107 protein-coding genes, 4 tRNA genes, 3 pseudogenes and 1 riboswitch (1 of these 115 running past the window's edge) are annotated in these 115,343 nt (G+C 59.2%); of the genes and pseudogenes, 33 read left to right on the top strand and 81 right to left on the bottom strand.

Features of this window, described 5'->3' with window-relative positions:
- Positions 1–405: the final stretch of a LacI family transcriptional regulator gene (locus JNB88_RS27050; RefSeq protein ID WP_220358140.1), read on the top strand. 636 nt of this gene lie to the left of the window's left edge; only the last 405 of its 1,041 coding nucleotides appear in the window; the start codon falls outside the window, past its left edge; the stop codon is at positions 403–405.
- A gap of 61 nt (positions 406–466) precedes the next feature.
- A complete protein-coding gene (locus JNB88_RS27045) occupies positions 467–1,024 on the top strand; it encodes a cysteine hydrolase family protein (RefSeq protein ID WP_220358139.1) in 558 nt (185 codons plus the stop codon).
- Positions 1,025–1,076: 52 nt separating this feature from the next.
- Here JNB88_RS27045 and gndA read toward each other — a convergent pair whose 3' ends face one another.
- Positions 1,077–2,528 (bottom strand): NADP-dependent phosphogluconate dehydrogenase, encoded by a 1,452-nt coding sequence (gndA, locus tag JNB88_RS27040; RefSeq protein ID WP_220358138.1) that lies wholly within the window; start codon positions 2,526–2,528, stop codon positions 1,077–1,079.
- Between the two features lie 125 nt (positions 2,529–2,653).
- Between gndA and JNB88_RS27035 the strand changes: the two genes are divergently transcribed.
- The 3 genes from JNB88_RS27035 (at position 2,654) to JNB88_RS27025 (ending at position 4,268) form a co-directional block, all read left to right on the top strand.
- Positions 2,654–3,439, top strand: a complete 786-nt coding sequence (locus JNB88_RS27035) for a helix-turn-helix domain-containing protein (protein ID WP_220358137.1) — start codon at positions 2,654–2,656, stop codon at positions 3,437–3,439.
- Between the two features lie 67 nt (positions 3,440–3,506).
- Positions 3,507–3,905: an SRPBCC family protein gene (locus JNB88_RS27030; protein ID WP_220358136.1), complete on the top strand. Its 399-nt coding sequence runs from the start codon at positions 3,507–3,509 to the stop codon at positions 3,903–3,905.
- A 9-nt stretch (positions 3,906–3,914) separates the two neighbouring features.
- Positions 3,915–4,268 carry a VOC family protein gene (locus tag JNB88_RS27025; RefSeq protein ID WP_220358135.1) on the top strand — a complete coding sequence of 118 codons (354 nt, stop codon included), beginning with the start codon at positions 3,915–3,917 and terminating at the stop codon, positions 4,266–4,268.
- Here JNB88_RS27025 and JNB88_RS27020 read toward each other — a convergent pair whose 3' ends face one another.
- The 13 genes from JNB88_RS27020 to JNB88_RS26960 form a co-directional block, all read right to left on the bottom strand.
- Complete coding sequence (locus JNB88_RS27020) at positions 4,269–4,988, bottom strand: PAS domain-containing protein (protein WP_220358134.1); 720 nt, start codon at positions 4,986–4,988, stop codon at positions 4,269–4,271.
- A 184-nt stretch (positions 4,989–5,172) separates the two neighbouring features.
- A complete protein-coding gene (locus JNB88_RS27015; protein WP_220358133.1) occupies positions 5,173–6,108 on the bottom strand; it encodes a lipid A biosynthesis lauroyl acyltransferase in 936 nt (311 codons plus the stop codon).
- Positions 6,109–6,112: 4 nt separating this feature from the next.
- Positions 6,113–7,141: a zinc-binding dehydrogenase gene (locus tag JNB88_RS27010; protein WP_220358132.1), complete on the bottom strand. Its 1,029-nt coding sequence runs from the start codon at positions 7,139–7,141 to the stop codon at positions 6,113–6,115.
- Between the two features lie 54 nt (positions 7,142–7,195).
- Positions 7,196–8,482, bottom strand: a complete 1,287-nt coding sequence (locus JNB88_RS27005) for a beta-ketoacyl-ACP synthase (protein WP_037128522.1) — start codon at positions 8,480–8,482, stop codon at positions 7,196–7,198.
- An 11-nt stretch (positions 8,483–8,493) separates the two neighbouring features.
- The gene (locus JNB88_RS27000; RefSeq protein WP_037128525.1) at positions 8,494–9,690 is read right to left on the bottom strand and encodes a beta-ketoacyl-ACP synthase; all 1,197 of its coding nucleotides are present in this window, start codon (positions 9,688–9,690) and stop codon (positions 8,494–8,496) included.
- Positions 9,687–10,169, bottom strand: a complete 483-nt coding sequence (locus JNB88_RS26995; protein ID WP_220358131.1) for an ApeI family dehydratase — start codon at positions 10,167–10,169, stop codon at positions 9,687–9,689. Before JNB88_RS26995 ends, JNB88_RS27000 begins: the two co-directional genes overlap by 4 nt.
- Before the next feature lie 113 nt (positions 10,170–10,282).
- Complete coding sequence (locus JNB88_RS26990) at positions 10,283–10,561, bottom strand: acyl carrier protein (RefSeq protein ID WP_007533215.1); 279 nt, start codon at positions 10,559–10,561, stop codon at positions 10,283–10,285.
- A gap of 170 nt (positions 10,562–10,731) precedes the next feature.
- Complete coding sequence (gene cbiB / locus JNB88_RS26985) at positions 10,732–11,712, bottom strand: adenosylcobinamide-phosphate synthase CbiB (protein WP_220358130.1); 981 nt, start codon at positions 11,710–11,712, stop codon at positions 10,732–10,734.
- Complete coding sequence (gene cobD, locus JNB88_RS26980) at positions 11,709–12,707, bottom strand: threonine-phosphate decarboxylase CobD (RefSeq protein ID WP_220358129.1); 999 nt, start codon at positions 12,705–12,707, stop codon at positions 11,709–11,711. Before cobD ends, cbiB begins: the two co-directional genes overlap by 4 nt.
- Complete coding sequence (locus JNB88_RS26975; protein WP_220358128.1) at positions 12,704–14,011, bottom strand: cobyrinic acid a,c-diamide synthase CobB; 1,308 nt, start codon at positions 14,009–14,011, stop codon at positions 12,704–12,706. Before JNB88_RS26975 ends, cobD begins: the two co-directional genes overlap by 4 nt.
- Positions 14,008–14,850 (bottom strand): uroporphyrinogen-III C-methyltransferase, encoded by an 843-nt coding sequence (gene cobA / locus JNB88_RS26970; protein ID WP_220358163.1) that lies wholly within the window; start codon positions 14,848–14,850, stop codon positions 14,008–14,010. Before cobA ends, JNB88_RS26975 begins: the two co-directional genes overlap by 4 nt.
- Positions 14,851–15,000: 150 nt before the next feature.
- The gene (locus tag JNB88_RS26965; RefSeq protein ID WP_220358127.1) at positions 15,001–15,951 is read right to left on the bottom strand and encodes a nucleoside hydrolase; all 951 of its coding nucleotides are present in this window, start codon (positions 15,949–15,951) and stop codon (positions 15,001–15,003) included.
- Between the two features lie 74 nt (positions 15,952–16,025).
- On the bottom strand, positions 16,026–16,445 hold the full coding sequence (locus JNB88_RS26960) for a cobalamin biosynthesis protein (protein ID WP_338111050.1): 420 nt from the start codon (positions 16,443–16,445) through the stop codon (positions 16,026–16,028).
- A gap of 104 nt (positions 16,446–16,549) precedes the next feature.
- Between JNB88_RS26960 and JNB88_RS26955 the strand changes: the two genes are divergently transcribed.
- The 3 genes and pseudogenes from JNB88_RS26955 (at position 16,550) to JNB88_RS26945 (ending at position 18,600) form a co-directional block, all read left to right on the top strand.
- Entirely contained in the window at positions 16,550–17,335 is a 786-nt protein-coding gene (locus JNB88_RS26955) for a TSUP family transporter (protein ID WP_220358125.1), read from the top strand.
- A gap of 98 nt (positions 17,336–17,433) precedes the next feature.
- Entirely contained in the window at positions 17,434–17,799 is a 366-nt protein-coding gene (locus JNB88_RS26950) for a nuclear transport factor 2 family protein (protein WP_220358124.1), read from the top strand.
- Positions 17,799–18,600, top strand: a pseudogene (locus JNB88_RS26945) (helix-turn-helix domain-containing protein). Before JNB88_RS26950 ends, JNB88_RS26945 begins: the two are co-directional and overlap by 1 nt.
- Here the strand turns inward: JNB88_RS26945 and JNB88_RS26940 are convergent.
- From JNB88_RS26940 to cobU, 5 genes are read right to left on the bottom strand one after another with little or no spacing between them, the layout of a single operon-like run.
- A complete protein-coding gene (locus JNB88_RS26940) occupies positions 18,597–19,022 on the bottom strand; it encodes an EamA family transporter (protein WP_037128545.1) in 426 nt (141 codons plus the stop codon). The pseudogene JNB88_RS26945 and the gene JNB88_RS26940 sit on opposite strands and share 4 nt — an antisense overlap.
- The gene (cobO, locus tag JNB88_RS26935; RefSeq protein WP_220358123.1) at positions 19,022–19,654 is read right to left on the bottom strand and encodes a cob(I)yrinic acid a,c-diamide adenosyltransferase; all 633 of its coding nucleotides are present in this window, start codon (positions 19,652–19,654) and stop codon (positions 19,022–19,024) included. Before cobO ends, JNB88_RS26940 begins: the two co-directional genes overlap by 1 nt.
- A gap of 1 nt (position 19,655) precedes the next feature.
- On the bottom strand, positions 19,656–23,495 hold the full coding sequence (gene cobN / locus JNB88_RS26930; RefSeq protein ID WP_220358122.1) for a cobaltochelatase subunit CobN: 3,840 nt from the start codon (positions 23,493–23,495) through the stop codon (positions 19,656–19,658).
- 9 nt (positions 23,496–23,504) lie between these two features.
- Positions 23,505–24,554: a cobalamin biosynthesis protein CobW gene (gene cobW, locus JNB88_RS26925; protein ID WP_220358121.1), complete on the bottom strand. Its 1,050-nt coding sequence runs from the start codon at positions 24,552–24,554 to the stop codon at positions 23,505–23,507.
- A 4-nt stretch (positions 24,555–24,558) separates the two neighbouring features.
- The gene (cobU, locus tag JNB88_RS26920) at positions 24,559–25,083 is read right to left on the bottom strand and encodes a bifunctional adenosylcobinamide kinase/adenosylcobinamide-phosphate guanylyltransferase (RefSeq protein WP_220358120.1); all 525 of its coding nucleotides are present in this window, start codon (positions 25,081–25,083) and stop codon (positions 24,559–24,561) included.
- 129 nt (positions 25,084–25,212) lie between these two features.
- Positions 25,213–25,609, bottom strand: a riboswitch (cobalamin riboswitch).
- Positions 25,610–25,855: 246 nt separating this feature from the next.
- On the opposite strand from cobU, the gene JNB88_RS26915 reads away from it, so the two are divergent.
- Positions 25,856–27,646: a chloride channel protein gene (locus JNB88_RS26915; protein ID WP_220358119.1), complete on the top strand. Its 1,791-nt coding sequence runs from the start codon at positions 25,856–25,858 to the stop codon at positions 27,644–27,646.
- Here JNB88_RS26915 and JNB88_RS26910 read toward each other — a convergent pair.
- On the bottom strand, positions 27,643–29,097 hold the full coding sequence (locus JNB88_RS26910) for a cobyric acid synthase (protein WP_220358118.1): 1,455 nt from the start codon (positions 29,095–29,097) through the stop codon (positions 27,643–27,645). The two genes, JNB88_RS26915 and JNB88_RS26910, sit on opposite strands and share 4 nt — an antisense overlap.
- 549 nt (positions 29,098–29,646) lie before the next feature.
- On the opposite strand from JNB88_RS26910, the gene JNB88_RS26905 reads away from it, so the two are divergent.
- Both JNB88_RS26905 and JNB88_RS26900 read left to right on the top strand, forming a co-directional pair.
- Positions 29,647–30,639 (top strand): ABC transporter substrate-binding protein, encoded by a 993-nt coding sequence (locus JNB88_RS26905; RefSeq protein ID WP_220358117.1) that lies wholly within the window; start codon positions 29,647–29,649, stop codon positions 30,637–30,639.
- Between the two features lie 97 nt (positions 30,640–30,736).
- Positions 30,737–31,084 carry a hypothetical protein gene (locus JNB88_RS26900; RefSeq protein ID WP_220358116.1) on the top strand — a complete coding sequence of 116 codons (348 nt, stop codon included), beginning with the start codon at positions 30,737–30,739 and terminating at the stop codon, positions 31,082–31,084.
- 7 nt (positions 31,085–31,091) lie between these two features.
- Here JNB88_RS26900 and JNB88_RS26895 read toward each other — a convergent pair whose 3' ends face one another.
- Complete coding sequence (locus tag JNB88_RS26895) at positions 31,092–31,247, bottom strand: entericidin domain-containing protein (protein WP_007788385.1); 156 nt, start codon at positions 31,245–31,247, stop codon at positions 31,092–31,094.
- A gap of 91 nt (positions 31,248–31,338) precedes the next feature.
- On the bottom strand, positions 31,339–32,280 hold the full coding sequence (locus JNB88_RS26890) for a LysR family transcriptional regulator (RefSeq protein ID WP_197066593.1): 942 nt from the start codon (positions 32,278–32,280) through the stop codon (positions 31,339–31,341).
- A 72-nt stretch (positions 32,281–32,352) separates the two neighbouring features.
- On the opposite strand from JNB88_RS26890, the gene JNB88_RS26885 reads away from it, so the two are divergent.
- Together JNB88_RS26885 and JNB88_RS26880 are read left to right on the top strand one after the other, a co-directional pair.
- A complete protein-coding gene (locus tag JNB88_RS26885; RefSeq protein ID WP_197066594.1) occupies positions 32,353–32,514 on the top strand; it encodes a hypothetical protein in 162 nt (53 codons plus the stop codon).
- Between the two features lie 96 nt (positions 32,515–32,610).
- The gene (locus JNB88_RS26880) at positions 32,611–33,423 is read left to right on the top strand and encodes a class I SAM-dependent methyltransferase (protein ID WP_220358115.1); all 813 of its coding nucleotides are present in this window, start codon (positions 32,611–32,613) and stop codon (positions 33,421–33,423) included.
- A gap of 19 nt (positions 33,424–33,442) precedes the next feature.
- On the opposite strand, the gene JNB88_RS26875 is transcribed toward JNB88_RS26880, so the two are convergent.
- Both JNB88_RS26875 and JNB88_RS26870 read right to left on the bottom strand, forming a co-directional pair.
- Positions 33,443–34,597 carry a glycosyltransferase gene (locus tag JNB88_RS26875; protein WP_220358114.1) on the bottom strand — a complete coding sequence of 385 codons (1,155 nt, stop codon included), beginning with the start codon at positions 34,595–34,597 and terminating at the stop codon, positions 33,443–33,445.
- Positions 34,598–34,757: 160 nt separating this feature from the next.
- The gene (locus tag JNB88_RS26870; protein ID WP_037128580.1) at positions 34,758–34,985 is read right to left on the bottom strand and encodes a hypothetical protein; all 228 of its coding nucleotides are present in this window, start codon (positions 34,983–34,985) and stop codon (positions 34,758–34,760) included.
- Positions 34,986–35,243: 258 nt separating this feature from the next.
- Here JNB88_RS26870 and JNB88_RS26865 point away from each other — a divergent pair, with 258 nt between their 5' ends.
- Both JNB88_RS26865 and JNB88_RS26860 read left to right on the top strand, forming a co-directional pair.
- A complete protein-coding gene (locus JNB88_RS26865; RefSeq protein WP_037128582.1) occupies positions 35,244–35,438 on the top strand; it encodes a hypothetical protein in 195 nt (64 codons plus the stop codon).
- Between the two features lie 294 nt (positions 35,439–35,732).
- Positions 35,733–36,752, top strand: a complete 1,020-nt coding sequence (locus tag JNB88_RS26860; RefSeq protein ID WP_220358113.1) for a GlxA family transcriptional regulator — start codon at positions 35,733–35,735, stop codon at positions 36,750–36,752.
- 16 nt (positions 36,753–36,768) lie between these two features.
- On the opposite strand, the gene JNB88_RS26855 is transcribed toward JNB88_RS26860, so the two are convergent.
- From JNB88_RS26855 to JNB88_RS26830, 6 genes and pseudogenes are all read right to left on the bottom strand, one after another.
- Positions 36,769–38,100, bottom strand: a complete 1,332-nt coding sequence (locus JNB88_RS26855) for a diguanylate cyclase (RefSeq protein WP_220358112.1) — start codon at positions 38,098–38,100, stop codon at positions 36,769–36,771.
- 186 nt (positions 38,101–38,286) lie between these two features.
- On the bottom strand, positions 38,287–39,117 hold the full coding sequence (locus JNB88_RS26850) for a response regulator (protein WP_037128590.1): 831 nt from the start codon (positions 39,115–39,117) through the stop codon (positions 38,287–38,289).
- 146 nt (positions 39,118–39,263) lie between these two features.
- A pseudogene (locus tag JNB88_RS26845) lies at positions 39,264–39,827 on the bottom strand (glycine cleavage T C-terminal barrel domain-containing protein); the annotation flags it as partial.
- 265 nt (positions 39,828–40,092) lie between these two features.
- Positions 40,093–42,615, bottom strand: coding sequence for a mechanosensitive ion channel family protein (locus JNB88_RS26840; protein WP_223217347.1), 2,523 nt, complete (start codon positions 42,613–42,615; stop codon positions 40,093–40,095).
- Between the two features lie 80 nt (positions 42,616–42,695).
- On the bottom strand, positions 42,696–43,253 hold the full coding sequence (locus tag JNB88_RS26835; protein ID WP_220358111.1) for a DUF924 family protein: 558 nt from the start codon (positions 43,251–43,253) through the stop codon (positions 42,696–42,698).
- A 41-nt stretch (positions 43,254–43,294) separates the two neighbouring features.
- Positions 43,295–44,734: an MFS transporter gene (locus JNB88_RS26830; protein ID WP_220358110.1), complete on the bottom strand. Its 1,440-nt coding sequence runs from the start codon at positions 44,732–44,734 to the stop codon at positions 43,295–43,297.
- Between the two features lie 347 nt (positions 44,735–45,081).
- On the opposite strand from JNB88_RS26830, the gene JNB88_RS26825 reads away from it, so the two are divergent.
- Positions 45,082–46,194, top strand: coding sequence for an acetate/propionate family kinase (locus tag JNB88_RS26825; protein ID WP_220358109.1), 1,113 nt, complete (start codon positions 45,082–45,084; stop codon positions 46,192–46,194).
- A 9-nt stretch (positions 46,195–46,203) separates the two neighbouring features.
- Here the strand turns inward: JNB88_RS26825 and JNB88_RS26820 are convergent, their stop codons facing one another.
- The 13 genes from JNB88_RS26820 to JNB88_RS26760 form a co-directional block, all read right to left on the bottom strand.
- Complete coding sequence (locus JNB88_RS26820; protein ID WP_037128598.1) at positions 46,204–46,860, bottom strand: CBS domain-containing protein; 657 nt, start codon at positions 46,858–46,860, stop codon at positions 46,204–46,206.
- A 197-nt stretch (positions 46,861–47,057) separates the two neighbouring features.
- Complete coding sequence (locus JNB88_RS26815) at positions 47,058–48,113, bottom strand: hypothetical protein (protein WP_220358108.1); 1,056 nt, start codon at positions 48,111–48,113, stop codon at positions 47,058–47,060.
- A gap of 112 nt (positions 48,114–48,225) precedes the next feature.
- Positions 48,226–49,380 (bottom strand): amidohydrolase, encoded by a 1,155-nt coding sequence (locus tag JNB88_RS26810; RefSeq protein ID WP_220358107.1) that lies wholly within the window; start codon positions 49,378–49,380, stop codon positions 48,226–48,228.
- Positions 49,381–49,530: 150 nt separating this feature from the next.
- Positions 49,531–50,808: an L-fuconate dehydratase gene (locus tag JNB88_RS26805; RefSeq protein ID WP_220358106.1), complete on the bottom strand. Its 1,278-nt coding sequence runs from the start codon at positions 50,806–50,808 to the stop codon at positions 49,531–49,533.
- Positions 50,809–50,896: 88 nt separating this feature from the next.
- Positions 50,897–51,631: an SDR family oxidoreductase gene (locus JNB88_RS26800; RefSeq protein ID WP_220358105.1), complete on the bottom strand. Its 735-nt coding sequence runs from the start codon at positions 51,629–51,631 to the stop codon at positions 50,897–50,899.
- Between the two features lie 11 nt (positions 51,632–51,642).
- On the bottom strand, positions 51,643–52,092 hold the full coding sequence (locus JNB88_RS26795; RefSeq protein ID WP_220358104.1) for a MaoC/PaaZ C-terminal domain-containing protein: 450 nt from the start codon (positions 52,090–52,092) through the stop codon (positions 51,643–51,645).
- 3 nt (positions 52,093–52,095) lie between these two features.
- Positions 52,096–53,175 (bottom strand): Gfo/Idh/MocA family protein, encoded by a 1,080-nt coding sequence (locus JNB88_RS26790; RefSeq protein WP_220358103.1) that lies wholly within the window; start codon positions 53,173–53,175, stop codon positions 52,096–52,098.
- A complete protein-coding gene (locus tag JNB88_RS26785) occupies positions 53,168–53,497 on the bottom strand; it encodes an L-rhamnose mutarotase (RefSeq protein WP_220358102.1) in 330 nt (109 codons plus the stop codon). Before JNB88_RS26785 ends, JNB88_RS26790 begins: the two co-directional genes overlap by 8 nt.
- Positions 53,498–53,508: 11 nt before the next feature.
- Complete coding sequence (locus JNB88_RS26780) at positions 53,509–54,621, bottom strand: mandelate racemase/muconate lactonizing enzyme family protein (protein ID WP_220358101.1); 1,113 nt, start codon at positions 54,619–54,621, stop codon at positions 53,509–53,511.
- An 18-nt stretch (positions 54,622–54,639) separates the two neighbouring features.
- Positions 54,640–55,737, bottom strand: a complete 1,098-nt coding sequence (locus JNB88_RS26775) for an ABC transporter ATP-binding protein (protein ID WP_220358100.1) — start codon at positions 55,735–55,737, stop codon at positions 54,640–54,642.
- Between the two features lie 4 nt (positions 55,738–55,741).
- Positions 55,742–56,608, bottom strand: a complete 867-nt coding sequence (locus JNB88_RS26770; RefSeq protein ID WP_220358099.1) for a carbohydrate ABC transporter permease — start codon at positions 56,606–56,608, stop codon at positions 55,742–55,744.
- A 2-nt stretch (positions 56,609–56,610) separates the two neighbouring features.
- Positions 56,611–57,504 carry a carbohydrate ABC transporter permease gene (locus JNB88_RS26765; RefSeq protein WP_220358098.1) on the bottom strand — a complete coding sequence of 298 codons (894 nt, stop codon included), beginning with the start codon at positions 57,502–57,504 and terminating at the stop codon, positions 56,611–56,613.
- A gap of 111 nt (positions 57,505–57,615) precedes the next feature.
- Positions 57,616–58,935 carry an ABC transporter substrate-binding protein gene (locus JNB88_RS26760; RefSeq protein ID WP_220358097.1) on the bottom strand — a complete coding sequence of 440 codons (1,320 nt, stop codon included), beginning with the start codon at positions 58,933–58,935 and terminating at the stop codon, positions 57,616–57,618.
- Between the two features lie 171 nt (positions 58,936–59,106).
- Here JNB88_RS26760 and JNB88_RS26755 point away from each other — a divergent pair, with 171 nt between their 5' ends.
- Positions 59,107–59,892, top strand: a complete 786-nt coding sequence (locus tag JNB88_RS26755) for an IclR family transcriptional regulator (RefSeq protein WP_220358096.1) — start codon at positions 59,107–59,109, stop codon at positions 59,890–59,892.
- Here JNB88_RS26755 and JNB88_RS26750 read toward each other — a convergent pair.
- The 12 genes from JNB88_RS26750 to JNB88_RS26695 form a co-directional block, all read right to left on the bottom strand.
- Positions 59,876–61,027, bottom strand: coding sequence for an extracellular solute-binding protein (locus JNB88_RS26750; RefSeq protein WP_338111047.1), 1,152 nt, complete (start codon positions 61,025–61,027; stop codon positions 59,876–59,878). The genes JNB88_RS26755 and JNB88_RS26750 overlap by 17 nt on opposite strands.
- Positions 61,024–62,184: a CaiB/BaiF CoA transferase family protein gene (locus tag JNB88_RS26745; protein WP_220358095.1), complete on the bottom strand. Its 1,161-nt coding sequence runs from the start codon at positions 62,182–62,184 to the stop codon at positions 61,024–61,026. The genes JNB88_RS26750 and JNB88_RS26745 overlap by 4 nt, the downstream gene beginning before the upstream one ends.
- Before the next feature lie 445 nt (positions 62,185–62,629).
- Positions 62,630–64,291, bottom strand: coding sequence for a phosphoethanolamine transferase (locus tag JNB88_RS26740; RefSeq protein ID WP_220358094.1), 1,662 nt, complete (start codon positions 64,289–64,291; stop codon positions 62,630–62,632).
- A gap of 194 nt (positions 64,292–64,485) precedes the next feature.
- A complete protein-coding gene (gene glpK / locus JNB88_RS26735) occupies positions 64,486–66,000 on the bottom strand; it encodes a glycerol kinase GlpK (RefSeq protein WP_220358093.1) in 1,515 nt (504 codons plus the stop codon).
- Between the two features lie 150 nt (positions 66,001–66,150).
- Positions 66,151–67,875 carry an ABC transporter substrate-binding protein gene (locus tag JNB88_RS26730; protein ID WP_037128633.1) on the bottom strand — a complete coding sequence of 575 codons (1,725 nt, stop codon included), beginning with the start codon at positions 67,873–67,875 and terminating at the stop codon, positions 66,151–66,153.
- Between the two features lie 76 nt (positions 67,876–67,951).
- A complete protein-coding gene (locus tag JNB88_RS26725; protein ID WP_220358092.1) occupies positions 67,952–68,233 on the bottom strand; it encodes a DUF2160 domain-containing protein in 282 nt (93 codons plus the stop codon).
- A gap of 16 nt (positions 68,234–68,249) precedes the next feature.
- Positions 68,250–69,077: a carbohydrate ABC transporter permease gene (locus tag JNB88_RS26720; protein WP_220358091.1), complete on the bottom strand. Its 828-nt coding sequence runs from the start codon at positions 69,075–69,077 to the stop codon at positions 68,250–68,252.
- 14 nt (positions 69,078–69,091) lie between these two features.
- The gene (locus tag JNB88_RS26715; protein WP_037128642.1) at positions 69,092–69,958 is read right to left on the bottom strand and encodes a carbohydrate ABC transporter permease; all 867 of its coding nucleotides are present in this window, start codon (positions 69,956–69,958) and stop codon (positions 69,092–69,094) included.
- A 2-nt stretch (positions 69,959–69,960) separates the two neighbouring features.
- Complete coding sequence (locus JNB88_RS26710) at positions 69,961–71,031, bottom strand: ABC transporter ATP-binding protein (protein WP_220358090.1); 1,071 nt, start codon at positions 71,029–71,031, stop codon at positions 69,961–69,963.
- 11 nt (positions 71,032–71,042) lie between these two features.
- Positions 71,043–72,119 carry an ABC transporter ATP-binding protein gene (locus tag JNB88_RS26705; protein ID WP_220358089.1) on the bottom strand — a complete coding sequence of 359 codons (1,077 nt, stop codon included), beginning with the start codon at positions 72,117–72,119 and terminating at the stop codon, positions 71,043–71,045.
- A 41-nt stretch (positions 72,120–72,160) separates the two neighbouring features.
- Positions 72,161–73,678 (bottom strand): glycerol-3-phosphate dehydrogenase, encoded by a 1,518-nt coding sequence (gene glpD, locus JNB88_RS26700; RefSeq protein WP_220358088.1) that lies wholly within the window; start codon positions 73,676–73,678, stop codon positions 72,161–72,163.
- A gap of 214 nt (positions 73,679–73,892) precedes the next feature.
- Entirely contained in the window at positions 73,893–74,714 is an 822-nt protein-coding gene (locus JNB88_RS26695) for an AraC family transcriptional regulator (RefSeq protein ID WP_220358087.1), read from the bottom strand.
- 110 nt (positions 74,715–74,824) lie between these two features.
- Between JNB88_RS26695 and JNB88_RS26690 the strand changes: the two genes are divergently transcribed.
- A complete protein-coding gene (locus tag JNB88_RS26690; RefSeq protein ID WP_220358161.1) occupies positions 74,825–76,036 on the top strand; it encodes an MFS transporter in 1,212 nt (403 codons plus the stop codon).
- A gap of 85 nt (positions 76,037–76,121) precedes the next feature.
- On the opposite strand, the gene JNB88_RS26685 is transcribed toward JNB88_RS26690, so the two are convergent.
- The 13 genes from JNB88_RS26685 to JNB88_RS26625 form a co-directional block, all read right to left on the bottom strand.
- Positions 76,122–76,889, bottom strand: coding sequence for an SDR family NAD(P)-dependent oxidoreductase (locus JNB88_RS26685; RefSeq protein WP_220358086.1), 768 nt, complete (start codon positions 76,887–76,889; stop codon positions 76,122–76,124).
- Between the two features lie 398 nt (positions 76,890–77,287).
- Positions 77,288–78,547 (bottom strand): glycerate kinase type-2 family protein, encoded by a 1,260-nt coding sequence (locus JNB88_RS26680; protein ID WP_220358085.1) that lies wholly within the window; start codon positions 78,545–78,547, stop codon positions 77,288–77,290.
- Positions 78,548–78,587: 40 nt separating this feature from the next.
- On the bottom strand, positions 78,588–80,243 hold the full coding sequence (locus JNB88_RS26675) for a GMC family oxidoreductase (protein WP_220358084.1): 1,656 nt from the start codon (positions 80,241–80,243) through the stop codon (positions 78,588–78,590).
- A gap of 12 nt (positions 80,244–80,255) precedes the next feature.
- Positions 80,256–81,035 (bottom strand): 3-ketoacyl-ACP reductase, encoded by a 780-nt coding sequence (locus JNB88_RS26670; RefSeq protein ID WP_220358083.1) that lies wholly within the window; start codon positions 81,033–81,035, stop codon positions 80,256–80,258.
- Positions 81,032–82,537 (bottom strand): GMC oxidoreductase, encoded by a 1,506-nt coding sequence (locus JNB88_RS26665; protein WP_220358082.1) that lies wholly within the window; start codon positions 82,535–82,537, stop codon positions 81,032–81,034. The genes JNB88_RS26670 and JNB88_RS26665 overlap by 4 nt, the downstream gene beginning before the upstream one ends.
- An 18-nt stretch (positions 82,538–82,555) precedes the next feature.
- Entirely contained in the window at positions 82,556–83,671 is a 1,116-nt protein-coding gene (locus JNB88_RS26660) for an ABC transporter ATP-binding protein (RefSeq protein WP_220358081.1), read from the bottom strand.
- Positions 83,672–83,675: 4 nt separating this feature from the next.
- Positions 83,676–84,620, bottom strand: coding sequence for a carbohydrate ABC transporter permease (locus JNB88_RS26655; RefSeq protein ID WP_037128672.1), 945 nt, complete (start codon positions 84,618–84,620; stop codon positions 83,676–83,678).
- The gene (locus tag JNB88_RS26650) at positions 84,617–85,570 is read right to left on the bottom strand and encodes a carbohydrate ABC transporter permease (protein WP_220358080.1); all 954 of its coding nucleotides are present in this window, start codon (positions 85,568–85,570) and stop codon (positions 84,617–84,619) included. Before JNB88_RS26650 ends, JNB88_RS26655 begins: the two co-directional genes overlap by 4 nt.
- Positions 85,571–85,650: 80 nt before the next feature.
- Positions 85,651–86,913: an ABC transporter substrate-binding protein gene (locus JNB88_RS26645; protein ID WP_037128677.1), complete on the bottom strand. Its 1,263-nt coding sequence runs from the start codon at positions 86,911–86,913 to the stop codon at positions 85,651–85,653.
- Between the two features lie 86 nt (positions 86,914–86,999).
- A complete protein-coding gene (locus JNB88_RS26640) occupies positions 87,000–88,526 on the bottom strand; it encodes an aldehyde dehydrogenase family protein (RefSeq protein WP_220358079.1) in 1,527 nt (508 codons plus the stop codon).
- Complete coding sequence (locus JNB88_RS26635; RefSeq protein WP_220358078.1) at positions 88,520–89,299, bottom strand: enoyl-CoA hydratase/isomerase family protein; 780 nt, start codon at positions 89,297–89,299, stop codon at positions 88,520–88,522. The genes JNB88_RS26640 and JNB88_RS26635 overlap by 7 nt, the downstream gene beginning before the upstream one ends.
- Positions 89,292–90,905: an acyl CoA:acetate/3-ketoacid CoA transferase gene (locus JNB88_RS26630; RefSeq protein WP_220358077.1), complete on the bottom strand. Its 1,614-nt coding sequence runs from the start codon at positions 90,903–90,905 to the stop codon at positions 89,292–89,294. Before JNB88_RS26630 ends, JNB88_RS26635 begins: the two co-directional genes overlap by 8 nt.
- 139 nt (positions 90,906–91,044) lie before the next feature.
- The gene (locus tag JNB88_RS26625) at positions 91,045–92,091 is read right to left on the bottom strand and encodes a LacI family DNA-binding transcriptional regulator (protein WP_037128687.1); all 1,047 of its coding nucleotides are present in this window, start codon (positions 92,089–92,091) and stop codon (positions 91,045–91,047) included.
- 487 nt (positions 92,092–92,578) lie between these two features.
- Here JNB88_RS26625 and JNB88_RS26620 point away from each other — a divergent pair, with 487 nt between their 5' ends.
- The 3 genes from JNB88_RS26620 (at position 92,579) to JNB88_RS26610 (ending at position 93,963) form a co-directional block, all read left to right on the top strand.
- The gene (locus JNB88_RS26620) at positions 92,579–92,725 is read left to right on the top strand and encodes a hypothetical protein (RefSeq protein ID WP_220358076.1); all 147 of its coding nucleotides are present in this window, start codon (positions 92,579–92,581) and stop codon (positions 92,723–92,725) included.
- Positions 92,726–92,830: 105 nt separating this feature from the next.
- Positions 92,831–93,007 carry a hypothetical protein gene (locus tag JNB88_RS26615; RefSeq protein WP_220358164.1) on the top strand — a complete coding sequence of 59 codons (177 nt, stop codon included), beginning with the start codon at positions 92,831–92,833 and terminating at the stop codon, positions 93,005–93,007.
- A gap of 113 nt (positions 93,008–93,120) precedes the next feature.
- A complete protein-coding gene (locus tag JNB88_RS26610; protein WP_220358075.1) occupies positions 93,121–93,963 on the top strand; it encodes an SDR family NAD(P)-dependent oxidoreductase in 843 nt (280 codons plus the stop codon).
- Between the two features lie 132 nt (positions 93,964–94,095).
- Here JNB88_RS26610 and JNB88_RS26605 read toward each other — a convergent pair.
- Together JNB88_RS26605 and JNB88_RS26600 are read right to left on the bottom strand one after the other, a co-directional pair.
- Positions 94,096–94,172, bottom strand: a tRNA-Arg gene (locus JNB88_RS26605).
- A gap of 46 nt (positions 94,173–94,218) precedes the next feature.
- Entirely contained in the window at positions 94,219–94,524 is a 306-nt protein-coding gene (locus tag JNB88_RS26600) for an ETC complex I subunit (RefSeq protein ID WP_220358074.1), read from the bottom strand.
- 289 nt (positions 94,525–94,813) lie between these two features.
- Between JNB88_RS26600 and JNB88_RS26595 the strand changes: the two genes are divergently transcribed.
- A tRNA-Pro gene (locus JNB88_RS26595) sits at positions 94,814–94,890 on the top strand.
- Positions 94,891–95,179: 289 nt separating this feature from the next.
- Here the strand turns inward: JNB88_RS26595 and JNB88_RS26590 are convergent.
- The 4 genes and pseudogenes from JNB88_RS26590 to JNB88_RS26575 all read right to left on the bottom strand — a co-directional run bounded on the left by JNB88_RS26590 (position 95,180) and on the right by JNB88_RS26575 (position 98,969).
- Entirely contained in the window at positions 95,180–96,331 is a 1,152-nt protein-coding gene (locus JNB88_RS26590; protein WP_223217346.1) for a hypothetical protein, read from the bottom strand.
- Between the two features lie 329 nt (positions 96,332–96,660).
- A pseudogene (locus JNB88_RS26585) lies at positions 96,661–96,888 on the bottom strand (MBL fold metallo-hydrolase); the annotation flags it as partial.
- Positions 96,889–97,076: 188 nt separating this feature from the next.
- Complete coding sequence (gene hmpA, locus JNB88_RS26580) at positions 97,077–98,291, bottom strand: NO-inducible flavohemoprotein (RefSeq protein ID WP_220358073.1); 1,215 nt, start codon at positions 98,289–98,291, stop codon at positions 97,077–97,079.
- Positions 98,292–98,303: 12 nt separating this feature from the next.
- On the bottom strand, positions 98,304–98,969 hold the full coding sequence (locus tag JNB88_RS26575; RefSeq protein ID WP_220358072.1) for a TehB-like domain-containing protein: 666 nt from the start codon (positions 98,967–98,969) through the stop codon (positions 98,304–98,306).
- A gap of 75 nt (positions 98,970–99,044) precedes the next feature.
- Between JNB88_RS26575 and JNB88_RS26570 the strand changes: the two genes are divergently transcribed.
- From JNB88_RS26570 to JNB88_RS26560, 3 genes are all read left to right on the top strand, one after another.
- The gene (locus JNB88_RS26570; protein WP_338111046.1) at positions 99,045–99,491 is read left to right on the top strand and encodes an RrF2 family transcriptional regulator; all 447 of its coding nucleotides are present in this window, start codon (positions 99,045–99,047) and stop codon (positions 99,489–99,491) included.
- Between the two features lie 488 nt (positions 99,492–99,979).
- A complete protein-coding gene (locus JNB88_RS26565; protein ID WP_220358070.1) occupies positions 99,980–100,291 on the top strand; it encodes a hypothetical protein in 312 nt (103 codons plus the stop codon).
- The gene (locus tag JNB88_RS26560) at positions 100,269–100,910 is read left to right on the top strand and encodes an exopolysaccharide biosynthesis protein (protein ID WP_338111045.1); all 642 of its coding nucleotides are present in this window, start codon (positions 100,269–100,271) and stop codon (positions 100,908–100,910) included. Before JNB88_RS26565 ends, JNB88_RS26560 begins: the two co-directional genes overlap by 23 nt.
- A gap of 89 nt (positions 100,911–100,999) precedes the next feature.
- Here JNB88_RS26560 and JNB88_RS26555 read toward each other — a convergent pair whose 3' ends face one another.
- The 3 genes from JNB88_RS26555 to JNB88_RS26545 all read right to left on the bottom strand — a co-directional run bounded on the left by JNB88_RS26555 (position 101,000) and on the right by JNB88_RS26545 (position 102,605).
- Positions 101,000–101,434 (bottom strand): CAP domain-containing protein, encoded by a 435-nt coding sequence (locus tag JNB88_RS26555; RefSeq protein ID WP_220358069.1) that lies wholly within the window; start codon positions 101,432–101,434, stop codon positions 101,000–101,002.
- A 110-nt stretch (positions 101,435–101,544) separates the two neighbouring features.
- Complete coding sequence (locus tag JNB88_RS26550; RefSeq protein WP_220358068.1) at positions 101,545–102,027, bottom strand: DUF192 domain-containing protein; 483 nt, start codon at positions 102,025–102,027, stop codon at positions 101,545–101,547.
- The gene (locus tag JNB88_RS26545) at positions 102,027–102,605 is read right to left on the bottom strand and encodes a cold-shock protein (RefSeq protein WP_037128696.1); all 579 of its coding nucleotides are present in this window, start codon (positions 102,603–102,605) and stop codon (positions 102,027–102,029) included. Before JNB88_RS26545 ends, JNB88_RS26550 begins: the two co-directional genes overlap by 1 nt.
- Before the next feature lie 195 nt (positions 102,606–102,800).
- On the opposite strand from JNB88_RS26545, the gene gloA reads away from it, so the two are divergent.
- The 3 genes from gloA to JNB88_RS26530 all read left to right on the top strand — a co-directional run bounded on the left by gloA (position 102,801) and on the right by JNB88_RS26530 (position 104,733).
- Entirely contained in the window at positions 102,801–103,241 is a 441-nt protein-coding gene (gene gloA / locus JNB88_RS26540) for a lactoylglutathione lyase (RefSeq protein WP_037128699.1), read from the top strand.
- Between the two features lie 155 nt (positions 103,242–103,396).
- Positions 103,397–104,461, top strand: a complete 1,065-nt coding sequence (locus JNB88_RS26535; protein ID WP_220358067.1) for a YcbK family protein — start codon at positions 103,397–103,399, stop codon at positions 104,459–104,461.
- 197 nt (positions 104,462–104,658) lie between these two features.
- A tRNA-Glu gene (locus tag JNB88_RS26530) sits at positions 104,659–104,733 on the top strand.
- An 83-nt stretch (positions 104,734–104,816) separates the two neighbouring features.
- On the opposite strand, the gene JNB88_RS26525 is transcribed toward JNB88_RS26530, so the two are convergent.
- Positions 104,817–105,149: a YciI family protein gene (locus JNB88_RS26525; protein ID WP_220358066.1), complete on the bottom strand. Its 333-nt coding sequence runs from the start codon at positions 105,147–105,149 to the stop codon at positions 104,817–104,819.
- Between the two features lie 218 nt (positions 105,150–105,367).
- On the opposite strand from JNB88_RS26525, the gene JNB88_RS26520 reads away from it, so the two are divergent.
- Both JNB88_RS26520 and JNB88_RS26515 read left to right on the top strand, forming a co-directional pair.
- Positions 105,368–105,442, top strand: a tRNA-Glu gene (locus tag JNB88_RS26520).
- Positions 105,443–106,094: 652 nt separating this feature from the next.
- Positions 106,095–106,379 carry a hypothetical protein gene (locus JNB88_RS26515; RefSeq protein WP_220358065.1) on the top strand — a complete coding sequence of 95 codons (285 nt, stop codon included), beginning with the start codon at positions 106,095–106,097 and terminating at the stop codon, positions 106,377–106,379.
- A gap of 277 nt (positions 106,380–106,656) precedes the next feature.
- Here the strand turns inward: JNB88_RS26515 and JNB88_RS26510 are convergent, their stop codons facing one another.
- Together JNB88_RS26510 and JNB88_RS26505 are read right to left on the bottom strand one after the other, a co-directional pair.
- Positions 106,657–107,166, bottom strand: coding sequence for a hypothetical protein (locus tag JNB88_RS26510; protein ID WP_338111044.1), 510 nt, complete (start codon positions 107,164–107,166; stop codon positions 106,657–106,659).
- Between the two features lie 646 nt (positions 107,167–107,812).
- Complete coding sequence (locus tag JNB88_RS26505) at positions 107,813–108,769, bottom strand: HNH endonuclease (protein WP_220358063.1); 957 nt, start codon at positions 108,767–108,769, stop codon at positions 107,813–107,815.
- 438 nt (positions 108,770–109,207) lie between these two features.
- Here JNB88_RS26505 and JNB88_RS26500 point away from each other — a divergent pair, with 438 nt between their 5' ends.
- The gene (locus tag JNB88_RS26500) at positions 109,208–109,894 is read left to right on the top strand and encodes a hypothetical protein (protein ID WP_220358062.1); all 687 of its coding nucleotides are present in this window, start codon (positions 109,208–109,210) and stop codon (positions 109,892–109,894) included.
- A gap of 216 nt (positions 109,895–110,110) precedes the next feature.
- On the opposite strand, the gene JNB88_RS26495 is transcribed toward JNB88_RS26500, so the two are convergent.
- Positions 110,111–110,641 carry a hypothetical protein gene (locus JNB88_RS26495; RefSeq protein WP_220358061.1) on the bottom strand — a complete coding sequence of 177 codons (531 nt, stop codon included), beginning with the start codon at positions 110,639–110,641 and terminating at the stop codon, positions 110,111–110,113.
- Between the two features lie 373 nt (positions 110,642–111,014).
- Here JNB88_RS26495 and JNB88_RS26490 point away from each other — a divergent pair, with 373 nt between their 5' ends.
- Both JNB88_RS26490 and JNB88_RS26485 read left to right on the top strand, forming a co-directional pair.
- Positions 111,015–111,206, top strand: coding sequence for a hypothetical protein (locus JNB88_RS26490; protein ID WP_220358060.1), 192 nt, complete (start codon positions 111,015–111,017; stop codon positions 111,204–111,206).
- Between the two features lie 789 nt (positions 111,207–111,995).
- Positions 111,996–115,022, top strand: a complete 3,027-nt coding sequence (locus JNB88_RS26485; RefSeq protein ID WP_220358059.1) for an SIR2 family protein — start codon at positions 111,996–111,998, stop codon at positions 115,020–115,022.
- Positions 115,023–115,343 lie beyond the last annotated feature (321 nt).

The following is a 115,343-nucleotide window of genomic DNA, read 5'->3' as shown; positions in this document are numbered from 1 at the left end:
ACCCGCATCGGCTTCCAGACGGGCCTGCATGACTATGGCGCCGAGGAAGTGCCGTTGCGCGTCACGATCGACAATCCGCTGGAGGAAATCCGCAACGCTGTCGAGGTGATGATGCGCGCGCCGAATGCGCCTGACGGCATCGTCTGTTCAGCAGGAAGCGCTGCTATCGCCGTCAACGCCGGCATAGAGGCTGCCGGCAAGCGGCTTGGCCAGGATGTCGACATGGTCTCAAAGGAATCGGCGCCGATTCTCAACTGGATCCGGCCCGAAATCATCACGGCCTATGAGGATGTCCGCCATGCCGGGCGGGAAATGGCGAAGGCCGTCATCGCGCGCATTGACGGTATAGAGCCAGAGCTGCTGCAAAGCATCAGCCAACCCGTGTGGTCGCGGAAGGGCAATTAGACAGACTTCCGCACACCACGGCAGTGACCGAGATTTGTACTATCCAACAGAGGCCATAGCCATGACGAAGGCGTTGCTGATTATCGACGTTCAGAATGCAATTCTGTCAGGAAAAGGCACCCCCGAGCGCCAGCCCATCATCGATGCGGCGCTGAATGAAACCGTTCAGCGGCTAGAGCTGCTTCGGGCCGAAGCCCATCGCGCCGGTGCACCTGTCGTCCTCGTCCAGCACGATGGAGACCCAGGCCACCGGCTTGAAGTCGGCACCGACGGCTGGGCCATTCGGCCGGAACTGTCGCCCGCCGAAGGTGATGCCGTTGTTCATAAGAGGAGCTCGGATTCGTTCTTTGAAACGGATCTTGCCGACAGACTGCGAGAGCGGAGCGTGACGCATTTGATCGTTGGCGGTTGCATGACACAGTTTTGCGTCGATACGACAGTGAGGCGCGCCGTGTCGCTCGGCTATGATGTCACGTTGGTTGGCGATGGCCACACGACGGCCGATTCCGGAACGCTTGATTTCGCCGATATCGTCGCACACCACAACGAAACGCTTGACGATTTCGACGCTGGCAATGCCCGCATCCTGGTTCGCCCGATGGCGGATATTCGCTTCTGAAGCGGAGGCTGGAGGCCAGCCGGGCGTACCCGGCTGGCAAACTCAGGCGATCTTAGAACGTTGAAGCACCACTGCCCCATGGGCCGTGGTGGAAGTCCTTGCCGTCGAGGCGGTCGAAGCCATGCGCGCCGAAGAAGTCGCGCTGTGCCTGGATCAGGTTGGCGGTGCCGCGGCCCTGGCGATAGGCGTCGAAGTAGGTCAAAGCCGAGGTGAGTGCCGGAACCGGCAGACCGGCCTGAAGGGCGGCACCGACGACGCGGCGCAGCGCCGGCAGCGATTCCTTGACCATCTCGGAGAAAGCAGGCGTCACGATCAGGTTGGCCGCATCCGGAGCATGCGTGAAGGCCGATGTGATCTCGTCGAGGAACTGCGAGCGGATGATGCAGCCGTCGCGCCAGATCTTGGCGATCGTGGGCATCGGCAACGACCACTTGAACTCGCGCGAGGCTTCCGCCATCACCGCGAAGCCCTGGGCATAAGCGCCGATCTTGGCGGCGAAGAGTGCCAGTTCCAGATCCTTGTTGAGTTCTGGCCCGTAAGCGATCGGGAACTTGTATTCCGGCTTACCGAAGATCTTTTCGGCGGCCTCGCGCTCGGTCTTCATCGATGACAGGCTGCGGGCGGCAACAGCCGCTTCGATTGCCGTTGCCGGGATGCCCATGTTCTGCGCTTCGATCGCCGACCACTTGCCGGTGCCCTTCTGGCCGGCCTTGTCGAGGATCATGTCGACCATGGCGCCGCCGGAGATCGGGTCGGTCGCTGCCAGTACCTTCTCGGAGATCTCGATCAGGTAGGAGTTCAGGCGGCCCTTGTTCCAGTCGCCGAAAACGCCGGAAATCTCTTTGGCGCTCTTGCCGAGGCCGTCGCGCAGGATGCCGTAGATTTCGGCGATCATCTGCATGTCGGCATATTCGATGCCGTTGTGGATGGTCTTGACGAAATGGCCGGCGCCGTCATTGCCGAGCCAGGCGACGCAGGGCTCTCCCTTGTACTTGGCGGCAATCGAGGTCAGCACAGGCTCGACGCGCTTCCAGCTGTCTTCCGTGCCGCCGACCATGATCGACGGACCGTGGCGGGCACCTTCCTCGCCGCCCGAAACCCCCATGCCGATGAAGGTCAGGTCGGTGTTCTTCAAGCGATCGAAACGGGCGATCGTGTCGCGGAAGTTGGCATTACCGGCATCGATCATGATGTCGCCCTTGGAAAGATAGGGGCGAAGCGCTTCCATCTGCTGATCGACGGCCTCGCCGGCCTTGATCATGATGATGATCGGACGCGGTGGGCGGATTGCTTCGACGAACTCTTCGATTGTCTTGCAGGGAATGATCTGCTTTTTCAGATCGCCGGCGCTCTCGTAGAATTCATCTGTTTTCTCAGGTGTACGGTTGAAGACGGCAATCTTGTTGCCTTTTTCCGCAATGTTGAGCGCCAGGTTGGACCCCATGACGGCAAGGCCGATCAGCCCGATTTCTGCCTTTTCCACGATACACCTCCGATGAGTCATTTTGGACCGGTGTTGTGGCACTCTCTGGCTCAAACGGCAAGTTCGATTCGGCTTCGAATCGGTCTCGTATTGCCCGCATTGCAAACTAAGCCATATTCTCCGGCAGACTAACAGGAATGGGAACGATGAGCCGCGCAGCACCACAGGAGGCCGCCGTTTTGGCGTCACGTGCCGGTCTTTACAGGGAGTATGCGCCCACGCCCGTGCTTAGGGTTCATTTTCACTGCCTATGGTCACACGATATCGACGTTGGCCCCGGGCGCAGGATTGCAATCGTGCCGGACGGATTTTGTGACATCGTCTGGATCGGTGGCAGGCTTGTCGTTGCCGGACCGGACCGTAGCAGTGCCTTTCCGTCCATTGCCGGTGGCGAGCGGATCGTCGGCGCGCGGTTCGCTCCGGGGGCAGCCGCTGACTGGCTCAAGGTCCCTCTCTCCAACATCGTCGGTCAATCCATTCCCCTGGAGGATTTGTGGGGTGCGGCGGCTTTGAGGTTGAATGAACGGCTGGGCTGCGCCGAGCCGCAAGAACGCCTGCTGCAGTTGAAAGCGGCACTTGAGGAGGAGGCGCCGAAACGCGCTGAACCAGCCCACGATATGGTCTCTGTCTTTGACCGGGCGAGCGACCTTTCGCTATCAGGGAGCGTAGCCGACGCGATGCTCGACGAACTCTCCATCAGCGCCCGCCAACTCCGCCGACGTTGTCACACGCATTTCGGCTATGGACCGAAAACGCTTGGGCGAATTCGCCGGTTTCAGGGCATGCTCGGCCTTTGCCGGAACAGGAAGGCCATTCCGCTCGTGGAGTTGGCATTGGCGGCCGGCTATGCCGATCAGTCTCATATGACCCGGGACGCACGTGAAATTTCCACGCTGACGCCAATGCAGCTTCAGCAGCAGATTTCCGGCTGAACGTCCGTTTTATTCAATACGAAACCGTTCGTTCTGCTATCTCCACCAAGAGCAACAGGAAATCGCCATGTCTACGATGCCCGCAAGGATCATCCACCGTTCCATCAATCGGAATTGGCGGGACGTCTATAACTTTGCAGCCGCTCCGGAGAACATGCCGCTCTGGGCGACGGGATTGGCCTCAGGGCTGGAGCGCAGCGGCGACGACTGGATTGCAGAAGGCGTGCTCGGCACTGTCAAGGTCAGCTTCGTCGCACACAACGAGTTCGGTGTCATCGACCACACGGTGACGATCGAAAGCGGATTGCGGGTCTATAACGCACTGAGGATCGTGCCGAACGGCGATGGTTGCGAAATCATGTTTACCCTGCTGCGCATTCCCGGCATGACGGACGAGCAGTTCGACGCCGACGCCGCCCACGTCGCCAGGGATCTGGCGGCTCTCAAGGCACTGATGGAAGGATAGGAGGCGAGCATGACTACGGCACCGGGCGACCGCCGGATCGACTACGTGGAATTCAATGTCGGCAACATCGATGCCTCGAAGGCTTTCTACGGCAAAGCTTTCGGCTGGTCCTTCACAGACTACGGCCCTGAATACTGCGAGTTCGATGACGGGCGGCTCAAGGGTGGCTTTACAACACTGGGAGCGCCGAGGCCCGGAGGACCGCTTGTCGTCCTCCACACCCACGACCTCGAAGCTGCTCTTGCAAGCATAGAGACTGCCGGCGGAAAGATAGTGCGCCCCATCACTGCGTTTCCCGGTGGTCGCCGCTTTCACTTCTCCGACCCGGACGGATACGAGCTTGCCGTGTGGACGAAAAGCTGATCAGGCAACGACAGTCGACGCCGCGGCGCCAGCGTGTTGGAGGATGATCAGCGCCCCGATCACGCTTCCAGATGCGTCACGCAGCGGCGACATGCGGCAGCGGACAGTTCGGACATTGCCATTCTCGCGGCGTTGGTAAGCGTAGTCGCTTCGGCCGCCTGCAAAGCAAGCGTCAAGCTTCGCCTTGGCACCCTCATAGAAGCGCTTCTCGCCGATGAACTCGATCAGGTGACGCCCGATCATGTCGATCGGCTTCCTGCCGAGATACGTCGAGTTAACGGTGTTGGAATAGAGATAGCGATAGTCCCGCGTCAGTACCGCAACGCGGTCCGGTATTGCATCGAGGATTGCTGCATTCAGGAAATTGCCGTTGTCGACATCGGGCGTAAACGCGAATGGATCGGAAACGGGCAAACGTTCCACCGGCGGCATCTTCCAACGCGGCGCAGCAGCTCCGAAATACTTCGCCATAAGTTCGGAAAGCAGCGCGACGTAGCCACGGACGGCCTCGCTGTCCTCGGCATACTGGTCGATAAGGCAACTGACGAATTCCAGCTGCATGTGAACTTCGAGAATGCTTGTAGCGGGATGTCCGAGGATTGCGTCGACCAGCGGCTCGACCGAGCAATCCAGCATACTTACGCGTACGTCATCGCCCGCAGCGATTGCCGCGTCGATCTGCGCACAACACAGTGAGAACGCTCGAAAAAGCCCCAGCAAGACGCCTCCAAATGCATTCCATGACAGAATACGACCGAGATCGACTGAGCTTTGCATAACGCAAGTTGAAGCCAACAGCGCCTAGCTACTCGCCTTGATGGTAACCGGTAACATGACGCAAGTTCATATTCAATGAACGCAGGTGCATGTTTTTCAATGACAAGATATAGGTATCGACGGCAGTTTACTTCAGTACATTGTGCTTTATTTGCCAACGGTCGTGATACCAGAGCCACTGCTCGGGATACTCCCGTACCCAACTCTCCACCTTGTCGTTCAGCAGCTGCGCAGTCGCGACCATATCGAGGTTTCCGTTGGCGTCGCGGGGCATTTCGAGCTTCGGCTCGATTTCCAACCGGTAACGATTGTTCGGAAGACGGATGCATCGCGCCGGATAGACGTCGCAGTTGAACTGGCGAACGAGCTTCCCAAGCAGCGGATTGGTTTTTACGTCGAGGCCGAAGAACTTCGTATTCAGTCCCTTGCCGAACTTCTGGTCGACCAGCACGCCCACGCCCTGCCCGGCTTCCAACTGCCGCGCCAGCGCGAACGACGAACCGGCATGAGATGGCACGAGCTTGCCCATGCGGGCGCTTCGAAAGTCGAAGACCTTCTGCGCGACATAGGGGTTGTTCGGTGGTCGGAAGAGCACGGACACATAAAGACCGAACGCTGCACCAGCCACCGGCAGCAGCTCGAAGTTGCCCGTATGCCCCGTAAATACGATGAACGGCCGCGGATTTTCGAGCAGGTCGATGAAGATCGGTATGCCGGAAACTTCGACCCGGCCCGGTTCTTCGCGCTGATACTCGAAATCAAACAGCCGGTCGAGGAACACGTACTCGGCGGCGAGCCGCCCCATGTTGCCCCAGCTCGCCAAGGCGATCTCCTCAATCTCGGCATCACCCTTTTCGGGAAAGGCATTGCGGAGATTGGTCAGCATCAACCGGTGGCGCTTCGTGCGCGGGCCGAGCTTGCGCGTCAGCCAATCCGCAAAATTGATCGCACCGTCAGCGGGAAACAGCTTCAGGAAGTTCAGGAAACCGAACATTGCCTGGGCGATCAACCACTGGCGAAAGTGGATGAGGGCCAGCACGATCTTAGTGATGAAGAGCTTCAAGGGCTCAATCCATCTTGAGGATGATCTTGCCGAAGATCTGGCGCGATTCCATCCGCTCCAGCGCACGGTCGATGTCGTCGAAGCCAACTTCTGTGTCGATGACAGGATGCACCAGTCCACGCCCCATCTTCTGCATGGCGTTCGCCATGTTCTCCATGCGGCAACCGAAGGAGCCCAGCAGCTTCAGCTGTTGCTGGAAGAGCATCATCAGGTTCATCTCTGTCGAGACACCCGATGTCGAACCACAGGTAACAAGACGACCGCCTCGCTTCATGCAGAGCATCGATCCCGCCCAGGTGTCTTTGCCAACGTGCTCGAAAACGACGTCGACGCCCTTCTTCTTGGTGAGCTTTCGGACAACGCCCTCGAAGCGGTCGGTGCGATAATTGATGACGTGATCGGCGCCCAGCGCCTTGGCCTTCTCGATCTTGTCGTCGGAGCCAACAGTGGTGATGACGGTGCAGCCAATCTTCTTGGCGAGCTGGATCGCAGCCGTGCCGATGCCGGAACCGCCCGCATGCACCAGGATGGTTTCGCCGGGCTCGAGCTTCGCGTTGTCGAACAGCATGTGCTCGACGGTGCCGAACGTTACCGGAGCAAGTGCAGCGCCGACCGCATCGACACCGGGAGGCGCCGGAACGAGCAGGCGCGCAGGCAGGTTTACCTTCTCCTGCGCGAAACCATCGAGATGGAAGCCGTGAACGCCGGAAACATGTTCGCAGAGATTATCGCGCCCTTCACTGCATGGACGGCAGAGGCCGCAGGTGCGTGCACCGTAGATCGACACAAGTTGGCCGGGCAGAACATTGGCGACACCAGGTCCGATCGATTCAACGACGCCAGAGGCCTCGGCGCCGATGACGAGCGGCATCTTGCGCTTTGCAAAGGCCATACCGCGCCAACCCCAGACGTCGATGTGGTTGAGAGCGACGGCCTTGACGCGCAGTGTAACCTCACCCGCACCCGGAGCTTCGGGTTCCGGCAGGTCTGTGATCTCAAGCTTGCGATCGTCAATCAGTTGCAAAGCGCGCATAGCAAAGTCCTTCGCCTCAAGGGCGTTTTGTCTCGATGTTTTGTCGGGAACCGATTAAGCCGGTTCGAGCGCCATGACAAGGCTGGCGTTCTGTCCGCCGAAGCCGAACGAATTGGAAAGCACGGCACTGACCTGGCTTTCCCGCTTCTTGTTCGGCACGACATCGAGAACAATCGACGGATCGGGGTTCGTGTAGTTGATTGTCGGCGGCAACGTACCGGTCAACATCGTCTGCAGCGAGAATACCGCTTCGACAGCGCCTGCCGCCGTCAGCGTATGGCCGATCATCGACTTGTTCGACGACAACGGAATGGAGGACATCCGCTCGCCGAAGACGGCCAGCATGGACGCATACTCCATCTTGTCGTTTTCAGGTGTCGAGGTGCCGTGCGCATTGATGTAGCCGATATCGCCCTCGCCCATGCCGGCATCGGCCAGCGCGGCCCGGATCGTCGCGATCGCCGGTCCACCATCAGGAGAAGAACGGGTACGATGGAAAGAGTCGGCCTTTTCGCCAGCGCCCTTCATGATCCCCAGGATCTTCGCGCCACGCGCCACAGCCGCCTCGAGCGACTCCAGCACGAGCGTCGCCGCGCCCTCGGCGATGACGAAGCCGTCGCGATCCTTGCTGAACGGTTTGGAGGCCTTGGTCGGCGGGTCGTTCTGCGTGGAGAGAGCAGAAAGCAGCGAGAAGCGAATGAGTGCTTCCGCGCTTACCGATCCGTCGGTTGCCACGGCAAGCGCCCGCGACGTACGGCCCTGGCGGATCGCTTCGATGCCGAGCTGGATCGCGGTCGCGCCTGACGCACAGGCCGTCGACAGCGTTACCGGGAGGCCGCGCGTTCCGAAGCGGTCGGCCAGGCGCTCGGAAATTGCGCCGAACAGAGATGCTTCATGGAAGGCAGCGTCCGGACGCTGGCGCATTGCAGCCAGGAACCGGTCATAGGCATCGCCGGCATGATCGGCAGGCGGCGAACGGTCGGCGAGTTCGAAACGCGCACTCCATTCCGGCTCGATCGGCGGCGCGGCCAGGAACAGCGGCCCGTTGAAATCACCGCTGATATCGGCATCGGCAAGCGCTTCGATCGTGGTCTCCCGCGCGAATGCATAGGAGCGCTCGACCGCGTTGGCGACTGGAATGTCGATAAAATCGACCGTTCCGGCGATACGGGTCGAAAGCCCCTCGGTCGGGAAGCGATTGATCGCGTGAATTCCTGACGTGCCTGCGGTCAGCGCCGACCAGTTGTCCTTCAAGCCCTGCCCGAGGGAGGTGATGATACCGACACCCGTCACTGCGACGATCGGGCGGCCGAGATGATCCTTGTAAGCCGAATCTTTCATTTGCACACTCCTCACGCTTCCGCGGAAAGAACCGCGACGCCTTCGCCGCGCTGATGGCCGACTGTGGTAACGATGGCAGCCTTGGTCGCGGCGCCCATCGGCTTCTCGTGGGCCGGATCGAATACCGGCACCTTGGCTCCGCTGTCGACAGCCAGTGCCGCCATGGCTAGCCCGAGGGTGAAATGCGCCTCAAGTCCATGACCGGTGACGCCACCAAAGCCGCGAACGGCCGCGCCCGGAAGACTGCGTTCGAGAACTGCCTTTTCACGCTCCGCCAGATCCGGAATCCCGGTAGAGCCGGAGAAGATTGCAGTGCTCTCGGGCGGAAGGTCCGCCGAGGTCTCCAGCAGTCGCTCCAGCCGCTTCTCGAAATTGCCTGCATTGCGGTTACCACGATCGCCTTCGATGGAGGAGATCGACGCGTAGATATGCGCGCCACGAGCCTCGGCATGCGCTCGAGATTCCAGAACGAGGAATGCACCAACCGAGCCGGAAATTATGCCGCCCTTGTCGCGTGACCAGAGAGGCTGCCACTCGTCACGGCAGTAGACGTTGATGGCTTCGAACAACAGCACCATGTCCAGACGCTCCGCCGAATAAGCCCCGCCGACCAGAGCGTGCGTCGATTCACCCGACTTGATCCGGAAGAAGGCTGCTTCGACTGCCGAAATACCGGCAGACTCTTCGCCCATGAAGGTCCGGGAAGAACCTGTCACCTTGTGGACGATGGAAATATTGCCGGCGAGCAGGTTCGACAGCTGCGCCAGGAAAAGCGTTGGACGAAGCTCTGTCGTCAGCTTCTCGTTAAGCAGCGCTTCGCGGTCATTGCGCTTCAGGCCCTCGTCGACGATCAGCGTATCGACATTGATGTCGCGCTCGCCGCCACCAGCCGCAACGATCATGTCCATGCTGCCGCAGGCTTCCGCGTCATCCTTGAAGCCCGCGTCATCGAGTGCGAGGCCGGCTGCAAAGACGCCGATGCGCTGCCAATTTTCCATCTGCCGCTGATCACCACGCTTGGCGATCTGTTGCGACCAATCGATCTCCGGAAGCGGGTGAACCGGATAAGGCTTGAATTTTTCAAGCTCGACGATCGTCTGCGGCGCACTCCCGGCATTGAGCAGCGCGATATGCGGCTCCTTGCCGACGCCCTGGCACGTTACAATGCCGACGCCCGTGATCACGACATCATTTTGAGCCTTGCTCATCCATTCACTCCCTGCGCAGCGATCGCATCCATCAGGCCGACTTCGCCGGCCCGCTTCTTGACGATGTCTCCGAGCGGAACCTCGCTGAACGGCATGGTCCGCAGCTTGAGCTGCGCGTCGCAAACCTTTTTGCCGCCGCTTGTGATTTTCGCCTTTGTTACCGCAAATCCCGAGCCGTCGTGCTCCAGGAACGCCTCGATATCAAGCACCGCCTCCGGTTCGACGAATGTGCGCATCTTGGCGCCATCGACGGACATCAGAAAAGGCATCGCCGCAAAATCGGTGACCGCCAACACCAGCATACCCGATGCCTGCGCCATCGTTTCGATCAAAAGCACGCCGGGAACCAGGGGCATGCCGGGAAAATGACCTTCAAAGACCGGGCTTTTCGCCGGCACGACAGAGCGCGCCTTGAGCGTGCCTTTCTGAAGGTCGACCGCCTCGATGCGGTCAATCATCTGGAAGTATTCCAGTAGCATCGAATCCTCCGGCCACAAGGACACCTTGCCCTGCGGCTAGGCCTACTTAGGAACAAAACCGCCCGGCCGCCATGGTTAACAGCGGCAGGGCGGAGAAAAAGAGACGGTGCCGATCAGGCCTTGGCGGCGCGCAGCTCGTCGATCTTGGCACAGAGGTTCTTCAGCACGAAGTATTCTTCCGTGGAAACCTTGCCTTCGTTGACTTCCTGCGTCCACTTCTCGAGCGGGATCTTGATGCCGAATTCCTTGTCGATCGCAAAGACGATATCGAGGAAGTCGAGGCTGTCGATACCGAGGTCGTCGATCGTATGGCTCTCCGGCTTGATCGTATCGCGATCGATCTCGCTGGTTTCTGCAATGATGTCGGCAACTTTATCGAATGTAGCGGTCACGCCTTTACCTCTTGAAATGACGATTTAACCCTCCTCATAGGCAAATCCATTTCAAAAAGCCAATGCTTTCCGCCGTCTCGGCACGCAATTTGCACTGCAAGTGTTGCTTAAACAGCAAAGGATAATCGGTCGTTTCTCGCGCCGTCGGTTCGCGAACGCACTTGTCGGCGCTAGAGCAACACGAGAAAAAGCGCCAAGGCCGTCAGCGCAAGGATTGAACAACTGGCGTAAAAGACCGAAACGCCGTCCTCAATATCGGCCGCCGTTGCGATCTCGCGGCCGCCACCGTTGATCATCGGTTCCATCACGACAACCCCGGAATAGACACGCGGTCCTGCGAGTTGCACATTGAGAGCGCCAGCCATCGCCGCCTCTGGCCGTCCTGAATTCGGAGAGCGGTGCAGACCGCCATCGCGCGCGGCAACGCGCAACGCCTCCTTGCTGGGACCGCTGCCTCGGCGCAACCACGCGCCTGCCGCGATGAGGAAAATCGAAAGGCGCGCCGCCGGCCAGTTGGCGAAATCGTCCAGCCGGGCAGCGGCCCAGCCGAAATCGACATATTTCTCGGACTTATGGCCGATCATCGAATCGGCTGTGTTCAGCATCTTGTAGACGAACAGGCCGGGCAGCCCGAACACCGCATACCAAAGAGCCGGTGCAACAACGCCATCAGAGAAATTCTCAGCAAGGCTTTCGATCGCGGCGCGGCAGACGCCGGGCTCATCCAATGTTTCCGGATCCCGCCCGACGATTCGCGAGACAGCCAGCCGGCCACCGCTCAGACCATCGCTTTTCAGTCCAGCCGCAACTGCTTCCACATGATCGCCGAGGCTCTTCTGTGCCATGAAAACCGCCACGCAGAGCACCTCTAGCAATATCCCGACCGGGCCGAACAGCGAGAAAAACGAGTGAACCAAAAGGCCGGCGGCGGCGCTTAGGACCAGCAGAACGGTGATAGACCACACGCCATTGCGTCGACGCACACGCTTGTGGAGTTCGACGCGGTTGAACATCCGGTCGAAACGCGAGATCGCATTGCCGAACAGCACGACTGGATGCGGTAGCCGCATCCATAGCGCATCGGGATCGCCGATAATCCTGTCGAGAAGAAGGGCCAGAACCAGTACGAGGAGGTTATGGTCGAACGTCATGGCGCGAAACTCTGCAGTGCATCCGAAAGCCGCTGGTCGCCCGCTGTATTCGCGGCCAGACCAAACCGCAGCCAGCGTGGCTGATAGTCAAACTGGCGGACCAGAATATGATGCTTGCAGAGATGCCAGTGCAAATCGGCCGATCGTTCGTGATCGACAAGCGCGAAGAGATCGGTTCCACCCACAATCCGCAAGCCATTTTCCTCAAGGACCTTGCGCAATGCCCTGGCTCTTTCCTCGATCGCCCGCTGTATTTCATCTGTGTCGGAGCGCAGAAGAGCGGCTGCAGCCGAAAGAGCGGGGCCGGACACCGCCCATGGACCCAACAGGTCTTCAATGCGCTCCAGAATTGGTTGAGCGGCAATGACGAAACCCAAGCGCAATCCGGCAAGGCCAAAGAACTTGCCGAAGGAACGAGAGATGAGGACATTCGGCAGCTGCGGAGCGAAAGGGATCAGGCTCATTTTCGGGCATGTGTCGCCGAACGCCTCGTCCACCACGACAAAGCCGCCCCTCGTTTGCACCGATTCGCAGAATGCCGCGAGCCTGTCCGGCGTATGGCTGCGACCATCGGGGTTGTTGGGATTGACGATGACGACGATCGTATGATCGCTCTTGACGTCATCCAGATCAGCGACCCGATCAACGACGCAGCCCGCCCGCTCGAATGCGCGCTCATACTCGCCGTAGGTCGGCGTCAGGATTGCGACCCGCCTGCCAGCTTTGAAGAGGCGTGGCAACAGCTGGATGACCGACTGCGTCCCTGGTACAGGCAGCGGGAGAATGCTGCTGCGATAGTAGTTTTGCGCCGCCGCTCGCGCCTGATCAATCAGATGCCTGTCAGGAAGCCGGTGCCACGCGCGCATCGGAATTGCCGGCAGCGGCACCGGGCAAGGATTGATCCCTGTTGAAAGATCAAGCCAGTGCTCGGTCTCGCCGCCATGGATCGCGGCAGCGGCCGTGATGCCGCCCCCGTGAACGATCGGAGCGTTCATCGTGCCCCCTCGGCAAGGTCGATCAGGTGCATGTAGGATCCGGCAACGTTGCCACGCTGCAGGCCAGCCTGCCCGAGGTCGTTACCCAACGCATCCGACACCTCGAAAAGTCGATCGGCCTCGCCTTCGGAGACCACGTCCGAATAATGAAACTCGTGCGCTGTCATGGGCTGCTCGAAGTACGAGCCATTCAATGGCTTCACGCGCCGGTAGCCGAGGTGGCGTTTGCGCTCCTCGTAGCTGGTGACGACAGGCAAGAGACCAAGCATTTCGTGACGCTTTCCGGTGCCATCTATGAGGCCATCCCCGAGAACCATGTATCCGCCGCACTCACCATAGATTCGCACACCCCTGCGTGCAGCGTCGATGACCTTAGCCTTGAAATTGCCGGCCGCAGCGATCTGTCCGGGATGAAGTTCGGGATAGCCGCCCGGCAGATAGATCGCGTCGGCCGTCGGATCGGGTGCCTCGTCGGCGAGCGGTGAGAAGAATGAGATTTCCGCACCGCGCCGGCGCCAACCGAGAAGCATATGCTCGTAGGAAAAGGCAAAGGCGATGTCGCGCGCCACGGCGATCCTGCTACCGAGCGGCGGCAGCCGCGCAATGTTGGCAGTGGATGGACGGTTTAGCCCTTGGCGGGCAATGCGCAGCAGGAATTCGAAATTGCATTCTTCGGACACGGCATCCGCCGCATGCTCTATGAAGCTCTCGAGCGTCTGATGCTCTCCCGCCTGCACAAGGCCGAGATGCCTCTCGGGAAGGGCGATGTCATTGTCTCGGCGGACGACGGCAACGATCGGCATCCGGATCGCGTCGAGCGCCTTTCGGAGCATCATCTCATGGCGTTCGCCGCCAACCTTGTTGAGAATCACGCCGGCGATGCGAACATCGGCCCGGAAGCTGGCAAAGCCTGTGACGAGCGCCGCCACCGACTGCGACATATGCGAGGCATCGACGACGAAAACCACGGAAAGACCGAGCATGGCGGCAAGGTCGGCCGCAGTTCCCTTCCCGTCCGTCGCTCCGTCGAAGAGCCCCATCATCGCTTCGATGATGAGAATGCGGTCGCCGGAGCGATGCAGCGTCGCGTTAGCCGCGATCAGTTCCGGGCGCATTGCCCATGGGTCGAAGTTGAGACAGGCAACACCGCTTGCCGCCGCATGAAAGGCCGGATCGATGTAGTCGGGACCTGCCTTGCCGGGCGCGATCGCAACGCCGCGCCGTCGAAGCGCACGCAAAAGCCCCAGCGTCACCGTTGTCTTGCCCGACCCGGAGGACGGGGCTGCAATCAACAAACCGCTCATGCCGTCTCCCTGCTGTTCGAGTCTCGGAACGGATCGGGGCGCAGCCTCCGCCCCGCGAGCGCACCCAACCAATCAAGCGATGGCCTCAGCCGCACGACCTCCCCGACCACCACGATCGCGGGAGGCTCGAGCCCCGAGGCCGCGACAGCCGCTGATGCCTCGCCAAGTGTCGTCTCGAGCACCTGCTGGTCACCCGTCGATGCGTTGCAGACGAAGGCGACAGGTTCCATCGGGGATCGCCCTGCTGCAATGAGATTACGGCTGATCTGGGCAATATGCTTCATCGCCATATACATGACGATAACGGGCGAAGCCTTGCCGATGGCATCCCAGTTGATGGCATCCGGCACGATGCCCGAGGAGTCATGCCCGGTGAGGAATGTCACCGCATGATTGACATCCCTGTGCGTCACCGGAATGCCGGCATAAGCGAGCCCGCCGATACCGGCGGTAATGCCCGGTACGATGCGAAACGGGATATTGTGCTCGACCAGCGTCAAGGCTTCCTCGCCGCCGCGCCCGAAGACGAAGGGATCGCCACCCTTCAGACGCAGGACACGCTTGCCGGCACGGGCAAGCTCGACGAGGCGCAGCGAAATGTCGCGCTGCTTGGCGGAGGGCTTGCCACCGCGCTTCCCGGCATATTCCAGCAAGGCTTCGGGCCGTGCAAGCTTCAGACAATCGGCATTCACCAGCGCATCGTGAACCACCACGTCCGCCTCCGCCAGCCCCTTGGCCGCAAGAAGCGTCAGCAATCCGGGCTCGCCCGGACCCGCACCAACAAGCCAGACGCTGCCCAGCTCAAGAGCCGGCAGATGTGAAAACGCAGCTTCGATCATTGGCATGATCTATGCCCCGTCGCTGGCAAGGTCAACGTTGCAGATCGGGCAGGCGTGCGATGTGAAGGCACACCTGCTCCGACCGCTCTATCGCGGGTGATCGTTGCTTGCGATTTCGCGCTCCGCAATCGGCGTGACGACACCCAATCCTCACGCCCGCAGCAGAGTATCGCGGATGAGATCGATAACCTTCTCGGATTCGATGCCGGTGCAGACAACCTGGCTTGGCAGGCCATCCCAAGCACCGGGTGGGAAGCGGCGGCCGTCCGGCTTCACGATCGTCTGCCCGTCTGCAATTCCGCCGCAGACGACGCGCACCGGGCCGCTGATTGTGGAGAACAGCGCAGGCGCGACGACGTAGACGCAGGCGCAGCTGTCATGAACCATCATGCCGTCTTCGACCGCGTGCTTGTAGAAATCTATGTAGTCCTGCGAGAGATCGTTCAGCAGCTTGACGGCGCTGTCGCCCTTGCCCGCAACGTCGGCAAGGTAGCCGCGGCTCATCGTCGTGATTGCGGTCACGTCGAGGCCAATGACGGCAACCTTCCAGGGTGCGGTCAGAACGATGTCGGCGGCCTCGGGATCGCCATGGATGTTGGCTTCGGCGACCGGCGACACGTTGCCCGGGACGTAGAAGTTGCCGCCCATGATGACGACGTCCTTCACGAGGCCGGCGATCTCGGGATCTTCCTTGAGCGCCATCGCGAGATTGGTCATGCGGCCGACGGCCACCAGCCTTACCTCGCCGGGATTGGCGCGGACCGTATCGATGATGAAGCGATGCGCAGGGCGCGGATCGACCGGGAGATCGACCGTTTCGGGCACTTCGATGTCACCAAGACCGTTCTCGCCATGCACGAAGGTCGGCCATGCGCCCTCCTTCCTTGTCGGATCGATGGTGACGCTGGCACCCTTGGCAACGGGCGCAGGAATGTTCCATTCGCGTTTGAGGAACAGCGCATTGCGTGTCGTCGTCTCCACCGACGCGTTGCCGAAAACGGTCGTGATACCGATCAGATCGATGTCGGGATGGCGATGCAGGAAGAGCAGCGCCATTGCATCATCGACGCCCGGATCCGTGTCATAAATGACCTTGTGCATGAGTGTGCCTCTTTTGGTTATTGTCGCAGGGCAGCCGGACGGCGCCGCGAAGTCGGCGGCCACCATAACGCCCGCTAATCTTTCTGCAACAGGGCACACGCAATCGCTGCGGTGGCATGTCGTGACTTGATCTTCGGAACGACCAACTCCGCATGCGATCCGATCGCTGCCAGCGCCGCGGATTCGGCGACTCCATGACACCCCACCCGAGCGAAAACGATCGCTGAAGGATTTTTCAGCCTCGGCGTTTCCTCCTCGAGGTGCACCGCACTGAAGAACTCTGGCACCACCCCGAATTGGCGCGCTACGGCAAGGATTGCGGGTTCGCTGCTCCGGCTATCGATGGAGGCAACGGCGACCAACTCATCCCAGCCGATCGCCGCCGCAGCAAGCGCCGAGGTAACCAGCTCGATTACCTCGTCTTCCGGTGCTCCACGCTCACAGCCGAGGCCGAGCGCGAACCGGCGTGTTCTATCGAATACAATTCCTGTCACGTGCGACAACGAAACCCCGCCCCTGTATCGAGCAAGCCATTGCAGCATGGGCCCAGAAATGCAACATGCGCCGCGTACCGCAGTCCAGGTCCAGAGTTCCCTCCTTGTCCGATCTTGCCCCTCATCTGCTTTTCATGCTGGCCGCAGCCGCCTTTCTCGCTGGATTCGTCGATTCCATCGCTGGTGGCGGAGGCCTGATTACCGTCCCGGCGATGCTGATTGCAGGCATCCCGCCGCTGCAGACGCTTGGCACCAACAAGGTTCAATCCGTATTCGGGGCAGCCTCGGCCACCATCGCCTATGCCCGGAAGGGACACGTGCATCTGCGCACACAGCTGCCCATGGCGCTGATGGCCGTCTTTGGCGGTGCGCTCGGAGCCGCTTTGGCAACGATTGTGCCGGGTGACGTCCTGCGGGCAATCATGCCGGTCCTTCTTGTGGCGATCGCGCTCTACTTTGCTCTGAAGCCGAATCTCAATGACGTCGACAAGCATCGCCGCATGACACCCTTCGTCTTCGGTCTGACATTGGTGCCGGCCATCGGGTTTTACGACGGCGTGTTCGGTCCGGGCACCGGCTCGTTCTTCATGCTGTCCTTTGTATCGCTCGCCGGCTTCGGTATGCTGAAGGCAACGGCCCATACCAAGCTTTTGAACTTCGGCTCGAATGTCGGCGCCCTCACCATCTTCATTTCATTTGGCGCGATCCTGTGGAAGATCGGACTGATGATGGGCGTCTGCCAGTTTCTTGGCGCTCAGCTTGGCTCACGGCTGGCGATGCGAACCGGCGCGCGCCTGATCAAGCCTCTGCTGGTCGTCGTCTGCGTCGCCTTCACGATCAAGCTCCTGGCCGATCCGGCCAATCCGATCCGCGTCTGGCTTGAAATCTGACGCCGCGTCCGATTACCTCCGGCGTAATTGATGAGGCGCCGGCTCTTCTCCATCATCGCGATGCCTGAACGAACCGGGCGCCAACAGGAGATGATGCAATGACCGATGCGAACACCAAAGCCCAGCGCTACATCGCGATCTGGAACGAGACGGACGCGTTCCGCCGCGTCGCGCTAATCGCTGAAAGCTGGCACGAGACGGCAACCTATATCGATCCTTTGATGCGCGGCGAAGGTCATGAGCAGATCAATGCACTGGTTGAAGCCGTTCACGCGCGCTTCCCAGGTTTTCGTTTCGAACTTCTCGGGCCCGCCGATGGTTATGGCGACAGCCTGCGCTTTTCGTGGGGCCTCGGGCCGGCCGGTGGCCAACACCTCATCAAGGGCACAGATTTCGCCATGCTCGAAGGCGGACGGCTGAAGGCCGTGCACGGCTTCATCGACCAGCTTCCGGAAGCCGCGTGATGACCCCCGCCCGCTCCCTTGGAGACTATCTCCGCGATTGGCGGCAGAAGCGCCGAATGAGCCAGCTTGACCTCGCTCTGGAGGCCGAGATCTCGCAGAGACATCTGAGCTTCATCGAGAGCGGGCGTTCGATCCCCAGCCGCGACATGCTGCTGCATCTGGCTGAGCGGCTCGGCGTGCCGCTCAGAGACCGCAATCCGATGCTGCTTGCCGCAGGTTTTGCGCCGCTGTTTTCAGAGCGTTCACTCGATGATCCGGCGCTCAAACCGGCTCGGCGGGCCGTCGATATGGTCCTCAAGGGGCACGAACCCTACCCCGCACTTGCAATCGACCGGCATTGGACGTTGGTTGCCGCCAATGACGCGGTCGCTCCGCTTCTTGCCGGCGTCGGAGATCGGGCTTTGCTCGAAGGCCCGATCAACGTTCTCCGCCTTAGCCTGCATCCAAATGGGCTGGCTCCAAAAATCGCCAACCTGCCCGAATGGCGTGCACATCTTCTCGAGCGCCTGCACCAGCAAATTTCGGTTACAGGCGATCCGATTCTCGGCGAATTGATGAAGGAACTGTCAGCCTACCCGCTACCTCGGGAGCAATCAGAGGGAAGCAAGTCGGACTATGCTGGTATCGTCCACCCCTCTCGAACTGGAGACCGAGGCAGGGCGCATGTCCTTCCTCTCCACAACCACTGTCTTCGGGACACCTGCGGACGTGACCCTCTCCGAGTTGGCGATCGAATCCTTCTTTCCTGCCAACGAACAGACGGCAGCGATTGTCAGGCAAATGGCACGGGGCAACGCCTAGAAAAGAGCAAGCAACAGCGCCCCGCCGGCGATCAGGCTGACGCCGAGCCAGTTCACGAGATTGAGCTTCTCGCCGAGAAAGACGACGCCGAAGACGGCGACGAGGACAATCGATAGCTTGTCGATCGGAGCGACGCGTGCGGCATCGCCAATCTTCAGCGCGCGGAAATAGGCGAGCCACGAGGCACCGGTCGCCGCTCCCGAAAGGCAGAGGAACAGCCACGTCTTGCCTGAAATGCTTGACAATGGCTGCCACTGCCCGGTGGCCGCGACAATGGCGCTGATGATGAAGACGATGACGACGGTGCGGATCAGGGTGGCGAGATCGGAATTGATGCCGGCGACGCCGATCTTGGCAAATATCGCCGTCAATGCGGCGAAAGCCGCCGAAAGCACCGCCCAGAAAATCCAGCTCTGCGTCATCAGAACTCCACGCCCGCCTGCCCCTTGATGCCCGAACGGAACGGATGCTTGATCAGCTCCATCTCGGTCACGAGATCAGCGATCTCGATCAGTTCGTCCTTGGCGTTGCGCCCGGTCAGGACGACATGAGTCATATACGGCTTCTCGTTCTTCAGGAATTCCACCACCTCGTTGATGTCGAGGTAATCATATCGAAGCGCGATGTTGATCTCGTCGAGCAGCACCATGGAATTGCGCTCGTCGCGGATCAACTCTTTCGCCTTCTCCCAGGCGGCACCGGCCGCTGCCACATCGCGGGCGCGATCCTGCGTCTCCCAGGTGAAGCCCTCGCCCATGGTGTGAAACTGGCAGATGTCGGAGAAGTGCTTTTCGATCAGGTCGCGCTCGCCAGTCCACATCGCACCCTTGATGAACTGCACGACGGCCGAAGGCTTGCCATGCGCGATGTGCCGGAAGATCATCCCGAAGGCAGACGAAGACTTGCCCTTGCCCTTCCCGGTATGGACAATGATAAGGCCCTTCTCATCGGTCTTTGAGGCCATGATCTTGTCGCGGGCAGCCTTCTTCTTCGCCATCTTCTCGGCGTGGCGGGCGTCGTCGTGGCCAGCGGCTTCGGTGGTTTCGTCGGTCATCTCAATGTTCCCCGGATGCAAGCTTGCCCTGATGCAAGCCGAATGTGTCTGAAAGGTCGAACCGCGCCGAATTGCTGCGCGGCGTCCAGAGGCGGCGGTCGATCGCTTCCAGCAGCCGCTCCTTCATGTCGGCGAAGGCGGCCGGATTCTTCTCGATCATGAAATCGCGGACATCAGGATCCACCACGAAAGCCTGGTAGACGGCCTCGAAGTGGTGATTGCCAACCGCACCCGTCGTCGCCGCAAAGGCAAAAAGGTAATCGACGGTAGCGGCAATCTCGAAGGCGCCCTTGTAGCCGTGGCGCATGACGCCATCGATCCACTTCGGGTTCACGACACGACCGCGCACCACACGCCCGATCTCTTCCTCCAGAGAACGGATGACCGGCTTCTCAGGCCTCGAATGATCGTTGTGATAGATCGACGGCCGATCGCCCGCGAGCATTTCAGCCGCAGCTGCCATCCCGCCCTCGAACTGGTAATAGTCGTCGCTATCAAGAAGATCGTGCTCGCGATTGTCCTGGTTCTGCACGACCGCCTGGATCGAGCGCAATCGCTCCTCGAAAACGCCACGTTCCGCCCGGCCCTCTTCGCCGGCGCCATAGGCGTAGCTGCCCCATACGAGATAGGCTTCGGCCAGATCGGCGCGGCGCTCCCATCCCTTCTCATCGATCAGCGCTTGCAACCCTGCCCCATAGGCTCCCGGCTTCGAACCGAAGATGCGATAGCCCGCGCGGCGGCCAGCCTGTGTGGCATCCAGTCCGGCTGCTTCAAGACGTGCGGCTTCGCCACGCATCCGCTCGGCAATCGGGTTGTCCGCAGCATCCTCTTCCAGCACCCCGACGGCGCGAATTGCCTTGTCGAACAGAGCGATCTGCTCCGGAAAGGCATCGCGGAAGAAGCCCGAAATACGCAGCGTCACATCGACGCGCGGGCGGCGCAGCAGTGCGGGCGGAATGATCTCGTAGCCGGTGACGCGCCGCGAGGTCATGTCCCACACCGGCCTCACGCCGATCAGCGCCAGCGCCTGGGCGATATCGTCACCGCCGGTACGCATGTTCGAGGTTCCCCAGGCGGTGAGACCAAACGATACCGGCCACTCGCCGTGATCCTGCACATAACGACGGATCAACAGTTCGGCGGACTTCTTCCCGAGCTCATAGGCCGCCGGCGTCGGCACGGCCCGGCTGTCGACCGAGTAGAAATTGCGTCCGGTCGGCAGCACGTCCGGTCGGCCCCGGGTCGGCGCACCGGATGGTCCCGGCGCCACGAAACGGCCGTCGAGCCCTCGAAGCAGGCCTTCTATTTCGGCAGCGCCGCAGGCGAGAATGGCAGGCTTGAGCCGTGTTTCGATCTCGGCCAGAACGGCTCTGGTTTGGGACCAGAGGGTTGGGCACTGCGTTTCGCCGGAAACGAGTTTCGCAGCCAGCAGTTCGATGCGCTCAACGGTATCGCCTTGGGTGCGCCAGGGGTCAGACGAGAGGCTCGCAAGGATATCGGGGCGTGGCCCTGTCCATGTGGCGGCCATGTCGCAATCGAGGGGGTCGAAGGAGAGGTTTGCGCCACTCATACCCCCGTCTGCGTCACCCATAATCCCGACAACATCACCCAACCCCGCATCCACGGCAATCGCCCGCTGCAAGCTCCGGTCACCACCCTCACCCAACGCACGCGGAACCCTGGCCAGCGCAACCGTCAGATCCGTCAGCAGCCTACCTTGCGGCGAGACGCCGAAGACATGCAGGCCGTCGCGGATCTGCATCTCCTTGAGATCGCAGAGATAGGCGTCGAGCTTCTTCAACGCTTCGGTCTCGCTCTCGCCCTTGTCGATGCCGGCATCGCGATCGAGGCCGATGTCGGCGACGAGATCGAGGATCTGCTTGCTGAGAAGCCGGATGCGGCGCGGATCGCCGCCCGACGCCTCGTAGTACTCGTCAACAAGCGCTTCCAGATCCTTCAGCGGCCCGTAGCTCTCGGCGCGCGTCAGCGGCGGCGTCAGGTGATCGATGATGACCGCGCCGGCGCGACGCTTCGCCTGCGTCCCTTCGCCGGGATCGTTGACGATGAAGGGGTAGAGATGCGGCATGGGGCCGAGGATGGCTTCCGGGTAGCATTCCTCCGACAGCGCCAGCGCCTTGCCCGGCAGCCATTCCAGATTGCCGTGCTTGCCCATGTGAATGACCGCGTGAGCGCCGAACTCGTGGCGAAGGAAAGCATAGAAGGCGAGATAGCCGTGCGGCGGCACGAGATCCGGAGAATGATAGCTTTCCTTCGGATCGATGTCGTAGCCGCGCGCCGGCTGGATGCCGACCAGCACCGCCCCGAGCCGCATGAACGGCAGCGCAAAGGCTCCGTCCACGACGTAGGGATCGGCCTCGGGCGCACCCCAGCGCACGCCGATTTCATCCTGAATCTTTTTCGGAAGACTTTCGAAGAAGGCTTTGTAACGACTCAGGGAAAGCGATTCGCGGATGACCCTGCCGTCGCTACCGGAATTTGTCGGCCCTTCCATCAGACGCCGGATAAGCTCGTCGCCATCGCGAGGCACGTCTGCAACCGAATAACCGGCTGCGCGCATGGCCTTGAGCACCTCGACAGTGCCGGCGGGCGTGTCCAGCCCGACCCCATTGCCGAGCCTGCCGTCACGGTTCGGATAATTCGCAAGGACAAGTGCGATGCGCCGCTCGCCGGCGGCCGTGGTGCGGAGCTTCGCCCAATTTGCGGCAAGCCGGGCGGTATAGCGCATCCGCTCCAGATCGGGCTCGCTGCCGACGATATTGGCCTCGACCCTAGCATCGTAGCGGGCGGCCGACTTGAAGGAGACGGCACGCGACAGCACGCGGCCGTCCACCTCGGGCAGCGCGACGTTCATGCCGAGATCGCGCGCCGACAGCCCTTGCGAGGACGCGGCCCACGTCTGACGCGACGAGGCCGAAAAGATCGCCTGCAGCACGACGGCGTCGTTGGCTTCGAGAACGGTCGGCTCGCGATCCGCGCCGGGCGCGGATACTGCGAAGCCCGTCGTGTTGATCACCACTTCGGGCTTGATTACATCAAACACGCTTTCCAGAACGCCCTTCGACACGGGATCCTTGAGACTGTAGGCGAACACCGGCAGCGGCCTGATGCCTTCAGCAAGCAAGGTGTCAATCAATGCTTCGACAGGTCTTGTCTCGCCGCTCTGTACGAGCGCACCGTAGAAGCTGACTGCCACGACGGGAAAATGTGACATCCCCGGAGGGACTCGAACCCGCTCGCCGCACGCCGACTTCCACTCTTCCACGCCAAGCACGCCCTTGCCCGGCCACCAGATGCCGGCCTTCATCAGCGGCGATGCCGCCTCCGGCTTTTCCACGCCCGACAACAAAGCGCTGGCATAGTCCAGAAACGCGCGCGAATTCGAATCGCCACCCTCGATCAGGTAGGCCCAAAGCGCGTTCAGGTCCTCAAGCGGAACATTCGAAAACGGCGTCAAACCCGCGTCCGGCTTCGAATCTCCCGGCAAAACGGCAATCAGCGCGCCGGATCGATCCGCCGCCGCGTGAAGCGCCTCCAGCGTATAGTGAAAATAGCTGGCGCCACCCAGCGCCCTGACAACGATCAGCTTCGCATGCCGGGCCGTCCGCTCGATATAGGCATCGACCGACATCGGATGCTTGAGGCTCATCAGGCTTGCGAGCCGCAGCGAGAAACCGGCCGCCGCCTCGTCATAGGCGGCGGCGATCGCGGCAAGCTCGGTATCGGCGGCTGACAGGAACAGGACGTCGCCGGGAGACTGACCGAGATCGATCGCCTCCTCGCCGTCGCTGATCGATCCCTGCTGTGCCAGAAGCAGATGCATCGGACTGCCCTATGCCAGCGCTGCGATCGCCTTGCGCACCGCTGCCTCATCCATCTCGTGCAGTCCGATGACAACAAGGCGGGTACCGCGCGCTTCGCCAGGCGCCCATGCGCGATCGAAATAGTGGTCGATACGGCTGCCGACTGCCTGCAACTGCAGACGCATCGGCTTGCCCGGAACATCGACGAAGCCCTTGAGCCGCAGCACGTCATGTTCGCCGATGATGCCCTTCAGCGCATCCACAAAGGCTGCCGGATTGGCAATAGCCCCGAGTTCCACAACGAAGCTGTCGAACTCGTCGTGATCATGGGCGACGCCGTCCTCATGCTCGAGCTCATGATGGGACTTGCGGTTGACCACATCGTCTTCCGTTCCGACGCCGAGCCCGAGCAGCACGCTCGCGGGAACCTCGCCATTGCGCGCTTCGATCATGACGGGCTTGCGGGCAATGCGCGAAGCGACCTCGTCGCGCACGCGGCCAAGGCCGTCAGTATCGAGAAGATCGGTCTTGTTGAGGACGATCAGATCGGCGCAGGTCAGCTGGTCCTCGAAAAGCTCCTCGATCGGGCTCTCATGGTCGAGCGACTCGTCCTCGACCCGACGAGCCTCGACCGCATCGTGATCATCGGCAAAGCGGCCGGCTGCGACGGCGGCGCTGTCGACGACAGTAATCACGCCATCGACAGTGACCTGCGTGCGGATATCGGGCCAGTTGAAGGCGGCAACGAGTGGCTGCGGCAGCGCCAGGCCTGAGGTTTCGATGACGATATGATCGGGGCGCTGCTCGCGCTCCAGAAGTTTGGTCATCGTCGGGATGAAGTCGTCGGCAACCGTGCAGCAGATGCAGCCGTTGGTAAGTTCGATGATATCGTCCTCGGTGCAATTCTCCGCGCCGCAGCCCTTCAGCACCTCGCCATCGACGCCGAGATCGCCGAACTCGTTGATGATAAGCGCGATCTTCTTGCCGTTCGTATTGGAAAGCAGATTGCGGATCATCGTCGTCTTGCCGGCGCCGAGGAAGCCGGTGATCACGGTCGCCGGAATTTTCTGCTGGTTCATGAATTCAACCCTTCATCTTCAGCGGCAGACCTGCCGCGATAAAATACACGTCCGCGGCCTCTGCCGCGATCATTTGATGCAAGCGACCGGCGTGATCGCGGAACTCCCGCGCCATGCGGTTCTCAGGAACGATACCAAGACCGACCTCATTGGAAACGATCACGAGACGCGCACGCGCCGTCGGCAGATACGCGGCAAGCGAAGCAAACTCGGCCTCCATGTCGCGCTCTTCCATCATCAGGTTAGTGACCCAAAGCGTCAGGCAATCAACAAGGATCGCCCGCCCCTCGCCGTCGATCGCCCGCAGGGAGCCGACCAGATCGAGTGGCTCTTCGTGCGTATGCCAGAGCTCGCCACGATCGGCCTTGTGCTTGTCGATCCGGGCGCGCATTTCCTCGTCCCAGGCCCGGCCCGTCGCCACGTAGTGGCGCTTAAGGCCGGTCGAAACGACCAGTTGTTCGGCAAAGCGTGATTTTCCCGAGCGCGCACCGCCGAGGACGAAGGTCGCACCGGACAATATCGGGGTCATGGTAGATGATATCCGATCTGCGGAACGCTGCCGCAAGGAACCGGAATGGCTGCAGAACGCAGCCGAAAACTCTTCTGTTCAGCCATGACAACCTCCGTGCTGGCAGCGGGCATCGCCCAGGAATGGGCTTCTCGCCCGGCACGATTGGCAGGTCTCCTGGCTCGCGGGTCTTGGCCGCGATCGGGGCAGACCGGAAACCGGTCGCCCCAGATCGTGCCAGCGGATCTTCCTCGCCTTCCCGGCTGCATTTCATGAAAAGGCGGACGATTCGTAGACGTCAGAGGCGTCCTGCCCCGGTTGATCATGATGCACTGCCAGTGACTTTTCCGTCGCCACCTCCGCGCCGCCCGCCTGCACCATTGCAGGCTGTCATCAACGCGAAAACAACGCCGGACGGAAAACCCTGACCGCTCTACAGTCGCGGGGTCGGCTATGATGACGGTGCCCGGATTGGGTCCACCGCTTCACATTCCCTTTTCATCCGCACCGATTCAACCGGTCCGGAACCATCCGTTATGAATTCATCGTTAGGCAAGGCCGATGGCGAAGTCAATCTTATGCGGCCACCCACGCAAACGCACCTTATGGAGTTCGCAGTCTCAAGACGACCTTCTCTACCAAATTTATCGTCTTTTATCAGTGATTTACGTCGTAAATAATTGTTGTCGCCGCCGGTCTTTTGCCGCAATTGGGTCGCAAGCGGGTCGCGCTACAGATTTGCCCGCCTCCCCACTGCACTTGATCGCGCCTACACCTGCCTAGTTTTCCTGTGATGCTCCTAAAAATCGATATTCGCCGTTTCGGTCCGTTCCATACCCTTCTCGATAGCGGGCGGATGCGCGCCTTGCTGCGACGCAGCGAAATGGGCATGGTCATCGCAGGCGCGATCGTCGGGGTAATTTCCGGCCTGGCGGTGACCGGCATGAGTCTCATTTCCCGCGAAATGCACAGCCTGATCTTCGGAATCAGCGACGTCGAAAGACTGAGTTCGTCGCAGATCGACAACAAGCTGCTGTTGCTGACAGCTCCGGTCTGCGGCGGCATCTTGCTGGGGCTGCTATTGTTCGTGCTTGCCAAAACCCGCAAGAAACCAATGGTGGATCCAATTGAGGCAAACGCGTTGCATGGCGGTCGGCTATCTCTCACCGACAGTATCCTGGTCGCGGTCCAGAACCTGATTTCAAATGGCTTTGGCGCGTCTGTGGGCCTGGAAGCCGGCTATACACAATTGGCGGCGGGGCTTGCCTCGAAATTAGGTCTCAAGCTGCAGCTTCGCCGTTCGGATCTGCGCGTTCTCGTCGGATGCGGAGCAGCGGGAGCCATATCAGCCGCCTTCAACGCACCGCTAACGGGCGCATTCTATGCGTTCGAGCTCATCATCGCATCGTATACGATCGTCTCCCTCACCCCGGTCGTCGTTTCCGCACTCGTGTCGACCCAGATTGCACGGCTGCTCGCCGGCAGCGATTTCGTGATCGACGTCGGCGATTTCGGCACTGTGATGCCTGCCGATTATGTACCAGCACTCCTTCTCGGCGCATTCTGCGCGGGTGTCGGCATCCTCATCATGCAGGGCGTCGCCTGGATCGAGGAACTGGCTCGTCGGAGCTCCATTGCACCACCACTGCGCCCTGCGCTCGGCGGCATCGTCGTCGGTCTGCTCGCATTGATTACGCCTCAGGTATTGTCGGCGGGCCACGGAGCACTCCACCTTAATCTGGGGCGCGACGTTGCCATCCCGGCGCTTATCGGCCTTTTCCTTCTGAAAGCCTTCGCTTCCGCGATCTCGATCGGCTCGGGTTTCAGAGGCGGCCTGTTCTTTGCGTCGTTGTTCATGGGCGCCTTGCTCGGCAAGCTGTTCGCCTATTCAGCGCCCTATTTCGCGAATGCAACCCTGACCCCGATCATCTACGCCGTCGTCGGCATGAGTTCACTCGCCGTCGCCGTCATCGGCGGTCCCTTGACGATGACGTTCCTGGCGCTCGAGATTACCGGCGACTTCCCTATCACCGCGCTTGTGCTCGCGGCCTCCATCACCTCGTCGCTGGTCGTGCGCAGCACCTTCGGCTACTCTTTCGCGACATGGCGCTTCCATCTGCGTGGCGAGAGCATTCGCAGCGCACACGATGTCGGCTGGATCCGCAACCTCACGGTCAACAGGCTGATGCGTGCGGACGTGAAGACCGCCAACGTCAGTCTCTCCGTAGACGAGTTCAAGGAGCTCTTCCCCATTGGCTCGGCCCAGCGTGTCGTCCTCGTCGATGATACAGGCAAATACAGTGGATTGGTGCTGGTTCCCGATGTCTACGCCAACCTGACCGACACGGATGACGCCAACAAGGATCTCAGTGAGTTCATTCGCTACAAGCATGATTTTCTGCAGCCGCAGATGAACGCCAAGCAGGCGGCCGCGATCTTCGACAAGACAGAGAGCGAAGCACTCGCCGTCGTCAACAATCTGATCGAGCGCAAGGTCATCGGCCAGCTCAGCGAGGCCTACACGCTTCGCCGCTACAGCGAAGAACTCGACCGCCGCCGACGCGAAATATCCGGGGAGATCTAGCCGAAGATCTCGTCAAGCCAGCGCCGGTCGAGGCATGTCTCCAGTTCGGCCGCAACGGCGTCCAACGCCCTCTCGACGCCGGCACGATAGTCGTGCGTCTCGCCGGAAAGACCAAAGCTGCGCAGCAAATTGGCGCGATAAGCGTCGCTCGCAAAGAGCCCATGCAGATAAGTACCGACAATCCGGCCGTCGGCGGATACGGCGCCGTCTGGCTTTCCATCGACAATCGCAAACGGACGACCACAATCTTCTCCGGCGGTGATGCCCAGGTGGATCTGATAGCCGGCCAACGGGCTACCATCCTCCACCGATACAGCGACGCTGTTGCGTACCGTCTTTTCCGCCGCCATTTCGGTCTCGACATCCAGCAGCCCGAGGCCTGTTGTCTCTACCGTGTCACCCTCTATGCCCAGGGGATCGCAGACCCTGCGTCCGAGCATCTGATAGCCGCCGCAGATGCCGATCACCCGGCCGCCCCGCTTCACATGCGCAAGAAGATCGACATCCCAGCCCTGCGTGCGCATATCCGCCAGATCCGATATCGTCGACTTCGAACCGGGCAGGATGACCAGTCGGGCGTCGGGCGGCAGCGGTTCGCCAGGGCGGACAAAAACCAAATCCACACCCGGCTCAGCCCTCAACGGATCGAGGTCGTCGAAATTTGCGATCCGTGGAAAGACCGGTACGGCAACCTTCAGTGCAGCAGCGCCACCGCGTGCCAGGCGTTCCAGCGCCACCGAATCCTCGGCAGGCAACTGCGAGGCGTGCTTGAGCCATGGAACCACACCGAAGCATGGCCAACCGGTATAGCCCCGTACCGCTTCGATTCCTGCGTCAAACAGCGAAACGTCACCGCGGAACTTGTTGATAATGTAGCCGGATATCATTGCGCGGTCCTCCCCAGACAGGATCGCGTGCGTGCCGACCAGCGAGGCGATCACACCGCCGCGATCGATATCACCGACGAGAACGACCGGCACGCCTGCGCGCGTCGCAAATCCCATATTGGCGATATCGCCGGCCCTGAGATTGATTTCGGCAGGCGATCCCGCGCCCTCCACGATCACGAGATCCGCTCCGTTGGAAACCACTGCGAAACTCTGCATCACGTAGTCAAGGAGCGTGGGCTTGAGCTTTTGATAGTCTCGGCCCTTGGCCTGCCCCCAGACCTTGCCCTGAACGATGATCTGGCTGCCGTATTCGGTTTGCGGCTTGAGCAACACAGGGTTCATGTGCACAGAGGAAGGCACCCGCGCAGCCAGCGACTGCAGCCATTGCGCTCGACCGATCTCCCCGCCGTCATCAGCGACTGCGGCGTTGTTCGACATGTTCTGCGGCTTGAATGGACGGACCGACAGGCCGCGATTGGCAGCAAGCCTGCAAAGCCCGGCCACAAGAACGGTCTTGCCGACATCGGAGCCGGTACCTTGCAGCATGATGGCCTTGGTCATTGTCTGGGAACTCCGAGGAACTGGCCCGGCCTACAACGGTGTCTCTGCCGCGGTCAATCTCAGGTGCCGAAAATGCGAAGGCCGCGTCAACCGTTTAGGGTTGCGCGGCCTGCCGAAATACGCTGGCGCTTTCGCCCATACACGGCGAAGCTCACGTTCTCCGGGACGCACTACCTGATCCGGAGAAGCAGCGGTGTCCCCCGCTACGCAACAAGAGATAGCGCCACATAGTTACCGGAGAGTTAGCGAGTCCTTAAGCAAAGGTGAATTTTGGCATTTTCTCACGCCTTCTTCACATATCGGCTCCAATCGCGCCACTTCCGGCGGCACGAGGCAACCTTGCGATGAGAGAGTATTAACGATTTCAAATCAGTCGCTTAGACTTCACGCTTCAAGCGCACAAGGCAATTGATTTCCGCCACCGAACGCGTAGTCTGCCTACCGAAGGCGTCAGAACGATCGCCACGGACCGTCCGAACAGACAACAATGCAGTCCCGTAATGCGGAACGCGAACGTTGTGGGCGCAGTGCCAAGAATGGGAACGCAAGATGAAACTTCTCTGCACGTCCGTGGTGCTTGCCGTAGGGCTGTTTGCGACCGTTTCAACCGCGCATGCTGCCGAATGCGGAAGCGTGACTATCGCCGAGATGAAATGGGCATCGGCCGGTATTGCCGCGAATTTCGACAAGCTGATCCTGGAGAAGGGCTATGGGTGCTCGGTCAAGATCGTCCCTGGCGACACAATGCCGACATTTCTCTCCATGAACGGAAAAGGCGAGCCCGATATCGCTTCCGAGTTCTGGATCAACGCGGTGCGCACTGAGCTCGACGGCGCCGTCAAGGAGGGCAAACTTGTTCAGGCAGCCGAAATTCTGTCGGATGGCGCAGTGGAAGGCTGGTGGATTCCGAAATTCATCGCAGACGCCAACCCGCACCTTCGCACAGTCCAGGATGCTCTCAAACATCCCGAGCTTTTCGCTTCGATAGACGGCGCCGGCGCCGTCCACAATTGTCCAATCGGGTGGGGTTGCCAAATATCGACAGCGAACCTGTTCCGCGCGCTCGGAGCCGACAAGGATGGATTTCAGCTTGTGGACGCAAAAAGCCCACAGGACCTCGACAACTCCATCGCGAATGCCTTCCAGAACAAGAAGGGCTGGCTCGGCTACTACTGGGCCCCGACCGCTATTCTCGGCAAATACGATATGACCCGCCTGAGTTTCGGCGTTGGCCATGACAAGGCTGAATGGGACAAATGCACATCTGTTCCGGGCTGCGCGCGGCCACAGCTGAATTCCTACCCCGTCTCCCGAGCCTACACGATCGTCACCAAGGCCTTCGCTGATCGCGCCGGGCCGGCGATGGACTATTTGAAGCTTCGTTCGTGGGACAACACGACGATCAACGAAGTGTTGGCCTGGCAGGACGAGAACCAGAAAAGCAACGAGGAAGCCGCGGTCTATTTCCTCGAGAATTACGCCGAACTCTGGACGAAGTGGGTCCCGGCTGATGTTGCGCAGAAGGTCAAGAGCGGCCTTTAGCACCGGCCGCGAAATCCGGTTCACGCGCGCGTACATGTTTCCTATAAGCGGCATCGCAGCCTCGAATCGAGGCCGCCTGCCAAGACAGGAGAGCACGATGACGTCCGCCCCATTTCCCGACCGCGACATGATCGCCTCGAAGCTTTCGAGCCTTGGTGAGCAGGAGAAGTCCTACATCACCCTGTTGATGGAGAATGCCGCGCAGGACGAGAATGTCATTGATGGGCTTCATCGCCATCTGGACAACGCTTCGAACGCGCCGTTCCTCAACGCGCTGAAGCTCGAAAATCTTGGAAAATGGATCGGCGAGGCTGCACCGTCACGGCTGCAGATCCGCCTCATGGAGGCTGCCAAATCAAGCCAGCATCCCGCCTATGGCGCTTTCAGGGCCGGACTTTCACGCTCCGGCGGGCTGGAGAAGGCATACCCGCCGGCAGCGATTTGACCGCCTGCTACCTGGTGGCGGCGCGGCCAACCGAACGGCCTGCATCCTGAGTCGCGTTCACGGCATTTGCCGTATCGCGACCGATGCCGCGAATTGTGTTTCCACACGAGGAAAGCACGAGCAGAATTGCGAGGGCGGAGCCGATTTTGGCCATTGTCGTCATTGCGGAATCCTTTGTCCAGATCGTCTAGGGCGCGGCGAATACTGCCGCGCGCGTCAAACGTCGAGGAAGAAAAGAGGTCTCCGCCCGCTTGTCAAGCTGCAACGGCCTTCGCCTTTTCCGCAAACGCAAAGCGGATGCTTTCGGCAACGGCTCGCATCGGACCATTCATCTGAGCCGCCGTCATCAACCTGATGTCGAAGGAGCCGAGCTCGGGCAGGCCCTCCTGCACACCCAGGATCGTCATCTCGTCCGTGACATAGGAACGTGGCAACGGCGCGATCGCCAGATCTGAAATCACAGCAGCGCGCTGGGCCATGGTGTGGCCACTGAGGAAAGCAACGCGATAGTCACGCTTCATGCGCTCGAGTTGAGACAGGGCCTCGGAGCGCCAGATACAGCCATCTTCCCAGATCGAGATCGGCAAGGGATCACGGCGGTGCGCCGTACCGCACTTGGCGCCGGCCCATACGAGGCGTTCGCGGAAAACAATCTCTCCGTCGGTTGGCAATGGCCGCGTCGCACAGTTGATCAGCGCGAGGTCGAGGCGCTGCTCCTCCATACGCTTCTTGAGACCGATGCTCATGTCGATCGTGACGTCGACCATGATGCTTGGGAAGCTCTCGGCGAAACTCTTCAGGATGTTCGGCAGCAGCCGCTCCCCAATATCCTCTGGCGCGCCAAGTCGAACCACGCCGCTGAGTTCCGGCATGATAAACCGCGAAACCGCTTCGTTGGACAAGGCCAGGATATTGCGCGCATAGGAAAGAAGCACCTCTCCGTGCTGGGTCAGGCTGACCGATCGCGCATCGCGCAGGAAGAGCGTGGCGCCCAGTTGCTCCTCCAGTTTCTTGATCTGCATGGAGACAGCAGACGGTGTCCGGTAGACCGCTTCCGCGGCGGTGGAAAAATTGCCGGTCTCTGCGATGGCCACGAACGTGCGCAGCACGTCATTGTCCAGCAAGGGAATGGGACGGCGAAAGGGTATGCTCATCGTCTCATCTTTCAATTTTTCTGAATTTGAATTCCATATCATTTTGTTTGATTGAAAGTCAACCGACCAATACCCTTCGATCGTGGCGGCTAGTACCGATGAAAGGAGGCCGCGATGAACACTCTCAACGCAATCTTCGACATCTTCTACGCATTCAGATCGCGTCAGATCTGGCGTCATACGCGCAATCGTACAAGGGACCAATTGGCGCGCCTGCCGTGCCACCTGGCCGATGATCTCGATCTGCAAGCGCTCGGTATGACAGACACACGCTGAGATCCCGGCGCCAGTCGCCCCTTGCCCGCGCCTTCAAACGCAAGGCGAAACGTTCTAATATACGGTTGAGGACGCGGGCTTCGGAGTGCAACGACGATGGCGATCAGTGACGCACATTTCCAAGGCGAAATCCCGGCAACCTACGATCGGTACCTGGTGCCGATCCTGTTTGATCCTTACGCGGCTGATCTGTCGCAACGCTTGGCATCGTTGCGCCCGCATCGCATCCTTGAAGTCGCGGCCGGATCCGGAGCACTCACACGCGCCATCTCATCAGCGCTTCCACATGCCGAAATCGTCGCCACGGACCTGAACCAAGCAATGCTTGATGTCGCCGCACGGAGACATGCGGCAGGTCACGTCGTATGGCGTCAGGCCGATGCCCTGAGCCTGCCCTTTCCCGACGGAACCTTCGATGCCGTGGCAAGCCAATTCGGCGTCATGTTTTTTCCCGACAAGCAACGCGCCTATCGTGAGATTCTCCGCGTCCTGAAGCCAAAGGGAACATTCCTCTTCAACACCTGGAACTCGATCGAGAGCAACGCCTTTGCAAAAGCGGTCATGGCTGCGACCGATGTACTCTTTGCCGATAATCCGCTGGGTTTCTTCAAACGCACGCCGCACGGTTATTTCGATGCCGAGGAGATAACATCCGAGTTGACGAAGGCCGGTTTCCAGTCAGTCACCGTTGCAACAGTGGAAAAGACATCCCGAGCAGCCTCCGCGCGAGACGCTGCAACGGCCTTCTGCAAAGGCAGCCCGCTCCGCATGGAAATTGAAGCGCGCAACACCAAGGTCGATGTGGTGGCAAGGGTGGCGCAGGCGTTGGAGCAGACTTTCGGCAAGGGGCCGATAGAGGCACCGATGTCCGCGCTCGTGTTTAGCGCAGAGACACCACGCCAGAGCTGAGAAGGTTGCTGCGACGCTGCTAACGGCTGGCGATCGGTGAAACGGTGCCAGCTTCAAGACGTGAATCCTGTGATCCGATCACCATCCTGTTTCCACGCCAATCGAAGCTTCCAGCCAGCCAGCTCCTTGCCCAGATGACAGGCAGCATGACATCACGCGCAATCATCGCGGGGAGCGACAGCGCTGACAGGTGCCAGTTCTTGCGGCTAGCCAGGATAAGTTCCGGCGCATAGGCAACACAGAGAACCCCGAAAGCACTCGCAACGACACTGGTCCCCGACACAAACGCAGCGCCCACAGACAGGGCCAAGGGCGGCAGCACGCCAAGCAGGATCTCCGGCCCGAAGAAATGCGGGAAGGTTACGCGTCTCAGCCGCGCCCAGCGGCATTGCCTACCCCACACCTCGCGTAGCGTTCTCCTCCCCAAGGGTTGCTCGAAGGGTCCAGCGACCAGATGCACCTTGAGGCCCAGGCTGTTGACAAGCTTGGTGGCGGCAGCGTCTTCCGCAATTTCAGCCGCAAGCGCCTGGATTCCACCGTGGGCGTCGAGCATTTCCTTGCGCCACAGCATGCTCTTGCCCTGTGCAAACCCAAATCCCAGCGCTTCTCCCGCATATTGCCAACGCGCTTGATGGGTATTGAGAAACGCGCATTCGACCTCCGCCCAAAAACCGTCAGGACGGGAACCAAGTGGTGTCGAGCAGACGAGGCCACTATCGGGCCGCCACGCGGCCAGCAGGCGGGCGAGATAATTCCTGGGCATCAGGACGTTTGAATCTGCAAGAACGACCCACTGATGCGAGGCCGCTTTCCAGCCCTTGACGCAATTGTTGAGCTTCGGATTTGCGCTGATGCGGTCGTCGCCGAGAAGGATTTTCGCTTTCGCCGTCGGATTTCTTTTCAAGGCGCCCTGCACCAGAGAGATGACGGAATCGCCTTCGTCAGCAACGCAGAAGATCACCTCGTAGTCGGGCCAATCCAGTCGGAGCGCGCTTTCGAGTGTCTCTTGGGAGAACCGCTCGATGCCGCAGAGTGGTATCACAATCGACAACGGAGGGCGCGCGGCGACGTTTGGCGTTCTATCGCCAGGCGGTCGGATCCTCCATCCCGCGATCAAGAGGCTGAGGGTGTTGGCTGCCAGCAAGACACCGGCGACGGCAATGATATACAGCATCAGTCATTCCAGCGGTGAACAGCGCCGGAATGAAGACGAGTCTCAGCGCTCGGTAAGACAAGACATCACCGGGACATGACGCGATGATGACATGAGCCGGCGGAACGATGAGACGTCCCCAGCCAAGTTGTTCGGCGCGCCCTGCAATGCCCCGCTTCGATCAATGCCTTTTTCTCAAGGCCCGCTGGATCCTGACAACCTCCCCATTCATCAGGATAAGGAAGTGCTTCTTGTCGAGGCGATTGGCGACCTCCCCGTCCTCGGTCATGTAGTCAGTTCTAGGGCTCGATATCGCCTCATTGGCCACCCTGCTCTGTTCAATGACGATGCAGGGATTTCCGGTGTGGCTCATGCATTTGAACCGTCGTGTCTCCTGGTATTCTGACATCGATGCCCTCCTTGTCGGAAGCGAGCATCATCCTGTCCGGAGCATTAATTTCAAGATCTAAATTAGCTAGATCTTATTTATTCAAAAGGCGGATGTCGAATGATGGCCGGATAGTCGAGGATCTCATTCCGCCTGCGGCTTCCATCATTCAAAAACGCTTATGATAGCCATAAAATCTATTCGTTTGAGTGATGAGAGCAGAGAGCCCATCTTACCAGTCATCAACAAGGCGTCATCCGACGAGGAAAGGAAACGGAAATGACGACGATTACCTTCAGAGACAGCAAGTCTTCGAGCGACTCTCATCTTCACGTCGTTGACTATGCCCGCAAGCTGGTTCATGCATGGCATCAGTGGCAGGCAGCGCGCGAAATCGAATCCATGCCATTCGATATTCGCAAGGATATTGGCTGGCCGTCGGCGAACGACGCGGATGAACGCAAGGTCATGTAATGAATGCGACATACCTCCCCGTGTGAAAGCGGCGCCTGCGTCTTGCAGCGCCGCTTTCCTCGTCTCTGGACCCTGCCGATTAAATCTTGAATTTCAGAGACATATATTCCGAAGAACCATTTGTTGTGAACTTTTGAAGACGACGATCGTCATTTGATCATTGTTAATTTCAGCAATGTCGCAAATTTACTCTTTGCAGCCGCATTTATCCATGAGAATGTCGCTTTTGGAATATCGAAGCGACGTATTCCAAGCAACGAATAGTGCAATCGACCTCGAGCACGGATTTGTCTCATGAATAAGATGTCGCATAGGCAACGCTCTCTCGTCTTCTTCATGGTTCCGCAGTTTACGATGCTGCCGTTTTCGGCTGCGATCGATACGCTGCGAATCGCCAACCGCATGCTCGGCTATCAGGCCTACACATGGCGGCTCACCTCGGTCGACGGCGAGAAGGTTTATTCCTCCTGCGGCATCGGCGTTGAGGCAAACACATCGCTTGCCGACGAGCGCCGCAACCTTGGTGGCGAGCATCGCCCGAGCATGGTGCTGGTCTGTTCCGGCATCGATGTTGAAGAGTTCAACAACAAGTCCGTCAGTGCCTGGCTGCGAGAGTCCTACAATCGCGGCGTTGCCGTCGGGAGCCTCTGTACGGGCGCACATATCCTCGCTCAGGCGGGGCTGCTGAACGGCAAGCGCTGTGCGATCCACTGGGAGAACCTGCCCGGCTTTTCGGAGGCGTTCCCACAGGCGGAGGTCTATGCCGATCTCTACGAAGTGGACAGCAACCTCTATACCTGTGCCGGCGGTACCGCGTCACTGGACATGATGCTGAACCTGATTGGTGAGGATTTCGGCGAAACGCTGGTCAACAGGGTTTGCGAACAACACCTTACCGATCGCGTACGCAGCCCGAGCGATCGCCAGCGTCTGCCGCTCCGTGCGCGTCTCGGCGTACAGAATGCGAAGGTTCTCTCGATCATCGAACTCATGGAGGGCAACCTCTCCGAGCCGCTGTCACTTCTGGAGATCGCCGACGGCGTCGACCTGTCGCGCCGGCAGATCGAACGGCTGTTCCGCCAGGAAATGGGACGCTCGCCTGCCCGCTACTACCTTGAAATTCGGCTTGATCGCGCTCGCCATCTGCTGGTGCAATCCTCCATGCCGGTTGTCGAAGTCGCGGTTGCCTGCGGCTTTGTTTCAGCTTCACATTTTTCGAAGTGTTATCGCGAACTCTACCATCGTTCGCCGCAGCAGGAGCGTGCAGAGCGCAAGATGACGATGGCAACCGCACGCCAAGCTATAGCGGCGTGACGTCATCCAGGGGCGGCTATTGAGCCGCCTCCTCCGTCATCCGGGCATCAGAATAGACCTGATTGCGCCCCTTGTGCTTGGCCATATAGAGAAACTGGTCGGCAGCATTCAGATAGTTGTCGAAGGTTTCGTAGTCGGAGACCTCCGCAACGCCGATCGAAACCGTCACGGAAATCTCCTCGTCATCCGCCATCACCTTGAGCCGCGAAATATCCGAACGGATCTCGTCGCACAGCTTGGTTGCCGCAATCGAATCCATCATCGGAAACAGGATCGCGAACTCTTCGCCACCGAGGCGCGAGAGCAGGTTGTCGCTTCCCTCGAAGATCGTTGCCAGCCGAAGCGCGACAGCCTTCAGGACTTCGTCGCCGATCTCATGCCCGTAAGTGTCGTTCAGCCGCTTGAAATGATCGATGTCGAGGATGGCGACCGCACTCGCTGCCTTCTGGCGCAGGCAGTCGTTCACCAGCTTTGGTCCGAGATCGTAGAAATAGCGACGATTGTAGAGACCGGTGAGATAGTCGCAGGCCGCCGCTGCTCGCAACTGCTTGAACTGCGTTAACGTCTCGACATTGTTGGCAAGACGACACTGGAGTTCTTCGGGCAAGAAGGGCCGGTAAAGGAAATCGGACGCGCCAGCTTTCAGAAAACTTGCTGAAAGCATCCTGTCGCCCGACGACGACACGCCGATGATCCGCAGTTTGTCGGAGCCGAAGCAGCGCCGAATGCGCCGCGTCAGTTCGTAGCCGCTCATGTCGGGCATGTGATGGTCTGTGATGACGACTTCGATGTCATTGAAGGTTTCAAGTGCGGCAAGCGCCTCAAGGCCGGAAGCTGCCTCGGCAACCATGTATTGTTGCGCCTCCAGCATCCGTACAAGCGCCAGACGCGCGGATGCGATATCGTCGACCACGAGAACGCGCGTCTTCCTGTTCGACAACGCCCGCCGAACGCTGGAGACAAGACTGTCGAGCGCAAACTCATTGTCCTTCAGCACGTAGTCGATGACATTGCGCTCCATGATGCGGTTGCGCGTCTCGATATCGAAGGCGGCCGTAAAGACGATGGGGGGTATGCCATGTGCGATTACGCAGTCGAGCGCCTCACCATAGGGCGCATCCGGCAGGGTGAGGTCGACAATCGCCATGGCATAGCCGTTGGGCGAATGGCCAATCGTCTCTTCGAGAACCCTCAAAGAGGAACAGGGTTTTACGTTCACCCCAAGTTCGGCATGAAGCCGATGGCACAGAACGGCGGAAAACATCCGGGAATCTTCAACCAGTAGTATCCTTTGACCACCGAAACGCGGCCCGGAACCATCCCGGTGGAGATCCTCCTGGAAAGCCATTCACCCCTATCCCCCAGAAAGCCGTGGCGGTTCGAATCGACCATCTTTTCGGCTTATGTGAAGATAGCTCACAGAAACGTCTGCGGGAAGATATCGAGATTGAGCAACACTTGAAATTGCAAAAATCTCGAGGTTTGGCGCTTGGAGCCGCCCCCGCCTAACATCGTCAAGCGGGGGGGAAGCTACTCAGGCAACTGCCCGTTCCTTTCGCATCGACTGGATCTGCAGCAGCGTATCCAGATTCTGGTTGACGCGGCAGTAGAACTCCTCGTCGATGAAGGGGCGCAACATGAAATCATTGCCGCCGGCCTTGAGGAAGCGGGCAGAGAGCAACCGGTTCGATGACGACGAGACACCGATGATGCGCAATTCATGCGAGCCGATACTGGCCCGGATGCGGCGCGTCAGCTCGAACCCGTCGATATCCGGCATGTTGTAATCGGTAATCATCAAGCCGATGTCACGGTTCGTCTTGAGGATCTCGAGCGCCTTGGCGCCGCTCTCGGCCGTGCTGACCCGGAAATTGTAGCGCTTGAGACGGCTCGACAGCAGCGCACGCGCGGTCGGACTGTCATCGACGATCAGAACGTGGTGACGATGGTTGGTCAGGAAGCGGCAGATTGATTCCGCAAGCAGATCGACCGCAAAGACATTGTCCTTGAGGATATAGTCGACGATATCCTTGGCCATGAGCTTGTCGCGCATGCCTTCCTGGAACGTCCCAGTGAAGACGATGGTCGGGATGCTGAGATCGACCAGGTATTCCAGCGCCTCGCCGTTTTCGGCGCCCGGCAAGTTGATGTTGGAAATGGCGAGCGTGATCGGATCGGTAGACTTATCGTAGGACAGTTGCAGCTCTTCGAAACTCCGGCAGATTTCCACGTCGATATCGAAAAGCTCCTTCAGGCGCTTGCCGATCATCGATGTGAATACGTTCGAATCCTCCGCCAGAATAATGCGCGCATCGGCAAACATGCCTCCGGAATATTGCATCCCCGAAATACCCAAAAACGCCATTTCCAAAACCTTATGATGAAACCTCTGTCCCGACCCAGATCGGTACAGCACCCGGTTTGAATAAGTATTAATCGGCCTACTCGACTGACCAAGAAAAAGGCGGCCACGAGGGCCGCCCTGACATTCTTCAAAACATACTTAAAAGACTATGCGCGTAGCGCGGCATTGTCTGAATCGAACGGGCTTTCGCCAACGACAGTGGCGTTGTACGTTGTCCCGAGGATCTTGATCTTGAGCTTCGTGCCTTCCTTCGCATAGTCGGGCCGCAGCATGGCCAGCGCGAGGGAACGGTTGATACGGAACCCGAACGCGCCGTTTGTCGCGCGTCCGACAAGCTCGCCCGCCTCGTTGTAGATGGCCTCCGAACCTCGGGCATCGACATCGTTGCCGGTTTCGACGACGAGGGTCGCGAAGTTCCACTTCAAACCCTTGTCCTTGTACGCCAGCAGTCCCTCGCGACCGAGGAACTCCTTCTCCGGCTTGATGAAGCGATCGAGCGCCGATTCATAGGCATTGTATTCGATCGACATTTCGCGCGGGATCAGGCGGTAGGACTTCTCGACCGACATCGACAGCATGGCACGGATACCGAATGGCTTGATGCCGAATTCTGCGCCGGCCTCCATCAGCTTGTCGAAGATGTAGTTCTGCATCTCGATCGGGTGGTGCAATTCCCAACCCAGCTCGCCGACGAAATTGACGCGCAGTGCTGCGAACTATGCAGCGAGGCCGGGCTTGCCAAATGCCTGTTTACGACATGCGAAAAGCATGCCGCGACTGCATGCAAATAGGCAAGCCGCAAAAGCCCTTGAGTGGAGAATTCACCGACAGAATTGATATCAGGAGCGCACGGCCGTTCATTTTACGACGGCCGTTGAGAGGGCTCGCTTCGGCTCTCAGCAGGAAGATGAACGCCAGGCACTGTCGGAGCGGGAGCGGTTCAGAACCAGACACCGCCACCCACTCCCATTGAGATCAGCCCACTTGCCGGGCAACCGGCGCCCCCTCATCGGCGTCGTCATCCGCCTTGCTCTTCTTCGAAGTGTCCTCGATCTTCGCCTGCGGCTTGCCGCCGGTGGCTGCTCCGACTTCGGTCTGGCGATGGAATACGACGTCGCTCTGCGGCAGGGGTATCTCGACCCCCTCCTCCCTGAAGCGCTTCAGGATCGCAATACGGAGATCGTTCCTGACTTTCAGGCCATCACCCATGTCCGCCAGCATGAAGCGGAGCTCGAAATCCAGCGAATACGGGCCGAAGCGCAGGAATTCCACGTGCGGCTCCGGATTGCGCAAGACCACGGGCACTGCATTCACCAGCTCGAGCAGGATGTCCATCACCTTCTGCGGGTCGGAGTCATAGCTCACGGAAACCGGGATTTCGGAACGTCCCATCTTGTTGCGATGGGTCCAGTTCCCGACCGATGCATTGATCAGCTCCGAATTCGGCACGATGATCGATTGCTTGCGGAAGGTCTCGATCTCCGTCGCACGCACCGAGATACGCTTGACTATGCCTTCGGCCGTGCCGGACACGACGTGATCGCCCACCTTGAATGGGCGTTCGACCAGCAGGATCAAGCCGGAAACGAAGTTCGACACGATGTTCTGCAGGCCAAAACCGATACCGACCGAAAGCGCCGAGGCAACCAGTGCGAAGCTGGACAGGTCGATGCCCGCGGCGGACACACCGATGATCGCCGCAATGCCGACGCCGAGATAGCCGATGCCTGTCTTCACGGAATTTCGCACGCCGATGTCGACGTGGCTGCGCGCCATGACGTTGCCGTCGAGCCAACGTTGGATCCACCGTGTCACCAGGTAGCCGCCGGCAAAGAGCAGGATGCCGGTGAATATGCCGATCAGCGAAATGCTGATACCGCCGAGCCGGACCTCCGTGAGAAGACGGTAGCCGATAAGCTGCAGATCCTGGACATGAAAGCCCCACAGCAACAGCACCAGCGGGATGCCAATCATCAGCGCAATTGCTGAGATGCACATGCCGACGAGTAGGCCTGCCTGGTCGATGGCCACCGGGCCGAGCTTGAAACGCCTCTCCAGGAAGCGTCCGAGCGATGTCTCGCCGAACGTTTCACTTCGCGAAATTGCCTTGCCGGAAAGCAGGCCGATATAGGTCGTGACGACGATTGCACCGGTGATGATCAACTGCGTAGCGACGAAGCGTGCCAGCCCGACATATCCGGTCAGCGCCGTTATGATCAGACCCGCACCAAGCACCCGCAAAATGATTGCCATGCCACGCGGCCAATGGCGTCCGGGCGCGTCGGGATCTCCGTTTCGTGCCAGCATCGGCCGACCGAATGAAGCGGCGATCAGGATAAGGCCGATGATCAGCGCCGCGATCAGGCTCTTCACGACAGTCAGAACGAGCGGTGAGCCCAATGCTTCGCTGATGCTGCCGAGGAAATAGTCGAGCGCGTTGACGACGGCCATCGCAAGCAGGCAGGCACCGATGGAGCTTGCACCGCGGTTGGAAAGCTTGACGAGACGCCAATGAGGTTCCGCCGGAGCGAACACGGCATTGGTGAAGCGCCTGACGAAGTAGACAAGGCCGATCGCGCCAAAGAGCGCACCGACAATCGGTGCAATGTCCGGCCTCAGGACGTTGAAACTATTGAGGAAGAAGTAGGAGCTCACCAGCAGCGCGACAAGCGCAAGCGTTCTGATCAGCGTAGACCAGAAGGCGATGGAAAGACGATTGATGTAGGAAGGTGGTTCATCCGTCTCCTTGCGCTGAAGGTAGCGACCGAAGATCCGATAGCCGCCTGACAACAGCACAAGCGCAGTAATCAGCGACATGAAGATCGCGGCGAAGAACGCGAAAGCCTTGAATTTCAGGACGAAACCCAGCCAGCTGCCGAGAGCCTGAACGAATTCGGTCCCTTCCTGCACGAAGGCGCGTCCGGCATCATCGAGAACCGAAAACGAAATGTCAGTGCGGCGAAGCAACGTCGCGGCAAACAATTGCCGACGCGTTTCGGCGATACGATTGCCAAGCTTTGAGATGGAAGCCGACAGGTTCTCGGCATCGCCGGTCACCGCGGTGATCTGGGCGCGCTCCGCAGTGAGAGCATTTCGCTCGGTGGTCACGATCTCAGCTTCTGCAGGCTGCCCTTCCTTCGGCGGATCGCCAAGCTCCGTAAGGCGGTTCTTGATCTGATCCAGCCGCGGCGCGAGGCCAGCGGAAATATTGACAATCGAGCGTCCGAGCTCGTCGGCCTTTCCAGCCAGTGCCACCAGGGCATCGTCATCGTCGCTCTTTTGGGTGACGCCATCCTCCAGCGAGGCGAAATCGCGCTTGGCCTTCTCAATTGCCTTGGAAGCCTGCTCGATCGCGCTGTCTGCGACAGGCGCCTGCGCCGTTGCTTGCGGTTGTTGCTGGACCTGGGGCTGAGGCGCCTGCGCGCCCGCGAAGCTCGCGCCGACAGTCGCCAGCGTTGCAACAAGGAGAATGCGAAGCAAGAGTTGTGTGGAGCGCAAAATATCCCCGCTTGGATTTGCTGGATCAAATGGGATTCCAGCTTTTCATAGGAAAGAAAGGCGACAGAAAGGCGAAGTGATCAGAAGCCGGCACCCGGCTGTGCAAGGTATTCCAGTTCCGCCTCCGTCGATTTCCTTCCGACAATGGCGTTGCGGTGGGGAAATCGACCATGAGCTGCAATCACTTCGCGATGGCGAAGCGCATAGTCGATATACTCCTCATCGCCAAGCCTCTTGAACAAGGCAACCGCGCGATCCTGCTCGTCCAGATCCTCGCAATGCTCGAATGGCATATAGAAGAAAGTTCGGCATTCCACGCTGACCTGCTGATCTGCTCCAATCTCCAAGGCAAGCTTTGCCTCCTGTAGTGCAAGCCCGTCGGTGGCAAACGCAAGCGGTGTCGATCGGTATATGTTGCGCGGAAACTGGTCGAGCACGATCACTGCGGCGAGCCTGTTTTCAGGCGTCGAGCGCCACACATCAGTCACGCCGCGCGAAAGCGCCAGATGCGTGTCTTGGAAACGCTGACGAATTTTTCGATCAAGGTCTAATGTCGCATCAAACCAGTGCTCACGACCGCACTCCACGAACCAGAAGTCGAAGACCTCCTCCGGCGTGCAGACATATCCAAGTTCCATATTTCCTCCCGCGACACATCCCGCAGATCTGCAAAAGATGGCTATCTCGTACCGACCTTGTGGCCGGACACTTCAGCGCCAGCATCCGGCGCCAGTTGTAGGAAACGCAGTGACGATATGATGCCGATCGCTCCGATGACAAGAAACGCCCAGCGAAAATCGACAAGCCCTGGACCTTCGACACCACGCAGCGCGACGGAGACGTTGAGAGCAGCAGCCGCGATCGCCACGCCGAGCAGCATCGAGACCTGCTGTAGCATGCTCGACAGCGTAGAAGCCGAACTGCGCTGGGCCGGATTGATATCGGCAAAGGCAAGCGTATTCAGAGCAGTAAACTCCATCGACCGTGAAAGGCCCGCAACCATCAGCAAAATGTAGATGACAAAACGTGGCGTTTCAGGCGCCAGAAAGCCGCAAGCCGCGATCGACAACGCGGCAATCAGTCCGTTGAAGAACAGCACTGTGCGAAAACCAAGCCTGGCGAGCAGCGGCGTTGTAACCGCCTTCATGCCGAGATTGCCGAGGAAATAGACCAGCAGATAAGCCCCTGCCTCTATCGAGCTCAAGCCGAAGCCGAGCTGGAAGAGAAGCGGAAGCAGAAATGGCGTGGCATTGATGGCGACGCGGCTCGCTGTTCCCGCAGAAAGGGTTGCCACTGCATAGGTCTGTACTCTGAACGCCGACAAATCGAGCAGCGGATTGCTGACCCGAAGGAAGTGACGCGTCGCCATGACCGACAGCACGACGCCGGCCGCGAGCATCGTGAGGATCGGGAGCAGACCGCCATGCCATTTCACCGACAGCTCAAGTGCCGCCAGCAGGAAGGTCAGCCCTCCTGCGCTGAGGACGAAGCCGCGCAGGTCAAGCGGGCCGGCATTCTCTTCCCGTTGCTCCGGCACGAACCGCAGCACAAGCGCCATGCCTAAAATCCCGATCGGCAGATTGATGAGGAAATTCCAGTGCCAGCTGGCATAGGTCGTGATGAAGCTGCCGAGCAGCGGACCAATAACCGGAGCGGTGAGCGCCGGCCAGGTAATGAGCGCGATCGCCTGCACGAGCTCCGACTTGCGTGCATTCTTCAGGACGATGATCCGTCCGACCGGCGTCATCAGTGCGCTCCCCGCCCCCTGCACGGCGCGCGCGAGGACAAACTCGACCAGCCCATCCGATAGACCGCAGAAGAGCGAGGCGATGGTGAAAACAGCGATGGACGCCATGAAGATGCGCCTTGCCCCGTACCGGTCACCCAGCCAGCCGGAAAGCGGAATGAAGGCTGCCATCGTCAGCATGTAGACCGTGATGCCGATACTCATCGATACCGGCTGAACGCCAAAACTGGCCGCCATCTGAGGCAGCGACGTCGTAACGATCGTACCGTCGAGAATCTGCATGAAAAACGAAACGGCAACGACCAACGCTACAATCTTCGCCCTGCGGGTGCTTGCCGCATCGTCAGTCTCAGTCGTCTGCATAGCTGTCATTGGTCTGCCGATGTGATTTTGGAGGCATCCTGATAGACGGGCAAAGGGAGCCACACCCGATGCGTGCCGGACGACACAGTCGCTAGATAGGCCTATCGACGCCGTGCGGAAAGAGAAAATCATGAAATCTCAAAGGATTTTGATCTTGGTATTGCCGGGTGCGTGCGTCACCGGAAACTCTCTACGGGTGAATTTCCAAAGCAAAACAATTTGACAGCGACGTTGTCTCCCGCCACCGTGACGCAACAGGCAGCGTCGTGCGGCGCCTCATGTCGGTGTCGGATCGCCGGATCTGCCCTCGACTCAGCGTCCTCCGCCTTCCGATGCTTGGCTGGGAGCACAATTCGATGATCGACACTCTGCTTGTTCTCAACACAGGTTCATCGAGCCTCAAATTCCAGATCTTCGAGGATCGCGACCTGCATGTCTTGATGAGCGGCAAGGTCACCGGCATCGGCGACACACCTGAAATGAGCGCGAAGCTGCCCGACGGCCAGGGGATGAAAACCTCCCTGCCGGCGAATACCGATCACGACTCGGCCCTGCGCGCTGTCATGGACCTCATTGCCGGGCATGACCACGCGTGGCGCACGGCAGCGGTCGTGCATCGCGTCGTCCATGGCGGTCCGGGTTTCTCGGAACCGGTCATCGTCACGCCAGAGGTAATGCGCCGTCTGGAAGCGCTCATCCCGCTGGCGCCACTTCACCAGCCACACAATCTCGCGGGCATCGCGGCTTCGGCTCGACTGGCGAGCGGTGCGCCCGATATTGCCTGCTTCGATACTGCCTTTCATGCCGGCCACGACGAACTCACCAGCAGCTTTGCACTGCCTCGTGACATACGCGACAAGGGTGTTCGCCGCTATGGCTTCCACGGGCTCTCGTACGAATGGATATCGCAAGTCCTCTCCAGCGACCATCCGGATCTGCACACCGGCCGCGTTGTCGTCGGCCATCTCGGCAATGGCGCCAGCCTCTGTGCTCTCAAGGGCGGCAAGAGCGTCGACACGACGATGAGCATGACGGCGTTGGACGGCATTCCGATGGGGACTCGGAGCGGATCGATCGATCCCGGCGCTGTTCTCTACATGCTTCACGATCTCGATCTTGGCACCGAGATGGTTCAGGATATCCTCTACGAACGCTCGGGCCTGAAGGGGCTGTCAGGCATCACAAACGATGTCGAGGCGCTCCTGCGCAGTGACGATCCGCAAGCGGCCTTCGCCCTCGACTATTTCACACTGAAAACAGCCCAACACGCAGCAATTATGGCAGTTTCCATGGGCGGGATCGATGCCTTCGTCTTTACCGGCGGGATCGGCGAACATGCCGCCCCCGTCCGTCAGGCTATCCTCGAGAGGCTACGCTTCCTCGGCGATTTCAGGACGCTCGTGATTCCGACAAATGAGGAGCGCGTGATGGCGGTTCACGCCAAAAGGCTCCTCCATTCGTCGGCATAGCGACGGTGGTCACGCCGGGCTCAGTTTGTCGACGAAACCGCTGACGCCCTTGACGTTCTCTACAAGCACCCGGATGGCGCGACGTTCCAGTTCACTGGAAACCACGCCTTCAAGAACGGCTCTGGAATCGTGAACCGACACCTTGATCGCATCGATGTCGAGTCCGAGATCGCCCTGCAGCCGCGCGCGAATGGCACGGGCGAGCGCGTCGTCGCCGCTTGCCGTTTTCTCGACCGGCGCTGCAACGATGCCCCTGAGCAGGTCGATCCGGCTGACGATACCGATCAATCGTTTGCCGCTGACAACAGGAACGCGCTTGATCTTGTGCTGGAACATGACTTCCGCAACCGCTGCCGCCGGCGTATCCGGTGCGACGCTGATAACGCTCGCCGACATGACATCGGACACCCGCCAGCTACGGCTGCGAATATAGTCGTCGAGATCCACGAGCGACGTTTCTCCGGATTTGCTGGCCGACCTGCCACCACCGAACTCGATGCGCCGCATCAGGTCACCTTCCGTCAGCAGGCCGCAGAGGTTGCCGTCGTTGTCGATCACAGGCAAGCCGCTGATGTTCTTGGCGACCATCAGGTCGATTGCCTGATGCACACTGCTGTCGGCGCTGATCGTTGTGATGTCGGTGTTCATAATGTCTTGAGCAAACATGATAATCCCATTGCACTCTGGAGGAAGTCGAATGGTTTCGGAGCGGTTGGCGGCATAGACCGTGCACGTCCGGTGCGTCGAATATTGCGCAATTCCGGCCGTGTGTCGATCAAGGATCTCGGTGTAAATTTCAACCTTAGGATTATTTACAGGTCGAGGCATACACGCCTGCCGGCGCACCCTGCCGGGTCTGGCGGTCACTGAACAGCAGTAAGCTTCGCTCGGCAGCTGGCGCCCTCTTCTCTTTTCTGCCCAGTCATTGGCGCCAGACCGGTCTGCGGGATACTGGTGACGACTTCCCAGACCAGTTGCTGCATGCGCAGCGCGGCCTCCGCCTCGAGAGGTGCGGCAGGCGTGCCGTCTCCGCGTCGGAGCTTGTAGGGGAGTCCTTCCGGACTGCATTGATAGAGCACCGCATAGTGCGTCAGGGCGACGAGATACGAGCCGTAGTCATTGATATGAATCGTGTCCTGCTTGCCCAGGCTGTCCTTGCGAAAGAGATTCTCGCGTTTGGAGAGCCCAGGAATCCGACCAGCCTCGATCTCGCGCACCACGCGCGCCATCACGCGTCCGGCAGGGATGACGTAAATCTGTCGCTGCTCGCCCGCCGGCGAGAGTGCCCGGCGCAGGATTTCGCCCTCCCAATAGCGGTCGGCATCCAGATCGAGCCGCTCCAGCCATCCCTCGGGATCATCAAGTGAACTCCATGTCTCATAGAGGTAGACGCGGATATCGGGCCGGTGCTTGCGCGCCAGTTCGGCCCAGCGGCGGGCGTAGTCCCAACTGTCAAAGTAGCGAATGGCGTCGCGGATCTCGACCATCTCGGTCATCACGAAAGCATCGTACTCGCCGCTCTCCAGAGCCTCTCGTACATCGCGGTAGCGAGGATGATTGTTTTCGCTGGCGAAGCCGTTGATCCCCTCCTTCGGGCCCCAATGCGCCTGGAGGGTCGTTCCCCAGCCAAGCTGGCTCTCGTAGGCATGGCCCTTGGGAGCCAGTTGCGCGAGCATCGCCGGCATGTCCCTGCCGACGAGACTGTGCCCCAGGTGGAAGACGCGCATCGGACCTTGGGGCTGCGGCAGAGGGTCCGCGTAAAGCGCATTGAACTCTTCGATGCCCATGATCGCAGGAACGCTGCTGCTGGATCCCGCCACGAAGAGCCCGAGCGCCACCAGCATCGAGTTCTTGATCCAGCGACGAGCCGCACGGCCGGGGATCAGCGACGAAACGCCGGATGGCAATGGTAGGATCATTTGCTCGCCCTCAGTACTCACCAACCTTCCGGCAGGCGTCACAGGCGGCAATTTTCGATCCTGATGCCTAAATGTTCAACGGCTCCTTTAGGGGTAACCGGCGAGCGCGACCTCAGCCGAGAACGTTCCTGATCGCCCGCATGAACACGCGCGATCCGATCCCGATCAACTCGTCTGGGAAGTCGTAGTCCGGGTTGTGCAGCCGAGCATGATCTTCACCCGCGCCAAGGAAGAACATGGCAGCTGGCGCGACGCTTCGGAAGAGTCCGAAATCCTCCGAAGCCTTCATTGGCAGCAGATCGGTTTCGCTCTCATGGCTGATACCCTCCTCGTCCAGTGCCCGCCGCAGGTCCGCCACGGCCTCCGCGGAGTTGAAGCACTGCCTGAATACGTCCTCGTAGCTGACCTCCACCTGTAGCTGCCCCGCCCTTGCCTGGGCCTGTACCAATCCCTCGGCGCGTTCGACGAGCGTCGCCATCGCGTCATCGGTCAGCGTCCGCAGGGTCGCCCAAATCTGTGCTTCGCCTGGGCTGATACCGAAGGCGGGCTCCCCGAGGCGGGCATGCGTGACGGTCACAAGCGAGTAATCAGGCCCCAGCGGACCGTTGTTTCCCAATGCCGTCAACTCTTCGAGCAAGTGAGCCATGGCAAACGTCGGCGCAACGCCCTGTTCCGGATAGGAGGCGTGCGATGTACGACCCTTCAGAACGATCTTCATCCCCCGTGACGCGCAGTTGACCGGCCCTTCCCTGAGGAGCACGTGACCGAGCCGCACGCCCGGAAAATTGTGGAGCGAGAGCGACATGTCAGGCGTCAGCTCAGCAAACTTCGGATCAGCCAGCACAGCCGCCGCTCCAGCGCCGTTCTCCTCGGCCGGCTGGAACATCAAGATTGCCCGTCCTTTTGCAGGCCGCTTTTGCCCAAGCCCCTTCGCCAGTGCCATCAGGATCGCCATATGGCCATCATGGCCGCAGAGGTGACCCTTCCCCGGCACGGTCGAGCGATGCGCTATCGTGGAAACCTCCTCGATCGGCAGGCCGTCCAGTTCCGCCCGGATCATAACTGTCGGTCCGGGTCTCGCGCCCTCGTACACAGCAGCGAGCCCATGCCCGCCGATCCCGGCGACGATGCGATCAGGCCGCGTGAGCGCGAGCTTGTCCTTTACACGCAACGCGGTCTGCGATTCCTCTCCGGATATCTCGGGATTACGGTGAAGCTCTTTCCGAAACGCCCTGATTTCGCTGAGTTCTCCATCTGTCAGAAACATCGTGCAAGTCCCATGATACGCGTCCGGGTTTTCCCGCAAGCCGGCAACGCCGAACCTAGCGTGTCAGTCATGCATAGTCGATGGAGAACACTTGCTACGCACCTCAACCGCGCCACAAACGAATGGCGCGGCCGCGAACCAACCAGCCGCTTATCCCTGGAAGGTGTATTCGGCGATCGAAGCCGGTTTCATCTCAATGGAAAAGCCCGGCAATTTGGGCGGCATATAGGCCGCATCCTGGATCACGCACGGATCGAGAAAGTGCTCATGCAGATGATCCACATACTCGATGACGCGGCCATCCTTGGTTCCGGAAACGGCAACATAGTCGATCATCGACAGGTGCTGAACGTATTCGCATAGCCCGACGCCACCCGCGTGCGGCCAAACCGGAAGACCGAACTTCGCGGCAACCAACAGCACCGAAAGCACTTCGTTCAACCCGCCCATGCGGCAGGAATCGATCTGAACGATATCGATTGCCCCCTCGGCGATGAACTGCTTGAACATGATGCGGTTCTGGCACATTTCGCCGGTCGCCACTTTCACCGGCCCGATCGCCTGCCGGATCTTTCGGTGGCCCGCAACATCGTCCGGGCTCGTGGGCTCTTCAATGAAAAAGGGCTTGGCAAAGGCGAGCTTGTTTACCCAATCGATCGCCTGCCCGACCTCCCATACCTGATTGGCATCGATCATCAGGTAGCGATCGGGACCGATCACCTCGCGGGCAATGCGCAAGCGACGGATATCGTCCTCGAGGTCGCGCCCCACCTTCATCTTCACGTGGTTGAAGCCGGCATCGATCGCTTCCTGGCAGAGGCGGCGCAGCTTCGCATCGTCATAACCGAGCCAGCCGGCCGACGTCGTGTAGCAGGCATAGCCCTCCTTCTCGAGCGTCGCGATCCGTTCGGCCTTGCCGGCTTCCGCGCGTTTCAGGATCTCGACCGCTTCCTCCCGGGTCAGGACGTCGGTGAGATAACGGTAGTCGACAATGTCGGCGATCTCATCGGGCGACATCTCGGCAACCAGTCTCCAGACCGGCTTGCCGGCCTGCTTTGCGAGGAGATCCCAGACGGCGTTGACCACAGCGCCTGTCGCGAGATGCATCGCGCCCTTCTCAGGCCCGATCCAACGCAGTTGGCTGTCGCTTGTCAGGTGCCGCCAGAACTTCCCGGGATGGGCGAGAACGTCGGCAAGATCTGCACCGACGATCAAATGGCGCATGGCCTCGATCGCCATGCAGCAGATGTCGTTGCCACGGCCGATCGTAAAAGTGAGCCCATGTCCGGAGAGCCCGCCTTCATCGGTGTCCAAGATGACATAGGCGGCCGAATAGTCGGGATCCGGATTCATCGCATCGGAACCGTCAAGGCTCTGCGAGGTTGGGAAACGGAGGTCGAAGACGCGAAGGTCGGTGATACGTGTCATGGCACTCTCGAATTTGGTTACGCCGGCATCCGGAAACGGATGCGCGGACAACAGTGGCGGCGATGGCGCCCCATCAGTTCAGTCGCCATCAGATCGTCCAGCCGCCGTCGATCGCAATGGCCTGACCGGATGTATAAGTGGCGCCGGCGAGATAGACGGCAAGTTCCGCAATCTCTTCGGGCGTGCCGAGACGCCCCATCGGTTGGCGCGAGATGAAAGCCGCGCGCGCCGCTTCGTAGTCGCCCTGTGCGCGCATGCGGTCCTGCAGCGAAGGGCTCTCGACGGTCCCGGGGCAAATGGCGTTGCAGCGGATACCGGAAGCAACGTAGTCGGCAGCAACGGCCTTGGTAAGCCCGATCACGGCTGCCTTGGTGACACCGTAGGCGAAGCGGTTCGGTACGCCCTTGATGCTGGATGCGACAGAAGCCATGTTGATGATCGATCCGTCCTTGCGCTCAAGCATGCCGGGCAGCACAGCCCGGATGGTTCGGACCATCGCCTTCACGTTCAGATCGAAGGCAAACTCCAGGTCGGCATCCTTCATCTCAAGAATCGAGCCGGCATGGACGAAACCGGCGCAATTGAAGAGCACGTCGACGACCCCGATCTCCTTCACCAATGCCTTGACTGCACCGTCGTCAAGCACATTGAGCTTGTGCGTGGAGACGTTGGCTTCGCCGGCGAGAGATGCCAGCGCATCGGTGTTGATGTCGGTCGCGTGGACCGACGCACCGGCTGCGGCAAATGCAATCGCCGTCGCGCGGCCGATCCCCTGTCCCGCAGCGGTGATGAGTACGGATTTTCCCGAAAGATTGATAGTCATGTCTGGCCTCTTCAGGAGCGCTGACGCTCGACAACAAGAATGTGATCGGCGGCAAGGACGACCTCGTCGCGCTGGTTGATGACTTCACAGCGTTCCGTCACACGGCCGCAGGCCGCCCGCTTCGGATCGTCCTCCTTGGCCGAGATCGTTACGCGTGTGCGGATCGTGTCGCCGATGTGGACCGGGCGCACAAAACGCAGGCGATCGTAGCCGTAGGAGAAGGCCACAGGATTGATCAGTGACGCCGTCAGGCCGACACCGATCGAAAACACCATCGTGCCATGGGCGATGCGCTGTCCGCCCGGCAAGGTCTTGGCGAACTCCGCGTCCATGTGATGCGGGAAGAAATCGCCGGTGTGGCCCGCATGGACGACGAAGTCGGTCTCGGTGATCGTGCGCCCCGTGGTCGTCCGCGTGGAACCCAGCTCGTAGTTTTCGTAGTAGATGGTCTGTTCGGCCACCGTTCATGCCTCCGGAAGAGTGGCGATCGGGGTCGCCGGTTGTGCGCTTGATACATAAGCCGCTTCGACAAGCGCCATCGTCTGCCAGGCGTCCTCGACCGAACCGATAAGCTCGTTGTCTTCGCCGCTGGCAAAGCGCTGCAGGTTGGCCATTCGATTGACGAAGGCATCGGGAAACCAGGTACCCTCAAGAGCAACCGGCACCCATTCCTGGCCGCCATCCGCGCGGATCCAGAGTTCGTCCGGCTCGCCTCGCGGATAGTCGAGATTGACGCCGAGCTTCAGATAGGCCGCGCCCTTGGTGCCGCAGATGCGGAACTCGCAAGCCTGGAACTTGCGGCCGAAATCGTGGTCGTGATTGACCGAAAGGACGCAGCGTATGCTGGGCCCGTAGTCGAGAATCGCCGCTGTCCGCGTCTGCGCGACGTCATGGTTCGGATGGCCAAGCGTCTTGGCGTGGACGCCAACGGGATTTCCGAGAAGGCCGCGAACGAAATCGAGATAGTGAATGGAATGCATCGCGATCTCGATCCGTGGCAGTCCCTTGAGGAAGGGCCATAGACCCCAGGGTGTCGCAAGCGCCAACCAGGCATCGAAATCAACGATATCGCCGAGATAGCCCCTGGCGATCGCATCCCTCAGCGCCAGCATCATAGGTGCGAAACGAAGCTGGAAATTGACAGCCGCCTTCAGATCGCGTTCGCGGCATACTCCCAGGACTTCCGTGGCGCCGGAAAGATCGCTGCCCATTGGCTTCTGTATCAAGGCGAAGGAGCCGCGCGGCAGCTTTGAGAGGATCGCGGCATGAGATGCGGGTGGCGTCGCCAGATCGAAGATCACACCTCGCGTCGCCAGCGCCTCCTCCTCGGAAGCAAAGGCTTTGATGCTCCATCGCTCGGCAAGCGCCCTGGCTTTTTCCAGATTTGGGTCGAACAGACCCACCACCGGAAAACCGGCTTTCTTGTAGGCGGGCAGATGCGCATCCTCGACGATGCTGCCGGCCCCGAAAATTACGATCGGCAGCGGTCTTGTTGGCTTTTCCCACCACTGCCGAAGCGAACCTGGATCGAAGTGATCAGCCATGATGGAATACCTCTTCCATCATTGCCCACCACTCGCCGTCCTTGCGGGTGTCGAGTGGCTTTTGGCAGGGCATGCAGACCGCCCACCATTCCTTGTTCCTTGGATGCGCTGCCATCCTGGCCATGTCAGCCTCGAAATCCGAACCGACATACTCCCAGTAGCCAAACAGCAGGTTCTCAGGCTCCTTCAGAAAGATGGAATAGTTGGTGATGTTGCACTCGGAAATCAGCGCAAGGATTTCCGGCCACACGGCGGCGTGAAGGCGCTTGTATTCCGCAATTTTCGAACCATCGAGACCGATGACCATGCCCATTCGCTGCATGACACTCCTCCCTAGCCGTGAAACTCGCGGGTAAATTCACCTATCGACCTCGACCTTACCGCGTCCCAATCCCAGGCGATGCCGATGCCCGTCTCCATCGGTGCAAGTGCTCTGCCTTCGTGAATTTCCATGCCCTTTGTCGTCAGCTCGTCGAGCTGGGGAATGTACTCGACGTACCGGCCATTCGGGATCGCGCATACGAGGCTGACATGCAGCTCCATCAGGAAGTGTGGGCAGACGGGAATATCGAATGCCTCGGCCGCATGCGCGACCTTCAGCCACGGTGTTATGCCGCCGATGCGCGCTACATCGACCTGAACGATCGAGCACGCCCCTTTCTGCATGTACTCGCGAAAGTGGCGGATCGAATACATCGATTCACCGACCGCGATCGGCGTGGTCGTCGAGCGCGTCAGGCGGATGTGGCCATCAAGATCGTCGGCCGGCAGGGGCTCCTCGATCCAGGCAAGATCCAGTTCCCGAAGCCGATCGGCCCTGCGGATCGCTTCATCGACCGTGAAGCCTTGGTTGCAATCAGTCATGATCTCATAACCGTCGCCAAGCGCCTTTCGGACGGCAGAGAGCCGCTCATGATCTTCCGAACCGTGAGGCTTGCCGATCTTCACCTTCGAGCCGGTAAAACCCTTGGCCTTCGCCTGCAGCGCGTCCTCGACCAATGCTTCCTTTTCCATGTGAAGCCAGCCACCCTCGGTCGTATAGAGCGGGCAACGGTCTTTTGCTCCACCTGCAAGCTTCCATAGCGGCAGGTTCTGTTTCTTGGCGCGAAGGTCCCAGAGTGCGGTATCGACGGCAGCGAGTGCCAGCGCGGTAATAGCGCCAATCGTCGTCGCGTGCGTGGCGAACTCCATCTTGTGCCAGATCGCCTCGATGCAATCCGCGTCTTCGCCGATCAGGATCGGCACCAGATGATCGGAAAGCAGCCGCATGACAGACGAGCCACCGGTTCCGATCGTGTAGCTGTAGCCGGTGCCGACCGCGCCGTCGGCATCGGTGATCGTGACGATCGGCGTCTCCTGGCTGACGAAGCTCTGGATAGCGTCCGTGCGCTTCACCTTCGGTCGCAGGTCGACCATCCGGATTTCAATTCTCTCTATGCGAGCCATACCGTCGTTTCCTGTCGCTCAGAGTGCCAGGCTCTTGCCGGTATCGGCGGAGAACAGATGCGCCTGCGATAGATCGAAGCTCATCTTCAGTTGTTCACCGCTCGCCAGCGCACGTGGATTGAGCATCCGCGACACCCATTCGCGGCCCGCGAACTCCACGAAGACAAGGGTCTCGTTGCCCAATGGCTCGGTGATGGAAACCGGCAGCGTGATCTCATGCACTGCAGCTTCCACGCCCGAATGCAGGCCATGTCCTGTCGGAAAGATGTCGTCGGGACGCAGACCGAAGACGACCTTGTCGCCTTCCTTCACGCGATCTGAAAACTGTCCTGGAAGCGGCAGCTTGTCGCCGTTTGCGAACACGACCGATCCCGATGCTATCGTCGCCTCCACGATGTTCATCGGGGGAGATCCGATGAAGCCGGCAACGAAACGCGTCGCCGGGCGCTTGAAGACCTCGTCTGGCGTTCCGACCTGCTCGATGTATCCGTCACGCATGATGACGATCCGATCGGCAAGCGTCATCGCCTCGACCTGGTCATGGGTGACATAGACCACGGTCGACTGCACCTTGCCGTGCAGCTTCTTGATCTCGGTACGCATCTGCGTACGCAGCTTGGCGTCAAGGTTGGAGAGCGGTTCGTCGAACAGGAAGACTTCCGGCTGCCGGACGATTGCGCGTCCCATGGCAACGCGCTGGCGCTGGCCACCGGAGAGCTGCGCCGGCCGGCGGTCCATCAGTGCCTCGAGGCTCAGGATCGCGGCTGCCTCATTGACCCGCTGGTCGATCTCGGCCTGCGGCTGCTTGGCGATCTTCAGCGAGAAACCCATGTTCTCGCGCACCGTCATGTGCGGATAGAGCGCATAGGACTGAAACACCATGGAGATGTTCCGATCACGTGGCGGCAGGTCGTTCACAACCCTTCCGCCAATCTCGACTGCCCCGTCGGAAACCTCTTCCAGACCTGCGATCATGCGCAGTGTCGTCGATTTTCCGCATCCGGAAGGGCCGACGAGCGCGATGAACTCCTTATCCTTGATATCGAGATTGATGCCGTGGACGATTTCGAGTGCGCCGTAGCGCTTTACGAGTTTTTTGAGCGAAACCTGTGCCATGAGATCAACCTTTGACCGCGCCGAACGTCAGTCCGGACACCAGATGCTTTTGAATGACGAAAGTGAGGGCGAGTGCGGGAACGATCATCACAACGGCAAGCGCACACATGCCGCGCCAGTCGATCGTGAATTCCGCGGTGTAGTCGAGCAGACCGACGGGCAGCGTCTTCGAATTGACCGACCGGGTCAGTTGCGAGGCAAGCGCGTACTCGTTCCAGCAGGTCAGGAAGGCGAAGATACCGGCAGACGCTATTCCCGGACCGGCAAGCGGAAACTCAACCTGCCAGAAGGCCTGCCAACGCGTGCAGCCGTCGATCTGGGCCGCCTCTGCCAGATCCTTGGGGACCTGACGGAAGAAGCCGTCGATCAGCCAGATCGTGAAGGGCACGTTCAGCGCCACGTAGGTCAGGATGAGTCCGAAATGCGTGTCGATGATACCGATCCTGGAATAGACCATGAAAAGCGGCAGCGAGAGCGCAATTCCCGGCACTGAACGGGTCAGCATAAGGCCGAGGAAGGTTGCCGACTTCCCCGTGAACCGGAAGCGAGCGAAGGCGTAGCCCCCAGACATCCCGATCACCAGGGCAATGACCGTGGACGTTACCGAGATAATCAGCGAGTTGCGGAAATAGTCCCAGACCGGGATGCCACCCTGCCCCACGCCCGAGAACATCGCGCGATACGCATCCAGCGACAGCTCGCTCGGAATCCACACCGGAGGCTTCGCCATGATTTCGACCGTTGGCCTGAGCGAACTCAGGATGATCCAGAAGCCTGGCAGGCAGATGATCAGCATCGCCAGGAACAGACCGACGAGGTAGCAGACCTTGCCGACGCGGCGGCGGATGCGTTGTTGTTGATTGCGTTCCATGATTACCACTCCGCGCCGATCTGGGTGCGCGCGAGCGCCAGCTTCCGGAAGAAATAGACGGTGAAGATGATGGACAGGAAGATCGCGACGTAGGCCATGGCATTGGCAAGGCCCATCTGCGCGTCGGCATAGGCAGTACGCCCGACCAGCGTCCAGAGGAGTTCCGTACGGCGCGCCGGCCCACCGTCTGTCATGATCTTGACGATGTCATAGGCTCGCGCGACGTCGAGCGAACGGATCGTCATGGCGATGAAGGCAAATGGCATGAGGAAGGGCCAGGTGACGAAGCGGAATGTCTGCAGCGGCGTGCAGCCATCCACGCGGGCCGCCTCGACCGGCTCCTGCGGCATCGCCAGAAGGCCCGCAAGGATCAGGATCGCAAAGACTGATGTGGAAGACCAGACTTCGGCCACGACAATCGCAAACAGCGCCAGATTACCGTCAATCAGCCACGGAATCGCCTGGCTGGTGATGCCGAGCGATTGCAGCGCGTTGTTCACGAGGCCGACATTGTCGTTGAACATGAATTTGAACTGGAAGCCGACGAGCACGGGCGAGAACATCATCGGAAACATCATCAGCGTGCGCAGCGCCCGCTGACCCATCGTCGCCTTATTGACCAGCAGTGCCAGGCCGAGACCCAGTAGCATTTCGAGATTGAGCGCGATCGTCAGCAAGACGACGGTGCGTGCAAAGGCCGCCCAGAAGACGGGATCGGTCAGAATACGCTCATAGTTGCGGAAACCGACAAAGACGAAAAGCGATGCGGGCTTCGTCAGCCTGAACGGCGTGAAGCTGGAATAGAGCGACAGCAGCAGCGGAAAAAGGACGACTGCGGCAAGGACAATGATGGCCGGCAGAAGCAGTAGCACCGGTGGAGATAATTTTTTGAACATTTTCAATACCCGACCGGCATGAATAAAACGGTCGCGGGCGCATTGCATGCGCCAGCTTTTCATCGTGAACACAATCCGCGACCGTCTGGCCGCGGATTGCAGTTCTGGTGATCAGAGTGAACCAGCGTCCTTCAGGACCTGAGTTGCCTTCTCGGCTGCAGCGTCGAGTGCTTCCTTGGACGTCTTATCGCCAAGGATCGCGGCCTGAAGCTCAGGATAGACGACGTTGGAGATTTCGATCCATTCCGGCGTCTGCGGCACCGCGAAGGCATACTTGGCGGCTTCCTGGAAAGTGCTCAGCACTTCCTTCTTGTAGGGATCGGACTCAGCCTGCTTGATGTCCCAGTCCCAGACTGCCTTGCGTGTCGGAAGCGTGCCGTTCGCGGCTTCGATCTTCTGAGAATCCTCATTGGTCAGGAACCATACGAGCGAGGCAGCAGCGTCCTTGTTCTGGCAGGACTCGGTAACCGAGAAGCCGTGCTCACCGGCCCAGCCGGTGTGCTTGCCCGAAGAGCCGGTCGGCTGAACGACCACGCCGACATTGCCCGCAACCTTGGAGGATTTCGGATCGTTGAAATAGGTCGCCCAGCCGGGCCAATCGAGGTTCAGCGCCACCGTGCCGGATGCGAAGCCCGCACCGAGCTCATCCCACAGGTAGTTGGTCGTGCCGGCAGGAACGGCCTTCGCCTTGTAGAGGTTGACGAACCAGTCGAGCGCGCGCACGCCAGCTTCGGAGTTGAAGGCAGGCTTGCCATCCTTGTCGAGATATTCGCCGCCTTCTGCCACAAGCATTTCATAGAAGCGGCCGTTGATCGCCTCTTCCTTGCCAGCGAACTGCGTGCCGTAGAAGTTCGGCGGATCAGCAAAGAACACGGCCTGATCCGATACTTCCTTCCAGGTCTTCGGCGGCGCCAGATCGTAACCGTACTTCGTCTTGAACGCGGCCTTCTTGGCTTCGTCGGTATAGAGGCTCTTCTGATAGTAGAGCGCCGAAACGTCGAACTGCGCACGTGGCAGCATTACCAATTTACCGTCGATGGTTGCCGCGCCGATGTTCGCCTCGACGAATTCACCGATCACGTCCTTCGGCACGAGCTCATTGAGGTCGGCATAGAGGTCCGGATATTGCGGCGCGAACGACGAATGGTTCGAACCGACGCACCAGTTGATTGTGCCCGATGCCATGTCCGACTTGATTTCCTTGTCGAGTTCGAAGTGGTTCTTCTTCGACAGGACATTGACCTTGGCGCCCGTCAGCTTCTCCCACTCGGCGATGCGCGAATAGAGCGCCTCGTACTGTTGCCCACCGATCAGCTTGGCGTCGATGGTGACGCCGTCGAACTTGCCGGGCAAATCCGCAGCAGATGCGACTGCCCCGCCGAATGCAGCAAGGGCGACGCCGGCCGCAAGGCCAGCCAGGAGCTTATTCATATCTTCCTCCTCCAAGATGGCCCTATCGAAATGGAGCGGCCACCCACTCTCCTCATTTATGATTTTTATTTTTATATACAAACAACAATTGCCAAGCACGGTCAAGCCGAAGTTTCGCTTTTCGGCAGTTCAGCATTTGTATATGTAAAGTGATATTCACAGGAGAGATTGATGGAAGCAGATGACGCCGACCGGTACCGCGCCCCCGCATTGGACAAGGGGCTCGATATCCTTGAGCTTCTGGCAGGCGTCGAAGAAGGGTTGACCCAGGCCGAGATCGCCAAGCGTCTCGATCGCAGCCCCAACGAATTCTATCGCATGCTCGACCGCCTGGTCCGACGCGGCTACGTGACCAAGCTCGAAGGTGATCGCTTCACTCTGACGCTGAAGCTGTTCGGGCTTTCGCAATTGCACGCACCCACTCGCCGCCTCGCGTCGTTCGCGACACCGCTGATGCGCGAACTCGCACAACGCACCAAGCAGGCCAACCACCTGGCCGTCTTCGACCGCGGTTCAGCCGTGGTGATCGCCCAGCACGAGGCGCCGGACTATTGGGGGATATCGATCCGGGTCGGGTCGCATATCAGCCTGTTCGACACGGGTTCGGGCCACGTGCTGCTTGCCTTCCGAAGCGACGAAGAGCGGCAGATGATGATCGCCGAGCACTCGCGCAGCCGCGAGGAAGTCAACCTCGGAGTGGACTTCTACGACCGCCTCGCCCAGATCCGCGAACGCGGTTACGAAATGATGGCGAGCGCGCAGACGGCAGGCGTCTATAACCTTTCCGCGCCGATCCTCGGTCCGGACGGACGCTGCATCGCCGCACTCACCTGTCCGTACATCGCACTGGTGAACGCACCAAGCGCGCCCGACATCAGCCAGACGATCACGATGGTCATGAAAACCGCGAGCGAGCTGTCGCTGCTCGCGGGTTCGGACGTCAAGACGCCGGAGTAGGCTGGAAGCTCGCTGCGAACAGCCTGTTCAGATCGTTGACCACATCGGACGCCGCATGCCTGCCAAGCACGCCTTCGTTCAGCCGATCAGAGGCGGCCTGCTGGAACGGCATGTAGCCGTTGTGACGCGGCCGCACCCATGAGGACTGCAGCGTCTCCCGCGTTCCGCGGTAAAAATCCGCGGTGCGAGTGTTGACGCTCTCGTCCTCCCAAGCTGCCGAGTGTCCCGGCTGGCCTCCGGAACTTGCATACCGGCCCTTCTGCATATCAGCGCCAGCAATCCAGTATGCGAAGTCGACCGCCTCCTTCGCATGGCGCGTGAAGGCCGATACCGCAATCCCGGTTCCTCCAAGCGCCGAACCCGCATGGCCATGAGTGCCGGCGATCGGAATATCGGCGAATCTTGCGACACGATCGCGGAACCCGGCCATGGAATAACTCACATAGCCGTAGATCAGCGGCGCGCAGACGATTCTTGAATCAGCTTGTGTCATGCACTCCAGCACGGCGATCGGATCCATCTCCAGGCAGGCAGGATCGACCAGTGCGGCGATCTCGCGGATCATCTCGAATGCCCGCGTGCCCGTTTCTTTATCAATGAGATCGGCCGGCCCTTCCGTGGCGCAGGCTCGACCGAGGTTTCCGCAGAGCGTATAGAAGGTCATCAGCGAATGCGGCGGACGGAGCGGAATCATAACCTGCCCCTTGCGGGCAAAAGCAAGCACGTCGTCCCAGCTTTCGATCGGTGTAGAGATCAAGTCCGGGCGGAAGGCCTGCACCTGTGCCGCAGCGTCGATCGGAAACGCCCACTGCCGACCGCGCCAATGGTAGCTCGGATAGGACGCGCCGACACTTCCTTTGGCCAGAGCCTCGCGCTCGCTCTCCCGTCCTTCGACGTCCAGCGGCAGCAAACACCGCTCTTCGGTGATCTGACCGACATGCGGATGATCTATGACGATCAGGTCATAGTTTCGCGCCAACTCCTCAACCGGATAGGTCTCGAAATCCTGCAAGGACCGCTTTTCCCAGACAACCTCGACGCCGGCATCCTCGCGGTAGATGGCGGAGCACGCAACCATCGGATCATAGCCGCGCGGGTGGCTCCAGGTCATTCCCTTCAACGTTATCGCGCTCACAGGCCGAACTCCTCGCGAATAGCCGCGCTATGCTCGCCAATGCGCGGCGCAGCACGATCGAATTTCGGGCGAACGCCGTTGACGCGAAGCGGCGAGCGCGTGGTTGTGATGGCGACATCGTCCTCGCGCGTAACACTTTGCAGCATGTCCAGAACCTTGAAGCCGTCGCTCTCCAACAGTTCGTTCCAGTTCAGAACCCTGGCGCACCAGATATCGGCAGGCTCCAGAACAGCCAGCCATTCATCGATGGTCTTGGTCGCGATCCGCCGGGCAATGATCTCCTTGATGCCGTCGCGTGCGGTAAACCAGCTCGAAGCATCGTCGCGATAAGGAGCGAGCTCGTCGAGCGAAAGCAGGTCGGCGAGCTTGGGAATGGGAGTCATGGCAATCGCGAGATAGCCGTCCGAGGCGGCGTACACGCCATACGGAGCCGACAGATATGCGTGCGCACTTCGGAAATTCGACCGCTTCGGCAGGCGACGACCGTCATTGAGATGCGTTGTCAGCACCTCGAACTGGAGGTCGACCAAGGCTTCGAGGAGGCTGGTCTCGACCAACCCGCCCTTCCCCGTCACGCCGCGCCGGACGAGCGCCGCCAGAATGCCCTGGCATGCGGCCGCGCCGGCAAGCATGTCGCCGATCGCAAGCCCGAAAGGGACCGGGCCCTGTGCTTCATCGCCGTTCAACCACATCACGCCCGAGCGCGACTGTGCGAGCAGATCCTGCCCGGGTCGCTTCACCCAGGGGCCTTCTTCCCCATAGCCGCTAATGGACGCGTAGACGATCCGCGGGTTGATCTCCTTGACGGCGGCATAGTCCAGACCGAGTCTCTCGATCACGCCGGGTCGGAAATTCTGGATCATGACATCGGCCTTCGCCAACAATGCGCGCAACGCGCACAGATCGTCCTCGTTTTTCAGATCGACCGCGAAGCTCTCCTTCGAGCGGTTGATTGCATGGAAAATCGTGGAATCGCCGCCGATCTCGGTATCGCTGAGGTAGAGCCGGCGCGAGAGGTCGCCGCCATCAGGACGCTCGATCTTGATGACGCGCGCGCCAAGATCCATCAGTCGCAAGGAGCAATATGGGCCGGAAAGAAACTGGCTCATGTCGACGACGACAAGGCCGCTCAGCGGAAGTTCGTTCTCAGAGGTCATGTGCAGGATTACTTTTCTGTCTTGCCGACGAGGATGGCGGGATTCCGGTATTTCGACGCTCTGGAGGCCAGACGCACGCGTCGCGAGGTATCTCCAGTCGTGGCTAATTCGGGCATCAGACCTCCCAGTCATGCGCAGACGCCTTGCGCGTCTTCTTATGTGAATAGTATTTTCACATATGGATGACACTTGCAAGTGGCGTGTGCACGAAGAGATCCGTGCTTCAGCGTGCGAAAATGGCATGTCGGCGGGGCGCCGCCGCAACGCGTGGTGGGTGCAGAATTCAGTAGTTGATGGGGTTATCTCTATGGGAGGTGGCGTTCGCTCGCGATGCCGCCTATCACGGACAGGCAGCAGCGTTTGACGCTCTTCTCGAGCTACATGAAGTCGCTAGACAAATAGGGGGCTTCGGGCGGCTCGCCGCGTTCGAAGCCCTGCTATGTCGTCACCGGATGCTGGCGACTTTGTCGGTCTGCCGGCGGCAAGCAGCGAAAACATCCAGATGCGGATCATACACCTTGGTCGCCACGTCCATCAGTCCAAGCACGCTGTGAAAGAAATTGTCATGCGAACGCTCGCCGCCGGCCTGTTGGGCCATGCAGCCCATATCGAAGCCGGCTGATTTGGCCAGATCGTCGCTTACCCAGACCAGGAATGGCACATGCGTCTGCTGTGGCGGTGCAACGATATAGGGCGCGCCATGTAGATAGATCCCGTTTTCGCCGAGTGACTCGCCATGATCCGACACGTAGACCGCCGAACCGGCAATTCGGTCAGCATGCTGTTTGAGCTTGTCGATGACCGTCGAAACGATGTGGTCGGTGTAGAGAATCGTGTTGTCGTAGGCGTTGGTGATTTCTTCGGGCGTGCAGCTTCCAAAGTCATTGGCCCTGCAATCCGGAACGAAGCGCCGGTATTCGTCAGGATAGCGAGCGAAGTATGCCGGTCCGTGACTGCCGAGCTGGTGAAGAACCAGGACGCTGTCACCTTTCACGTGGTCTAGCCAATCGTCGACCTTGTCGAGCAGGATGTCATCGAGGCACTCGCCGTCCTTGCAAAAGCGCGGGTCGGCAGACTGCGGCAGCGAACTATAGGCGACGCGGTCGGTAACGTGATAGCTGCCGGTGTCGTTGTCCAGCCAGGATACCTCGACCTTGGCGTGGCTTAGCACATCGAGCAGGTTCTCGGTCGCAAGCCCCTTGCGATGTGTGTAAGCCGACCGCGGATAGACGGAGAACATGCATGGGATCGAGATTGCCGTGGCTGTACCGCAGCTGGTGGTGTTAGGGAAATAGACGACGTTCTGCTTTTCGAGTTCCGGATTGGTCTTTCGCGAATAGCCGCCAAGCGAGAAACTGTCGGCACGCGCCGTTTCGCCTGCAACAATGATCGTCACGCGTGGTTTGTGGAGATCCGCGGTGTTCACGCGATGCGCATCCGTGCCAAGCGGCTCGGCAACAACACGCGCATCCTGCTCGGACGAAACGGCGAAGCGGATCGTGCTTGTGATCGGGACAAATGGGTTCAATCGCTCGAGGATGTCCCTGTGAGCTCGCCCGACGCCAGCAAAGGTACGGTAGTTACCGAGGCCAACGGCCACGAAGACCGTCAGGCAGGCAACGATCACGATCGTATTGTGCGCAAGCTTGGATAGCACCGGGCGATGACGGATGCGCACCCAGGCGATGAACATCGATGGCAGCACGCCGATGAGCAGCATATGGAGCGCAAAGCGCGGCGTTATCAAATGCCCCGCCTCCGCGCCGGTTGATACTGCCGCGTTGCGGATCATTTCCTTGTCCACGATCACGCCGAACTGATCGGTAAACCAGGAGCCGGCGGCCGCCGCCAGCACGAAAAGGATCAGAAACGGCTTGGTGAGGTATTTGGCAGAGAAAGCTGTCACGATCGCCATGCTGGCAGCCGAAATGCCGATCACAAAGAGCAAGAACGACAGATAGTCAGTCGCAAAATAGCCGTACGCGGTGCTCCAAAACGAATGATTTGTTACCGAAAGCAGGTAGAGGGTGGTCGCAAGGCAAAGCGTTACGCTGCCGATTGCCGGCCGCCGCTTGATCCGGCGGGCCGTGATGGCACTGTCTTTCAATTGGTCGTCTCCGCGTCCAGATTTTGGCGTCGACGGAACCAGGATCGAATCAGGTAAAGCTCAGGGCCGTCGATAGTATTCGCCAGCCATGGCCAGATTTTCTGACAGTGACCTGAACGCATGGCTGAAGGGGCGCGCGACCGTGCCTGAAGAACCGGATAACTTGCAATGTCCGCGACCTCCGTCGCGGTGGCTCAGGCCAACTGGTTGCTGAATTGCGCGCCCGACAAAGTGCGCGACACCGCGTTGCGCCAGCCAGCGATTTTTGTCTGCCGCTCCGCCTCCTTCATCGAAGGCTGAAACCGCTGACTGCAGGCCCATGCCCTTCCGAAATTCTCCTTGTCCGGCCAGACCCCTGCTCTGGAACCCGCGAGCCAGGCGGCACCGAGTGCCGTCGTCTCGACGACAGCCGACCGGTCCACAGGGTTCCCGACAACATCGGCGAGGCGTTGCATCGTCCAGTCGGAACTCGCCATGCCGCCATCGACGCGCAGGACTGTCTCGAGGTGATGGCCGCCCCAGTCCTTGCGCATTGCGATAAGCAGGTCGAGCGTCTGGTAGGCCACGGATTCGAGCACGGCGTGCGCCAGTTCGGCGGGGCCGCTGTTCCTGGTCAAACCGAAGATCGCTCCCCGCGCCTCCGGGTCCCAATAGGGAGCGCCGAGGCCCGTAAAAGCCGGCACGACATAGACCTGCTGATTGGGATCGGCGCGTGTTGCAAGCGTGCCGCTCTCCGAGGCCTGTGAAATGAGGCCAAGCCCATCGCGTAGCCACTGGACGGCTGCACCGGCAATGAAGATCGACCCTTCCAGCGCATAGGTCGTTGTGCCACCGAGCCGATAGGCAATTGTCGTAATCATCCGGTTGCTGGACGTCACGCAGTCCTGCCCGGTATTCAACAGCGCAAAACAACCAGTCCCATAGGTCGATTTCATCATGCCTGGTTTGAAGCAGGCGTTGCCGATGGTTGCCGCCTGCTGGTCGCCGGCGACGCCAAGGATAGGAATCCGCGCACCGAAGATGGCAGCATCGGTCATGCCGAAATCATCCGCGCAATCCTTGACCTCGGGAAGCATCGACGCCGGGATACGGAGAAGGCCAAGAAGCTCTTCGTCCCACCGGCCCTCCGTTATATTGTAGAGCAGCGTTCGCGACGCGTTGGTGGCATCCGTCGCGTGAACGCGTCCGCCGGTCAGATTGAATATCAACCAGCTGTCGACCGTGCCGAAGCAAACTTCGCCAGCCTCTGCACGCTCGCGCAACCCGCTCACATTGTCGAGCAGCCAGCGCAATTTGGTGCCCGAAAAGTAGGGATCGAGGAGCAGGCCGGTCTTCGCGCTGAAGAGCTTCTCGTAACCGTCCGCCTTGAGGCTGTCGCAGACTTCAGCCGTCCGCCTGTCCTGCCATACGATCGCCTTGTAGAGCGCCCTGCCCGACCTGCGTTCCCAGACGACGGTCGTCTCGCGCTGGTTGGTGATGCCGATCGCGGCGATCTCGGCTAGCGGGACGCCCGCATTTGACAGCGCGAGCCGTGCTGTACTGACCACACTTGTCCAGATCTCATCCGGATCATGCTCGACCCAGCCCGGCTGCGGATAGGATTGCTTGATTTCCTCCTGTGCGGACGAGATCATTTTCATCCCGGCGTCGAAGACGATCGCACGCGAGGACGTGGTGCCCTGGTCGATCGCGAGAATATGGCCGCTCATTGTCTTCTCCGGCGCAATAGTTCGCCCAGCCGCCGCGAATGCGCCAGCTCATGCGATAAATCATTCCCTAGAGGTGGTTGGTGCCGACGGCGACTTTGCGCCGTCGGCATTGTTATTGGCCGGGCCTCGTACCCGACCAAAGACCGTCAATCAGTTCGACTGCCAGCTCTTGACCAGTTCGTCGTAGTTGACGGTGACCGGCTTTTCCTTTTCGTTCTCGATCTTCAGCTGGGGAGCGAGGTTGCCCTTGGCGACCGCGTCCTTGTTCCAGTATTCGAGATCATGCTCTTCGGCGAGCTTCGGACCGATATCACCCTGAACCTTGGCGCGCTCCAGGCGTTGCAGGACCTTTTCCTGCTCGGCGCAAAGCGAATCCATGGCTTCCTGAGCGGACTTCGCGCCCGAGGACGCATCGCCGATCGCCTGCCACCACAGCTGAGCCAGCTTCGGATAGTCAGGGATGTTCGTGCCGGTCGGCGACCACTGAATGCGGGCCGGCGAACGGTAGAACTCGATCAGGCCGCCGAGCTTCGGCGCGCGATCCGTGAAGCTCTTGTGCCGGATCGAGCTTTCGCGGATCAGGGTCAGGCCGACATGGCTCTTCTTCACATCGACGGTCTTCGAGGTCACGAACTGCGCATAGAGCCAGGCGGCTTTGGCGCGATCGTCAGGCGTGGACTTCAAAAGCGTCCAGGAGCCCACGTCCTGATAGCCGAGCTTCATGCCGTCCTTCCAGTAGACGCCGTGCGGCGACGGGGCAAAACGCCACTTCGGCGTGCCGTCTTCGTTGACGACGGGCAGGCCCGGCTTGACGAAGTCGGCGGTGAACGCCGTGTAAGTGAACATCTGCTGAGCGACTTCGCCTTGCGAGGGTACCGGACCGGATTCAGAGAAGGTCATGCCCTGGGCGGCAGCCGGCGCATAAGCCTTCAACCATTGCAGATATTTTTCGATCGAATAGACCGCAGCTGGACCGTTCGTATCGCCGCCGCGTGCAACGCACGAGCCGACCGGCCGCGAGTTCTCATCGACCTTGATGCCCCATTCGTCGACTGGTTTGCCGTTCGGAATGCCCTTGTCGCCGTTGCCGGCCATCGACAGCCAGGCGTCGGTGAAACGCCAGCCGAGCGACGGATCCTTCTTGCCGTAGTCCATGTGGCCATAGACCTTCTTGCCGTCGATCTCGCGGCCGGTGAAGAACTCGGCGATGTCCTCGTAAGCAGACCAGTTGACCGGAACGCCGAGGTCGTAGCCGTACTTCGCCTTGAAGTCCGCCTTGTTCTTCTCGTCGTTGAACCAGTCGTAGCGGAACCAGTAGAGGTTCGCGAACTGCTGGTCGGGAAGCTGGTAGAGCTTGCCGTCCGGAGCGGTGGTGAACGAGGTTCCGATGAAGTCGGCGAGGTCGAGACCCGGGTTGGTAACGTCCTTGCCTTCGTTCGCCATGAAGTCGGTCAGCGAACGGGCCTGCTGGTAGCGCCAGTGGGTGCCGATCAGGTCCGAGTCGTTGACATAGGCGTCGTAGATGTTCTCGCCCGACTGCATCTGTGTCTGCAGCTTTTCGATGACGTCGCCTTCGCCGATCAGGTCGTGGGTGATCTTGATGCCGGTGATGGCCGTAAAGGCCGGTGCGAGAACCTTGGATTCGTATTCATGCGTGGTGATCGTTTCCGAGACGACCTTGATATCCATGCCAGCGAACGGCTTCGCTGCATCGACGAACCACTGCATTTCCTTTTCCTGGTCCGCGCGGGAAAGCGTCGAGAGTTCGCCGACTTCCTTGTCCAGAAAGGCTTTCGCCTCATCCATACCGGCATAGGCGGAACCCGCCATGGCCAGCAACATGCCTGCTGTTGTCGCTAGTAAATGCTTTCGCATGATATCCTCCCAGGGTTGCGATTGCAGTCTTCACGTTCAGGCGGCCAGTACCCCCGGCCATCTGTCTTTCCCTGCCCTAGACGTAGCGGAAGACGCCAATGGCGTAGACTACGGAGAGGGCAAGAGCCCACCACAGGTTGGGTCCGACAAGACCCAGCCATGCGAGATGAATAAATGCTGCGCCAAGCAGCGATACGAAAAGGCGGTCTCCTCGCGTGGTTTCGAGCCTGAGGATTCCGACGCGCGGCGAACCGCCGGGCGCGAAATATTCCCAGATGCTCATGCCAACCAGCAGCATGAGAATCGTCAGGAAAAACAATGCGGTCGGCAGCGTCCACGCCATCCAGGAAAAGTTCATGAGTGGTCCTCCCTTGTCAGACGCGGCCGAGCGCGAAGCCCTTGGCGATGTAGTTGCGTACGAAGTAGATGACGAGCGCACCGGGAATGATGGTCAGCACGCCGGCAGCCGCAAGCACACCCCAATCCATGCCCGAGGCAGACACCGTTCGCGTCATGATCGCAGAGATCGGCTTTGCGGCCGTTGTCGTCAGCGTGCGGGCGAGAAGCAGTTCCACCCACGAGAACATGAAGCAGAAGAATGCCGCGACGCCGATGCCCGATGCAATCAGCGGCATGAAGATCTTCACGAAGAAACGCGGGAAGGAATAGCCGTCGATATACGCGGTCTCGTCGATCTCCTTCGGCACGCCGGACATGAAGCCTTCAAGGATCCAGACCGCCAGCGGCACGTTGAACAGGCAGTGTGCGAGTGCCACCGCAATGTGCGTGTCGATAAGACCGAACGCAGAATATAGCTGGAAGAACGGCAGCGCAAAGACAGCAGGCGGAGCCATGCGGTTCGTCAGCAGCCAGAAGAACAGGTGCTTATCGCCCAGGAACCGGTAGCGCGAGAAGGCGTAGGCCGCAGGCAACGCCGCCACCACCGAGATCACCGTGTTCATGCCGACGTACGTGATCGAATTGATGTAGCCGTTGTACCAGGACGGATCGGTGAAGATGACCGTGTAATTCCTGAGCGTCGGGTTGAGCGGCCAGAGCGAGAAAGTGCCGGTGATCTCGGCATTCTCCTTGAAGCTCATGTTGACGAGCCAGTAGATCGGCAGCAGCAGGAAGATGATGTAGATCGTCGAAACGACCCAGGAGAAGTTGCCCGCAGGCTTGTATTTCATAGTCTGAGCCATGGTCCTCTCCTTTCTCAGGTGTTCGCGTCGCTGCTGGTCATGACGGTGTAGAAGATCCACGACAGCAACAGGATGATCAGGAAGTAGATGATCGACATTGCCGCTGCGGGGCCGAGGTCGAACTGGCCGACCGCCATCTTCACGAGGTCAATCGAGAGGAACGTGGTCGAGTTGCCGGGGCCGCCGCCGGTGACGACAAAGGGCTCGGTATAGATCATGAAGCTGTCCATGAAGCGCAGCAGCACGGCGATGAGCAAGACGCGCTTCATCTTCGGCAGCTGGATATACCGGAAGACGGACCAGCGCGACGCGCCATCGATCTTCGCCGCCTGATAGTAGGCATCCGGGATCGAAACGAGGCCGGCATAGCAGAGCAACACCACAAGGCTTGTCCAATGCCAGACGTCCATGATGATGATCGTGATCCAGGCATCAACGGGGTCGCGGACATAGTTGTAGTCGAAGCCCAGCGCCTCAAGGGTATGGCCAAGCAGGCCGATGTCGACACGACCGAAAACCTGCCAGATGGTGCCGACCACGTTCCATGGAATGAGCAGTGGCAGCGCCATCAGCACAAGGCAGACCGGGACACCAAGTCCCTTTTTCGGCATGTTGAGCGCGATGAAAATGCCAAGCGGGATTTGCAGCGCCAGAATGATCAATGAGAAAGCGAGGTTGCGCTGAAGCGCTTCCCAAAAGCGATCGGAATGAAGTGTCTGCACAAACCAGTCGGTTCCTGCCCAGAAGAACTCGTTGTTGCCGAACGTGTCCTGCACCGAGTAGTTCACAACGGTCATCAGCGGGATGACGGCCGAGAACGCAACCAGCACAAGCACCGGGAGAACTAGAAACCAGGCTTTGTTGTTCCAGGTCTTTTCCATGTTCAGCCCTCCCTGCCGACGCGCCAGGAATTGGCGTAGATGTTGATTGCTGCCGGATCGAATGTCACACGCGCATCGGTTGGGATTTCGGAGTCCTCTGTCACGACGATGGCGATTGGCTGACCGGCAAAGGTAGCCCGGACAATCTTCTGCCGTCCGATGTCCTCGACCCTGTTGACAGTAACCGGCATTCCCACACGGCCGATGCTGATGAACTCTGGTCGGATGCCGAGTTCTGTCTTGGCGCCGGCTGCTGTTTGCGGCGCGTAGTCCAATGACAGTGTCTCGCTGCCGATCTGGACGGCATTGCCCTGCAACTGCACCGGCAGCACGTTCATGCCCGGCGAACCGATAAAATAACCGACGAATGTGTGGCTCGGCCGCTCGAAGAGCTCGGCCGGCGTTCCGATCTGGACGATCTCGCCCTCGTACATGACGACAACTTTGTCGGCGAAGGTCAGCGCCTCCGTCTGGTCGTGGGTGACGTAGACCATGGTGAAACCGAACTGCTTGTGCAGCCGCTTCAACTGCGAACGCAGCACCCACTTCATGTGTGGGTCGATAACGGTCAAGGGCTCGTCGAACAGGATCGCGTTGACGTCGTTGCGGACCAGTCCGCGGCCGAGCGATATCTTCTGTTTCTGGTCGGCCGTCAGGCCCTGAGCCTTGCGTTTGGCCATTCCTCCAAGATCGATCATCTCGAGAATGTCGCGAACACGGCGATCGACTTCTGGCTCCGCGACGCCGCGGTTGCGCAGCGGAAAGGCCAGATTGTCGTAGACCGTCATGGTGTCATAGATGACCGGGAACTGGAACACCTGCGCGATGTTGCGCGCCTGCGTAGACAGGTTCGTCACATCGTTCCCGTCGAAAAGGATGCGACCATGCGATGGCTGCAACAGGCCGGAAATGATGTTGAGCAGCGTGGTCTTTCCGCAGCCGGACGGTCCGAGGAGCGCATAGGCGCCACCGTCCCTCCATTCGTGATCGACTTCGCGAAGGGCATAGTCCTTGTCCGACTTCGGATTGGGTCCGTAGGCGTGGCGGATGTGGTCGAGCGTGATGCGTGCCATGTCCTTCTCCCTTACGCCTTCGCGCCGGTTGCAATGGCCCGGCCGTCGGTGCCAAACGCCATGACGTGACGGGTGTCGAGGTAGATGTCGACCTCGGTGTCCGGATCGATGTTGTGAATACCGTGCGCAAGCATGACCCAGCGCACACCGTCGAAATCCAGGTGCACGAAACTTTCCGATCCGGTGATCTCGGAGACCTGCGTGCGCGCTTGCAGCCTTGCTGCTGCCGGCGTCTGTGGAGAAAGACCAAGATGATGCGGATGGAAAGCGATTGTCACAGGGCCATCGGCCATTCCGGCCAAGTGCGCAGGGACCGGCAGGATGTCGGCGCCCTGCCTCTGGAATGCTCCGCCGGCCTTTATGACATCAATGAAATTGAGTGGCGGATCGGCAAAGGTCTTCGCCGTGACGAGGTCGAACGGATTTCGGTAGACCGAGATGGTCGGTCCGAACTGCGTTACGCGTCCTTCGGAAAGCGTTGCCGTGTTGCCGCCGAGCAGAAGCGCCTCGGACGGTTCCGTCGTGGCGTAGACGAAAATCGCGCCGGACTGCGCAAAGATCCTCGGCAACTCCGCGCGCAGTTCCTCGCGCAGCTTGTAGTCGAGGTTGGCGAGCGGCTCGTCCATCAGCACCAGGCTGGCATTCTTGACGAGGGCGCGCGCAAGCGCCGTGCGCTGCTGCTGACCGCCGGAAAGATTGAGCGGCGTACGGTCGAGATATGGTGTGAGGCGTAGCAGATCGGCGGCCTTGCGCACTTCCCGGTCGATCGTCGCGGCATCCTTGCCAGATATCCGCATCGGCGACGCGATGTTCTCGTACACAGTCAGGGCCGGATAGTTGATGAACTGCTGGTAGACCATCGCGACATTGCGCTTCTGCACCGGCACGCCGGTCACATCAACGCCGTCGAAGTGGACCGAACCACTTGTCGGACGATCGAGCCCGGCCATCAGTCGCATGAGCGACGTCTTGCCCGACAGCGTCGGCCCCAGCAGCACATTCAGCGTGCCTTTTTCAAACGCAAGATTGGTCGCGTGGATATGATAATCCCCGCCCACCATCTTTGCGGCGTTGCGCAATTCAAGCATTCCTGTTCCCGTGCCTCCTCAACAGCGGGGACATTGCCGCTTCAACCAGCCATTTGTGCTGGCCGTGCGGCCATGTACTCCTCCAGTAGTCCAGCCTGTTCCTTGGTCAGGCGCAGGCCATCCTTCGTTCTTCTCCAAAGCACGTCATCCGCACTTCTGGCCCATTCGTGATCGATAAGATAGCGAACCTCCGCTTCATAGAGGTCGCCACCGAAACAGTGCCCGAGATCCTCCGTGCCGGCCGATTTGCCGAGCAGCACCGACGCCTTCGTGCCGTAGCGGCGCACCAATCGGCGCGCATGTCGGTCAACCAGGAACGGATAGCGGCCCTTGAGCTTCGCCACTTCCGCCTCATAACCGGTCGCGGCGAAGTCGCCGCCCGGCAGATGACTCTTCGCGGTCCATGGCGCGCCCTTCGCACCGATCGCCGCGGCGATCTTTTCCAGCGCATGCTCGGACAGGCGGCGATAAGTGGTTAGTTTGCCACCGAACACGTTGAGCAACGGGGCGTCCGTGCCCTCGCCTTCCACTTTCAGCACGTAGTCGCGCGTTGCCTCCTGCGCCTTGGAGGCGCCGTCGTCAAACAGCGGGCGCACGGCCGAGTAGGTCCAAACGATGTCTTCCGGCCGAACCGGCTCCTTGAAATACTCGCTGGCCGCGTTGCAGAGATACGTCGTCTCTTCCGCCGATATTTTCACATCCTTCGGATCGGCCGCATAGTCGCGGTCCGTCGTACCGATCAGCGTAAAGTCCTGCTCGTACGGGATTGCGAAGATGATCCGGTTGTCCGGGTTCTGGAAGAAATAGGCGCGCGGGTCGTCGAACTTCTTCTTCACGATGATGTGGCTGCCCTGCACGAGACGCACATGATGTGCCTCGTTCTGCCCGAACGCCGCCCGAATCACCTGATCGACCCAAGGCCCGGCTGCGTTCACCAGCATCCGCGCCTGAAAACTGTTCGCTTGCCCGCTGACAGTGTCGATCGTTTCGACCGACCACAACCCGTTCTCGCGCCGCGCCGACACGACCTTCGTTCTCGGCATGATGAGTGCGCCGCGATCGGCAGCATCGCGCGCATTCAGGACGACCATACGTGCATCGTCCACCCAGCCATCCGAATACTCGAAAGCCTTGGCGAAAAGCGCCTTCAGCGGCTTGGCCGCGGGATCCCGACGCATGTCGAGGACCGCGGTTGGCGGCAGCAACTTTCGACCGCCGAGATGATCGTAGAGAAAGAGCCCGAGGCGAATGAGCCAGGCAGGGCGGATGCCGCCCTTGTGATAAGGCAAGACAAAGCGCATCGGCCAGATGATATGCGGCGCCATAGCCCAGAGCACTTCGCGCTCCATCAGCGATTCGCGCACCAGACGAAACTCGTAATGCTCGAGATACCGCAAGCCACCGTGAATGAGCTTGGTGGCGCCGGAGGACGTACCGGATGCGAAATCGTTCATCTCCGCAAGCGCAACCGAATAGCCGCGCCCGACCGCATCACGCGCAATTCCGCAGCCGTTGATGCCGCCGCCAATGATGAAAAGATCGTGAATCTGACGGCTCACGTTCCCCCTCCGAGCCAGAATATACCGCATCGCAAAAAGCTTGCGCAGTTGCGAAAGTGAAACAAGTTAAAGCGAAGATTATTCGAATGTCAAACGAATGTTTTTCGAATTTTTGAAACCCACAGATTTTCCGTGAACGTAAACGTTATCAACCGAAAAATGCCATGGAATGCCGGGCGTGATCGAGGCGACAAAACACATTGCTCGAAAGGCTTCAGTATTGCTCTGGCGCCCTGAAATAAGCGCGTGGTGCCGCCCCGAGCATGCGCCTGAACATCGTGATAAAGGCGGCCACGCTGTCATAGCCGAGGTCGAGGGCAACGGCCGTAACGGCCTCCCCGGCGGCAAGACGCGGCAGAGCCGTAAACACCGCCGCCTGCTGGCGCCAGGTCGAGAGACTGATCCCCGTTTCCTTGCGAAAGAATCGGGTGAATGCGCGACGGCTCATTGCAAGCCGCTCGGCCCAGTCATCGATGACCAACCGCGCGCTCGGCTCTTCCATGTAGCCACGGCAGAGCGCAGCCAACCGGACATCCGAAGGAAAGGGTAGCCCAAGTGGTCGATCTGGAAGCCGCAGGACTTCTTCAAGCAGAAGCGCCATGACGAGATCCCGCCGCCCAGTCGTTGCTCCCGAAGGCGAACTGACCGCCTCTATGATCAGCGCGCGGACCAGATCTGTGACCGCGACCACGCGTATAGCCGCCGGCGGATCTGCCAATACATTGGGCGCGACGTAAGCAGACAGCATCGTGACTTCGCCCAGCATATCGACGCTATGCACCAGACCCGCCGGAATCCAAAGCGCATGCTGTGGCGGCACCATCCAGCGCCCCTGCACCGATGACACCATCATCACGCCCGCGCGCGCATAAACGAATTGCGCGCGACTGTGGCTATGGGGCTTCACATGGTAGCCGGCCGGGTATTCGGATGGGATCGCGTAGACCGGTTCGGAAGCGGCCTCGATTGCAGCCAGGCGCTCCACATGAAGTTTGGCGAGGTCACTCAGCGTCAATCTATGTATCACTTTTGACATATCTGGCCCACTCGCGAAACAATAAGACCAAAACACGAAAGCGGGACACCGACAAGTCGGTTATCTCCGAGATCGTCAAGGGACGGAGTAGAATCGTGACAAACAGCACAATGACGGCAGAGCGGCACTCTGCGGAACAGACGGTTTTCGGCATCATCATGGCGGTGAGCTTCTGCCATCTCCTCAACGACACCATGCAGTCGCTGATCCCCGCTCTCTATCCGATGATCAAGGACGGCTACGGTCTCGATTTTACGCAGATCGGTTTCCTTGGCCTCGTTTTCCAGGTCACGGCGTCGCTTCTACAGCCGCTTATCGGCATCTACACGGACAAACGCCCACTGCCCTATTCGCTGGCGGTTGGCATGGGCTTCACGCTCGTAGGTCTGGTCCTGCTGGCCTATGCGCACGCCTATTGGGTGCTACTGGTTGGCGCCGGCGTCGTCGGCCTGGGGTCGGCCGTGTTCCATCCCGAATCCTCGCGTGTCGCACGGCTTGCGTCCGGCGGGCGCCATGGCCTTGCCCAATCGCTCTTCCAGGTCGGCGGTAATTTTGGCTCGGCGATCGGTCCTCTGTTGGCGGCATTCATCGTGTTGCCGCGCGGCCAGAACAGCGTTGTATGGTTCTCGCTTGCAGCGCTGACCGGCATGATCATCCTGTGGCGTGTGGGTTCTTGGTATGCCGACCACCGCAAAACCAATGCCGGGCGCAAAGCAGCGGTACCGGCAGTCCATCTCCCGCGCGGGAAGGTCATCGCGGCCATCGGCGTTTTGGCACTGCTGGTCTTCTCGAAGTACGTCTACATGACCAGCCTTTCGAGCTACTACACATTCTACATGATCGAGCGCTTCGGTGTCTCGGTGCAGCATGCGCAGATCCTGCTGTTCGTGTTCCTCGGCGCCGTCGCCATCGGTACCGTCGCAGGCGGCCCTGTCGTCGACTGGTTCGGCACCAAGTTCGTGATCTGGTTCTCGATCCTCGGCGCCCTGCCCTTCACGCTTGTTCTGCCCTATGCCGACTACAACTGGACCGTCTTCCTGACGTTCCTGATCGGCGTCATCCTCGCCTCCGCCTTCTCGGCCATCGTTGTCTTTGCGCAGGAGTTGGTACCAGGGCGCGTCGGCATGATTGCCGGTCTGTTCTTCGGCTTTGCATTCGGTATCGGCGGCATCGGTGCGGCGGGTCTCGGCATGGTGGCCGACCACATGGGCATCGAGTTCGTCTACAAGATCTGCTCGTATCTGCCGCTGCTGGGTCTGCTGACCATCTTCCTGCCCGATATCGGCAAAGGCCGCCGCCACGCCGCGAAAGCAGGCAACTAGGCAAGTCTCCGCAATCCATGAAAGACAAGGGCCGAGATCACGATCTCGGCCCTTTCTCGTTCAAGCTTGGTAAGTCGATTCGCACCTAGATGGCGGTGAACCCGTTATCGACAAAGAGATGGGCGCCATTGACGAACATCGACTCGTCGCTCGCAAGATAGAGTGCGGCACGCGCCACGTCCTCAGGCTCGCCAATGCGCCCCTGCTGCGCGGCAATGGCTGCATCCGACACATCGACACCAAGCTTCTGCAATTCGCTCACCTCGCGCAAACCGTGCGGCGTACGGATGAAGCCGGGGCAGACGGCGTTGCAGCGGACGTTGCGGTCCCTGAACTCGACCCCCATCGCCCGCGCGAACATGTGGACCGCGCCCTTCGTCGTATCATACAACACCTCCATCGGCGTTGCCGCCACCGCCGAGATCGACGAGGTGCAGACGATGGAACCGCCACCAGCGGCGATCATTCCCGGGAGAACGGCACGCGTCATCAGAAACATGGAGCGGACGTTCACAGCGTGGAGCCAGTCCCACTCCTCGAGGGTGGTTTCCAGGAACGGCTTGATGACGATCGTCCCGGCATGGTTGAAGAGCACGGTGACGGCGCCGAACCTCTCTTGCACGCCCTTGACCGCCGCAACTACGGCGGCCTCCTCCGACACGTCTGCTACCCAGTAATCGGCGATATTGCCAGCGGCGCGGATTTCCTCCACCGCTTGGAGGGCCGCCGTCTCGTTGCGGTCAATGATCGCCACCTTGGCGCCCTCGGCGGCGAAGAGGCGCGAGGCTGCTCCGCCCATGCCCGTCGCACCACCTGAAATAATTGCAACTTTCCCCTTCAACCGATCGACCATGATTGTTCCCCTGTTCCTTGTGTTTGGCCCCGCTCGCTCATCTTCGAGGGACGCATCCACACGCAGTGTTGAAGGGAGTCCCGGCCGATGTCCAGACGGAACGCCGAGCTGCCGGTAACCTTACCAAATAACCAACAAAGCAGCTTTCGGTTGTCTCATCGTGCGACATTGGGCATTGGTATTTCCAGCGGCTCACCATCAGCCGCGGTCCGGAGGGGTCCGGATCGATAGAGCCCGCCCCCGAGGGGCCTGGGGCGGGCTTCCTCAAATACAACAAAGGCATAAGGGACGGTTGCAACAGCTTGCACAAGCTTGCATCCTCTCTGACCCGGTTGACATCACGTAACGTGATGCGCCCGCCTGCCAGCACACGCAAAGGCTGTTGGCGCTTGCTTTGCCTAGGTTACAAGAAAAGCCCGGAAATCATTGACATTCGTCCCGGTCGGTCCGGGTACGAAGAGATCGCCCGCCAGGTTGAAGGCCGACCATGCATCGTGACCAGCCAGAAACGCCCGCGCATCGCCACCCGCTTGCCTGACGCGTGTCACCGTACCGCCGTCACAGAATGCACCGGCATTGTCTTCGGAGCCATCGATGCCGTCAGTATCCGCCGCCATGGCCACGATACCGTCGACCCCCTGAAGATCGATCGCGGCGGAGAGCAGAAACTCGGAATTTCGCCCTCCCTTGCCGAACGTTCCGCCCCCGATGCTGACCGTCGTTTCCCCTCCTGAAAGCAGCACCAGAGGCTTCGTTATCGGAGGCTTCGCCGAAAACTCAAGAGCAAGCGCGGCATGCATTCGGCCGATATCCTTGGCCTCGCCCTCAATGGAGTCAGAAAGTATGAGCGGATGCACGCCCAATGACCTTGCGTGCTCGGCGGCGGCCTCCAGGGAGACCCGCGCCGAGGCGATCACATGAACCTCGTTGTTGGCAAACACGCGATCTCCGGTATTCGGCGCTCTGGTGTTCCGGATACAGTCGATCACCCTCGCGGGAAGATCTATCCGATAGTCGCGGATTACCCTCAGCGCCTCCTCTGCACTGCTGTTGTCGGGAACCGTTGGCCCTGACGCAACGAACGCCGGATTGTCTCCCGGAACATCCGACACGACCAAGCTTACAACCCTTGCAGGGTGGGCGATCGCAGCAAGGCGCCCTCCCTTGACGCGTGAGAAGTGCTTCCGCACCACATTCATTCCCGAGATTGGCGCGCCCGACGCCAGAAGAGCCTGATTGAGAGCGCTCTCGTCGGCAAGCGTGAAGCCGATAGGAGGCGCAGGGAGGAGGGCGGATCCGCCGCCAGAAATGAGCGCGATGACCAGGTCATCGGAGGTCAACCCATGCAGGTGATTCATCAACGCTTCGGCTGCGAGGAGCCCCGCCCTGTCGGGCACCGGATGGGCTGCCTGGAGAACCTTGGTAGACCGGCACTCGGCGATCGGCCCATGTCGCGCCACAACGAGACCTTCGAAGGGGTGAGGCCAGGCACGCTCGAACGCTGAGGCCATCTGGCTTGCCGCCTTCCCGGCTCCGACAACAATTGTCCTGCCTTTCGGCGGATCCGGCAAATGGCGAACCAATGCTTCATACGGGTCGGCAGCCTTGACCGCCTCGTGAAATAGGGTTTGCAGGAAAGCTCGTGGATCAGAAATCAAACCCTACTCCATTTTCAAAGTTCGCTTCCGAAGCCTCGGTCTAGCTGACGGTGGCCCTTGCTCTCGGCCGCGTTTCATTGCGCTCATGAACAAAGATCGCTGCAGGCAATGGCGGCAATCCCCGGATAAGGTCGGAGCCTCGCTCGCCAACCATGATGGTCGGTGCGTTGGTGTTGCACGATGGAACCCGCGGCATGACCGACGAATCGCATACCCGAAGTCCCTCGAGACCATGGACCCTGAGATCGAGACCGACAACCGATTCCGGTCCTGTCCCCATCTTGCAGGTACCAACGGGATGATGATCGGTCTTTGCGTTTGCGCAGCCATAGTCGAAGAGCTGCTCGTCGGTCATGACCTTCGGGCCCGGCAATCGCTCAGCCAGAACGTACGGCTTGAGCGCCGCCTGCTGCATGATCTCACGCGCGATCTTCAATCCTTCCAGCGACATGACCTTGTCATGCGGGTCGGACCAGTAATTCGGATCGATTAGAGGCGCAGCACTCGGATCGGCCGAGGAGAGCCGCACGGTTCCACGCGAACGCGGATGCAGATACGCCGAGTTCAAGGTCACGCCCGCATTCTTCAGGCGCTCCACCCCGGCTTCGATGCCCGATCCCAAGCCGAGGTGGAACTGGATATCCGGCGACCGTGCGTCCGGGTCGGCATACCAGAAGCCGCCAGTCTCGAAGAGTGAGGAGGCAATCGGGCCTGTTCGGAACAAGACGTACTGTACGCCCGCCCAGATCGTTCTGTGTAGCTTGGCCACGCCATCATACGTGTGGTCGCCCGTGCATTCCGAGATGACGAAAAGATCAAGGTGGTCCTGAAGGTTCCCGCCGACACCCGGCAAATCGTGGTGGACCTTGACCCCTACCGACTTGAGGTGATCGGCAGGACCGATCCCGGACTGAAGCAGCAACTTTGGCGACCCGATCGCACCCGACGACACAAGTACCTCGCGTTCGGCGCGAACGATTTCGGATCCACGCTCCGTCGCGATCTCGACGCCCACGGCGCGATGGCCCTCGAGCACGATGCGTGCCACCCTCGCGCCGGTCCGGACGACGAGGTTCTTTCGCCCCTTTATAGGAGACAGGTAGGCCAGGGAGGCCGAAGAACGTCGGTGGTCGCGCTGCGTCAACTGATAGAAGCCGACACCCGCCTGCTGCTTGCCATTGAAGTCGTGATTATAGGGAATGCCGAGCTCCTGACCGGCGCGGATATAGGCATCGCAGATGGGAAGCGGTGAAACCGGCATCGATACGCCCAGCGGCCCGCCATAAGAATGGTAGTCGTCGGCGAAACGCTGATTGTCTTCGGCGCGCTTGAAATATGGTAGGATAGAGCGGTAGTCCCAGCCCTCGCATCCATCCTCACTGGCCCACAGATCATAGTCCGCCGCGTTGCCGCGGGTGTAGAGCTGTGCATTGATCGAAGAGCCGCCACCAATTACCTTCGCCTGCGTATAACGCAGCACCCTGCCCTTCATGTGCTTCTGCGGAACGGTTTCCCAGCCCCAGCTCGCGACGCCCTTCGTCATCTTCGCGAAGCCGGCGGGCATGTGGAACAAGGGATTCCAATCGCCCCCACCTGCCTCAAGCAGCAACACATTGACGGTGGGGTCTTCGCTGAGCCGGTTGGCTAGCACGCATCCCGCGGGGCCAGCGCCGGTAATGATGTAGTCGAAACGCATTTCTCTATCCTGTTACAAGCGAGGAATGGACAGGCCGCCATCGGCGTCGATCACGGTGCCGGTGGCAAAACCGAAGTCACCGGACGCCAGTGCTGCACAGATTTTCCCAAGGTCATCAGCCTCGCCCCATCGTTTCATTGGCACGAGGCCGCTCTCGATGAGGGCATCGTACTTCGATGTCACGCCGGCGGTCATATCGGTCCGGATAATGCCGGGCCGCACCTCGAACACGGCAATTCCTGAGTCCGCCAGCCGCAGTGCGAGACCCTGCGAGAAAGCGGCAAGACCGGCCTTGCTGATGCAGTAGTCTAGTCGTTCCGGCGAGCTCGCCTCGGCTGAGACCGACGTGATGTTGATGATCGATCTCGGATGCGGAGCCGCACCCGTCACAAGCATTGCCTTGACGACAGCCTGGGTGAAGAACACCGTGCCCTTGAGGTTCGTCGCCATGATCGTATCGAAGTTTTCAGGAAGCAGGCTCAGGAAATCGCCACGGACGACGGCCGCCATGCCAGCATTGTTGACGAGGCAATCGATGCGGCCAAGGTTCGATAGAGCTGCGCGTACAGTCTGGTCATGTCCGGAAACGTCCGAGACATCAGCCTGCAGGTAGATCGCATCCACTGCGAAGCCGCGAAGCTCGTTGACGACGTCCTGGCTCTCCTCCACCGGCCCGACGCCTGTTATCACGATGTTATAGCCGGCTCTGGCCAACGCGCGCGCAATCCCGAAACCGATGCCGCGGCGTCCGCCGGTGACTATGGCGACAGGTCTTTCGACACCTTCCGTCATGCCTGCAAATCCTTCGAAGCGATGTGATCGGCGATCCGCAAAGCCTGACTTGCAACCGTGAGAGCTGGGTTCACCGCAGCCGAGGTCGGCAGGAAGCTGGCGTCCACCACAAAGAGGTTCTGGTGATCGTAAGATCGGCAATAGGGATCCAGCGGTGCGCTCGCGGGGTCGTTCCCGATCCGCACCGTGCCGCATTGGTGGGACGGCGTGCGCTTGTCGAACGGCTTTGAAAGAACGATCGGGAATCCGATCGACTTGAGAACGGCCTTCAGCTTCGCGACCAGATCGAGATGTGCATCCCAATTCGTTCGCTGCCATTGCAGGATGATTCGGTCGCCATCCACCCTCACGCGGCTTTCCGGGTTGGGCACGTCCTCGCTCATCGCATAAAAATCGATCGCATGGCCGGTGATGTTCTGGAGCAGCCATTCCGGAGCCCAGGACAACGAGCCCTTCAGCACCTGCGCCGAGATCCTGCCGAGCAGTTGAACGTTCCCGAGTGGCGGCCCACCATTTCCATCCGACAGATAGAAATCGTTGAATCCGAACGTTTTCTGGTAGATCGACGTGTTTCGATAAGTCGGCGAGACCGCGATCACCGCCGATGAATTGTGGTTCATGAAATTTCGGCCGACCTGATCGGAGGAGTTTGCAAGCCCATTCGGGTGGCGCGCATCTGCCGAACGCAGCAGCAATACGGCGGATTGAACGGCGCCGGCAGATAGAATGACCAGCTTCGGAGCGAGAAAAAGCTCCTCGCCGTTTCTGCGATAGTGGATGCGTTCTATCCGTCCGCTTTCCCCGGTCTCGAGCTTCGTCACCTTGGCGTTTGTCTCGAGGCGGACGTTCGGAAATTCCAGGGCTTTGAGCAGCGCAGCGGTCTCCGCATCCATTTTCCCATCGCGAGAATTGGGGTGTGCGTCCCAAGGTGTCCGGGCCTTGGACATCCAGGCGTCGATATTCACGCCCAGAGGCAGCGAAAACGGGTGCAACCCTTTCGCTTTCAAACGTGCCCGGACATCCGCGATCGGCGGCTCGTCGGGAACAGGCGGATACGCATAACCGGCCGAGTGAGCCGGCTCCGTCGGGTCGTCTCCGAGGTCTCCGCGAACCTCGTACATCCGTTCCGCGCGACTGTACCACGGTTCGAGAACCTCATAGGGGAACGGCCAAGCAGGCGAGACCCCTTCCCTATGGCGGATCTCCTCGAAGTCCTCCCGGCGGTAGCGCGAGAGAACCGCGCCGTAAAATTTCGAGTTCCCGCCGACATTGTAGTAGTTGCCGGGATTGAACGCGGTACCGTCCGCCTCGTACCACATCTCCTTCGGGCGAAAATGCCCGCGTTGGAAGATGGCTCGTTGGTCGCGGTTCTCCGGGCGATCGGCAATGAAATCGCCTGCCTCTAGGATTAGGATCTCAGCCCCGCTCGAGGCCAATCCGGCGGCAACGGTCGAACCGCCCACGCCCGACCCTATTATGACGATATCAGGAGTGCTGCTCATCTCGAAAATCCGTGCCTGCTACGCGATGCGCGTCTGGCTTTGCGGATCGAAGAACACCGCCTTGTCGAGATTAAACGCCAGACGGGCGTGCTGGCCTGCCTGAATGCGGGCGTCCGCACGTAGTCGCGCCACGACCTCCTTTCCGCCAAGCTTGGTGACTGCAAACGTGTCTGATCCGGCCGGTTCCACCACCTCGATAAGGCAGTCGCTTTCGGCCAGGGCTTTGGCGTTGCGATCTGCACCGTCCGGATCGGTGAGCGCCTCCGGCCGAATACCGAAAACGATCTCCCGGCCGGTGTGCGCTTCTAGCGCGCCGTTGCCCGACATGACAGGAAGCCGGATCGGCTCACCATGCGGACGTGCCAGCGACACGGTCAATCCAGACGCACCCTTCTCTATCGTGCCAGACAGAAGGTTCATGGCCGGCGACCCCATGAAATCGGCGACGAACATGTTTGCCGGGTTGTTGTAGATTTCCGCAGGTGTTCCGAATTGCTGCACCTCGCCGTCGCGCATGACGGCGATCTTCGTGGCAAGTGTCATTGCCTCGATCTGGTCATGGGTGACGTAGACGATTGTCGTGCCGGTCGCCTGATGAAGCCGCTTGATCTCGATGCGCATGTCGACGCGCAGCTTGGCGTCCAGATTGGAAAGCGGCTCATCGAACAGGAAGAGCTTGGGATCACGCACAAGGGCGCGCCCCATGGCAACGCGCTGCCTTTGACCACCGGACAGCTGGCTCGGCTTGCGATTGAGCAGATGGCCGATCTGAAGCACCTTGGCGACCTTGTCGATAGCCTTGTTGCGTTCCTCTACGGGCACGCCACGCATCTCCATGCCGAAGGAGATGTTTCCTGCGACCGTCATGTTCGGATAGAGCGCGTAGCTCTGGAACACCATCGCGATATCGCGCTTCGACGGATGCAGGTCGGCGATGCTTCGACCCTCGACGCGAATATCGCCTGCCGTGATCGATTCCAGACCGGCAATGGTGTTGAGCAATGTCGACTTGCCGCAGCCGGAGGGGCCGACCAACACGAGGAAACCGCCTTTTTCCAGATCAAGGTCGATGCCCTTGAGGATTTCCAATGCACCGAAGCGCTTCTTGAGACCTGAGATTTCGAGGAAAGCCATTGGATTATCCTTTGACAGCGCCCGCCATCAGGCCACGAACGAAGTAGCGGCCGGCGAGAATGTAGACGAGGAGTGTCGGCAGGGCTGCGATCATCGCGGCTGCCATGTTGACGTTGTATTCGACGACACCCGTCGAGGTGTTCACGACGTTGTTCAGCGCCACGGTCATCGGCATGGAATCGCCGGTTCCCGCATAGGCCGAGGCAAACAGGAAGTCGTTCCAGATATTGGTGAACTGGTAGATCACGGTAACGACGATGATCGGCAGCGAATTGGGCAGCATGATCCGTCGGAAAATCTGAAAGAAGCTTGCGCCATCGACCTGCGCCGCCTTCACCAGCTCGGTCGGGAACGCTTCATAGTAGTTGCGGAAGAAAAGCGTCGTGAAACCGATACCGTAGATTACGTGAACCGTGACGAGATTGACGGTTGGATTGCCGAAGCCCAGCGAGACACCGAACTCGTTGCGCAGCGTGGCACCGAAGCGGCCGAGGCTGCCGAGGATCGTCGCCATCGGCAAGAGCACCGATTGGAACGGAATGAAGCAGGCGAACAGCATCAACCCGAAGACCAGCGTGTGCCCGGGGAAGCGCCATTTCGTCAGCACATAGCCGTTGAGCGCGCCGAGAATGGTGGAGATCGCAACGGCCGGAACGACCATCTTGATCGAGTTCCAGAAGTAACCCTTGATGCCGGCACAGGTCAGGCCGACGCAGGCCTCGCCCCATGCCTTGAACCAGGGCTCGATGGTCGGCGACTTTGGCAGCGCCAGCATGTTGCCACTCTGGATCTCGTCCATCGTCTTGAAGGAGGTCACCAGCATCACGAACAGTGGCATCAGGTAGATGATCGCGAAGATGACCAGCAGACCGTAGATGAAGATTCGGTTGAACATTCTGGAGCGCGAGGCACTGGCCGCGCTCGCAACAGTCGAAGTGACGGCGCTCATCGCGATTTCTCCCGCAGTTCCGAATAGAGGTAGGGAACGATGATCGCCGAGATGGTCATCAGCATGATTACGGCGCTGGCCGAACCGACCGCCATCTCGTTCCGCTTGAACGTGTATTCGTACATGAAGTTGGACGGCAGCCACGCCGAGCCGCCAGGGCCGCCCGATGTCAGCGCCACGACAAGGTCGTAAGACTTGATCGCCATGTGGGCGAGTACGATGAAGGCCGACAGGAAGATTGGTCTGAGCAGCGGAATAATGATACGCCGATAGAGTTGCACCGTTGTTGCACCGTCGATCTGTGCCGCCTTCATGATCTCGCTGTCGATACCGCGAAGCCCCGCAAGAAACATCGCCATCACGAAGCCGGAGGCCTGCCAGACGCCGGCAATCACGACGGTGTAGATCACGAAGTCCTTGTTCTTGATCCAGTCGAAGTGAAAGCTCGTCCAACCGAACTGATGCAGCGTCTGCTCGAGGCCGAGGCCCGGATCGAGGAACCATTTCCAGGCAACGCCTGTCACGATGAAGGACAGCGCCATCGGATAGAGGAAGATCGGCCGCAATATGCCCTCACCACGGATCTTCTGATCCAGCAGGATCGCGAGGAACAGTCCGAGCGCCAGGCAGATGCCGATGTAGAGAAAACCGAAAATGCCCATGTTGGTGATCGAAGTGTACCAGCTGGACGGCGGGTCGCTCTCAAACGTCCAGCGCCACAGCCGTTGATAGGCGCGCGGTCCCGTCAGGGCATAGGACGGGAAGGTCTTGGAATTGGTGAAGGACAGATAGACCGTCCAGATGATGAAGCCGTAGACGAAAACAAGCGTGATGGCGAAACTCGGCGCGAGCACGATCTTCGGCAGCGCGTCCTGCAGGCGCGCGCGGATTGAAATTGGCGTTCCCCGGTGCGGCGCGAGAACGGTTTTATCTGTAGCGATGGTGCTCATGGGTTCATCTCCTCCGACGCTATCGTCCGTTGCGGAATCTTCCCCGCCACGAGGGCGGGGAAGATCACGGGAGGCCGTGATTACTTGGCGTCCTCAATTGCCTTGACGAGTTCTTCGACCGCCTGATCGGAGGTCTTGATCTGGCCATGGACGAACTTGGAGACGACGTCCTTGTAGGCATTCGCGACTGCCGGAGGAGCGCCATAGCCCTGTGCCAGCGAACCGAACAGCGTGCCGCCTTCGTTCGCCTTCTTCAGGTCAGCGATACCCTTCTTGCCGCAAGCGTCGAAGTCGGTATCCGGAACGTCCGTACGGGCAGGAACAGAGCCCTTGACGACGTTGAACGCAGACTGGAAGCTCTTGGAAAGAGTTGCCGTTGCCAGCGCGACCTGAGCCGCCTTGCGATCGTCAGGCACGTTGAACATGCCGAACATGTCGGAGTTGTAGATCACGCTGCCATCAGTGCCCGGGAAGCGGTAGCACAAGAAGTCCGTGTCAGGCGTCTTCTTGGCCGCCACGAACTCGCCCTTTGCCCAGTCGCCCATGACCTGAACAAGCGCATCGCCCTTGATGACCATGGCCGTTGCGAGGTTCCAGTCACGTCCGGAGAAGTTCGGGTCGACGTACTGGACGATCTTCTGGAGGTTGTCGAACGACTTCTTCATCGTGTCCGACTTCAGCGACTCCTCGTCGAGATCGTTCATGGCCTTCTTGTAGAATTCAGGCCCGCCCGTCGACAGTACGATCGAGTCGAACATCGTGGCTTCCTGCCAGTTCTGACCGCCGAGTGCGAGTGGGGTGACACCGGCCGCCTTGGCCTTGTCGAGCAACGCGATCAAGTCGTCGAAGGTCTTCGGCTCGGTGCCGCCGATCTTGTCCATGACCGCCTTGTTGATCCACAGCCAATTGACCGAGTGAACGTTAACAGGCGCAGCGACCCACTTGCCGTCATAAACGGAGAACTTCTGCAGAGCCGCAGGAACGGACTTGTCCCAACCTTCCTTCGTAGCCGTCTCCGTCAGGTCACCCATGACACCAGCCTGCGCGTAGTCGAGAACGGTGTAGCCGAGCATCTGGGACGCTGTCGGATAGGTGCCCGCGGCAACCATGGCCTTCAGCGCGGTCATCGCCGCATCACCACCGCCGCCGGCAACCGGCACGTCCTTCCAGGCAAACCCTTCCTTCGCCAGATCCTCCTTGAGGACGTTCAAGGCCGCTGCTTCGCCGCCCGACGTCCACCAATGCAGCATCTGCACTTCCTTCACGTCGTCAGCGCGCGCCAAGCCGCCCGCCGCGCCCACTGTCAATGCGACCACTGCGGTCGCCGTCAAAAACCTGCGCATGTTAAACCTCCCAGTTTACAAGCATGAAACGGAACCCATTTCCGTTCCAATTCCCCGCCCTCCTCGAGCGTGGTCCCTCCAGCCAGCTACGCCAGCTTTTCCCTCTGCGGCATCCACCAGCTGGTCCGGCCGCCAATGTGCATGTTGAGCGTCTTTGTCTCCGTATAGTCCTCCACGGCGTGGCGGCCGAGTTCGCGGCCGAGACCAGACTGCTTGTAGCCCCCAAACGGCAGCTCAGAGGCCCCGTCCATGAAAGTGTTCATCCAGACCGTTCCGGCGCGCACCCTTCGCCCAATGGTCAGGCACGTATCGAAGTCGCGGCTCCAGACGCCGGCCGAAAGACCGTAATCAATCGCATTCGCGATCCGGATCGCTTCCTCAGTCGTCTCGAACGTCAGAACGGACAGGACCGGGCCGAACACCTCTTCCCGAGCGACAGCCATTTCAGGCACGACAGCCTCAAGAATGGTCGGTGCCATGAATTGGCCCATGCCCAGGTCGAGCGTTTCGCCACCGTAGGCTATCCGTGCGCCGCTGCCTTTCGCACCAGACACGTAGCCCACGATCTTTTCCAGATGTTGCGGTGTGATGATAGCACCAACTTGCGTCGTTGGATCGAGTGGATCACCCACCTTGACGGCCTTCGCGAGTTCTCCGACCCGCTTCACGACATCGGAAGCTATGCTCTTGTGGAGGATCAGACGGGAACCCGCATTGCAGCATTCGCCGGCATTGAAATATGCGCCGAAGACAGCCGCGTCGATGAACGCATCGAGATCGGCATCCGGGAACACGATCTGCGGGTTCTTGCCACCCAATTCCAGCGAGACTTTCTTTAGCGTCTGTGCCGCGTTGGTCATGGTAAGTTTGCCGACTCCGGTCGAGCCGGTGAACGACACCATATCGACCTCAGGATGCGACGTCATGACGGCCCCCACCTCAGGTCCCGTGCCGGTGACAATATTGACAACGCCAGCCGGAACGCCTGCTTCCTGCAGGATTTCGCCGAGAACGATCGTGGATCCGGAAGTCAATTCCGAAGGCTTGACGACCGTCGTGCAGCCAGCCGCCAGTGCGAAGGGAAGCTTCTGGCCAACAATCAGGAAGGGAAAGTTCCAAGGCGTGATGATCGACACCACGCCAATCGCTTCACGCAAGACGACACCGAGCGTCCCGTCTCCGAGCGTGTTGTAGCTTTCACCATGCAGATCGCGAGCCAGCGCAGCAGCATATCGCCAGATATCAACCGAGCCGGCGATCTCACCGCGCACCTGGGAAATCGGCTTGCCGGCCTCGATTGCATCCAGGAAGGCCAGCTCTTCCGCGCGGGCTGCAATCAAGTCGGCGGCCTTGAGCAAAATCGCAGACCGTTCCGAAGCCGTCATCCGCGGCCAAGGGCCATGATCGAAGGCTTTGCGAGCGGCAGCGATCGCACGTTCCGCATCCGCCCTGCTGCCCGCTGTAAAGCGGCTCACCACGACACCGTGACTTGGGGCAATGCGCTCGATCGGCTGAGAGGATCCGGCCTCCCACTTCCCGTCGATCAGCATCCCGAAGTCACGTGCCTTGTGGTCGTCTAGCGCCTTCGGATTGACCAGAACCGTCATTACCATTCTCCCTTGAACTTCGCCGGGCGCTTCTCGCTGAAAGACGCGACGCCCTCCCTGAGGTCGGCGGTTTTCGCAGCGAGGATCGAACCCAGCGCTTCGACGGCCGTGCCATTATCCTCGCCACTTGCCGACGCGATCATCAGCTTCACGATTTCGAGTGCAGCTGGTCCTCTTGCAGACACCCGTTGTGCATACTCGTTCGCCGCATTGACCGCGTTCCCGCTCGCCGTGACCGCATCCACGATGCCAAGCGCACGCGCTTCCTCGGCACTGAAAATCTCCCCGCCCAACGCCATGCGGCGAACCACCTGCGCACCGAAGCGCTTCACGAGGCGTTGTGTGCCGGACCAACCAGGAACCATGCCGAGACCCGTTTCCGGAAGTCCAATCTTGATGTGCTCCTCGGCAATGCGAATGTCGGCGACACCTGCAAGCTCCAACCCTCCACCAAGCGCATGTCCATTCAAAGCTGCGATCAAAGGGACGCGGAGGGTCGCGAGTCTTTCGAAGACGCGATGCCCATGGCGGACCCAGGCATGGCCGAACTCCTGAGGCTGCATGCCCCCCCAGGCCTTGATATCGCCTCCCGCCGAGAAGCCCTTTCCCTCGCCCGTCAGGATCGCCACGCGCACCTCGGCGTTTGCCTCGACTTCATCAGCAGCCTCAGCAAGCGCCTTCAGCATGTCCAGATCGAGAGCGTTGAGCTTCTCCGGCCGCGACACAGTCATGATCGCGACGTGACCTTCGACATCGATCTTCACCGTGCCGCTAGCCATTGAAGACGCCTTCCAGGACGCGAGCACCCTTCCGCGGCAGGGACAAACCTATGCTTGCTTCGCCAAAGAGCTTGGCGTCCATGATCTTGAGGTCCTTGGCCACAATGAGCGGGAACTCCGATTGGTCAAGGATGTGGGATTGCAGATCGACGCCCGGCGCGATTTCGGTCAGGACAACGCCTTCGGGCGTCAATTTCATCACGCACCGCTCAGTGACATAGGTGATGTCCTGGCCTTGCTCGATCGCCCGGCTACCCGAGAAGGTGACATGCTCGACCTCGTTGACGAGCTTTTTCAGCTTGCCTTCCTTCTCGATGACAAGCCTGCCGTCGGCGATTGCAAGCTTTGCCCCTGCGTTGAACATACCGGAGAACACGATCTTCTTGGCACGCGCAGTGATGTCGACGAAGCCCCCGGCACCAGCTGTCACGTGGGGTCGGAACGAGAGCTTCGAGACATTGACGGACCCGTCCTTGCCAATCTCGAGGAAAGACAGGAGCGACGCGTCGAAGCCTGCGCCTTGGAAATAGGTGAACTGGTATGGAGACGGCATGTAGGCGTCGGCGTTCGACGCGCAGCCGAAAGCGAAGTCCAGCAGGGGAACACCACCGACAGCACCCTGCTCGATGACCCAGGTGACCGAGCCGTGCAGCCCTTCTTCCAGCAGGATTCGCGGCACGTTGGCTGAGATCCCGAAACCGAGATTGACGCAACTGCCGGCCTGCAATTCCTGTGCAACGCGGCGCGCAATGACCTTCTGAATATTGAATTCCGGCACACGGAAACTGTCCAGCGGCCGGAAAACCTCGCCTGATATAGCTGGATCGTAGAGCGTTTGAGTGGTTTGCTTCTGGTCCGGATCGACGATCACGTAGTCCACCAGCATGCCGGGTATGCGCACGTCGTGCGGCTTCAGCGACCCTTCCTTGGCAATGCGCTTGACCTGGGCGATGACGATGCCGCCGTTGTTGCGGGCAGCCAACGCCTGGTCCAGCCCGCCAAGGTACGCGCCCTCGTGTTCATAGGTGAGGTTGCCGCGCTCGTCCGCGGTCGTGGCGCGAATAATCGCCACCTGTGGCACGATCGACGGGAAGAAAAGCCAGTCCTCCCCTTCGAACGAAACGCGCTTGACCACCGCCTCCTCCGACCCGAGCGCATTCATCGCACACCCCTGCTTCCGAGGATCAACGAAGGTGTCCATGCCGACTTTCGTGAGGACCCCTGGCCGTTTGGCGGCCGCTTCGCGGTGAATGTCGAACATGATTCCGGAGGGAATGTTGTAGGCCGGTATCTCGTTGCTCGTGATCATCTGCCATATCAACGGCGGTTCCGCACCTGACGGTCCGGATGGATAGGAGCCGCCGATGATACGCTTGAGCAGCCCCTTCTTGGCGATGTAGTCGACGCCCTTGATACCGCTCATGTCACCCGCTGCGATCGGATGCAGCGTCGTGATGTCCCGCGGGTGGCCGGTCTCATCGAACCGTTCACCGATCGCCCTCAGCATCAGATCGGGGCAGCCAAGGCCGCTGGACGACGACACCGACACAACGGCCCCGTCGGGGATCAGTGCGGCGGCCTCGGCTGGGGTGATGTGCTTGCTCATTTCAAGGCCTCAGATCCAGATTCGAGTTTCCCGGCTGTGCCGGTCCTCGCGGCAAAAGGCACGGTCGCGGCGGACAGGATTTCGCCGCCAACACCGCGAATTGCGCCAATCGCCCCGCCACGGAATTTACAACGAACTCTCACGCCATCTTTCTCCCTGACTTTCGCTCTGCAGCTCCGCAGCTCTCGCGAACCACGAGCCGGACGGCGGTTGTCACACTCTCGGGCTCGGCTTTGCCGGCATTGATCTGCTTGAGGAGAAGCTGAGCCGCGCGTCGGCCCATGCTTTGCGGATCGACGGAAATCGTCGTAAGAGCCGGCACCGCCGTCTGAGCCTCGATCACGTCGTCGAAGCCGACGACTGCAAAGTCCCGCCCCGGCTCCATATGTCGTGCGCGTAGCCCATCACAGGCGCCGAAGGCGACGGCGTCATTGAAGCAAACCGCAGCCGTCGGTCGATCGCTCATGGCCATTGCCCACCCGATCGCATCGGCCCCTCCCGCTCTTGATGGCGCCGACGAGACGACAAGTTCCTGGCGAAAGCCGAGGCCTGCGGCATTCATGCCGTCGACGTAGCCTGCAAGGCGCTCCTCGAAGACTGCGGTATCGGGAAATCCGCCGAGGAATGCGATTCGCGTGTGCCCGAGGGACGCCAGGTGCTCGACGGCCGCCGCGGTTCCTCCTGCATTGTCGGATACGATCGACGAAACCTTCGAGCCTGGCAGGCTGCGAACAACGACGACAACAGGTATGCCTGCGGCGACAAGCGGCTTGAAATCGGCCGCTTCCGTTGCGCGCGCGGGCGAAACAATAAGCCCGGAAATGCCGTGCTCCCTCATCGAGGCGATGACCTCACGCTGCCTGTCAATGTTTTCGCTGGTGTTCGAGAGGAATTGCACGAATCCGGCCGACTGCACGACCATGTCGACGCCGACGGCAAGCTCGGCAAAAAAGCTGTTTGTGAGATCGTTGACGACGACACCGATGATCTTCGACTTCGCACTCGGTTGGCGCAGATTGGCTGCCCCGCGATTGTAGACGTAACCGAGATCACGCATTGCTGCATTCACCTTGGATCGCGTCGCTTCGCTTACGAGCGGAGACCCCTGCAGCACCAGCGAAACCGTCGACTTCGAAACGCCGGCAGCTTTCGCGATGTCAATGACGGTCACCCGCCCCTTCGTCATGGATTCCTCCCGGCTTTCGCCACTTCGCCGGTAATTAGTTGGAACGTTCCAAATTTGTCAAGCACAAACTTCGACAGAGAAAACCCCTTTAGGTGAACGCGATGACGATGGATTATCTGTGAATGTTCAATTTTAATGCCAACGCAACTCGATCCCATCAGATCGGTATTGGCCACTAAGCAAGTCTTCAAACACCAGGAATAATTGGAACGTTCCAAATTACCATTCTCCAGGAATGGGCTGCGATCGGCTGGAAGCGGGTTCCAATTGACGTGAGAAAACGATCGCAGCGTGAAAAGTGAAAGCCCGCATTTCGACCAGGGCCTAGCCAAATAGAGCCGCGGAAACGACAATAGATCTGGCCATGACGAGGCAGCAATTGACTCCCCACGTCGAATTCCTTCAAGACCTTCGGCGGGCATGGTCGAGACTGTCGTCGCCACCGACCGCCCGGAATTCGATGAGTAGAGAATGAGGGATAGGAACGGTGCGTAATGAGGATGGTGATCAGACGCCTGGCAACAGCAAGGCGACCAAGGCGGTAATCCTGCTTGCAATGGCGTTGGCAGCAGTGGTTGCGATCGGCGGGTTCATCGCAGTTTATAAGGCTGCTTTCGTATATTCATCGCAGTGAAGGCGAACTTCTGCCGCCAACCCGTACAGCCCTTTCGTATTTGCGAGGAACCGACAGTGGCGCCTCACGATCTTTTGTACCGGCTGTAAGGCTCGAGACACTTTTATGCTTCATATTGGTGCCAGAATGTCGGGCGTGACCCGGACATTGCAGAGGGGAACGCGCATGTGGGACATCGTCACAATCATCGTCATTTTTGGCATTCTCTACTTGGGGCACGAACTCAAGATCGTGTTCGCCAAGGCGCGCGCGTCGGGTTGGAACAACTTTCCCCGAAGGTAAGTCGACGCCTGCCGCTCTGACGTTGAAAGCCAGACGCTCAAACTGACCCGGAGCCCGTGGGGCCAGGCACAATCACGCGCTTGCAAAGGGTCGTCGACGGGAGTTCAGCAAGCATGAAAGATGTCGTCGCCCTGGTAACAGGCGGAAGCCGCGGTGTCGGTCGGGGAATTGCGCTCGCGCTGCTCGCGGAGGGCGCTACGGTACACGTTACCGGCAGGACGCGTTCTGAGAGCGACGCAAGGCTCGGAGGCAACCGGACGGGATCGCTTGAGGGGCTCGAGCTTGAAGCTGCGAAACTATCGGGACGGGTTGTCATCCATCATTGCGACCACAGCAACGATGCCGAAACCGAGCGCGTGGCGGAAGAGATTCGCGCCGGTAACAGGCTGGATATTCTGGTAAACAATGCATGGCCCGGCTATGAGAATATGGTTGAGGATGGCGACTTTACCTGGCCTCGACCTTTCTGGGAGCAGCCCATCTGGCGGTGGGACGCAATGATGGGCACTGCGCTGAGGGCCGCGTTCATGATATCGCGTGCAGCGGCACCGATAATGATCTCCAGGCAGCGCGGTCTGATCGTCAATATTTCATTCTGGGCAGCTCAACTCTACGACGGCAACGCGATCTATGGCATGGCCAAAGCTGCGGCCGATAAGATGGCCGCGGACTTCGCGCATGAGCTTCGCCCGCACAATGTCGCCGCCGTCGCACTCTATCCCGGTCTGGTACGCACCGAAGCCGTGTTGCAGAACGCCGAATACTTCGACCTGTCCAACTCCGAGACCCCCCGGTTCATCGGCCACATCATTGCCGGACTTTGGCGGGATCCCGCGCTGATATCAAAATCCGGGCAGGTCTTGGTCGCGGCGGAACTGGGTCGGGAATACGACATTGCCGACGTTGACGGTTACAGACCCGTTCCGCTCACAGTGGCGGACTTTGCGAAAGGCTGAACACAACTCATAAGCAGGAGAGAATTGATCGGAATGCGATGGTCCGGGATTTTTTCGGGACTTTGCGTCCCTTTCTGCGGGCAACATTGATAGATGTAGAAGATAGTTTCTATTACATTTCAAGAAGATAGCTGGCGACCCCTGCAGGAATCGAACCTGCGACAACCTGCTTAGAAGGCAGGTGCTCTATCCAGCTGAGCTAAGGGGCCGCATGACCGGATTGCCTCCGGTCGAATCGGCATGGCTGAACGCGGATCAGTGCGTCCAGGGCTGCGTCCGCGTATAGCGGAAATTGTCGGGATAGGCCACGGTCTGGCGTTGTGGATCCTTCGGGGTAATGACCCGATACTCGATACCGTTGCGCTTCGCGTAGGCCTCGGCGAGTTCCTGCGTTTGAAAGGTCAGCTTCAACTGCTGGCGCATGTCCGAAGACGACGTGTAGCCCATGATGGGGTCGATGGTGCGCGGCGTTTCCTGATCGAACTCAAGAACCCAAATATTTGTCTTTGCCTTGCCGGATTGCATCGCGGTTTTGGCAGGACGGTAGATCTTGGCAGACATTGCTGCACGCCTCCGAATTAGCGGCTTTCGCACACGAAACTTCACTCGGCCCCATATCCAGAGCCTCCCTTCATCCGAAGCATCGCACGAAGAGATGAATTTTGCTTAGCGGCGAATCCCTTTCTTTTCAAGAAAAAAGCCGCGCCTCGCGACACCGCATCCGGCCGCGCCAACGCCGCTCCTCCCGAGATTGACCTCGCAAAGGTTGACTACAAGATTCAGCATGGGGATAGGCGATTTAGATATTGCGGGCACGAAGCGAACCGTGTATTGCCCTCCCTCGTCGGCACGGAGTGTAGCGCAGTCTGGTAGCGCATCTGGTTTGGGACCAGAGGGTCGGGAGTTCGAATCTCTCCACTCCGACCACCGCCCTTCCCCACAGGGCAAGGCCTAACGGCGAAATCTTAAACAATCTCAAGAAATTGACGCCACCGAAACCGCCAACCTTCGGTTTCTCGTCATCTGGAATTGGCGGCGTTGCTCATATTGCGACGAGAGCGATACCACGCTGCCTCAGACCGGGGCAGCCATGCGTTCAAGCGAGCGACGAGAGGTGCTGGCTGACTTGGTGATCGTCGCGGTTCCTTTAACAGCATTGGGTCTGCATTGCTCGCTAAGCAATGCAGACCCCGATATCGGCAAATCGCAGACGGCCTTATGGATGTGAATGCGGCTCCGCCTTGTGGTCTTCCGCTCCGCCCGGACCATGAGGATACTCAGCACTATAGCTGTGAGTTGTCTTCGCTGCCTCACCGACAGCAGCATCCTGGCTCGTCCCGTAGAACGCACCGTGTAGCCCCCAATATGCCGTGCAGAAGATGACCAGCGCGCCGGAGAGCCCGACAGGGATGTTGACCAATCGGCGTTTGAAGACAGTCATCAAGTCAACGCCTTTGCGATGGTCCGCCGCGACCGCGATCAAAATAGCCATGATCAAGCCGTGACCAATCAGGTCTACACGCCCGAATGGCCATACAGCCGCTGTGAAGATGACGAGCAACGCAATTGCGGACAGCCTCCGGATTAAGGGCGTCCACAGCAAACCGAAACCAAGAGTGAACTCGGTGACCCCGGCCATGGGAATGAAGACGTCTCGTGGCATGCCAAACGTAAGGAACGGCTTCTCGACAACCAGAGGATAGAACCAGCTCGGGAACGCAAATTTTTCGAGGCTCGACCACATCAGCGCGATAGCAAGGCCCCACCGCAGAGCCTCGAAACGGCGCGACCGCAATTCTTCATTCTTAAGAGGCTCAAGTATGAGATATCCGGCGACACCAAGCCCAAGCGCGAGGTAGTCGAAAAGGTGGAAGAGTTCATAGTCCCGCAGAGCAAGTATCCAGAGGGCAATGATCCCAATTCCAGCAATAGGCATCGTCCGTCTGGAAAATATGCAGCACGCGATTACAAGCTGAAGCCATGAAACCCACTCGGCGGGCGTCTTGAGGTCCGGTGTCAGGTACACGCCGCCGACGGCAAAAATGGCCACGAAGAACGCCGCGATGATCGACCTGATGTAGTCGTCCTGCCGCCTCCAAAGGGGATCCGTCATCCAGTTCAACGTGCTGATGGCTTCCTCGCCTATCGACGTCCGTTCTATCATGCGGGCCAGGATGAAGAATGTTAGGACGAGGGCGATACCTGTCCAGAACCACATATCCCCCAATGTGCTGCTAATCGGCTCCGGCGGAGCGCCCACGATATAAGGCGCAAACCACTTTACATGGGCGAGTGCGGAGACTGGGACCAGGGTGATCGTCGCCGCCGCAGGGAGAACCAGTATTCGCGGTAGGATCTGCTTCCGCATGGAGTCACTTTCTTAGAGAGAATGGTTGCACTGAAAGGTCACGCGACAATTGGTTCGTCCGCCAAAAGCGAGGTGGACTTGATCGAGGAGTCCCTGCCTGCGGCAAGGCCGCAACAAGTGACCGCACGGATGGTTGGAGACAGCAGGGATAGAAGTCGGCGAAAGACCGGGATCTATAAGCTACAAGATTGAGTTCAATAATACTGAAATGATATGGCCAACTAGTACGAGGTCGCAGCTACTGCCGGGACCTCGTACAGGAACTATTAGTGACAAAACGCGCCAGTACTATACAGGTAGAGGCAAATCTCTCCCTGGTCCACTAGCAATCAGTAGTCCCAGAAGACTGGCACCCAGCGAAACGCATCGCCAGCGACCGCCACGCGGCCAACCGAGGGAAACGGCAGGTGGGTTGCCACAAGCAACTCGCCACTCACCGACAGCTCCCGCAAGAGATCGATCCGGACACGAGCCGCTTCTTCGGGGTCGTGCTCGAAACCGTTGTGCCAATCAGGCTGATCGAAACCCACTGCAAACACGGCGTCACCGGCAAACGTGTATATGGCGACGCATCCGGAGCTAGATGACCTCCTCTATCGCTGACCTTTACTCGGACTCTGGGCGAACCCACCGGCGCGTATTGTTAACTGGCGATCCACATCGGTCGCCAGTGCCAGGACGGCGGAAGACCCCGCGATCGATGGGGCCTCAAGCCATGGTGGGGCCTCCATCTTAGTTTGACGTGTCAAGCAGCAAGAACGTCATCGGTTGGACCGAAGAATTCATAGTGTATTCGGCTCGAGGGGACGCCGGCCTTCGTCAATCCGCCGACCAGAGCAGCAAGGAAAGGCCTGGGGCCGCAGAGGTAGAAATCCGCGGAACCAAACGGCGTGTTCCGCTCCAACCATGGGACAGTGATAAAGCCGTCATGGTCATGAGAATAGCCGGCCGCGTCCTCACTCGAAGGTTCGCTATAGAATGTCTTGACCGTCGAGCGCCCATGCTTGCTTGCCAGGGTTCGGACATGGCGATCCATCGCATGAGTTTTCCCATTCAGGGCGCCGTGAACGAAGTGCGTTTCGACTTCGGGATACTCCGTCGCGATCGTCTCCAGAATGCTGATCATCGGCGTTAGACCGACACCGCCAGACAACAGAACAACGGGAGCCTGCGGTTCGTCAGGAAGATAAAAATCGCCGGCAGGCGGCGTAACTTCCAGAACCGTGCCAACCTCCGCCGCATCATGGAGGTATCTCGACGCACCCTGCCCGTTGGCTTCCCGCTTAACAGAAATACGGTATGCCTGATCGTTTGGTGCGGTTGATATCGAGTAGTTGCGCTTGATTGTGCGACCGTCCGGAAGCGTGAGGCGGACGGTGAGATACTGGCCCGGCTTATGTCGAACAACAGGACCACCATCGACCGGCCTAACAACGAAAGAGGTCACGACGCTGCTCTCGCGTGCCCGTTCCTCTATCCTGAACTCGCGCCATCCCGTCCATCCGCCATCTTGGGCTTCCAACTGAGACCGGATATCAGCTTCCCGTTCCTTGAGGATGTCAGCAAGGAACCAGTAGGCTTCACCCCAGGCCTCCAGCAACTCGGTTGTTGCCGCGTCACCGAGCACGTCTTTGATTGCCGCAAGCAACGCATTGGCGACGTACGGATAATGTTCCGGGAGGATATGATACCCGATATGCTTGTGCGCTATACGCTCCACCACGGGAAGGAGTACGGATAAATTTTCGACGTTTTGTGCGTAAGCCAGGATGGCAGCGGCCAGAGCCTTCACCTGAGAGCCGCCCTCCCCCTGGTTCGCATGGTTGAACAACTCCCTGATATGGTCGTCCTGAAAGAGTATCGAATACATGCGGCGCGTGATGTCCGGGCCGTTGGCGGCAAGGGCCGGAACGCTCTGCTTGACCAGTTCGATTGTACGAGGAGTTAAGGGCTTCGGCATGGATGTTTCCTTTCATACTTTCAGGTATTCGGATGGATTACGATCATAGAAATCGATCTTGAGACTGAACGGACCGATCACCTCCAGCTGATGGGGAATGCCGGGCGGAATTACGCGGCTGTCCCGCTGGCCTATCTCTTCTCCCGCCACTGTTGTGTCTTCGCGATAGCGGATCTTGCCTCGGCTCACCCGGAGCACCCCCCAAGTGTCTTGGTCCAGGGTGTGCAAACGGAGCAGTTGCTGCGGGATGGTTTCTTCGGTGAATTCAGCTGACGACCGGAAGGGTTGCGGCCGCAGATCCTTCTGAAGGTCCGGGACGATGGCATTCTTGAATATGGCATGGGATAGACGCGCTGCGATCCGTGCCGCTTTCGCCTGCATCATTTGCGCCGTTTCCCGCTCGACAAGCGCGTTCGTCGTCTCCGTCCACAATGCCAGCCATCGATTGAACATCGAGGGCCTCATTTTGCCCGCGTGAATAAGATGCATCGCGATGGGATTGCCTTTGTACTTCCCACTCATCGCGGTCAGTGACGACCAGAACTCCTCGAGTCGGGTAAGGTGTTCGTCCCAGTCCTCGACGACAGCGAATACCGGACCGAGCTCCTCATCCTTGCGAACTCGGCTGTAGAATTCCCTCAGCACTTCCGAAATCTGCGCTTCAGTGAGGTTTGCCATCGACAGGCTCCTAAACATGCATCTGATATGCATCTATTACACGAACCAAAAACATGCTAATGAAATGCATCTTTTATGAACGGGCGTTTTGACGCAGGTGCGATGCGGTTAACCAGATACACGGACTATGGGATACGAGTGATGGTGTTCCTCGGCGCACGCGAGGGCGAGTTGTGTTCGATCCGCGAGATCGCGACGGCTTTCTCGATCTCTCAAAATCATCTCATGAAGGTCGTTCAAGATCTTTCCGCCGCGGGTTTCATCGAGTCCGTGCGCGGCCGAGGCGGCGGCATTCGCATGAGGAGTCCGGCGACCAGCATTAATCTCGGCCGTCTGATACGGCACACCGAGGGTCTGACGGATTTGCTGGAATGCTCGGAGTGTATCGTACAGCGAGCTTGCGGAATGCCAAGTATCCTGTCCGAGGCCACCGCGGCGTTCGTCGGCGTCTTCGACCGGTACAGCGTAGCCGATCTCGTACACCGCAAAGACCAGCTGCGTGCCCTCTTGGGTCATCGCTAGCGCTATCTGGCCAATCCGAGGGCGACAACCCTGCAAGCAATCCGGGTCAGCATGCTCCCGACCAAACCTATACGAGCGGGACTGCTGCGGTATGGCCGACAACCGAAATCGTGACCAGCAACAGGCATGCGAGTCCGATGAAGGCGGTTATGGCGAGAGCGGTTGCGGTTTTGTATTTCATGATATGAATGTGGGAATTCGCTGCCGCGATACTAGGGCGCCATCTGGTCGCACCAGGGGCAACACCCGGTTAAAGACATATGCCGGCGTGAGCGTTGTACCAGCGTTGTTGCGCCCGATGCCAGCCAACAAAAACACTGCCAGTTCCGGCATTGGACATTGCGGCCCGAGGCGGCACTTGAAACCGGCCGCATGATCACCAAATGAAGGCTCGACCCGCTGGTCCGGGCTCCTCTGGCGAAAGCAACGGCACTTTCGTGATGTCGGACCATTTCCGACATCTACGCCGATGCCATGGAAATATCGTCTTGATTTCTGAAATCGCCGCCTGGCTTTTTGCTCTGTTCGTCGTCGACCCACTCCATGCGGAAATCAGTGAGCGCATCAACAGCGCAAACCTCCCCATCGAGACCATACAGCAATCGCAGCAATGCATCGCAACCCACGCCCCTCGCCTGCTAGAGCGCGCCGAAGCGGAGCCCTACTGGGCGATCGTAACTGCCGTTGGTATCGCGAGCGGCTGGACGTCTTCGGCCGAACTGTTTGACGTCAACGATCCGCGTTGCAGCGCCTTGACCGAAATATTCGGTGCCGCACGTGGCGACGACGGCGAGGCCTGACGGCATGCCGCAGGAGCATCGACCCAAGGGTGCCGCATCACGCACGCTTTCAAATCTCGCCGCCACCGCTCGCGAACGGGATGGTCTTACGATTGGCGAGATCGTCGACGAGATGGGACAGTCCGGTTTCGGATTCCTTCTTCTTCTTTTTGCCATACCTCCGCTCATTCCGATACCGGGCCCCTTCGGCTTCGTTTTTGGATCAGCACTCGCAATCATCTCGTTGCAGCTTTCACTCGGCGCTCGAAACCCATGGCTTCCCTCGGTTCTCCGACGCCGTCGGTTGCCACGGAAGCTGTTCGAGGGAATGGAGTATCATGCCGGGCCCGTGGTCAGGCGCGTCGAAAAGGTGGTCCGACCAGGAAGAATGAAGAAGGCGCTCGCAGGACAGATTCTGCCCTCCCTCCTGGGTCTCCCCGTCTTTGCGCTAGCAATCGTGATCGCGTTGCCCATTCCCTTTGGCAACGTCGTGCCTTCAATGGCGATTTGCGTGATCGCAGTCGGCTTGATCGAGCGCGATGGTATGACGATCTTGATCGGCCTGGCACTGACTGCCGCCGCCGCCGTCGTGACGACGTTGCTTTTTCGGGGAGCGGCATCAATCCTTGCTCTCGCCTAGCGACGGGCCTGTCCGGAGCGCTGAGAAAGCCTGACGCAGAACGTCCGCCGATTTCACCCGCTGATGGTTCAGACTCCGCTCAGCGGACGCTATTCACAAGCAAAGAAGGTTGAGTAGTTCCCGACCACGGATACTGCCGCGTATCGCAGCTTGGGGCGCAGGAGATTGGTGTTGTGGCCCGGCGAGTTCCTCCACCCGGAGAAAAGCTGCTGTGGGCTACGATATCCGACACCTACGTTCTCTGAACATACGATGCTGAGTCCGGCAGCCTTGGCTTGAGCCGATCTCTGGCGGAAGCCAGCGTGAGTCATGCTTCCCCGTGCCGCCTGGTAGCGACTATGTTGCCGCGCCAATGCTTTCAAAGTTCCGCTTTCTGCCAGAGGACGCAGGCCACGGCTCGTCCTGTAGGAATTGATGAGACTAAGCGTCTGACCTCCGAAGTCCCCTGTCGCGGCGGGTGCTTTTGCGGCACCCAGACACCCCGCAATCAACACCCCGAATGCAACTGTCCGTAAAATTCTCATCGCCGAATTTTCCTCGTCGCTCTAAAGATGCCAAACGCCATGGCGGAAATTCCGCAGTAGGATCTGTTGTTCGGTCGCTCTCAGTGGTCCAAGGGATCGCCCGAGCGAGCCTACTTCCTCTTCGTGGTCGTCGCGCTCATCACCTTGTCGCCGACCTTGATGCCGAGCTTGCCGACAATCCCGGCGTTGAGTTCGACCACGTACTTCACGTCAGTCATCGAATCGATGATATCGCGGGAGTACGGCACCGCATTTTCCTTGATGTTGCGGATCGTGCCCGTCGAATCGACGAACAGCATATCGAGCGGCAGGATGGTGTTTTCCATCCACATTTGCACCCGCCGCGCAACGCCGAAATCGAAGATCATGCCGGCATCGTCGGCCATTTCCTTGCGATACATCAGTCCCCGGGCACGCTGTTCGTTGGTATCGGCGATCTCGACGATGAAATTCAGCCTTTTGCCGGATGCCGTCTGGACGATCAGCGGCTCCTTGTCGAATTTCATCGGCTGCTGGGAGAGAACGGGAAAGGCGATGATGAAAAAAAGCGCCGCAAGGGCGCTTTTGATTCGATAGGCAGCGAACATACGCATCAGTGTGCGCGGCTCACGGGGCTCGGCACATCCGGATGAATCTCGGCTGCCATCAGGCCCTTGTCGCCGTCGCCGTAGCGCACGAGCACGACCTGACCCGGGCGGAGTTCGGTGAGGCCGAATCGGCGCAGGGTTTCCATGTGAACGAAAATGTCCTCCGTCCCCTCGCCGCGTGTCAGGAACCCGAAGCCCTTTGTGCGGTTGAACCACTTGACCAGCGCGCGCTCAAGACCGCTGGTCGCCGTCACCTGCACATGTGTGCGCACCGGCGGCAGCATCGAGGGATGCACCGCCGTCGACTGATCCATGGAGAGGATCTTGAATGCTTGATAGCCCCGCTCACGGCGCTGGATCAGCGCGACGATGCGTGTACCTTCAAGAATTGTCTGGTAGCCGTCGCGGCGCAGGCACGTCACATGGAGAAGGACATCCTGCATGCCGTTGTCAGGCACGATGAAACCGAAGCCCTTGGCAACGTCGAACCACTTGACCACACCCGTGATTTCTATGAGGTCGACCGCTTCCCCCCCGAGTTGATCGAGGTCAGTGAATTCCTTTGATGAAATTCTGTCAGCCATGTCGCCAGTCCCTCAATACGCGTCACACTGTTACGGTTAACTGATTCTTGAGATCAAGATTAACATGTTGGTAACGGATTAGCGCAAGTCCTACTTTTCGATTATTCCCAGTTGCCAATCATACCCCGCTGTCTTGCCCGAAACTGGTGTCCCGCCACATAAGAATTCAACGCCCTGCAATAGAGAGGAAACAGAATGCGTTATCTCCACACCATGGTCCGCGTGAAGGATCTCGACGCCTCCCTGCACTTTTACACGACGCTCTTCGGCCTCGAAGAAGTCAGACGGATTGAAAACGAGAAGGGCCGATTCACGCTCGTCTTCCTTGCCGCCCCCAGCGACAAGGCCGAGGCCAGCACCAAGGGCGCACCCTGCCTGGAACTCACCTACAACTGGGATACCGAGGATTACACCGGCGGACGCAATTTCGGTCATCTCGCCTACGAGGTCGATGATATCTATGCCACCTGCCAGAAGCTGATGGACAACGGCATCACGATCAACCGCCCGCCGCGCGACGGCCACATGGCCTTCGTGCGCTCGCCCGACGGGATCTCGATCGAGATTCTGCAGAAGGGTGGCAGCCTTCCGACCGCCGAGCCCTGGGCTTCGATGGGCAATACCGGCGCCTGGTAAGCCGAGGCTTTTGCGAGGCTTGCGGCTTTTTCGATTTCGGACCGGCGTGTCCGCATCGCGCTTGCCGCAGCCGGATGGCGCGGGCACTCTCCAACCGACTCGAGGCGAATGGTGCGATTTTCCGCAGCGTTCGCCGCTTCCTGGAGAATGCTCGCGTGCTCGCTCTTGAAAAGCGGATACCTTTCGGATCTGCCCTTCTGATCGCCACATCGGCGCTGATGCTCACCGGCTGCATGTCGGACAAGAAGGCAGCCGATGCAGCCGCTGTTCTGACGCCCGCTGAGCCGGCAGCAACAGCACCGCAGACCACTGCAACTACCCCGGCCCAACCCGGCTATCGCGACCCCTTGGTCGCGAACGTATCGGGCGCTCAGCCAACGCAGGCTCCGAACCCACAGCCAATGGCAGTGGGTACAGCGGCCTCGGCCCCCGCCAATATCGGCGGCCTGGCGATGCAATCAACCGGTATCAACGCCCAGGCAATGAGCATCTTCTCGATGCGCACCCAGCCGCAGAACAATCCGACCTCCACGCAACTGCAGCCCTCCGGGAGCAACGCCTACGCACCTGTAGGTGTCAGCCCGGCACGCTCCAGTGTCTACAGCAGCCAGGTTCCGGTCGATCAACCTCAACAAGCGCAGCCGGGACAGCCCTTGCTCCCGCAGCAGTCGTCGCAGAATGCGAGCACGCCCGCTCCACCGGTTCAGAGTGCTTCGCTCGCGACCGGCGCACTAGCGGGCCAAACGATGAACGCGCTCTACAGCGCGCCGAGACAGAACCTCCTCGGCAGCCTTTCCGGACTACTACAAAAGGCTTCCCTGCCCGGCATGACGCGGATCGCGCCCAACGGCCTGCATCTTCAAAATGACAAGGTAGAGGTCGGCTGCTTCAAACCGAACCTTCTGAACGTGATCAAGGCGGTCGAAACGCACTTCGGCAAGCCGGTCGTCGTCACCTCAGGCTACCGCGACCCGAACCACAACCGCATGGTCGGCGGCGCCGAAGAATCGATGCACAAGAGCTGCGACGCCGCCGACATTCAGGTCGAAGGCGTGTCGAAATGGGATATCGCCGGCTACATCCGCTCCTTGCCGGATCGCGGCGGCGTCGGCACCTATTGCCATACGGACTCCGTCCACGTCGATACCGGAAGAAGCCGCGATTGGAACTGGGGCTGCGGCGGCAGGCCAGCCGCGGCAGCCGTCGCTCATGCGCTGTGACACTCGCCATTTGTGGCTCATAGCGTAGCGTGAGCTTGGGCCGACGTCTCTGAACACCGTCGCCCAGCGTTTTGATTCGGCTGCAATAAATGCCATTTCGCACCCGCAAAAAAATCCTGTCATTTTTTTGATAAAAATCGAAATTGCCGCTTGCGGGATTCAGAGTGCCTGACTATAAGGGCGCCACCACGAAGGAAGCGCCCTTCGTCTATCGGTTAGGACACCAGATTTTCATTCTGGGAAGAGGGGTTCGACTCCCCTAGGGCGTGCCATCGTGATTGATTTCATTGAATTTTTCAGATTGTTGCTGTAATCGACCCGTGGCTAGCCCAACAGGCTTTCCAGTCGCCCGGCGCTACAGCGTTTGCCTTAGTGGCCAAACCTCGACGACACCGTAGGCCACAGCGCATGGCGTCTTGGATACCATTGCTATCGCCTCCGCTAGGTCAGCCGCTTCGATGACGGCGAAACCCGCGACAGGCAATTCGGACCTCATGAATGCACCTTCGGAAACGGTCACTTCCTTCGCGCCATGGTTTCTAACCTGCACGGCCCGGCCTGCTATGCCCATCTCGACGCCGGCTTGCTGAAGCTTTGCATCATGCGCGTGAGCATCGTCACGGACGGTCTTGTCCGTCCGTTGGTAGTCGGCTTCGTCTCCGTATCCTATCGTGACAAACTTTGGCATAAGCTCCTCCAATCCTTTAAAGGGAAGTTGGTGCAACAAACCTGATGTCAATGACTGCTTCCACCACAAAGCGATGATGGCCTGGCGCTTGCGAAGATTATAGTGGGCTGAAGCCCGTGCATGAGCAGACACGGCCCCGCCTTTGGGCGCCAGCATCTTTGATTTCAAAGCTTAGGCGTCTTGTCGAACCGCCTGTTCATTCCTACTTTTTTATCAATGCGCCCTTCGTCTATCGGTTAGGACAACAGATTCTCATTCTGTAAAGGCGGTTTCGACTACCGCAGGGCGTACCAAATTTCTCAATGATTTCAAATACGAATTGTCCGATTTTCGTAGCCGAATAATAATTTTTAATTGTCATCGCTCTGGGGGCAGTCAGGGGGCAGTTCGAGCGGGGCCTGCCTAGCATGTACGGTGTGCGATGCAAATCTGAAGACAGGTCAACACTGCTGGCTTTTATCCACCGCGCAAAAGTGCCACTATTCTGCCTGGTCACCGCAAGCCGGTTTCCTTCACCAACGGCCAAGTGCCAGCGTCCAGAGCCTTTTAGGCAGTGACCACCTGCCAAGCGCTAAAGAAGGTCGGTAGACCACCATCCTCGCGAGATGGTTACGCGATGCAACGCAACGTCCCTTAATTGGGGAAACGGGCTTCGGAAGACGTTCCGGGGCCTTTTCAATTTCGGGCGTACGCGAGGGCCTGTTAGAAGAGCGTTTTTTGAGGTTCGCGCCGCTACCATCCTCATTCGACCTTGCGCCATTCGGGGTAACGGCAGCGATGATCAACACGATGATCATAGTTGGGAGTGCCTCTAGCGGCTCGACAAGCGACAAGGAAAAAAAAGCCGAACTATACTTCAAGGGAAGCGCTAAGCCACAAATAGTGGTTGCAAAACCATCCGCCCCGCGTAGCATCCGAGCTTATTAACTCGCAGCGGGGTGGTATATGTCAAAGTCCAAAGAGCAAGTGCCGAAGTTCTATTCGAAATCGCGAGAACGCCGGGCTAAGAAAATAGCTGCAAATGAATTCCACATGCCCTTCCGGCAGGAGAATTACCGCGTTACCGCGCTTTCAAATCGTTTTAAGAAAAGGCGTATTCTTGAAGACTTAACAGCGGATCTATCGAAGTATGAAGATGACCGGGAAGCGGTGATGCCGGGGAAAACCATTCGAAACGAGTTCAAAAAATACCCTTGGAAAAACTCGTCATACGACACCGTTAAAGGCTAATGCTCCCAAAGCGTAGTCTTGGTGGGGGCTGGGAAGCGGGGCGCTTTTGCGACCCGCCCGCCACCGGACCCTGCTCATTGTGGATTATGCCTTGCGTCCGCGCTTTGCCTTTGATGCCGGGCCGTCGGCCCTGACGCTCCAAAAGCACGTTAGCAGGCCCATCGGTTGGATATTGCGGGACGAGTTCGCCCCGGAAGGCTTTAGCAAGAATTGCCTGGTCGAGCTGATCGATCAGTTTGCGGGCGCTGGTGGCATCGGCTGCCAGGCGGATGTCCCTCTATCCACTCCCGCTCTCGCCAAGCGATCCGCCTGCCGCGACGGTTTCCTCATTGGGCCAGAAATAGGAGACCGGGCCAGCCGGGAAAATCATATCCGGAGATCGCGGCTGACAAAGATCGCGCCAATTGTTGAGCAGGCCTTCTCGCGCAGCCCAAGCAGATATTAGGGCGTCCAGTTCGTGTTCATTTCGGATTTCGATGGCAGAAAGCCTAGTTCTCGTCATGAACCAGTCGAATGCAAGCGGTACGTCCGTTTTCGCGTACCTCGAGCCGCGAAGCGCGTGAAAGAGCATCTTCGGGTGTGTTTCGGTCAGCAAAATATCCGGCCAGTGGTGCCGTAAACGGATTGCTAGGCCGACGCCTCCCACTGCCATGGCGCCAAAGAGTGAATTGGGCGCCATAACGCTCGAAACGGCATCGGGATAGGCGATCTTGAGAAAATTGTCAGCGTTGCGCCAGCCCGAGGGGCCGTCCGACCAATGAAGCAACGTGTCGATACCGGCCGCCATTGGCCGATCGTCGCCACATTGTGCAATCGCCCAAGTGATTGCTTGTGCAATTGTGCTGACCGTAACGGTAGATATCCAGGACGGTCTAAGAGCGCAGCAACCAAACCCCTTCGCACCACCCGGATCGAAGCCAAGAAATAACATGCTGTACTTTCCCCGATCGCTCCGGGCGACATTATCTCATTTCGGAGAACGGCAAGCCCGGTCTGCCACCCTGACAAGCGGGACACTTCCGCTGCCAGAAATCCGAGCCGTTAACGCCGTAGATATGACCGCAAACGCCATTGGCCGTTTCACGTTGGCATTCAGCCACCCAAACATATTGGCCGTGGTCGTTACCCGGGTCCTTGGTCTCACGCACAAACTTCTGACTGTTGCGATTGATTTGGCCAACATTCCATTTACGCGCCACGTGCTGACCTCAGAAACATAGAGTGAAGCAATAGTAACCCCCTGCTTTTTTACCCGCAAGCCAACCGTCGAACCTGCCGATTTTGTGTGGACCCCTTGCATGTAACCGGGTCAACACGGCTTCTCGGTTCGTCGGGAAAGACATGTCTGACCAGATCATTCTTCCGCACCGCGAACGCGGCTACGCTGAGTTGATAGCGGTGCAGACAAGTGGAGCGAGCCATCGGGATCTTGCTCAACCCCTCGATGCCACAATACCTGACCATGTGAAGTGCTCAGCCAATGCCTGGATTGAAGGTCTCTTGCTAGGGTCGGACGGTAACAGGAGTGGCGTTCCGGCAAGTACACTGTACGTCGTTCCCTCCAACTGGGCCGCGATACGAACCGTCATTGTTCCTGGTTCAATCGCTATTAAACCCAGATCCAAAAGAGAGTGAAGGTCGGCCCTGAGTAGTAGTCCGTTTTGAATGTGGTCGCTGTAGTCGCCACGATAGGGAGCTATATGGCAAGCCTCTAGCGCTTCCACAGCATCGCAGCCGCTGATCGCACATTTATCCCCGTATGCTTCCAACAGAGCTCTACGAAACTTTACTTGCCCCCTCCGACGAACGACCTCGGCCATTGCTTTCTGCCGCTGATCGGACGCACTCGGACTATCAAAGCTCTGGGATAATGTCTCCGCCTCAGCGCGATCGCGAGCGGCATCGGCCCGGTGGATAACTCCCTCCCGCGAGAAACCCTCGAGAATGAAATAGCCATCCTTCCACTCCAATACCTTCCCAAGTCCGAGAACTTCGTATTCCACACCTGGCTTTGGCCTGGTTTGTATGAGAACGCCAATGGGTATTCCGTCGTTCATGCATTTGACCAACCCGCGGTTTGTGGCTTCCCTATCACGCTGCCGCGGATCTGGGTTCTCCTGAAAGTACGGATAGACCCAACTGCCATCCGGTCGCCTTTGTATCTCCTTGTCAGCATAGGGACTGTCTAACGTCTGCCGGACACTCAGCGCGTATTCCATGTAGTGCGGCTTGTAGATACCCTTTGCCTGAGTGACGAGCCTGGTTCTCAGTTCGGCTTGAGCTTGGATCTCAGACCAGGTGACGGTCCGGCCTGTGTTGTCGCGAAACCAATTGAGCGCCGCTGTGTGTTCCCCAGTCGTTTTTGCGACGGCAACATCTAGATCAGACATTCATGTATCCTTGAATTCGACAAACGTAGATAGTCGTTGGCTCGTCCGAGCATGCGGGGACGGCGCGGCTGAAACGCTTCCAGGGATTAGAAGCAGCACAACTCCACACTCTAGATTTTCGGCCACCACTACTCGCTAGCAAAAGAGATTTAACCTTCTCTGAAAGTTCGTATCGACAAATGATGTGTCCAGCAGCACGCTGCAACTTTCGATTGGGGACGAAGCATGGCGAAGGGATGGACGGAAGAGGAAGTCGCTGCGGAACTCCGCAGGCGTCGTGAGGATAAGCTATCTATCGAACGCGAGCGCGAAGATGCTGCCAGGGCAGCGAAGCTCGCCCGTGCTAATACGACCTGCGGCCATTGCGGCACGCCAATCGAATACTACGGACGAAGCCCCTTTCCATTGTGTGACGTCTGCGAAGGAGACTGACGCACTGTGGAGCTTGACCTGTTCGGCCAATCGGTTCCAGTCAACCGGCCTCTAGAGCGCGGGAAGCGGAAGTATAACCGCCGGGAAGCCGAGGAGCGCTTCGCCCGCGTCTTTGAACCGGTGGCGGGAGATAGGTGCATTTACTGCGGCATGCCGAGCGAGGGCAAGGTTGACCACCAGCCGCCAGTTTACGTTCTCCATCGCTTCGCGAATGGCGGACTGGTCACCAAGCGGGACATTCAGCGACAGTTCGGCCAATGCAAACTCGTGCCATGTTGTACGATCTGCAACATGGGCCTCGGAGCGTTCCACGGCGCGGAGGACAACGAACGTAGGCGTGAGATTGTCGGCTGGTTTCTTGAAGACGAGAGGTTTCCGGACGACAAGTTTGTTCTGCACATGGGAGGCCGCCTGATCGAGCAACGCGCCGAGGGGAAACGCGGGACCGAGATCTATGCGTTCCCTGGTGTCGGGCGCAGCATCTACATCCACGCCCTAGTCGGTTTCATTGAAGGTGACTTCAACCACTTTGACAACTTTCCGGAGTGGCTGCGCCTGGTACAGCTGGAACTCGCGGAATGGCTGCGCGCCGAACCTGGACGGAAGGCTCAATATTTTCTCGATATGGCTCGCCTGGAAAGTTACAAGCTCCTGCCGCACGCCCGCAGCGATCCCAGGGGCCAGTTCGAATAGAAACTTAGTGTGCCCATTTCCATGTGAATGGGGGTGGCCGAAAGCCCCACAGTGGCGGCGAGCCTCCCGCCCTGCATTCAGGCTCGCATTTCCCTTCGGGCTTGCGGTCAAGCATGCGCGAGACCGACGCCCTCGTGAAGCGGGTTAGTCGGATCTATAGGTAGCCAGCCTCGGGTAGGGCGCGAGCGTTCGTTGAAGAAGACCGTCGGCTGCCACCTAGAACGCCCTCGTCCTGCAATAGTTGTCATTCATGTGCCTGACAGCGGCACGAATGCGGTTGATATCGCGCCGGATGCCCGGTGTCTCCGTCTCGGTGTTGCAAACCGTGCTTCCCTCCCCCACCCGGCAGGTGAAGCCCGGAAACCACTGTGGCTGATAGATCCCCTTGTAGGGCCCGCTTTCGTTTACGTCTGGCGGATAGAAGGCTTTCGAAAAGTCTACGACCGAGACAAGCTTCTGATTTTTTGCCTCCCCCAACGGGAAGACGGACGTGACGCGAAACAGGCAACCGTCGAGATGCTCGAACATCGTATCGTGATCGACCTGGTTCTTGTCCTTGTCTAGCCAATCCCTAAACATAAGCGGGTGTTCGGATATCCGCTCCTGGTTTCCGTAAGGGTTGTCTTCGCCAACGTCCGACTTTCCGCCCCACAAAAAAGCAGCCGTTTCCTCCGCCGTTTGCGCGCTGGCCATCCCTGGAACAGTCAGGCCAAGGCAGACGAAAAGGAAAATTCCTGGAAGCCTCACCAGCATTCCTCCCCACCGGAGTGACACTCATCTCCGCATTGACTAGCAAAAGCAACGGTTGAGGGGCATCCCATCCCCTTCCCGCTCCGATTTGGTTTCTGGCTCTCCCACAGTTTTTGTTGCCGGATGTCCACGAGCATTTAGCCCTGAAGCGCCATCACGCTCGCCAAGGACACGCTTCGGCCGTCTTTCCAGCCCAATACCGCAGACGGGCCAAACGCGCGCCACGGGCCAATCTCGCGGATTTTGGCAACATTGAATTCGCGCCACGACATATGCCGAAAGCTGTTTGGCAACTAGAGAACTGCCCCATGAATACTCAAGGCATACCCACGGCCTGCCCTCCCCAAGACGACCAGGGAAGGCGGCTCCCATGATACGGCTGGCCATTGTGCTTATTATCGCCGCCTACGTTTTGCTGCTGGCTACCTCGTCAGCGGTGCTCATCGGTAGCGGAACGACCGGGAAAGATTTGACGTGTCGCTACTTCACTGGCTTCGGCACGGTAGAGAAGATCTACGATCCGGTCTGGCGGCAGGTCTGCCCACGCATCATTCAGTTATGAACAGAGGCCTACCAAATCGCCATTTGTATGCGTCGGAGGGGACCCTTTTCACACCCTACCCCCCGCCTGCCGAATGCGCCGGAGGGGCACGCGCCCCGTTTATGCCGGACGTGTACTTTTTCCTCAGCTCCGACTTTCTGTCAAAAAGACTGAGCAGGCGTCAACAATAATCGTCGAACGTGTCGCCGCCGTCCCATGGCAAGCCCTGCGCAATGACAAACTCTTTCTCCGCCCCCTCTCGCGTGAAGAAGGTCCCCCATGCTCTCATGGACGAACGTGCCGTTTTCAAACGTTACTTGCGTAAGCGACCACGGCTTGATTGCCCCCTCGCCGTGTTCACCGATTATGAAGAGAGCATGGGCGTCGTTGGACATGGCAGCTTTGCCCACCATGGTAACACCGAAGGGTGAAACGACTGCTGTCGCCCCCGCTTCCTGCTCCGCCTTGCAGTCAAGCTCGATTGCCCGCAGCACAGTGAGCAGCTTAAGCCGCTGACGGGGGCATCAGAGACGCGAGAAGGTGCCTGCATCGCCCTCGGCGCGTCGGAAGAGTGGCAGACAAATTTCACGTATCAAGAGATGAGCGCTTCCATGGGCTTCGCCGTACACAGTCTGGCTGCAAAATGCTGTAAAACGGTCCTCATAGTGCAATTTCCGATTGCCGTGGGTTTCGCCCCATGGATATGCTGTCGCAAACGCTGAGTGCATGGGTCCCTGACGGGGGCCCATCCCGACAGTGGATAGATCAACATACAGCCTCATACACCTCCTTCGCAGACGGAGCATGCTGATGGCAGCCATTAAAGCGCGTGGATTTATGAAGATTTTTGAAGATAAGTATCCCGGCAACGCATTTGTCGTGGAAAAGCTTTTATCCACAATTGATAGCCAGGGAGTGACGACCTTCACTGGCGCTGGAACGAGCATGCCAAATTTGCCAGGCTGGGGACAGTTGGTTGCAGACCTTGTCCGAGACGCAACTAAGGAAGGCCGCTTGGACGAGAACACCGCCGCTGCCCTTATTATGGAGAACTCTGACTTCCTGTATGTCGTCGATGAAATTTACAACGCCGTCGGAAAGGCTCAGACCAAAGCCAAAGTTTCAAAGCTCTATGGCTCGCTAGAAAGGCCAACTGAAGCTCACAAGCTAATACTTGGAGCCAAGTTCGACCGGATCATGACGTTGAACTATGACCATGGCCTAGAGATGGCGTACGCTGAACAGTTCTCAAGGCACGTTCAAAGTGTCACAGCGCGCCAATTGAACGAGGTTGATGAATGGTTGCGACACAACCCGACAGATGACGCGCCAATTCTCCATTGGCACGGACTAGCTGGAAACGCGGATAGCATCATTCTTAGCGGGTCGGACTACGTGGAGTTTTACGACATCGGTCCCACAAACAAGGAAACGCTACGCAACATATTCAAAGCGAGATGCGTTCTGATGGTCGGATTTGGTTTTTCAGATCCATTCATTGAACGGGAACTCAACTCTGTCATGCAGCCGCTTCCCAAGGCCAATAGCCACTTTGCAATAATCGGCGTACCGGCCGAAAATCCGATAAATGTTCAAGCTGAGAGACGAAAATACGCCTCGAAATACAAACTTGAGACAATATTCTACCCTGTGCCGAAGTCGGGCAATCGTCCAGACCACAGCGGGTTGAATACGATACTGGAGGAGATTGCTACAGCACGTCCGCGTCGGAGAACCGAAATCTCAGCAACCGGTTCTGCTGCGAGCACGGTATCGCCTACCAGCGACGCGCCGACCGTCTCGCATAGAACCAATCTATTTACTATAGGAGACAAGCAAATCTACTGCGAGCCAAACATCTGGACGGCAGTAAACGACACAAATAATCTGGCTGAGGCAAAAGTCAGCTTAACGGATATTATCGCCGGGGACTTCCATTGCGCGATCGTAGCCCCTCATGAATACGGATTGTCAAATCTCGGACGAAGGATCGCATCCGATCTAACGATTGCTGGTAAGAAGGCGATCGTGAGAGATGCCCACAATTTGCCCAAGTACAGAAAGGCGATCCTGAGCGATCCTGATTTTGCTGCGATCGCTTCGACCGATGAGTTTGTATTGATCCTGGACAACTTCTCTGTTGTGGAACACCAGCGTGCGGTTCGCGAGTTGGTAAGCATGTATGCGAATATTCGGATTGTCGCCCTGCAGAAGTCTCGCTTTGCAAGCTCTGCCGATGATGGCCTCTCTGAATTGAACTTTCGGCTGTTCAATTTGAGGGGGCTTTCCAGGTCGGATATCCGGTCGGTCATTCATACAATCGGACCTCACTACAACTCTGACGATACGTCAAAGATTGTAGATAAGGTCTATTCTGATTTGCTTCAGCTGTGCATTCCACTTACGCCCTCCAATGTCATCATGTACGGAAGCGTATTGTGTAAAGATGGAAGCTTCTCTCCGGTATCCAGGCTGCATATCGTTGACCGATTTGTGTCGGAAGCCCTACAGCGAGCAAGCGATGCTTATGCTGATACCTTTAATTCTGTCGATAAAATAGATCTTATTTCAGCGTTCTGCTTTGATTTGTTTTCCAAAGCAACCCCGTCGTTTTGGGAGGCGGACTGGCGGGCGTTTTGTGACCACTACAAGACGCACAATCTAGTGGAGTTCAGTTCGACAGAAATCCTCGGCGACTTATTGAACGGTCGCATAATTTCAAAGGACGGAAACGCTTACCATTTCAGATACCGGATGTTCTTCAGCTATTTTGTAGGGCACCATATATCTTCCCGTCCCGCTTTGCTTACCTCCTGCATTCAGGAGAACAAACATCTTGAGCTGGACGGACTGGTGGAGGTTTTGTGCGGAACCTTACCGGACTGCAGCGAAGTTCTTGAAGATCTGACTGCCAAGCTCAACTTATCGCTGCAAAGCTTCTATGAAAAGTATCCAATCGACGGACTAGATTTTCACGAGAACGCAAAATGGGAAGTGGAAAAGGAGGATGGCGAGCTGTGGGAAGCCGTATCCGAGAGGATTGAGATAGGGCCGGCAAAAACACAAGATCTCGATGAATTGAAAACGTCGATCCAGGCCGAGCGACGTACCGAGGATCAGAAGGTATCAATCATTAAGTTCATAGCATCAGAGAAAACGGTAACGTCCAACGCTTGGTACCTCGCCACCGCACTTGAAAGCGCAAAGCACGCCAGCGCATCATCAAAAAAAGCCGCCGCAATAGCCGTGATCAACGGACATACCCTTGCCTACGAAGTAGCCAGCATATTCATCCCTCTGATTGCCGAAAAAAAATACGTCTCTTGGAACGGCTTTACCTACATAAACTTGATCGAGAGCAATATCGATGCCGATCAGGAGACCAACAAGGAGCGGATGCAAAATCTAGTTGCCTATGCCCTCCCGTCTTCCATGGGTGGAAATGCAGCCAACTATTTTGGAAGCCGGAAGCTCGGGCAGGTCTTCCTAGCGTTGATGGAGAGCCAGTCGATTGATACTTCGATAAAAAGGTACATTCTTTTCTGCTTGCTAATCAGGAGCAAGCCAGCTGGATGGCTGGCAAGCGCCACCAAACGTGTTGGATCAATGAAACGCAACGACTTGTACTTGAGACATGTGCTTGCAGCGGCCCTGAAACAATTTCGAGAAGAGATTAACACGGAAGCAGAGCGTCAGAACTTGAAAGAGCTGATTGCCACTGTACGCTTGAGGCGCGATGTAAACCTCAAATCGCCCAATGCCACCCAGGTAAAACGGGCAATTGGAAAGTTGAGTGAAGGTGGCGTGTGGGAAGTGAAAGAGTTCGAGGCAACCTGACAGACCCTGGGTCGTGTTAAGAACTTCTCCGCGCTGCATGATCAGCTCAACGGGAAAGCGTCAGCGTGCCGAGTGCCGGGAGTGAAGCCCCGCATCAAGGCCAGCGAAGCCCTCATTTCCGCCCCTGAAGATGTCCCTGACCTTGGCAAAGGTATTTTCGGTGCGCGAAAGTGGACCTCTTCAGGGGGACAAGCGTAAGCGACAAGCAGACCCCATCTGGCGAAGCTGACGGCCGTCGCGGTATGGCAGACATCTGATTTTCTCTGATTGTGAGGATCTATGTCTACGCCTATAGCTAGCCCTGTGATGATCCATATGATT

The sequence above is a fragment of the Rhizobium cauense genome, assembly GCF_019511525.1.
In the GTDB taxonomy this organism is placed as follows: Bacteria; Pseudomonadota; Alphaproteobacteria; order Rhizobiales; family Rhizobiaceae; genus Rhizobium; species Rhizobium cauense.
Note: the sequence above shows the minus strand (reverse complement) of the source record. Positions and strands in the feature narration are given on the sequence as shown.

Coding starts and splice junctions, on each gene's coding strand:
- JNB88_RS27045 (WP_220358139.1), top strand. CDS start 467: ATGACGAAGGCGTTGCTGATTATCGACGTTCAGAATGCAATTCTGTCA.
- gndA (WP_220358138.1), bottom strand. CDS start 2,528: ATGACTCATCGGAGGTGTATCGTGGAAAAGGCAGAAATCGGGCTGATC.
- JNB88_RS27035 (WP_220358137.1), top strand. CDS start 2,654: ATGAGCCGCGCAGCACCACAGGAGGCCGCCGTTTTGGCGTCACGTGCC.
- JNB88_RS27030 (WP_220358136.1), top strand. CDS start 3,507: ATGTCTACGATGCCCGCAAGGATCATCCACCGTTCCATCAATCGGAAT.
- JNB88_RS27025 (WP_220358135.1), top strand. CDS start 3,915: ATGACTACGGCACCGGGCGACCGCCGGATCGACTACGTGGAATTCAAT.
- JNB88_RS27010 (WP_220358132.1), bottom strand. CDS start 7,141: ATGCGCGCTTTGCAACTGATTGACGATCGCAAGCTTGAGATCACAGAC.
- JNB88_RS27005 (WP_037128522.1), bottom strand. CDS start 8,482: ATGAAAGATTCGGCTTACAAGGATCATCTCGGCCGCCCGATCGTCGCA.
- JNB88_RS27000 (WP_037128525.1), bottom strand. CDS start 9,690: ATGAGCAAGGCTCAAAATGATGTCGTGATCACGGGCGTCGGCATTGTA.
- JNB88_RS26995 (WP_220358131.1), bottom strand. CDS start 10,169: ATGCTACTGGAATACTTCCAGATGATTGACCGCATCGAGGCGGTCGAC.
- cbiB (WP_220358130.1), bottom strand. CDS start 11,712: ATGACGTTCGACCATAACCTCCTCGTACTGGTTCTGGCCCTTCTTCTC.
- cobD (WP_220358129.1), bottom strand. CDS start 12,707: ATGAACGCTCCGATCGTTCACGGGGGCGGCATCACGGCCGCTGCCGCG.
- JNB88_RS26975 (WP_220358128.1), bottom strand. CDS start 14,011: ATGAGCGGTTTGTTGATTGCAGCCCCGTCCTCCGGGTCGGGCAAGACA.
- cobA (WP_220358163.1), bottom strand. CDS start 14,850: ATGATCGAAGCTGCGTTTTCACATCTGCCGGCTCTTGAGCTGGGCAGC.
- JNB88_RS26965 (WP_220358127.1), bottom strand. CDS start 15,951: ATGCACAAGGTCATTTATGACACGGATCCGGGCGTCGATGATGCAATG.
- JNB88_RS26950 (WP_220358124.1), top strand. CDS start 17,434: ATGACCGATGCGAACACCAAAGCCCAGCGCTACATCGCGATCTGGAAC.
- JNB88_RS26940 (WP_037128545.1), bottom strand. CDS start 19,022: ATGACGCAGAGCTGGATTTTCTGGGCGGTGCTTTCGGCGGCTTTCGCC.
- cobO (WP_220358123.1), bottom strand. CDS start 19,654: ATGACCGACGAAACCACCGAAGCCGCTGGCCACGACGACGCCCGCCAC.
- cobN (WP_220358122.1), bottom strand. CDS start 23,495: ATGCATCTGCTTCTGGCACAGCAGGGATCGATCAGCGACGGCGAGGAG.
- cobW (WP_220358121.1), bottom strand. CDS start 24,554: ATGAACCAGCAGAAAATTCCGGCGACCGTGATCACCGGCTTCCTCGGC.
- cobU (WP_220358120.1), bottom strand. CDS start 25,083: ATGACCCCGATATTGTCCGGTGCGACCTTCGTCCTCGGCGGTGCGCGC.
- JNB88_RS26915 (WP_220358119.1), top strand. CDS start 25,856: ATGCTCCTAAAAATCGATATTCGCCGTTTCGGTCCGTTCCATACCCTT.
- JNB88_RS26910 (WP_220358118.1), bottom strand. CDS start 29,097: ATGACCAAGGCCATCATGCTGCAAGGTACCGGCTCCGATGTCGGCAAG.
- JNB88_RS26905 (WP_220358117.1), top strand. CDS start 29,647: ATGAAACTTCTCTGCACGTCCGTGGTGCTTGCCGTAGGGCTGTTTGCG.
- JNB88_RS26900 (WP_220358116.1), top strand. CDS start 30,737: ATGACGTCCGCCCCATTTCCCGACCGCGACATGATCGCCTCGAAGCTT.
- JNB88_RS26895 (WP_007788385.1), bottom strand. CDS start 31,247: ATGACGACAATGGCCAAAATCGGCTCCGCCCTCGCAATTCTGCTCGTG.
- JNB88_RS26890 (WP_197066593.1), bottom strand. CDS start 32,280: ATGATATGGAATTCAAATTCAGAAAAATTGAAAGATGAGACGATGAGC.
- JNB88_RS26885 (WP_197066594.1), top strand. CDS start 32,353: ATGAACACTCTCAACGCAATCTTCGACATCTTCTACGCATTCAGATCG.
- JNB88_RS26880 (WP_220358115.1), top strand. CDS start 32,611: ATGGCGATCAGTGACGCACATTTCCAAGGCGAAATCCCGGCAACCTAC.
- JNB88_RS26875 (WP_220358114.1), bottom strand. CDS start 34,597: ATGCTGTATATCATTGCCGTCGCCGGTGTCTTGCTGGCAGCCAACACC.
- JNB88_RS26870 (WP_037128580.1), bottom strand. CDS start 34,985: ATGTCAGAATACCAGGAGACACGACGGTTCAAATGCATGAGCCACACC.
- JNB88_RS26865 (WP_037128582.1), top strand. CDS start 35,244: ATGACGACGATTACCTTCAGAGACAGCAAGTCTTCGAGCGACTCTCAT.
- JNB88_RS26860 (WP_220358113.1), top strand. CDS start 35,733: ATGAATAAGATGTCGCATAGGCAACGCTCTCTCGTCTTCTTCATGGTT.
- JNB88_RS26855 (WP_220358112.1), bottom strand. CDS start 38,100: ATGGCTTTCCAGGAGGATCTCCACCGGGATGGTTCCGGGCCGCGTTTC.
- JNB88_RS26850 (WP_037128590.1), bottom strand. CDS start 39,117: ATGGCGTTTTTGGGTATTTCGGGGATGCAATATTCCGGAGGCATGTTT.
- JNB88_RS26835 (WP_220358111.1), bottom strand. CDS start 43,253: ATGGAACTTGGATATGTCTGCACGCCGGAGGAGGTCTTCGACTTCTGG.
- JNB88_RS26830 (WP_220358110.1), bottom strand. CDS start 44,734: ATGACAGCTATGCAGACGACTGAGACTGACGATGCGGCAAGCACCCGC.
- JNB88_RS26825 (WP_220358109.1), top strand. CDS start 45,082: ATGATCGACACTCTGCTTGTTCTCAACACAGGTTCATCGAGCCTCAAA.
- JNB88_RS26820 (WP_037128598.1), bottom strand. CDS start 46,860: ATGTTTGCTCAAGACATTATGAACACCGACATCACAACGATCAGCGCC.
- JNB88_RS26815 (WP_220358108.1), bottom strand. CDS start 48,113: ATGATCCTACCATTGCCATCCGGCGTTTCGTCGCTGATCCCCGGCCGT.
- JNB88_RS26810 (WP_220358107.1), bottom strand. CDS start 49,380: ATGTTTCTGACAGATGGAGAACTCAGCGAAATCAGGGCGTTTCGGAAA.
- JNB88_RS26805 (WP_220358106.1), bottom strand. CDS start 50,808: ATGACACGTATCACCGACCTTCGCGTCTTCGACCTCCGTTTCCCAACC.
- JNB88_RS26800 (WP_220358105.1), bottom strand. CDS start 51,631: ATGACTATCAATCTTTCGGGAAAATCCGTACTCATCACCGCTGCGGGA.
- JNB88_RS26790 (WP_220358103.1), bottom strand. CDS start 53,175: ATGGCTGATCACTTCGATCCAGGTTCGCTTCGGCAGTGGTGGGAAAAG.
- JNB88_RS26785 (WP_220358102.1), bottom strand. CDS start 53,497: ATGCAGCGAATGGGCATGGTCATCGGTCTCGATGGTTCGAAAATTGCG.
- JNB88_RS26780 (WP_220358101.1), bottom strand. CDS start 54,621: ATGGCTCGCATAGAGAGAATTGAAATCCGGATGGTCGACCTGCGACCG.
- JNB88_RS26775 (WP_220358100.1), bottom strand. CDS start 55,737: ATGGCACAGGTTTCGCTCAAAAAACTCGTAAAGCGCTACGGCGCACTC.
- JNB88_RS26770 (WP_220358099.1), bottom strand. CDS start 56,608: ATGGAACGCAATCAACAACAACGCATCCGCCGCCGCGTCGGCAAGGTC.
- JNB88_RS26765 (WP_220358098.1), bottom strand. CDS start 57,504: ATGTTCAAAAAATTATCTCCACCGGTGCTACTGCTTCTGCCGGCCATC.
- JNB88_RS26760 (WP_220358097.1), bottom strand. CDS start 58,935: ATGAATAAGCTCCTGGCTGGCCTTGCGGCCGGCGTCGCCCTTGCTGCA.
- JNB88_RS26755 (WP_220358096.1), top strand. CDS start 59,107: ATGGAAGCAGATGACGCCGACCGGTACCGCGCCCCCGCATTGGACAAG.
- JNB88_RS26745 (WP_220358095.1), bottom strand. CDS start 62,184: ATGACCTCTGAGAACGAACTTCCGCTGAGCGGCCTTGTCGTCGTCGAC.
- glpK (WP_220358093.1), bottom strand. CDS start 66,000: ATGAGCGGCCATATTCTCGCGATCGACCAGGGCACCACGTCCTCGCGT.
- JNB88_RS26730 (WP_037128633.1), bottom strand. CDS start 67,875: ATGCGAAAGCATTTACTAGCGACAACAGCAGGCATGTTGCTGGCCATG.
- JNB88_RS26725 (WP_220358092.1), bottom strand. CDS start 68,233: ATGAACTTTTCCTGGATGGCGTGGACGCTGCCGACCGCATTGTTTTTC.
- JNB88_RS26720 (WP_220358091.1), bottom strand. CDS start 69,077: ATGGCTCAGACTATGAAATACAAGCCTGCGGGCAACTTCTCCTGGGTC.
- JNB88_RS26715 (WP_037128642.1), bottom strand. CDS start 69,958: ATGGAAAAGACCTGGAACAACAAAGCCTGGTTTCTAGTTCTCCCGGTG.
- JNB88_RS26710 (WP_220358090.1), bottom strand. CDS start 71,031: ATGGCACGCATCACGCTCGACCACATCCGCCACGCCTACGGACCCAAT.
- JNB88_RS26705 (WP_220358089.1), bottom strand. CDS start 72,119: ATGCTTGAATTGCGCAACGCCGCAAAGATGGTGGGCGGGGATTATCAT.
- JNB88_RS26695 (WP_220358087.1), bottom strand. CDS start 74,714: ATGTCAAAAGTGATACATAGATTGACGCTGAGTGACCTCGCCAAACTT.
- JNB88_RS26690 (WP_220358161.1), top strand. CDS start 74,825: ATGACGGCAGAGCGGCACTCTGCGGAACAGACGGTTTTCGGCATCATC.
- JNB88_RS26685 (WP_220358086.1), bottom strand. CDS start 76,889: ATGGTCGATCGGTTGAAGGGGAAAGTTGCAATTATTTCAGGTGGTGCG.
- JNB88_RS26675 (WP_220358084.1), bottom strand. CDS start 80,243: ATGCGTTTCGACTACATCATTACCGGCGCTGGCCCCGCGGGATGCGTG.
- JNB88_RS26670 (WP_220358083.1), bottom strand. CDS start 81,035: ATGACGGAAGGTGTCGAAAGACCTGTCGCCATAGTCACCGGCGGACGC.
- JNB88_RS26665 (WP_220358082.1), bottom strand. CDS start 82,537: ATGAGCAGCACTCCTGATATCGTCATAATAGGGTCGGGCGTGGGCGGT.
- JNB88_RS26660 (WP_220358081.1), bottom strand. CDS start 83,671: ATGGCTTTCCTCGAAATCTCAGGTCTCAAGAAGCGCTTCGGTGCATTG.
- JNB88_RS26655 (WP_037128672.1), bottom strand. CDS start 84,620: ATGAGCGCCGTCACTTCGACTGTTGCGAGCGCGGCCAGTGCCTCGCGC.
- JNB88_RS26650 (WP_220358080.1), bottom strand. CDS start 85,570: ATGAGCACCATCGCTACAGATAAAACCGTTCTCGCGCCGCACCGGGGA.
- JNB88_RS26645 (WP_037128677.1), bottom strand. CDS start 86,913: ATGCGCAGGTTTTTGACGGCGACCGCAGTGGTCGCATTGACAGTGGGC.
- JNB88_RS26640 (WP_220358079.1), bottom strand. CDS start 88,526: ATGGTAATGACGGTTCTGGTCAATCCGAAGGCGCTAGACGACCACAAG.
- JNB88_RS26635 (WP_220358078.1), bottom strand. CDS start 89,299: ATGGCTAGCGGCACGGTGAAGATCGATGTCGAAGGTCACGTCGCGATC.
- JNB88_RS26630 (WP_220358077.1), bottom strand. CDS start 90,905: ATGAGCAAGCACATCACCCCAGCCGAGGCCGCCGCACTGATCCCCGAC.
- JNB88_RS26625 (WP_037128687.1), bottom strand. CDS start 92,091: ATGACGAAGGGGCGGGTGACCGTCATTGACATCGCGAAAGCTGCCGGC.
- JNB88_RS26615 (WP_220358164.1), top strand. CDS start 92,831: ATGCTTCATATTGGTGCCAGAATGTCGGGCGTGACCCGGACATTGCAG.
- JNB88_RS26610 (WP_220358075.1), top strand. CDS start 93,121: ATGAAAGATGTCGTCGCCCTGGTAACAGGCGGAAGCCGCGGTGTCGGT.
- JNB88_RS26600 (WP_220358074.1), bottom strand. CDS start 94,524: ATGTCTGCCAAGATCTACCGTCCTGCCAAAACCGCGATGCAATCCGGC.
- JNB88_RS26590 (WP_223217346.1), bottom strand. CDS start 96,331: ATGCGGAAGCAGATCCTACCGCGAATACTGGTTCTCCCTGCGGCGGCG.
- hmpA (WP_220358073.1), bottom strand. CDS start 98,291: ATGCCGAAGCCCTTAACTCCTCGTACAATCGAACTGGTCAAGCAGAGC.
- JNB88_RS26575 (WP_220358072.1), bottom strand. CDS start 98,969: ATGGCAAACCTCACTGAAGCGCAGATTTCGGAAGTGCTGAGGGAATTC.
- JNB88_RS26570 (WP_338111046.1), top strand. CDS start 99,045: ATGAACGGGCGTTTTGACGCAGGTGCGATGCGGTTAACCAGATACACG.
- JNB88_RS26555 (WP_220358069.1), bottom strand. CDS start 101,434: ATGAGAATTTTACGGACAGTTGCATTCGGGGTGTTGATTGCGGGGTGT.
- JNB88_RS26550 (WP_220358068.1), bottom strand. CDS start 102,027: ATGCGTATGTTCGCTGCCTATCGAATCAAAAGCGCCCTTGCGGCGCTT.
- JNB88_RS26545 (WP_037128696.1), bottom strand. CDS start 102,605: ATGGCTGACAGAATTTCATCAAAGGAATTCACTGACCTCGATCAACTC.
- gloA (WP_037128699.1), top strand. CDS start 102,801: ATGCGTTATCTCCACACCATGGTCCGCGTGAAGGATCTCGACGCCTCC.
- JNB88_RS26525 (WP_220358066.1), bottom strand. CDS start 105,149: ATGCCAAAGTTTGTCACGATAGGATACGGAGACGAAGCCGACTACCAA.
- JNB88_RS26515 (WP_220358065.1), top strand. CDS start 106,095: ATGTCAAAGTCCAAAGAGCAAGTGCCGAAGTTCTATTCGAAATCGCGA.
- JNB88_RS26510 (WP_338111044.1), bottom strand. CDS start 107,166: ATGGCGGCCGGTATCGACACGTTGCTTCATTGGTCGGACGGCCCCTCG.
- JNB88_RS26505 (WP_220358063.1), bottom strand. CDS start 108,769: ATGTCTGATCTAGATGTTGCCGTCGCAAAAACGACTGGGGAACACACA.
- JNB88_RS26490 (WP_220358060.1), top strand. CDS start 111,015: ATGATACGGCTGGCCATTGTGCTTATTATCGCCGCCTACGTTTTGCTG.
- JNB88_RS26485 (WP_220358059.1), top strand. CDS start 111,996: ATGGCAGCCATTAAAGCGCGTGGATTTATGAAGATTTTTGAAGATAAG.